The sequence below is a fragment of the Ruminococcus bromii genome (assembly GCF_002834225.1).
GTDB classification, from domain to species: Bacteria; Bacillota; Clostridia; order Oscillospirales; family Acutalibacteraceae; genus Ruminococcoides; species Ruminococcoides bromii.
In genome coordinates this window covers 1-115,343 of sequence record NZ_NNSR01000069.1, presented here as the reverse complement: position 1 = coordinate 115,343, position 115,343 = coordinate 1, and the positions used below count along the sequence as shown (strand labels likewise).

The window sequence follows — 115,343 nt, the reverse complement described above, 5'->3', positions numbered from 1 at the left end:
AGTAAGGCAAAGACCTTACAAAGTTTTCGGAAAACTGAATATAAAAAGGACAAGGAAGTTCACTTTGGTTTCTTCTGATTTTGCAACAAAGTTTTTAAAACTTGCAAAATCGGACAAAAACATTGTGAGCTTTATTTTTTTGCTTCGGCAAAAACGGTTTATGTGGAGGTTAAAAATGGATTCAGGAAATATAGGCTTTGTGCTGCTTTGTGCGGCTTTCGTATTTGTAATGACTCCGGGTCTTGCAATGTTCTACGGCGGTCTTGTACGAAAGAAAAATGTTGTAAATACAATGATGACCTCAATTTTTATCATTGGCATAGGAATTGTTATGTGGGTGCTTTTCGGTTATTCGCTTTCGTTCGCTCCTTCGGGAAATGCTTTTATCGGTGATTTCCGCTGGCTCGGTCTTGAGGGCGTTTCGCTCACGGAGGGCTACACGGATGATGCGTCAATTCCGAATATGGTATTCTCAGCGTTCCAGATGATGTTTGCCGTAATCACTCCTGCTCTTATCACGGGCGCAGTTGCAGGCAGAATGAAGTTTAAGTCAATTTTTGTTTTCACAATTTTCTGGTCGCTTATAGTTTACTATCCGCTCGCCCATATGGTATGGGGACAGGGAGGACTTTTAGGTGCAGACGGTATCGGTGCTCTCGACTTTGCAGGCGGCGATGTTGTACATATCAGCTCAGGTGTTTCGGCACTTGTTCTCTGCATACTCCTCGGCAAGCGTCACGATTATGAACATTCAATTTACAGAATTCACAATATTCCGACAGTTGTACTCGGTGCGTCGCTTCTTATGTTCGGTTGGTTTGGCTTCAATGCAGGTTCTGCACTTGCCGCCGACGGTCTTGCGGCTCACGCATTTATGACAACAGGTGTTTCAGCCGCAGCCGCAATGCTCTCGTGGATGCTCTGCGATGTTATCAAGAACAAAAAGCCTACGCTTATCGGCGCAAGCACGGGTATGGTTGCAGGTCTTGTAGGCATCACGCCCGGTGCCGGCTTTGTTCCGATGTGGGCGGCAGTTATTATCGGTTTGACAACAAGCCCTGTTTGCTATATTATGATTTCATACGGCAAGAAAAAATTCGGCTTTGACGATGCGCTTGACGCATTCAGCTGTCACGGTACAGGCGGTATCTGGGGCGGACTTCTCACAGGTGTGTTCTCATGCACGGCAATCAACAGCAGTGCAGGTAACGGTCTTGTGTACGGTGAGTTTGCACAGTTCGGTGCTCAGGCGGCAGGTATCGGCATCACAATTGTAATTGCGGTTGTCGGAACACTCATCTGCTACGGCATCACAAGACTTATTACAGGCAAAATCAGGGTTGACCTCAGAGATGAGCTTATGGGACTTGATGTTTCACAGCACGGTGAAGCTGCTTATCCGTCATTTAACGGTCTTGACAACTAACGGAGGTTTTAAAGTATGGAAAACAATAACGATATTCAGCTTATAAAAATAGAGGCCGTTGTTCGTGAAGAAATGTTTGTAGATGTCAAAAAGGCTCTCACGGATATCGGCGTAAACGGAATTACAGCGTATCAGGTTGTCGGTTGCGGAATTCAGCGAGGTATGTCGGAGTATGTAAGAGGACAGAAGGTTGATGTTCAGGTTTTGCCGAAAATCAAGTTTGAAATTGTTGTTTCTTCCGAAGAATGGGAGAGAAAAACAATTGAGGCAATCAGAAAAACAGCCTTTACGGGCAACCCGGGTGACGGTAAAATATTTACCTACTATCTTAAACAGGCGGTTAAAATCCGTACGGGAGAAACAGGCTACGATGCAATTCAGACTCCCAACTTTGACGACTGATATTTTCCTATTTTCCTATATCAAAAAAGTGCGTACCGAATTTCGGTACGCACTTTTTGCTTGTGAAATTGTTTATCTTCTTATTGTAATATCTTCCGGGCTGACAGTATTGTCACGAAGTCTGTTGTAATAATCGGGATTTGAATGCTTTATGCTTATCGGCTTTAGCTCGGGAGTTGCAAAACAGTGTGTTGTTCTGCCTGTTGCAGAAAGTTCTCCGTTTTTATTGTTGAAGATTTTATAGTCGAAAATCATTCTTGAACCCGTAAAAAATACAAGGCTTACTTCAACGGAAAACTCATCGCCGAATTTAAGCGGCTTTTTGTAACGGGCATATGCGTCAACATTTGGGATATACAATCCTTTTGACTGCATTTCGGCAACATCACAACCGATGTCGTGCATATACTGAATTCTTGCATCTTCAAAATATCTGATATAATTTGAGTGATGAACAATGTTCATACAGTCTGTTTCATAGTATGAAACCTTTGCTTTGTATAATTTTTCGGTCATATTTTCTCCATTACATATATACGGAAAATCCGTAATTATTTTTTAAGCAACAAACCGTTTTTAAGGTCCTCTGCTGCCTGTTTTTTTATTACAAAATGCTGTTTCTTGCCTGTAGCGGTTTGCGGAAGATCGTTGACAAAACGGTAGTATCTCGGAGCCTGATATTTTGAAATATTCGGTGAGCTGTCACAGAAATTGATAAGCTCTGCAACCGTAAGACTTTCGTCGGCCTTGATTACATATGCCGCAACGCACTCGCCTCTTGTTGAATCGGGAACACCTGTTACGATACATTCCTGAACCTTCGGGTGTGAGTTGAGAATTTCCTCAATTCTTGCAGGGTAAATATTTTCGCCCTTGCTGATAATCATATCATCTTTTCTGCCTGCAACTGTAACAAACTGCTCGCTGTTCCAAGTGCCGATGTCGCCTGTGTACATCCAACCCTTGTAGAACTTGTCTTTTGTAGCCTTTTCGTTATTTACATAGCAGTAGGTAGTTTTGTTCGGACATTTGATGATGATTTCTCCCTCTGTTTTGTTATCGCAGGGGACTATGTCATCGGGCTCTGCTTTTCTGTCGTCATAAACATTTACAAGTCTTACCTCATCATCTGTGCATGATCTGCCTGCCGAACCTGCCATTTCAGGAAGGTCGTACGGACGAAGAAATGTATTCCAGAAAGATTCCGTTGTGCCGTAGCCGTTAAAAATGTTGGGGGAGAGAAGTTCCTGATAGCGAATGCAAGCGGCTTTTTCAAGCGGACTGCCCATGGTAATAATGCCCTTGAGCGAAGAAAGGTCTTTCGGATGCTTTTCCTGTCGGGCTGCAAGCATTTCAAGAGTTGACGGAACACCTGTGATGAATGTAATTCCGTATCTTTCGATAAACTCCATACAACTCCTCGGGTTGAAGGTTCTCATAATCACAAGACACGCACCTGCATAAAGGGTAGGTGTAGGACCGCCCGAATGAATACCGCCACGGTGAAACCACGGTGTCATATTCATCGTAATGTCAACGGGTGAGAGCGGAAAGTGCATAATTACATCGTGAGCCGAAAGAACTTCGTTGATTGCGTTAAGCGGAACGCCCTTTGGAGTGCCTGTTGTACCCGAGGTCTGAAGTCTTAAAACCTCGTCATAAATATGCGGCGCATAGTCAACAGGCGGATTTTCGTCACTGCTGTCCTTGATGTAATCGTCAAAGAAAATGTGTCCTTCGGGAAGAGTTACTTCCTTTTTGGAATTATTAACGCAGAGAATCAATTTTGGCTTATGCTCGCAGATTTCAAGAGCCTGTACGGCTGTTTGCATAATGTCTGCGTCGTAAACATAAACTGTTGGCTTGTTGTGTCCCATAATTTCAGCGGTTTCGCCCGGTGATAGGTTAAAGTTAGCGGGATTTGAGATTGCACCGAGCTTCTGCGGTGCAATGTAACCAAACAAAAACTGCGGTGAGTTGTAAAGCTGCATAAACACAATGTCGTTTTTCTTGACGCCGTCTTTTTTCATAGCGTTTGCAAATCTGTTTGCATCGGCATTAAGTTCTTTGTAGCTCCATATTCTGCCGCTTTGAGAGTCAATTGCCGCGGGTTTATCCGAAAAGCGTCTTACATTTCTCATAAAGCCGTTAAGCCATGTAAATTCACTTTCAAATGTTTCTCTGAACATCTGTGAATCATATGTTAAATTCATAATATCCCCCTGTCCTATTATGTATGTGTGTACATTATTTTATACACACATATGTGTGTTGCTTGTATGTTGTTTTATCGGCAGATTATTTGCCGTATTTGCCTACGATAATACTTGAGTTCTGACCGCCGAATCCGAATGCGTTTGACATGGCAAAGTTGATTTCGGCTTTCTTTGCGGTATTTGCAACAAAGTCAATGCCGGCACATTCGGGATCAACCTCGTTGAGATTGATTGTAGGCGGAACTGTGCCTGTTTCAATAGCCTTGACACAGGTAATTGTTTCTGTAATACCGCCTGCGCCCATCATATGACCTGTTGCGCCCTTTGTTGAGCTTACATAGGGGAGAGTGTTGCCGAAAACCTTCTTGATTGAAGATGTTTCAACTGTGTCACCCTTGTTTGTTGCAGTACCGTGAGCATTGATGTAGCCGATGTCGGAAGGATTGATTCCTGCCTCTGCAATTGCCTGTTTCATACAAGCGATTGCACCTCGTCCTTCGGGATGCGGAGCAGTTACATGATAAGCGTCATCCGTGTTGCCGCAACCTCTGATTTCTGCATAAATCTTTGCACCTCTTGCAAGAGCGTGTTCCTCTGTTTCAAGAACGAGCGCACCGCCGCCTTCACCTATTACAAAACCGTCACGGGTAACATCAAACGGACGGCTTGCAGTGCTTGGCGAATCGTTTCTTCTTGAAAGAGCTTTTGCGTTGGCAAGCGAATAAATTACAAGAGGACAGAGAACGGACTCTGCTCCTACTGCGAGCATAATATCAGCCTTGCCGCTCTGCATACACATACAAGCTGTGTTGATTGCGTCACCGCCTGACGAACAAGCTGTGCTTACCGTAAAGCTCGGTCCCTGAATATTGTAGTCGATTGCGATATTTGCGGCGGCAATGTTTCCGAGAATTTTGGGAATAAAACGAGGACCTACCTTTTTGTGTGATGCGCCTGTGAGTGCCTCCTGAGTATATGCGATTGTTGCAATACCTGCCATTGCAGTACCCATAACAATACCTGTTCTTTCGGGTTCAATCTTGATTCCGCTCTGTTTCATGGCTTCCTCAGCCGCAATATAAGCGTACTGCATAAACGGATCTGTTTTTCTGATTAAATCCTTTGGAAGATAGTCGGACGGATTAAAGTCCTTTACTTCGCCGGCAATCTGAACAGCGAGTTCAGACGGATCAAAAGTCTTAATTGTGTCAATGCCCGATGCACCTGCCGTGATATTATTCCAGTAGTTTTCAACACCGATGCCGACAGGTGTTACCGCACCCATACCGGTTACAACTATTTTCTTCATTCGTTAAGCTCCTTGTTTTAAAATAAGTTATTTACATTTTGCATATTATTATGCTATACTTGAATTGTACCAAATATGGAAAAATTATTCAATACCGTTGATTATGCAAAAATGACGATTTGGCAGTCTTAAATTTACAGTTTTGCATAATATTGAAAAAAACCGACAAAATACTGCGGGAAATTGTCAAAACGGAGGTTATTATGGATATAAATCAGCTCAATTGCTTTATAACTGTGGCTCAGACGCTCAACTTTTCAGAGGCGGCAAGGCGGAACTATGTTTCTCAGTCAACCGTCAGCAGATATGTAAGCGACCTTGAAAAGGAGTTTGGGGTTCAGCTTTTTACACGATCTCACCGTGATGTTATCATAACAAGCGAGGGCAAGGCACTTTTGCCCTATGCGATTGAAATTGTTGAAACTTTAAAGAAAGCAAAAACCGTTATCAAGCAGATGCATGACGGAGGTCAGGGTAAAATTACGCTCGGCTGTGATGTTACCTCGCTTTCGTTCCCGACGAAATGTATTGCCGACTTTGCGGAAAAATATCCGGGAATTACAATTGATGTGCGACAGCTTGACGAGGCTGACCGCACACTTGCAATCACAGGCGGTGAATACGACTTCTGCTTTATGCCGAGAGATATGGTTCCCGAAAGCTCAGGTATTGAATCAATCATTACACATAATGAAACTTTGTCCGTTGTAACAGCGAAAAATTCAAAATTCAGCGGAAGAAAAAGCATTAAGCTTTCCGAATTGGCTGACGAAAGTATTCTGGTACTTTCGGAATCTGTTGCTCCGATTGTGTATATGGAAATTATGGATTTGTTCCGTACATTTCACATAACCCCGAAAATTGAAAATTCATTTGACGATCTTGTTTCCATATATGTGTCATCGTCATCGGGAATCGGCGTGTCTGTCATACCAACCTCGGTTGCCGCGTATACTTCTGACGAATACACCGATTCATACCTTATTGATGATGCGGACACAAGCATAGCCTATGTTATGGCATGGGAAAAGAATATTTCAAATCCTGCCGCAAAGCTTTTTATGGAGGCTGTTAAGAAATATGCCAAGGGCGATGACAACATTTACGGGCTGTAATTGAGCATATTTTTTAATATAAATTCCAATAAAGAATTATAGTGAAAATTTCACAAAATAAACACACATTATTTTCAAAAAAGGTATTTACTTTATAAATCTTCGGTGTTATAATTACGGTAGTCAAGGAGAAGTTGACAAAATATCCTTTAAGGAGGTAATTATAATGTACAGATTTACTTTACCGAGAGATCTCTATCATGGTAAGGATGCTCTCTCAAGTCTTAAAAATTTATCCGGCAAAAAGGCTGTTGTAGTTGTCGGCGGCGGTTCAATGAAGCGTTTCGGTTTTCTTGACAAGGCTGTTGACTATCTTAAAGAAGCAGGTATGGAGGTTAAGCTTATCGAGGGCGTAGAGCCTGACCCATCTGTTGAAACAGTTATGAAGGGTGCCGCTGTTATGCGTGAATTTGAACCCGACTGGATTGTTGCAATGGGCGGCGGTTCTCCGATTGATGCCGCAAAGGCTATGTGGGTATTCTATGAGTATCCCAACACAACCTTTGAGGAAATTATTACTCCGTTCAGTTTCCCGACACTTCGTACAAAGGCTAAATTCTGTGCTATCCCGTCAACATCGGGTACTGCAACAGAAGTTACGGCTTTCTCAGTTATCACAGACTATGCAAAGGGTATCAAATATCCGCTTGCTGACTTTAATATCACACCTGATGTTGCTATCGTTGATCCTGCACTTGCCGAAACAATGCCGGCTAAACTTACTGCTCACACAGGTATGGACGCTATGACTCACGCAATTGAGGCTTATGTTTCAACTCTCAACTGTGAGTACACAGATCCGCTTGCACTCCATGCAATTGAGATGATTCACGACAACCTCAAGAAGTCTTATGAGGGCGACATGGCTTGCCGTGATAAAATGCACGATGCACAGTGCCTTGCAGGTATGGCATTCTCAAATGCTCTGCTCGGTATCGTTCACTCAATGGCTCACAAGACAGGTGCGGCTTTCACAGGCGGTCACATTATTCACGGCTGTGCAAACGCTATGTATCTGCCTAAGGTTATCAAGTATAACTCAAAAGATCCTGTTGCAGCTGAGCGTTATGCTAAGATTGCTAAGTTCATCAACCTCAAGGGCGAAACAACAGAAGAACTTGTTGACGCACTCATCGCTGAACTCCGTTCAATGAACGATCAGCTCAATATTCCGCAGGGCATTAAGAACTACGGTCCGGGCGGTGTTAAGGCTGACGAGAGCATTATCGACGAAAAAGAATTCCTCGAAAAGCTCCCCGAAGTTGCCAAGAACGCGATTGCCGATGCTTGCACAGGTTCTAACCCACGCCAGCCAAATCAGGAAGAAATGGAAAAACTTCTCAAGGCTTGCTACTACGATACAGAAATCGACTTCTGATTCGTTTGACAAATCTATTTGTACTTATCACAGCTCTCCGTTTTCGGGGAGCTGTTTTTTTAATAAAAAATCCGCATTAAAAAGCTCTTAAAAGGCATAAAAATCATATGGACAATATTGCTTTGTTGTGCTAAAATTGACTTGAAATTGATGAATTTGGTGACATAAAATGAAAATTGCAGTAATAAACGGTCAGAACCATAAAGGCTCAACCTATCATATTGGCAAGCAGGTTGCCGATAAATTAGGCGGTGAGGTTACGGAGTTTTTTCTTCCGAGAGATTTCGGCGATTTTTGCGTAGGTTGTACGCAGTGTTTTCTAAAATCCGAAACACTTTGTCCGCATTATGAGCGACTGAAAAAGATTACCGAGGCTATGGACGAGGCTGATGTACTCATCTTCACAACGCCCGTGTATGTTTATCATTGCACAGGCTCAATGAAAGCATTTCTTGATCATTACGGTTATCGTTGGATGGTTCACCGTCCCGAACAGAAAATGTTCACAAAGCAGGCGGTTGTAATTTCGACAGCCGCAGGTTCGGGTACAAAATCTGCCAACAAGGATATCGCCGACAGTATGTTCTTTTGGGGCGTTCCAAAAACTTATCGTTACGGTGTCAATGTTCGTGCAACAAATTATTCAGGCGTCACCGATGGACTCAAAAAGAAAATTGACAAAAAGACTACCTCAATTGCCAATAAGGTAAAGAAAAGTAACGGCAAAGTTAAGGCAGGGTTAAAAACAAAAGGCTTTTTCTTTATTATGAGAATGATTCAGAAAAGCGGCTGGAATGAAGCCGATAAAAATTACTGGGCAGAACGAGGTTGGAACGGTAAAAACAGACCGTGGAAAAATACATAAGGAGATGTTTTAAATGGCAAAAAATACTGAAATCAGCTTGAGAAACAAGGTTATTTATTCGGTTTATGTCCGCAACCACACAAATGACGGCACATTTAATGCCGTTGCAGAGGATCTTGACAGAATAAAGTCACTCGGCACGGACATCATTTGGTTTATGCCGATTCATCCGATTGGCGTCAAGAATAAAAAAGGCTCTCTCGGCTGTCCTTATGCAAACAAGGACTATCGCACAACAAATCCCGAATACGGCACAATGGACGATTTCAAGAGCCTTGTTGAAAAAATTCACGCAAAGGGCATGAAGTGCATCATTGATGTTGTCTATAACCACACTTCGCCCGACTCAAATCTTTCAGTTGAACATCCCGAGTTTTTCTACAGAAAGTCGGACGGCAATTTTGGCAACAAAGTCGGTGATTGGAGCGACATAATCGACCTTGATTATTCCAACAAAGAATTATGGCAGTATCAGATTGATTCACTCGTTATGTGGGCGAGAATTGTTGACGGCTTCCGTTGCGATGTTGCATCATTCGTTCCCGTTGAATTTTGGAAACAGGCGAGAGAGGCTGTTGCAAAGGTAAATCCCGACTGCATTTGGCTTGCCGAAAGCGTACACAGCTCTTTCAATGTGTTATCTCGCAAGAGCGGAATTTATACCGCAAGCGACTATGAGCTTTTTGACGCTTTTGATATGGAATATGACTACGATATCCGTGAGGTTTTCGACAAATATTTGAAGGGCGAAACATCTCTTTCACATTATCTTGATATGTTCAATTATCAGGAGGCAATTTATCCGCAGAATTACGATAAAATGCGTTGCCTTGAAAATCACGATCAGCCACGAATCTGCCATTATGTAAAGAACAGGAGCGACCTTGAAAATTACACCGCTTTTCTGTATTTCTTGAAGGGTTCAACTCTCATCTATGCCGGTCAGGAGTTCGGTTGTGACGAAACTCCAAGCCTTTTTGACAAGGATGTTTTCCCACGCAACACAGGCATTGATTTAAGCAACCTTTTTGCAAAGCTCGATACAATCAAGAAAACCGTTCTTGATGATGACGATTATTTCAAGGCTGATGCAGACGATGAAAACGATATTGCAATTCTTGAGCGTGACAACAACAAGAGCAAAAAAGTCGGCATTTTCAGCCTTAAATCAAAGTCAGCAGATGTAAAAGTTGACCTCCCCGACGGCGACTATAAAAATGAAATCAGCGGTGAAACAGTTACGGTTTCAAACGGAAAGGTTCATTGCAACGGCAAAGCAATAATTATCCGCAAGTAAAATAAAATTTCATATATGAATAATACAACCTCCCTGCAAGGCAAAATTCGATTGCAGGGAGGTTGTTGTGTAGATAAATGTTCCTGTTTAATTTTGTTTTGATTCAAATTCACTTTTTAACATGGAAAAATACAATCGACCTACATATTCTCCGTCCATATAAAAGTAATCACGCAATGTTCCTTCATATGTAAAACCGCATTTTTCTATGACACGCTTTGAAGGTTTATTTATTGTCTTTGTACAAATCTGTACCTTGTGCAGATTAATTTTATCAAATCCATATTGTATAACTGCTTTCGTTGCTTCGGTAGCATATCCTTTGCATTGAAAATCAGAGCCTATGCAATATTCTATTTCGGCAAAATTATTTTTGCTGTCAACAAGAAAATATGCTATCTGACCTATACATTCACCTGAATTTTTTTCTATGATTGCCCAACGGTAGTAATCATTTTTTTGATACGAATTGATATATTTTTCGAGAAGTTCATCAACTTCTGCTTTTGTGGTGTAAACAGGTTCGGAATACAGAGACTGAATTTTTTTATCGGCAATCCAATATTTTAACATAGCCTCGTCGTCTGAAATTTTGAATTTGCGGAGTATCAATCTTTCTGTTTCTATAGTGTCTGTTCCGATATGTGTAAGCATATTTATCCTCCTAAAATAAGTTGTATATATTATTTTCTTTTACTATTTTGAAGCGAAAAACTAATTTTCACCATATTAAAAAATAATTTCCTACAAATTTTACATTAAAAATTTGATCGTGTCTATCAACTGAATTTAACCGAAATGTTAGCGTTGGTTGCGGATTTTAGTCTTATTTCTGAACAACACGGCAAACGGAGTAATGATTAAATAGAGAATTGTCAGTATCACAAAGAACATTATATCGGCATTGAGAAATACATAAATTATGTTAAACCCAAAATGAAAAAGCACAGAGTAAATCAGATTGTTGTGTCTTTCAAGAAAAATGTTTATCAGAACGGTGATTGATGTGATAACGACAATGTTTGAAATGATGTAGGGAATAGCCCTCAAATCAGTAAATTCTGAATCAACTATCCACAAAAGTGTGTGCCAAAAACACCAAACAAGTCCCTGACAAATTGACGATTTTATAAACGAGTATCTGCTGTTAAATTCTTCACGCATAAAACCTCGCCACCCATAAGAGCGGTCATTTCTTCAATGCGTTCCAAAGGAAACGGTGGTTCGCAAAGCAGTTTTTTATATGCTCACTTAGCTTTCTTTTTATTACTGCCGAAAATTTTAGTCGGAATAATGCTTCCGAGGAATGCGGCGAGCAAAATCCACGGAATAACTCTTGCGTCAAAGCAGAGCAAAAGGAGCATTGTTACGGCAAGCGGTTTTTTCATTGTGACACCGAGAAGTCCTGCCGTTACGACTGCCGCACAAAATGCCGTGTCAAGTCCGCCGAGCATTGCAACACCGTAGCCGATGCTCACTCCGCAGAAGATGACGGGGAAGAAGTGACCGCCTTTCCAACCCGACTTTATGCAGATGTTTGTGAGAACAAGTTTCAGCACACCGCTGATAATGAGAATCCACGGTGCAAATTCGGCAAAGCTTTCCTTGACAACGGTAATGCTTTCTTCGCCCGAAAACATTGCGAGGGGGAGGTATGTACCCATAACACCGAGGATAATTCCGCCGAGAGTTGTGCTGATAATAATGCCGAGCTTGCCCTGAATGAGTGCGAAAAATTTTCCGAAAATCTTTGAAGATATGATAAACAGAAAACCGCATACAGCGCCCAAAAGTGCGAGAGGAATTCCCCACAAACGCTCAAAATTTGTAATGTTATAACCACCAAGTCGTGGAAGTCCCATACTTCCGCCGAAAACGGAGTTAAGCAAAAACAGAGTTCCCGCCGCAAAAAGTACGGCAATGATGTTTGAAATAAGCTTTGTTGAACGGATATCGGTAGGCTTTTCTTCGCTGTCAAGCCTTTCTTCATTGACCGATGCAAGACCGAAAAGCGGTGCGTAGAATACCGCACTCAAGGTTGCGCTTATGCCGATTTGCATTAGTTCGGGAATTTTACTTTTAGCGTCTTTCATATGACTTCCTGCCCAGTAGCAAAGTCCGACGATAACGCCTGTCAAACCTGCCTCAGGACCGAGACTTCCGCCGAAAACAAGGGGCAAAAGTGCCGAAATGCAGAGCAAAAGCACCTTGTTGTACGGGTAAAATTTATCTTTTTTTACCTTTTTCATAACCTCGTCAAGTTCATCGGGAACGGCATTTGTCAGCTTTTGCCATATTCCGAGAATAAGTCCGCCAGCCGTACAGACGATAATCGGATAAAATTTGAAATCAAAATTTGACGGAATTGTATCCCACACAAGACCGATTCCCAAACCCATAAGTTTTAGAAACAGCCATACTATCAGCGAAGTAACCGCACCGCTGAATCCGCAAAAAATGTAGTATAAAAAATTGTTGGCAACAGTCCGTTTAGTCATTGTCGCACCTCCGTGTGTTTATAATTGGATTATAACATAAAACACAGCAAAAAAACAATTATTCCGCACAAAAAGTACGAAATAATTGCTTTTTATTATTTTTTTAATTTTAGAGCCTCTTCTAAACAAAAACAGCTGACACCAATGCCGATGTCAGCCATAAAAATCTATTTGATTTTAAATTTCAAAAGCGGCGCTTACCTTTTTGAATTCTCTTTTTCTGATGATGAAGTAGGCAATCAAAACGGATGTGCCTGTGATAATCCATGAAACGGGGTAAACCATAAGTAGCATATCATAGGTGTGGAATGCCTTGAATACCGTGAAGAGCCAGATGATTCTGAACACAACAGAACCGAAGATTGTGAGGATTGCAGGGAGGAGTGAATGTCCGATTCCTCTGAGCGCACCGCCGCTGATTTCGTATGAACCTGTCATAAGCTCAAGGAGCATAACAATCGCCATTCTGATGATTGCGTACTTGATAACGGTGGGGTCGGTTGTGAAGAAGGTGATGAAAAATCCGCTTCCGAGCATGAATATAACGCTCACACAGCCTGTGAAAATACAGCTGAAAAGCATACAAAGCCTAAACACCTTTTTGCATCTGTCAAATTGAAGTGCGCCGTAGTTCTGACTTGTGAATGTAACGGCTGCCTGGCTGAACGCACTTACTATATAGTATGTAATGTACTCGAAGTTGAGTTCAGCCGATGAGCCTGCAACCGCCTGTGAACCGAAGCCGTTTATGGCTGTCTGAATGAATACATTTGAAATTGAGAAAACCATACCCTGAATACCTGCAGGAGCACCGATTTTCAAAATCATAATGAGATGTTCTTTCTTGAATGAAAGTTTTTTTGGATTGACTCTGATTGACTCGTCTTCGTTTCTGATGAGGAACATCATAACAAGTCCGGCGCTTATGCCGTCGGCAATTACTGTTGCAATGCCGACTCCTGCAACGCTCATATCGCAGACGATTACAAAGAAGAGGTTCAAAAGAACATTTACAATACCTGAAATTACAAGACAGTAGAGCGGACGGCTTGTGTCGCCTACACTTCTCAAAATTGCCGAACCAAAGTTGTAGAGCATTACAAACGGCATGCCCATAAAGTAAATTCTCAGGTATGTTGCCGCAAGGTCAATTACATCATCCGGTGTGTTCATCAGCCTTAACAGCGGTGCTGCAATAACCTGACCGAGTATCAGAAGAAGAAATCCGCATATAAGTGAAAGTGTTATTACCGTGTGAACAGCTTCCGAAACCTTTTTACGGTCATTTTGACCTATATATCGTGCAATCAAAACATTTGCGCCGACCGAAAGTCCCGTGAATAACAGCACAAGCATATTGATGAGCGGAGCGTTGCTTCCGACTGCGGCAAGTGCCTGACTGCTTGAAAATCTGCCGACCACCGCAACATCGGTTGAGTTGAAAAGCTGTTGAAGAATACTGGATCCTGCAAGCGGAAGTGTGAAAAGAAGAATTTTTTTTACGAGCGGACCTTCCAGCATATTTATCTGGTGTGAGCGCCGTCGCTTTTCTTTTACAGTATTCTGACCTTTGTTTCTTTTAAACAGACTTGCAAACGCAAGTGAGGGCATTTTTTTGACTTTCTTCATTAATTTCTAACCTCTTCAATCACATAATCTTTGTAAACAATACCATTCTTTTCCATTTTCCACAATTATTGTAATCCTGTTGCCTGAAATAAACAAGCAAAATACCTTATAAACATAAAGTTTACTTTGCTCACAATTTTAGTTACAATAACCACCTCGTCAAAATTCTTCTTTTTATGCCTTTATAATATGGTAAAAACTGCTTTTCTGCATATTTTCAGACCGATTTTTCTCAATAAGCAAGGCTTTGAATTTGTATGCAATTTGTGCCTCTTCAACAACAAAAGTAAAATTGCTCTCTTGTAAGCATTGACGAAAAATTTTTTAACCTACAAATAAATGATTTTAAAATTGATGTATATGCCGATTAAATTATAATGATACAATCTTAATATAATATATGTTTAAAGGGATTAGCGAAAAGGAGTGAATGTTATGAAGAAAAAGATTGCTGTAATGGTGGTTGCAATTGTTTTATGCGTTGCCGCCGCAGTATTTGCCGTGCCGAAAATCAGTTTCTATGCGTGTGAGCCTACCGTGTATTTTGATGTTGAGGACTGTGACAAGGTTGACGCTAAGATGTCTGCCGAAGATGCCAAAACCGTGAAGAAAATGTTTGAGGGCAAATCCGCATATTTTGATTCACCCTCGTGCGGTTTTGACGAAAAGGCATCAATAAGAATAGGCTGTAATACATATATGCCTGCGTGTGACGGTGATGAAATTGTTAAGCACGGATTTATGTATTTTAGTCTTTCAAAAAGCGAAAATAACGAACTTCGCAAGATTATGAAAAAGTACGGAGCAGATACGAGAAAAGCTATCTGATACCGTTGACAGACGCATTTCCGTGTGTTAAACTTTTCTCGAAAAATATACGGAGGTGTTTTTATGAAAAACTACAACTGGGCAACACTCGGTTGCGGAGTTATCGCAAATGAGCTTGCAGCCGCACTCAAAAGCAGAGGACAGAAACTTTATTCCGTTGCAAACCGTACCCATGAAAAGGCGGTTGCATTTGCCGAAAAGTACGGCATTGAAAAGGTTTACAACGATATTGACGAGCTGTTTAAAGACGAAAATGTTGACATAATTTACATTTCCACACCGCACAACACGCATATAAAATATCTTCGCAAGGCTCTTGCGGCAGGAAAGCATGTTTTGTGCGAAAAGTCGATAACGCTTAATTCAGATGAACTTGACGAGGCAATCTCTCTTGCAGAGAAAAACCATGTTGTGCTTGCAGAGGCAATGACAATTTTCCATATGCCGATTTACAAGGCACTTCTTGAAAAGGTAAATTCAGGTGACCTTGGCGAGCTTAGGCTTATTCAGATGAATTTCGGCAGTTACAAAGAGTACAATATGAACAACCGATTTTTCAACCGCAATCTTGCAGGCGGTGCAATGCTTGACATCGGCGTGTATGCGCTTTCGTTTGTTCGTATGTTTATGAGCTCATGCCCAAACGATGTGTTGTCGCAGGTTAAATATGCCGAAACAGGCGTTGACGAACAAGCGAGTATTCTTTTAAAGAATAAAGAGGAGGAAATGGCAACTGTCATTCTTTCGCTTCACGCAAAACAGCCAAAGCGTGGCACAATCTCGTTTGACAAGGGTTATGTTGAAATCTTTGAATATCCCAGAGGCATGGAGGCAAAGATTACATACACGGCTGACGGCCATTGTGAAACAATCTCGGCAGGTCATACAAAGGACGCTTTGCTTTATGAGGTTGAAGATATGGAAAAGGCGATAGAGGGCGACAAGGCTCTTATGCACCTTGACTACACAAAGGATGTTATGAAAATCATGACCGACATCCGCAAAAGCTGGGGCATGAAATATCCCGAAGAAGAGTAGGTTTTTTGAATTTAATTTGATACTAAACACAAAACTCCACCGTGAAATGCGGTGGAGTTTCCTTTATATATTTGATTAAATCAAAATTAGTAGTTTTCTGCGTGGATTTCAAAATAGCTCTGTGGGTGGTTGCAGACGGGGCAAACCTCGGGAGCCTCTTTGCCTACAACAATGTGACCGCAGTTACGGCATTCCCAAATCTTGATTTCGCTCCTCTTGAAAACTTCTGCAGTTTCAACATTGCGGAGTAATGCACGGTATCTTTCTTCGTGGTGCTTTTCGATTGCGGCAACAAGGCGGAACTTGTGTGCAAGCTCTGTAAAGCCTTCTTCCTCGGCAGTTTTAGCGAAATCTTCGTACATATCTGTCCACTCATAGTTTTCGCCCTCGGCAGCGGCAAGAAGATTTTCGGCTGTGTCGCCGATTCCGTTAAGCTCCTTGAACCACATTTTTGCGTGTTCTTTCTCGTTGCCTGCCGTTTTTAAGAAAAGGTCTGCAATCTGCTCAAAGCCCTGCTTTTTGGCAACAGATGCAAAATATGTGTATTTGTTACGAGCCTGCGATTCGCCTGCAAAAGCAGCCTCAAGGTTCTTTTCTGTCTGTGTTCCCGAATACTTTGTTGTTTTAGCCATAATATTTCCTCCGTTAAATTAATTTTTGAAATTTAAAATAATCAATACGCCTTTGTGTATTTAATTTTTGAATAAAATAATAATCATTATTGATTTAATACTACTATACCTTTTTTATATAGATTTGTCAATAGATTTACGCAAAAAAATATTTCTTTTTTAGGATAGGCATATTTCATTTGAAAATACCTATCCGTTATTTTATGTCTGTTTTTTCGATTTTATTACTATTTTTGCGAAAAATATTGCTTGTGTATTGTTGCAATTTGCTAAAGTGTTGGATGTGTGAAAATTTTACCTTGACTTTTCACCCTGTACAGTATAAAATAGTTCTCAAAGAAACACATAGTAAATTGATAGGAATTATAGGGTAACAAAATAACCTCAAAAATCCAAAAGGTGACGCTTATGAAAAACATTTACAATCTGAAGAAAATACGAATGTGTACCTCATTTGGGGGCAAGTCGTACTGTTGTATGTAATTGCCTGTCAGAATCTAAAATCAAATTAATTTAAAGTGAGGTAATCAAAATGAAAAATTTAAGAACAAAAGTATTATCGGCAGTATTGGCAGTTTCAGTATTGGGTGCGTCAGCGGTTGCCTTTACAGGATGCGGTAATAAAGATACAACAAACGATTCAAAAGTAACATTAACAAATGTTTCGTATGACCCTACACGAGAGCTTTATGAATCATATAATAAGATTTTCGCAAAGCATTGGAAAGAAGAAACAGGACAGGATGTTGAAGTTACCCAGTCACACGGCGGTTCGGGCAAACAGGCTCTTGAGGTTGCAAACGGTCTTGAGGCAGATGTTGTAACACTCGCACTTGAATACGATGTAAACGCAATTCGTGACGCAGGTCTGATTGAGGACGGTTGGGTAAATGAGTTTGACAATGACTCTTCACCATACACTTCAACAATTGTATTCCTTGTTCGCAAAGGTAATCCGAAAAACATTAAGGATTGGGACGATGTTGCAAAAGACGGTGTGGGCGTTATCACTCCAAACCCGAAAACTTCGGGCGGTGCAAGATGGAACTACCTTGCCGCTTGGGCATATGCAGACAAGAAATATAACGGTGATGAGGCAAAAATTGAAGATTTCATTAAAAAGCTTTATCAAAATGTGCTTGTGCTTGACTCAGGCGCAAGAGGTGCTACAACTTCATTTGTAGAAAACGGACAGGGCGATGTTCTTCTTGCTTGGGAGAATGAGGCGTACCTTTCAATCAAGGACAATCCCGACGAGTACGAAATCGTTACTCCGAGCGTCAGCATTCTTGCACAGCCGTCTGTTGCTGTTGTTGATGAAGTGGTTGACCAAAGAGGCACTCGAAAGGTTGCAACAGAGTATTTAAGTTATCTTTACAGCGATGAGGCTCAGCGTATTGCAGGCGATAACTATTACCGCCCTTATAATAAGGAAATTTTGAAGGAATACTCCGATGTGTTCGACCTCAACATAAACCTTGTAACAATCAACGATTTCGGCGGTTGGGACGAGGCTCAGAAAAAGCACTTTGCAGACGGCGGTATCTTCGATAAGATTTACGAGAAAAAATAAAACCGATTAAAAAATGACATCAGGCAGTTTATAGGCAATCCTGTCTGATGTCGGATGATATTTTACAGGGGAAACAGGTGTGATAATGGTTCAGGCAAAAAAGTCAAAAAAAGCAAAAAGAGTAATCCCGGGCTTCGGTCTTTCTTTGGGTGTAACAATTACATTATTAAGCCTTGTTGTGCTGATTCCTCTTGCCGCTCTCGTTATTTATACGGCACAGATGAGCCCCTCTGAATTTTGGGAGGCAATCACCCGTGAAAGAGTGCTTGCAAGCTACAAGGTTAGTTTTATAACCGCATTTATTGCATCTCTCATCAATGCCGTTATGGGTGTAATTCTTGCGTGGGTGCTTGTTCGTTACAAATTCCCGGGCAAAAGAATTCTTGACGGTATGATTGAACTTCCGTTTGCACTTCCGACAGCGGTTGCAGGCATTGCACTTACTTCTCTGACTGCCGACACAGGTCTTATCGGTGGATTTTTTGCAAAGTTCGGCATAAGCATTGCCTACACAAGAGTTGGTATTACGGTTGCACTTGTATTTGTGGGAATACCTTTTGTAACAAGAGCAGTTCAGCCTGTTCTTGAAAAGCTTGATCCTGTTTATGAAGAGGCGGCAGGAGTTATGGGTGCGGGCAGATTCAGAATTTTCAGAAAAATTATTCTTCCCGAAATTCTTCCCTCGGTTCTCACAGGCTTTGGTCTTGCATTCGGAAGATGTCTTGGTGAGTACGGTTCGGTTGTTTTTATTGCAGGCAACAAGCCGTTTGAAACAGAAATCACTCCGCTTATCATTATGTCGGAGCTGCAGGAATATGACTACAAAAGTGCAACGGCAATCGCACTTGTAATGCTTGCCGCATCTTTTTGGATTTTGTTCCTTGTAAATATGGTTCAGCACAGGAATGCAAAAATTCTGAAAGGGGGAAGATAAAATGTACGAAGAAACAAAGCGTTCAAAGGTTGTAAAGTACATACTCATAGGCATTGCGCTTTTATTTGTATTCGTAATGCTCGTTCTTCCTCTTGTTACGGTAATCTGCGAGGCTTTCAAAAGCGGTGCAGAGGTGTTCTGGCAGGCTGTCAGCGATGATTACACGGTAAAGGCAATTGTGCTTACTGTTGAGGCAACTGTGTTTGCGGTACTGTTCAATACGGTATTCGGAATTTTTGCCGCCTGGTCAATTACAAAGTTCAGATTCAAGGGCAAAAAACTTCTTACAACACTCATCGACCTCCCCGTAACGGTTTCGCCCATAATCGCAGGTCTTATATTTGTACTCACATTCGGCAGACAAAGCCCGATATATCCGCTTTTAAGCGAACTTGGAATCAAGGTTACCTTTGCCGTTCCGGGAATTATCCTTGCAACCGTGTTTGTAACATTCCCGTTCATCTCAAGGGAGCTTATTCCCGTGCTTGAATCCGAGGGTACGGATGAGGAAGAAGCCGCCGCACTTATGGGTGCAAAAGGCACAACAATTTTCAGAAAAATAACATTTCCGCACATAAAATGGGCATTCCTTTACGGAGTTGTACTCTGTGCCGCAAGAGCAATGGGTGAATTTGGTGCAGTTTCGGTAATTTCGGGACATTTAAGAGGAAAAACAAACACACTTCCTCTCCATGTTGAAATTTTGTTCAACGAGTTCAAGTATGTTCCCGCATTTGCGGTTTCATCAATACTTGTGCTTATGGCGATTGCAATTTTGATTATCAGAAGTGTGGTTGAATACAAAGGAAAGAAGGATGCGTAATGTATGTTGAGCTTAAAAATATAAATAAAACTTTCGGTGACTACAAGGCATCCGACAATGTAAACTTTGGTATTGAAAAGGGTAAGCTTATCGGACTTCTCGGTCCTTCGGGCAGCGGCAAAACAACAATTCTTCGTATGATTGCAGGACTTGAAAATCCCGACAGCGGCGAAATTGTAATTGACGGAAAGGTTGTCAACGATATTCCCGCAAGCAAAAGAGGCATAGGCTTTGTATTCCAAAACTACGCTCTTTTCAGATATATGACAGTTTTTGATAACATTGCTTTCGGTCTGAAAATTCAGAAAAAGAGCAAGAAATTTATCAAGGAAAGAGTAAACGAGCTTGTAAAGCTTATCGGTCTTGAAGGACTTGAAAAGCGTTATCCAAGCCAGCTTTCGGGCGGTCAAAAACAGCGTGTTGCCTTTGCAAGAGCGCTTGCGCCAAACCCGAATCTTCTTCTGCTTGACGAACCATTTGCCGCAATTGACGCAAAGGTTAGGCAGGAGCTTCGCTCATGGCTTAAGGATATGATTGAAAGGCTCGGCGTTACAAGTATATTTGTAACTCACGATCAGAGCGAGGCTATTGAGGTTGCCGATGAAATCATAATTACAAACAAGGGCAGAATTGAACAGATAGGCTCGCCGATTGACATTTATCAGCATCCCGAAACCGCATTTTCCGCATCATTTTTCGGTCAGACTACTACGCTTGACGATTATACAAAGTTCAAGACCTTTGATGTTGTCGATAATGTTGACCGTGCAGTTATCCGTCCCGAATTTGTAAAGGTGACAAAGCTCAGCGAAACAACTGCACAAAAAGCGTCTGTATCCGTCGGCGAGGTTATAAAGACTTCATTCAGAGGTGACAATATCGAAATTGCCGTAAAATGTGACGGAGGCACGGTTTATGCGTACAGAGGACTTGACGAAACTCCGATTACCGTCGGAGAAAAGGTCAATGTATTTCTTTATCGGCTTTTCATTACCAAAGGCGATGAGGTTCAGATCCTCCGTAACAAATCACTTCAGGAAGAATCGGTTATCATCTAATCTGTTTAATCACGATATCAACTGTAAAAAATCCTATAAAAACAAGCAAAGCACCGAGGGTAATTTCTCTCGGTGCTTTGCGTTGTTAAAAATTATATTTACTTAATCAAGTCCTTGATAACTTCGCCGGCTATGATAAGACCTGCAACCGACGGAACAAATGCGGTACTGCCGGGAACCTGTCTGCGTTGGGTGCATTTTCTTTCAGTTTCGGGAGGGCATATGCAATTTGTTTTACAGCTTATTGCCATATCGTCAACGGGTGTGATAGGCTTTTCCTTTGAATAAACAACCTTCAGCTTTTTGATACCTCTCTTTTTGAGTTCGTGTCTCATAACCCTTGCAAGAGGACAGACCGAGGTTTTGTAAATGTCGGCAACCTCAAACGCTGTAGGATCAAGCTTGTTGCCTGCTCCCATTGAACAGATGATAGGCGTCTTGGCTTTGTTGGCTTGCATAACAAGCTCAATTTTGCCTGTTACCGTGTCAATTGCGTCAACTACATAGTCGTATTTTGAAAAGTCGAATTTTTCCGAGGTTTCGGGAGTGTAAAAGGTCTGGTGTTTGTTGATGATTATGTCGGGATTGATGTCCTTGAGCCTTTCCTCTGCAACATCAACCTTGTATTTGCCTACTGTTTTTCTTGTTGCAAAAATCTGGCGATTGATGTTTGTAAGGCACACCTTGTCATCGTCAATAAGGTCAAGCTCGCCGACTCCGCTCCTTGCAAGAGCCTCCGCCGTGTATCCGCCTACACCGCCGATTCCGAAAATTGCAACTCTTGTTTTTGAAAGCCTGTCCATAGCTTCTTTGCCAATCAAAAGCTGTGTTCTTGAAAACTGATTAAGCATAAAAACGCTCCTTAATACATATTCAAATCATTTAGTATTTCTATCGGTACAATAAGTATTTACATCGGAATAAAACTCCCGCTGTTTGCTGACGGGAGGTATCTTTGTATAGTTTATATTGTAATCACTGTTTTTGTCAAGCAAAACCCGAAATTTATTGACATAGAATGGTGAATGTAGTATAATCAAAAACATACCAAACAGATAGGTTTAGTGGTGAAATAACTGACTAACTTTAATTGACAATAGCTGTCGGCAGTAATAAAATAACTTTAAAAGTGTATTTTACTGTCGGATTTTATTTGTAACGGAGCGAATTTTTTATGTACTGCCTGAGCGTAAGTCACAAAACTTCAAATGTGGTTGTGAGAAAGAAGCTTGCCTTTCCCGATGAGCAAAAAAAGACATTTCTTGACGAACTTTATTATTCTGAAAATATCAGCGAGTGTTTGATTCTCTGCACCTGCAACAGAACCGAGGTTTATTTTTGCGGTGACGAATCATCTGTGAAAACGGTTGAAACCGTTCTTTCGGATTTTTCAGGAATTGATTTTGACGAACTAAAAAAGTACATCTGTCTTTTCTACGGTGACAGGGCTTTGCTCCATCTTTTCAGGGTGGCAGGCGGAATTGAATCAATGGTTATCGGTGAAGATGAAATACTCGGTCAGCTAAAGCGAGCCTACGCCTTTGCAAAGGACAACGGCACGGTTGCATATGAGCTTAATATGTGCGTTCAGGCGGCTGTTGCCTGTGCAAAAAAAATCAAGACCGAAACCGCCATTTCAAAAACATCGGTTTCCGTTGCAACTCTTGCGTCAAACGAGGCGGCAAAATTCAAAGACGGTGAGCTGAATGTCCTTGTAATCGGTGCAACAGGCAAGGTCGGCTCAACCGTTGTGAAAAATCTTTTGTCGCACAAAGGTATAAGCGTTACCGTGACCTCACGAAAGCACAAAGCAGAAACTGTTTTTGAAAATACGGGTGCGAATGTGATTGATTATGACGAAAGATACAAAGCGTTTGATTTTGCAGACTGCGTAATCAGTGCCACAAGCGGACCGCATTACACGGTTACATATTATGATTTAAAAAACAATATAAAAACCGAAAAATCAAGGCTGTTTATTGACCTTGCCGTACCGCCCGACATTGACGAAAGTATCCCCAAAATAAGCGGTGTAAGGCTCATTAATATTGACTGCATAAAACAGCTTGCAAACGAGAACAATGCTCTCAAACTCGACAGCGTTGAAAGTGCAAAAGAAATAATTTTTGAGGAAATTGAAGTTCTCAAAAAAGACCTTGCCTTTCACGAATTTCTGCCGTGTATGCAGTCTGTGAAAAACGCAATGCCGTCAGATTTTTCGGAAAAATTCATTTATAAGCTGAAATCCGATGTTTCGGCAGAAGAATTTGCAAGAATTCTTGAAATCTACAGAAAGTGCGGAGAGAATAACTAATGGCATATTTCCCGTTTTATATTGACATTGAAAATAAAAAAATACTCGTAGTCGGCGGCGGTACGGTTGCACTCAGAAAGATTGAAAAGTTGATGCCGTTCTCGCCGGACATAACCGTTGTTGCCCCGAAAATCTGCGATGAAATCAAGGCTTTGAATGTGAAAATCATTGACCGCAGATTTTGTGACAGCGACCTTGACGGTGTGTTTTGCGTTATCAGCGCAACCGATGATGAAACGCTCAACGGCAAAATTTTTCAGCTTTGTAATGAGAAAAATATTCTTGTCAACACAGTTGACGATAAGGAAAAATGCGGATTTATTTTTCCTGCAATTGCAAGCAAAAACGGCATAACGGCAGGAATTACAACATCGGGCAAAAGTCCGATTTACGCAAAATATCTTAAAGAGCTTTTTGTGGGAATCCTTGAAAGTATGAACGAAAACACAACCGAGGTTTTGTGGAAATATCGCCCGATAATTAAGGAAAAAGTTGAAAAGGAAGATGACAGAAGGAAGATTTTTGAACAGCTTCTTTCGCTTTGCCTTTCGGGACTTGAACCCGATGAAAAAACTGTTGAAAATTTGATTGAGGAATACGAACAATGACGATAAAAATCGGAACAAGAAAAAGCAGGCTTGCCCTTGCACAAACCGAAATGTTAATAAAAACGTTGAAAAACCGTTTTCCGAATGTTGAAATTGAAACGGTTTACATTTCGACAACAGGCGACAAAACCCTTGACAAACCGCTTGTAGCTTTAGGCGGAAAAGGTGTGTTCATCAAGGAGCTTGAAATGTCACTTTTGAACGGAGAAACAGATGTTGCCGTTCACAGCGCAAAGGACTTGCCGACAAAAATTGCAGACGGACTTGAAATTTCCGCCGTGTTGCCAAGGGGCAGCTATGGCGATGTTTTTGTCACACGCAACAATTTTGAAACAAAGGACGGCTTTGTCATCGGAACAGGCAGTTTAAGACGAAAGCTTTTTGCGGAGAAAATCTATCCTAATGCAAAATTCAAGGATATAAGGGGCAATGTTGACACCCGACTTAAAAAGCTGTTGAACGGTGAGTACGATGCTCTTGTGCTTGCAAAGGCAGGGCTTGAAAGACTTGACCTTTGCAACGGTGAGGATTACACGGTAACTCCGTTTGATACCGATGAATTTCTCCCTGCACCGTGTCAGGGAATAGTTGCGATTGAAAGCAGAAAAAACAGCGAGGTTTCCAAAATGCTCGCTGAAATCAGCGACAAAAATACAATGCTTTCGTTTGAAACCGAAAGACAGGTTCTGCTCAGCCTCAATGCCGATTGTTCAACTCCCGTCGGTGCAATTTCAAAGGTTGAAAACGACAGGATAACGCTTTCTCTGTCTGCCGACTGCAAAAAAACAGTCAGCGGAACAGATGAAATTTCAAACAGAATCAAACTTGCAAAAAGGCTGGTGAGCGAAATTGAGTAACGGAAGAGTGTATATTGTCGGTGCGGGATGCGGCGATTTTGACCTGATAACAATGCGTGGTGCGGAGTATATCAGACATTGCGATGTGCTTGTTTACGACAGCCTTATAGATGTGTCATTGCTCGGTTTTGCACCCGAAACGGCTGAAAAAATCTGCGTTGGAAAGCGTTCGGGCAGACACAGCGAAAAGCAGAAAAATATTAACGAAATCCTTGTTGAAAAGGCGAGAGAGGGCAAAACGGTTGTCCGTCTTAAGGGCGGCGATCCGTTCGTGTTCGGCAGAGGCGGAGAGGAGATTGAAACCCTCAAAAGTGCCGATATTCCGTTTGACATTGTACCCGGAATTTCTTCCTCGATTGCCGTTCCCGAACTTGCGGGAATCCCTGTTACACACAGAAATCTGAGCCGAAGTGTTCATATAATCACGGGACATACGGCACAGGACACCCTGCCCGAAAATATAAAGAAATGTGCCGAAACCGACGGAACGCTTGTCTTTCTTATGGGCTTGAGAAACCTCCCCGACATTGTGGAAAATCTTATTCAGAACGGTAAATCGGAGGATACTCCCGTTGCAGTTGTGTCAAACGGTGCTTGTGCAAAAAATCAGACCATGAGGGGAACTCTCTCGACAATCTGCGAAAATGTTAAATCCGCAGAGATTGTTCCGCCTGCCGTTATAGTGGTTGGCGAAACCGCAAAATTTGACTTTGCCCCCACAATTACAAGATCTTTGAAAAATGTTTCCGTTACCGTTACGGGTACGAGAAAGCTCTCCGACAAACTCGGCAAAATGCTCACGCTTTCGGGTGCGGAGGTCAAAAGGCATGACCTTTTAAAGGTGATTGAATATCATGACAACGAAGCTTTTGACAATGCAATAAACGGCATTGACGGCTACGATTATGTGGTGCTTACAAGTATGAACGGTGCAGAAATTTTTATGAGCCGACTGCGTAAGCTGAAAAAGGATATCCGCAGTTTTGCAAATATTAAGTTTGCGGTGATTGGTTCGGGAACAGCGGCTGTACTTGAAAAGTACGGAATTTTTGCCGACTGTATTCCGAATGTCTACACAACCCGTGAACTTGGAATTTTGCTTGCAAAAACAGTGAAAAGCGGCGAAAAAGTATTGATTCTGCGTGCCGAAAACGGTTCGCCCGAACTCACTCGGATTTTGGCTGATAACAACATTGATTTTGACGATGTCAAAACCTATGACATTCAGCTTGAGAAAAAACAGGATAATTCCGTTGTTGATACCGATTTTATTACTTTTGCGAGTGCGTCGGGTGTGAACACATTTTTTGACGGCGGAGCAACTATTTCCGACAGAACTTCCGTTGTATGCATAGGTGAAATTACCGCCGAGGCACTTGAAAGTCACGGCGTAAATTCGTTCAAGATTGCAAAAACGAAGGACACAGACGGAATTTTGAAAACTATAATCAAGGAAGTAACTTTGAAAGAAGGCTAAATATATGAGAAGATTCAGAAGATTAAGAGCAGGCGAGCGGATTCGCAGTCTTGTTCGTGAAACAAGAATTGACAAGGGCGATTTGATTTACCCGATTTTTATTGCAGAGGGTGAAAATATTAAAAAGCCTGTTGATTCAATGCCGAATGTCTACCAATATTCGCTTGACAGAGCAGACGAGATTCTTAAAGAAATTGAAAACAGCGGCATAGCAGGACTTCTTATTTTCGGAATTCCAAAGCATAAAGACGAGCTTGCAACATCAGCCTATGACGATAACGGTGTAACTCAGAACGCAATCAGATACATAAAGAAAAATTATCCGTCACTCCTTATTATTGCCGATGTCTGCCTTTGTGAATACACAAGTCACGGTCATTGCGGTGTTGTTTGCGGTCACGAAATTCTCAATGACGAAACACTTCCGCTCCTCTCTAAAATGGCTGTCAGCCTTGCAAAAGCAGGTGCGGATATCATCGCTCCTTCGGATATGATGGACGGCAGAGTGTCTGCAATCAGAAACGCACTTGACGAAAACGGACTTATCAACACTCCGATTATGTCATACAGTGCAAAATTTGCCTCAGGCTACTATTCACCGTTCCGTGACGCCGCAGAATCTGCACCCGAATTTGGCGACAGAAAAAGCTACCAGATGGATTACGCAAACGGCAAAGAGGCTCTGCGTGAAATTGCAGATGATATTGACGAGGGTGCGGATATGGTTATGGTCAAGCCTGCACTTGCATATCTCGATATCGTAAAAGCCGCAAGCGAACGCTTTGACCTTCCGCTTGTTGCCTATAATGTAAGCGGTGAATATGCAATGGTCAAGGCGGCTGCCGAAAAAGGCTGGATTGACGAAAAGAAAATTGTGTGCGAAAATATGATTGCAATCAAGAGGGCGGGTGCGGATATCATAATCACATACCACGCACTTGATGTTGCAAAATGGATTGACGAATTTTACAAATAGGGAAGTGCTTTTATGAATATAACTCAAAGCGAAAAGCTATACGCACAGGCGCTTGACTTTATGCCCGGCGGTGTGAACAGTCCTGTCCGTGCGTGCCGTTCGGTCGGAAGAACTCCGCTTTTTATCGACCGTGCAGAGGGTTCAAAAATTTATGATGTTGACGGAAACGAGTTCATTGACTATATCTGCTCATGGGGACCGAATATCCTCGGGCACAAACAGCCTGATGTTGTCAAGGCCGTGACTTCTGCCTGTCAGAACGGACTTACATTCGGTGCGTGCCACAGCGGAGAAATTGAACTTGCCGAGCTTATCCGCAAAAATATGCCGTCAATTGAAATGCTCCGACTTGTAAATTCAGGTACAGAGGCGGTTATGAGTGCAATCCGTGCCGCAAGAGGCTTTACAAAAAGGGATAAAATTGTAAAATTCGAGGGCTGTTACCACGGCCATTCCGACGGCTTGCTTGTAAAGGGCGGTTCGGGACTTCTGACAAATTCAATTCCGAACAGCGCAGGTGTGCCGAAAGGCTACACAGACACAACTCTCCTTGCAAAATATAACGATGAAGAATCCGTGCAACAGCTTTTTGATAACTGCGGTGATGAAATTGCCTGTGTAATCGTTGAGCCTTGTGCCGCAAATATGGGTGTTGTTCCGCCCAAAAAAGGATTTTTAAAATTCCTGCGTGAAATCACTGAAAAGCACGGTTCACTTCTTATTTTCGATGAAGTAATCACAGGCTTCAGACTTTCACTCGGCGGTGCTCAAAAGCTTTACGGAGTAAAACCCGACCTTACAACCCTCGGAAAAATTGTCGGCGGCGGAATGCCGCTTGCAGTTTACGGAGGACGAAAGGAGATTATGGAGTGTGTTGCTCCTCTTGGTTCTGTTTATCAGGCAGGCACACTTTCGGGAAATCCGGTAGCGGTAAGTGCAGGCATTGCAACGCTTAAAATTCTTGAAAAAAATAAAGATTCGATATATCCCGAGCTTGAACGCAAGTCTGCAAAGATTGAAAATGCAATGAAGAATGCAGGACTTAATGTGAACCGTGTGGGTTCGATTATGACGGCATTTTTTACCGACAAAAAGGTTGTTGACTATGACACGGCAACCACAGCCGACACAAAGAGATATGCCGAGTATTACAATCATCTGCTTGAAAACGGAATCTATGCCGCACCGTCACAGTTTGAGGCGATGTTTGTTTCATTTGCACACACGGATGATGACATTGAAAAAACCTGTCAGGTTATTGAAAGCTTTAAATAAAATCCGATAAAATAAGAAAAGCCACCGACATAAAAATCGGTGGCTTTTTGTTTGTAATCTATCAGATGTAGTACATCGGAATGTTGTGTTCAATTTCATTGTTTTTGATATACTCATCGCAAAGCTGTGCAAGTGTAATGCTTTCGGCATATTCCTGAAGATATGACGACATCTTCGACCAAAGACTGTTGTCGATAAGTCTTATCATAACATCATCATCGCCCCGAGTGTTAAAATAAACATTGCTCAGAACATTTGTGTCAAGTGCGTTTATGATATCCTTGAATGTAATCTCTTTAAGGCTTTTTGTAATAACATAACCGCCGTTTGAACCCTTCTGACCTCGCACAAGTCCTGCCGAGCTGAGTGACGAGAGAATCTGTTCAAGATACTTTTTAGATATATTTTGCCGTTTGGCAATTTCGGGAGTTGTTACCGCATTGCCGTTTAGTGAGTGTGACGCAATGTCAATAACAGCGATGATTCCGAATTCCACCTTTGTTGAAATCTTCAATTTTAGCATCTCCTTTCCGTGCGTTTTGTTTGCTGAAAGAGTATATAATAATGGTAACAGTTTTTAATTTAAAAATCAATACCTACTAAACAAATATGTATTGTAGGAAATAATGGAATTACGGCAAATTTTAAAGAAAAATTGTGCAAGAGGTAAAATCTTATTAAACCTATTGAAATACTATGATTAATGGAGTATAATCTACCTATATCAATCGAAGCCGTCAGACAAATTCTTACGACGGTCTTACACAAAAGGGTTGGTTGTATGAAATTAAGGGGTTGGTGATATTATGGAGTTTAACACCGCATTACTTCACAAGGGGTTTAACGGTGAAAAGGTTTTTGGCTCAACCTTAACTCCCATTTATCAGGTCAGTGCATTTTCGCACAGCTCTGCCGAACAGCTTGAAAAGGTGTTCAATAACAGAGCTCCCGGCTACGCCTACTCTCGAATAGGCAATCCCACGGTAACATCTTTTGAGAACAGAATTGCTTCCATTGAAAACGGTGTCGGTGCGGTTGCGTGTTCGTCAGGTATGGCAGCCGTTACGATGGCACTCCTGAACATTCTTGAATCAGGTGACGAAGTAATCGCAAGCACAGGTCTTTTTGGCGGAACAATTGATTTGTTTGGAGATCTTGAGCCTTTCGGAATTGTTACACGATATGTCAACAAGGTGACAGCCGAAGAGATTGAACCGCTCATAAACGAAAAAACAAAAGCAGTCTTTGCCGAGCTTATCGGCAATCCCGGACTTGAAATTGCCGATCTTGACGCTGTATCAGAGCTTGTTCATTCACACGGTGTTCCGCTCATTATCGACAGCACAACGGCAACTCCGTATCTTATTCAGCCGTTTGAACACGGTGCGGACATCGTTGTTCATTCCTCGTCAAAGTACATTAACGGCGGCGGAAATTCAATCAGCGGAATAATCGTTGACAGCGGCAATTTTGAATGGAATACGGAAAGATACAAAGGTCTTGCAGAGTACAAAAAATTCGGTCGGCTTGCATATGTTGCAAAGCTGAGAAACGGTATCTGGCGAAACATAGGCTGTTGCCTTGCACCGTTTAATGCTTTTATGAACTCTGTCGGACTTGAAACACTCGGACTTCGTATGGAGCGTCTTTGTTACAACGCTCTTGAGCTTGCAAAGTTCTTTGAAACACAGGACGGAATCGAAGTCAACTATCCCGCTCTTGAAGCTTCTCCATATTACAGCCTTTGTCAAAAGCTGTTGAAGGGAAAAGGCGGTGCAATCCTCACAATCAGGGCAGGAAGTAAAGAAAGAGCGTTTAAGCTTATCAACAATTTGAAGTATGCAACAAATGCAACAAATATAGGCGACACAAGAACACTTGTAATTCATCCGTCAAGCACAATTTACGCTCACGGAACAGAAGAACAAAAAAGAAACGCAGGCGTGTTTGATGATACAATAAGAATCAGCGTCGGCATTGAGGATATTGAGGATTTAAAGTCTGACTTCAAACAGGCTGTAGACAGTATAAATGTGAATGAATCGGAGGAGTAAGAGAAATGGCAGTTGATTATGCTACGCTTAAAAAGGGCGGCTTTATGCGTCAAAAACAGAAAAATAATTTTTCACTCAGGCTCAGAGTTGTAGGCGGCAACCTTACAGCTAAACAGCTTGCGAAAATTGCCGAGGTTTCGGAAAACTACGGTGACGGTTATGTTCACCTCACATCAAGACAAAGTGTTGAAATTCCTTTTGTAAAGCTTGATGATGTTGAGGCAGTTAAGGACGCGCTTGCCGAGGGCGATGTTGAGCCGGGCGTTTGCGGTCCGAGAGTAAGAACAATTACAGCCTGTCAGGGTGAGGCAATCTGTCCAAGTGGTTGTATTGATACATACGCTCTTGCAAAGGAGCTTGACGACAGATATTTTGCAAAGGAACTTCCGCACAAGTTCAAGTTCGGCATAACAGGCTGTCAGAACAACTGCCTTAAAGCCGAGGAAAACGATGTCGGTATCAAGGGCGGAATCAAGGTTTCATGGAAAGAGGACGCTTGTATCGGCTGCGGAGTCTGTGTAAAGGCCTGCCGTCAGGGTGCAATCACTCTTGAGGACGGGAAAATTTCCGTTGACAATTCAAAGTGTAACTACTGCGGCAGATGCTTCAAGGCTTGCCCGACAGATGCGTGGGACACAATTCACGGTTACATTGTTTCATTCGGCGGACTTTTCGGCAACTCAATCAACAAGGGCGAAACAATTATTCCGTTTATTGAAAATAAAGAAAAACTTATGGAAATCTGTGATGCCGCTCTTAACTTCTTTGCAGAAAACGCAAAGCCGAGCGAACGCTTTAAGTTTACAATCGACAGAGTGGGCAGAGAAAAATTTGAACAGAGAATTTTGGAGGTTTACAATGGCTGATTTTGTAATTGACGATACAGTAGATATTACCGATGTGGTATGCCCGACAACTTTTGTAAAGGCAAAGGTTGCCCTTGAAGAACTTGACGAAGGTCAGATTCTTTCAATAAAAATGAATAACGGCGAGCCTGTTCAGAATGTTCCGAGAAGTATCAAGGAAGAGGGACACAAAATTCTCAAGCTCATTGACAACGAGGACGGCACATATGACCTGATTGTTGAAAAGGTTGGTGATTAAATGCCGCAGAGAGTAAGCAAAGACAATTTTCATAGCGAAGTTCTTTCAGCCGATACACTCGTGCTTGCGGATTTTTATTCCGACAGCTGTATCCCTTGCAAAAGACTTTCACCCGTACTCTTTGAGCTTGAAAAAGAGTATGAGGGCAAGCTGAAAATTGCAAAGATAAATGTTAATTTTGATTCCGAGCTTGCATCGGAATATGAAGTACAGGCGGCACCCACACTCGTTTTTTTCAAAAACGGTGAAGAGAAAGAAAGGCTCAGAGGTGCGGTCAAAAAATCAGAAATAATCGAAGTGACAGAAAAACTTATTAAGGAGTAATCGTTATGACAATCACAGTTGCAGGAAACAAAAAGGAAGTTGCAGACAATCTTACGGTAGCACAGCTCATTATTGACGAGAATGTTGAAACACCCGAGTATGTAACCGTTACAATCAATGACGAATTTGTTAAGAGCGGTACATTTGAAGAAACAACCTTAAAGGACGGCGATGTTGTAGAGTTCCTTTACTTTATGGGAGGCGGTCAGTAATGGCATTTTCAAACGAACAGCTTGAAAGATATTCAAGACACATTATTCTTAAAGAGGTCGGCGCAAAGGGACAGAAAAAGCTCCTTAATGCAAAGGTTCTCATTATCGGTGCAGGCGGACTCGGCGCTCCTGCCGCAATGTATCTTGCCGCCGCAGGTGTAGGTACAATCGGAATTGCAGATGCAGACGAGGTGGATCTCTCAAATCTTCAAAGACAGATTATCCACTCAACACAGGATATCGGCAAGCCTAAGGTTGAGTCGGCAAAGGAAACAATGGAGGCTATCAACCCCGATGTTACCGTAAAGACATACCACACATTTGTTACAAGCGAAAACATTCTTGACCTTGTAAAGAAGTATGACTTCATCATTGACGGTACGGATAACTTTCCGGCAAAGTTCCTTATCAACGATGCCTGTGTAATGGCTAAAAAGCCTTTCTCACACGCCGGAATTATCAGATTTAAAGGTCAGCTTATGACCTATGTGCCGGGTGAAGGCCCTTGTTACCGTTGTGTATTCAAGAACCCTCCGCCAAAGGACGCAGTTCCAACCTGTAAGCAGGCAGGTGTTATCGGTGCAATGGGCGGTGTAATCGGCAGTCTACAGGCAATGGAAGCAATCAAGTACATCATCGGTCAGGGCGAGTTGCTCACGGGCTATCTTCTTACACATGACGCACTCAAAATGGAATTTCGCAAGGTAAAACTTCCGAGTGACACACACAATTGCGCAGTCTGCGGTGACCATCCGACAATCACAGAGCTTATCGACTACGAACAGGCAGAATGTGACGGTGTTCATTTATGATAAAACTTACAAAAAGCGACTTTGAAAAAATACTTGCTCACGCTGTAAAGGAGCTTCCCGATGAGGCTTGCGGTCTTATTGCAGGAACGGTTGAGGGCGGTGACAAGGAGATTAAAAGGGTTTATCTCCTTACAAATATCGACCACTCAAACGAACATTTTTCGCTTGATCCAAAGGAACAGCTTGAGGCAATCAAAGATATGAGAAAGAACGGATTTGTTCCTCTCGGCAACTGGCATTCACATCCCGAATCGCCGTCAAGACCGTCTGAAGAGGACAAAAGACTTGCCTTTGACAGCAAGGCAAGCTATATGATTCTTTCGCTTATGGACAGAGAAAACCCCGTTCTCAATTCATTCAAAATTACGGGAGATACAGCAGAAAAGGAAGAGCTTGTTATAAAGTAAAGGAGGGAGATTGTGTACGACATCGTGATTATCGGCAGCGGTCCCGCAGGACTTTCAGCTGCAATTTATGCACAGCGTGAAAACCTTAAAGCGGTTGTGGTTGAAAAAGAATTTATGGGGACGGGACAGATTGCCGAGAGCGAGAGAGTAGATAATTACCCCGGGCTTTACGGTGAAACAGGCTTTGACCTCGGAGAAAAGTTCAGAACTCACGCCGAAAAACTCGGTGCTGAATTTGTTGAGGGAGAGGTTACCGAGGTTGAAAGAGTTAACGGTAACTTCTCCGTAAACATTGACGGCGGTGAAAGTCTTGAAACAAAAACCGTAATCTATGCGGCAGGAACACAGCGCAGAAAGCTTGGTGTGAAAGGCGAAAAGGAATTTTCGGGTAACGGAGTTTCTTATTGTGCGGTGTGTGATGCGGCTTTCTATAAGGATAAAATTACCGTGGTAACAGGCGGCGGTGACACTGCTTTGGGTGAAGCACTTCTGCTTTCAAGATTCTGCAAAAAGGTTTATCTCGTTCACAGAAGGGATTCCTTCAGAGCAGGCAGAGCCTTGCAGAACAGGGTGTTTGCCACGGAAAATATTGAAGCTCTTACAAATGCAACGGTATCTGAAATTAACGGAGATACAAAGGTGACTTCGGTCACGCTTTTACAAAACGGAGAAGAAAAACAGCTTGATTGCAACGGTGTTTTCGTTGCAGTCGGAAGTGTTCCCGATACAAAACCTCTTGCAAATCTTGTCAAAACCGACAAGGACGGTTACATTATTGCCGATGAAAGCGGAAAAACCTCCGCAGACGGTATTTTTGCAGGCGGTGACATCAGAACAAAAGCACTTCGTCAGGTCGTTACAGCCGTGTCGGACGGTGCAAACTGTGTGATTTCGGCAGAAAAATATCTTGACGAAAAACAATAACGGCAAGGGAGTGAAATCCTATGAAAACAGAAAAAATAAGCACCGATGTCCTCATTATAGGTGGCGGAACGGCAGGCTGTTATGCGGCTCTGACCATTTCCGAAAATTCGGACAAAAAGGTTCTTATCTGTGAAAAAGCACACATCAAAAGAAGCGGTTGTCTTGCCGCAGGTGTAAACGCTCTTAACGCATACATTGTTGAGGGCAGAAAACCGCAGGACTATGTTGACTACGCTAAAAAGGACGCTGACGGGATTGTCAGAGAGGATTTGCTCCTTACCATGTCCGAAAAGCTCAACGAAGTAACCGACAGGCTTGAAAAACTCGGTCTTGTAATTTTAAAGGACGAGAACGGAAAGTATGTTACACGAGGCAACCGAAACCTTAAAATCAACGGTGAAAACATAAAGCCGATTCTTGCGGACGCAGTCGAAAAGGCAAAGAATGTAACGGTTCTCAACCGTGTTAATATTTTTGATTACTCGGTAAAGGACAACAAAATCAACGGTGCATTCGGATTCGGCATTGAAAGCGGAATTTTCTACACAATCGAAGCAAAGGCTGTCATAATTGCCACAGGCGGTGCGGCAGGACTTTACAAGCCGAACAACCCCGGATTTTCCCGCCACAAGATGTGGTATCCGCCCTTTAATACAGGTGCAGGCTACGCAATGGGAATCAGAGCCGGTGCAGAGATGACAACCTTTGAAATGCGTTTTATCGCACTCAGATGCAAGGACACAATCGCTCCCACGGGAACACTTGCACAGGGTGTAGGTGCAAAGCAGATTAATTCACTCGGCGAGGTTTATGAAACAAAGTACGGACTTACAACTTCCGAAAGAGTTTACGGTACGGTAAATGAAAATCAGGAGGGCAGAGGCCCCTGCTACCTCAGAACAGAGGGAATCACAACCGAGCAGGACGAATCACTTTTAAAAGCCTATCTCAATATGGCACCTTCGCAGACAATCAAGTGGATTGAAAGCGGAAGAAATCCTTCACGGCAGAATGTTGAAATTGAGGGAACAGAGCCGTACATCGTAGGCGGTCACACGGCAAGCGGTTACTGGGTTGACACAGACCGTGCAACCACAATTGAAGGACTTTTTGCAGGCGGTGATGTTGCAGGCGGTTGTCCGCAGAAGTATGTTACGGGTGCTCTTGCAGAGGGTGAAATCGCAGGGCTTTCGGCGGTTAAGTATATTGACAGCAAAGAAAGCTTTGAGAAAATCAGCGATGAAGATACAAATTATCACCTCAGGGAAACCGAGAAATATCTCACAGACCGCCATTCACTCTACACCACGGAACAGCTTGAAGAGGCAATGCAGACGGTTATGGACAGCTACGCAGGCGGTATAAAAACAAACTACCGTTTCAACAAAAAACAGCTTGACATTGCCGACTGCAAAATCAGACAGCTTGAAACGCTCACAGATGACCTCTATGCAGAAGATTTTCAGGAGCTAATGTATATCTGCGAGCTTAAAGAAAGGCTTACGGTCTGCAAAAGCGTAATTGCTCACCTCAGAGCGAGAAAGGAAACACGCTGGCACAGCTTTGCCGAAAACCTTGACTACCCCGAAAAGGACGACAGGAACTTTAACAAGTATGTTAATTCCCGTCTTGAAAACGGCGAGATAAAAATTATTATTCGTGACCTTGTAACGGGAGGTGAAAAGTATGAGCATAGTAATTGACAAGTCCAAGTGCATAGGCTGCAAAAGGTGTCGCAATGTCTGCCCCGGAAGTCTTATCAAGACTGACGAAAACGGCAAAGCGTACATCAAATATCCCAAGGATTGTTGGGGCTGCACCTCCTGCATAAAAGAATGTCCCGCATATGCAATCAGCTTTTTCCTCGGTTCCGATATCGGCGGTATGGGCAGTAAGGTTCACACCGAAAAGAACGGAGATATCCTCTCGTGGTTAATTGAAAAACCGCATGGCGAGGTCATTAAGATTGATATAAATCAAAAAGAATCAAACAAATACTAAGGAAACACTTTGTAAGTATTTCCGTGAAAAGGAGATAAGGTATGAGTCAGCTTTCACATTTAGATGAGCTTGAAGCAGAAGCTATATACATAATCAGAGAAGTTGCGGCAGAGTGCGAAAAGCCTGTTATGCTCTACTCAATAGGCAAGGACAGCTCGGTTATGCTCCACCTTGCAATGAAGGCGTTTTATCCCGAAAAACCGCCGTTCCCATTCCTCCACATTGACACAACATGGAAGTTCAAGGATATGATAAAATTCCGTGATGACACAGCAAAAAAGCTCGGAATTGAAATGCTCGTTTACACCAATGAAGAAGGTGTTAAAAAAGGCATCAACCCGTTTGATCACGGTGCGGCTTACACAGATATTATGAAAACACAGGCTCTCAAACAGGCTCTCAACAAATACGGCTTTACTGCGGCATTCGGCGGCGGCAGACGAGATGAGGAAAAATCAAGAGCCAAGGAAAGAATTTTCTCTTTCAGAAATAAAGCACAGGCATGGGATCCTAAGAACCAGCGCCCCGAGATGTGGAAGCTTTACAACACAAAAATCAATAAGGGCGAAAGCATTCGTGTGTTCCCAATTTCCAACTGGACAGAAAAGGACATATGGCAGTACATTCAAAGGGAAAAAATTGACATCGTTCCGCTTTACTTTGCGGCAAAAAGACCTGTTGTTTACCGTGACGGCAACATTATTATGGTTGATGATGATCGTTTTCCGCTCAAAGAGGGCGAAATACCCGAATTGAAATCGGTTCGTTTCAGAACACTCGGCTGTTATCCTCTTACAGGCGGCATAGAGTCAACTGCAACAACTCTTGATGAAATTATTGACGAAACCCTCAGCTCCGTTTCTTCGGAGCGTACCTCCAGAGTAATTGACAACGAGGCACAGGGCAGTATGGAACGCAGAAAAAGGGAGGGTTACTTCTGATGAAAGGTTTACTTAAATTTATTACCTGCGGCAGTGTTGATGACGGTAAATCAACACTCATAGGCCACATACTTTATGACGCCAAGCTTATTTATGCCGATCAGGAAAAGGCTCTTGAGCTTGACAGTAAGGTCGGCAGTCGCAGCGGTGACATTGACTATTCGCTTTTGCTTGACGGTCTTATGGCTGAGCGTGAGCAGGGCATCACAATTGATGTTGCTTATCGCTACTTTACAACCGACAACCGCAGTTTTATCGTTGCCGACACACCCGGTCACGAGGAATATACAAGAAACATGGCTGTAGGCGCATCTTTTGCAGACCTCGCAGTTATCCTCATTGACGCATCACAGGGCGTTCTTGTTCAGACAAGACGACACGCAAGAATCTGTAAGCTTATGGGTATAAGACATTTTGTCTTTGCCGTTAATAAGATGGATTTGGTAAAGTACAGCAAGTCACGCTTTGACGAAATCGTAAAGCAGATTGAAGAACTTAAAAACGAGCTTTTACTTGACGATATCTACATCATTCCGCTTTCCGCAACAGAGGGCGACAATGTTACCGTAAAGTCCGAAAACATTCCGTGGTACAACGGTGTTCCTCTGCTTCAGTATCTCGAAACTGTTGATGTTGATTCCTCGGAGGAGGAAGAAGGATTCTATCTTCCTGTTCAGAGAGTTTGCCGTCCCGACCACACATTCAGAGGCTTTCAGGGACAGATTGAGTCGGGCAGTATCAACATAGGCGATGAAATCGTAACACTCCCGAGCAATGAAAAGGCTCATATAAAGCAGATCCTTATGACAGATAAGGATGTTAAAACTGCTTTCAAGGGACAGCCCGTTACAATCACACTTGACAAGGAAGTTGATGTATCCCGTGGTTGTGTAATTACAAAGGACACAAATCTTGCGTCTTATCAGGAGCTTACAGCGTCAATTCTCTGGATGGATGACGAACAGCTTACAGCCGGCAAGGATTACCTTGTAAAGCTCGGCACAAAGACTATTTCGGGTATCGTTTCAGAAATCAAGTACGCTGTTGATGTGAACACAGGCGAGCATATTCCTGCCGATTCACTCACAAAGAACGGAATCGCAGTCTGCACAATTCTGCTTGCGGAGCCGATTGCGGTTGACCTTTTCTCAAAGCATAAAACACTCGGTGAGCTTATTTTGATTGACCGTGTGTCAAATATGACATCAGCCTGCGGTGTTGTTGATTCGGTTGAAGAAAAAGCCGATGATGCAAAAAAGGCGTCATTCGTACTCGGCTCACTTGAGGCAAGAGGTGACATTTTTGAAGAGTTTTTCTATGACACTTCAAGCCTTAATGTTCTCAAATATCAGCCTGTTAAGGAAACCTATACAAAGGGGGACACAATCCCTGTTGAGGGCGAAAGCTATAAGTATCCCGACAGCTTTGATATTATAGTTCTTCGTGACAGCGTTGCCGTAAAGGTTCGTGACCGCAAGATTACCGATATCGTTCCGACATCGGAGTACAGCTACGGCGGTGTTCCTGTTGTAAACGGCAGAGGCTTCGAGGTTCTCGCCGACAGCAACGAAAAAATTCAGCAGTTTCTTTCCGAGTATTCAAATCTTAAAAGCATCAACGATGCGGATTTCTTTGCAAAGTGGGTTAAGTTCGATACCTACAGAAAAATTGCAATTCAAAACAGATAACAGGTTTATTCATTTTAACTCATTCGCAGAGGGCATTGTCATTTGGCAATGTTCTTTGTGTTTTTATGACTTTCTTGCCGAAAAACTGACATTACTGCCAAATTGTTGCATTTATAATTTTTATTCTGTATAGTGTACTTACACAAATAAAATTTAAAGGAGTGCTTACAAATGAGCAAAACAGCGGCAGTATTGATCACATTTTTCCTTGGTGAACTCGGTGTTCACAGATTTATGACAGGCAAAATCGGAACAGGTATCATCTGGCTTTTAACTTGCGGTGTTTTCGGAATCGGTTGGCTTGTTGACTTTATTATGGTTCTCACAGGCAAGTTCACGGACAAGGACGGCAATGTTTGGGGTAATAACTGATTGAGAGGTATTCACTGTGGCATTTGGTGTAAAAGTAAAAAATATTAAAACAAAGAATACTTATTCGATTGAAAGCCTGTATGAGGCAATTAAGGATAAGAATTTTTCGGCAGGAGTTCCCTCGCTTACAAAGCACGGAATGGCTACCGTAATAACATTTCCCGCACTTGACAGTCAAAATCAGGTGTGGATTATGAAAAGCGGTTTTGGCAAGGAAACACAGAAATTCTCAATTCAAAAGTCCACTCAGGCGGGTATGGACAATGTAGCCAAAAATGCGGCATTGGATTCAATCACAGGCGGGCTTTTCAGCGTTGGCGGAATGATCAGCGAAAACACAAAAAAGTGTGAAAAGCTCGTTGACGCAACCGCAAAAGAGCTTTCGGAAATGAATCTGTAAAATAAATTCTGCAATAAAAAATCAGCCTTCTCAAAAAGAAAAGACTGATATAGCAAAAATGTTTGTTCCAAAAAAGAACTGATTAAATTTATTGACTGCCCATCCGGCGGTTGTTGCAAGCCTGTTTTTTGACAGGCTTGTTTCAATTTTACCGTCTTTGCCGCCGTTTTTTCGGCTGGATTATTCAAAGCTTTATGTGCGCACGCAAGTCCATGGTGCAGAACATTGTTCTGTGCCTTTTTTATTTCGCCTTTTGATTGGGGGTGACTGATGTTACCGTTTTGCGGGCGTTGATTTTATTGCCGACAAATTCGAAGAGTTTAAGTCTTAAAAGCTCGATTATGCTGCAACCTGCGAATATTAAAATGACTGTTATAATTACAATCGGAATATAAATCAGGGTATCATAGAGGTGCTTATTGCTGAAGTTTGCGACATGCCACAGACAATCACGAACATACGGATTTTCGTGGATAGCGTATACACCGAGTGTTGTGCCGGCTACTGTATTGACAAATTTTGAGCTGAAATTGAAATCTCTGAAAAAGAGAATCAGCATTGCCGATTCGGCGAGGACAAGCGGGTTGTTGAACATACCGAATGCCGGCTTGTACTGCGGAAAAACAGAAGCCAGCACAAAGTCCGATACACAAAGAGCGGCGAAAATGCCGAGATATTTGAAATTAAGTTTTCTTTTCTCAAGCGGTTGTTGCTTTACAAACAACCTCAGATAACCGCCGATTATGTACATCAAAAGGAATCCGCCAAGACTCTTGCCCATATAGGGATCAAGTACTTTGTTGACGCTGATAACGTTACTTACTCCGTCAATTTCCGCAAGCGTTGACCATAGGCTTACTACCACAAAAACAATTCCCATAAAGTAGAGGTAATGTTTTTTTGAGAGTGACGCAAGCATTTTGTTGAGGAACGGGCTGAGCAGAAGAATAATCAAATAATTGCTCAGAAAATACCAAGTTCGTGACATTAGCGGAGTGAACGCACTTATAACGGAATTTATATTTATGAGTGACGGATCGCTTATGAAGAAAATTATCGAAAGCACAATCGAGTAAAAAATCATTGCACCGTAGATTTTTCCGCTGCGCCGTATGGTCTTTTTTATATCAAACTGCGATGTTATCATAAAATATCCGCTTATCATAATAAACACATCAACAGGCGCTCTGCAGAACGACCATATAAATGTTACCAATGTACCGTCAATATCGCCTGCAGCCTTTGAAGCATTATGAAGTAATCCGTACTGATAAGCGTGCAGAAAAATTATCTGTATCATCACAATAATTCTCAGCAATTCAATGCCGGACTGTCGTTTGGTCTTGCTCATTTTTTAAACCTCCGTAAAAGGAAATCCTGAAATACAGGGCATTTTGACCTGTCGGTTTCTGACCGGATTTTGCCTTTTATAACAATTTTTGCTAAATACGCAATGTTAATCCAAGTATCCATTATATCACAATTTGATTACGGTAACAATTTATGCAGTGTAGTATTTCAAAAGAAAAACGAGTCTTTTTTAAACAATATATACAAAATTTGTACATATGTTCAAAAAATGAAAAAGATATATCGTCTTTGACGAATAAGAGCAAAACAAAGCGGCCAACTCAAAAGCCGACCGCTTAAATGTTATTTTAATTTGTCTTTATTAACCTGTTGCTGATACTTGATGATTTCGTTGTAAATTCTTTCACAGTTGTTATGATCGTCAAACTGATAAAAATCTTCAACTCTTTCAACATACTTAGGTTTCATTTTACAGCCGTTTTCCATATATTCGCAGAGCAGGTCAACCAGCTGATCGCTTTCGGTACAGATTTCACCGAATCCCATTGTATCATAGAAGAATCCGCCGTCATCATAGTGTGCGGGAAGCTGTGACGGATGAAAATATACAAGCGGTTTCTTCATATAAGCAAAGTCAAACTGAACGCCCGAATAGTCCGTTACCATAAGGCTTGATTCCTGAAAGGCTGTTTCGTAGTTGAAATCACCGACCGATGAAACAACCTCAACATACGGGTCAGGGATAAAATCGTTGACCTGTGAACTCAAAATCGGGTGAAGAACATACTTAATCTTGTAGCCTGTACGCTTTGCCGTGTCAATCAACTTTTTATTGTTGATAAGGTCGTTATAGATTTTGTAGTAGGTTGTGTGCTTAAATTCGGGATTGTAGGCTCTCTGTTCGCCCTCACTTGTTGTTACAGGCATTGCGTTGTACATACGCCATGTGGGCGAGAGGAGAATCTGCTTTTTATCGTTATTGATAAGTCCGTCATATCTGCCGATGCCTGTCATCTTGAGAATGTCAAAATCCTGATAGTTGTAAACGTGGTTGCTCAGGTTTTTGTACTCATACTTTGACGCAAGGAAGTACATCTGTGTGTTGTCAACAATTCTCTGCTGAGCCATTGCACACTTTTGAACCGAAAGTCCGTGCTGTAGGCACATTGACGGGAAGTTGCACAAGCCTCTGATGAATCTTGAACGGTCCATACTGTAGCCGTTGAACGGGAATACATTTGAGTTTGTTATGAGCGCAATATCTGTATTCAAGAACAGCATTTTGTGCTTGAATGAACGGTTCTTGACAGGCTTGAGTCCGTCAGCCTTAAGTCGCTTATAGTCGGAGGTGTTCTTGTCAATGATGTAGTATCTTGAAATGCTGTCCTTTTTGTCTGCACAATATCTGTAAAGATACTCACAGCTGTCACCGCCCTTGTACAGCTTATCGTACATGAGCCAGATTTTCTTGTTCTTGAAGAAAGGTCTTGTAAGCCAATACTGAATTCTTGTAATGAAGCTGCGTTTACTCTCCTTGAAAACATAGGGGAGGAATTTGAGTTCTCTCTTGAATGTATCCATAGCAGATGCGTGGCAGATTACAATTGTGCTTGAATTGTCAATATAGGCAACATACTTGTTGAATCTCCAGTAGGAGTTCTTTGGCTTGATTGTAAACTTAGACCAATGGTGCAGGAATGAAAGCTTGAGCGGAATAATCGAATCCTTGTATCTTGCAAAGAATGCCACAGTCTGCTGCGGATTTTCCGGGTCAAGCTCAAGCTCAAGGTGAAATGTAAATTTTTTGTAAGCACTGATACCGAAGTATTTTGTTAAGGAGTAGCGATCCGTGTTTGTAAGAATCTGTCTTTTGTCGTTAAACTGAACATAAAGCTCAAAATCATCAAGATCAAAAACCTGTCTGAACGAGCCGTCAATAACAAGTCTGCCGTTACGGTAGTCCATAACATGCATACCGACTCTTTGATCTGTGAGCTTTGAAACAAAAACATTATTGCAGTTGAGATAGACCTCTTTTTTGCCCTCGGAATATTCAAATGGCATATCCTTAAAACTACAGTTGTGCTTTATCATATAGAACATCTCGGCAGCTTCTTCACTGTAGCCGAGAGAACGGTATTTGTCTTTGTTGAGAACAAAACCGTCATTTGCAAAATTGAAACATTCTCTTGCCGTTTCAAGGAATACCGCAAGCTCCTCATCGTTCATATTATGCTTGTTACGGTTATTCATATTTGCAAGAAACTTTGTTGAAATGTTGAAAACAATATAGAACTGAATAAACAGCGGAATATTTCCGTCCCTGTCCTTGCTGTCATTGATGAGAGGCTTCAAAAAGTTGTTAAGCGAATCTGTGTACCAGTCCTTATAGTTTGTAGGAACATAGTACATGAAGTCATCGCTTACAGGCATAAAGTAGTCAAATTCAATCTCATCAAGATATACATACTCCGGATAATCAAGCTGAATTCTGAGTGCAAAATCGTCTGCACTTTCGTACTTGAGCTTGTTGTTCATTTTGTATGATTTGAAAATTTCAGCTCTGTAAAAAGTACCCGTAAGCTCAAGATTGATGAGGTTGGGATTATCAAAAAGGCTGACAACGCTTGATTCAATCTGACCTTTGTTAAGTCTAAATTCCTTTTTCTCTCTGAAAACAGGGTTTACGCAAAATCTGTGACCGGCAACAAAAGGAATTTTTTCATTTTTGTCGAACACCTTAATGCAGCTTTCAAAATAGTTATCGCTGAAAGTGTCACCGCAATTGCACACCGTGATATATTTGCCTGTTGCTTTTGACGCAGCAAGGTTGCAGGCGTCAGCAAAGCATTCAACCGCTTTCGCATGAATTACCTTGCACATCGGCATATTTGCAATTGTACCTTTGCTTGCAGTATTTTCGGTAGCGTCAACAATAAGCACTTCAATATTATCCTGACTAATATTTTTTTGGTCGGAAATTGAAGACAGAGTATCTATCAACTTGTTATTGCTTTCAAGAAAGGGAACAATAACAGAAACAATTATACCGCTCATAGTACCTCCAGATAAAAATAATCTCATTAAATTATACCACAGTTAGTGAAAAATGCAAACTTTTCTTTGATATTGTATGTCGCAAATTTATGGAACGGGCGGTAATATGTTGAAATTTTAAAAAAACAGCATAAAAAACAAGCGGCAGCCGTAAAACTGACGCTTGTAAAAAGTTGTATTAAATTAAAGCCTGTCATCATATACGGCACGGCAACCGCCGATGAATTTAGGACGGGTTCTTGCCGCAAGCAGAATTGCCTGTCCGATACGGTCAATACCGAGTCTTACCGGCACGGCAACTCTTTTAAGGTGCATACCGATAAGTGTTCCGCCGATGTCAAGACCTGCGTCAGCCTTGATTTCTTCAAGCGCAACGGGATCTTTGAAGGTTCTGTACGCAGTTGTGGCAAACGAACCGCCTGCCTTTGGCTGAGGAACAACATTCACGATTTCAGCGTTCGGAACAGCCTCACGCTCAACGATTATTGCACGGTTGAGGTGTTCACAGCATTGTGCGGCAAGGTAAATTTTTCTTTCACAAAGCACTTCGTAAATACCCTTGAAAACAGCCTGAGCGGTTTCAAGACTTGAATTGTGTCCGATAGTTCCGCCTGCAACCTCGCTTGAAGAACAGCCGATTACAACAATACTGCCCTCTTTAAGCTTGGCAGCATCGCAAAGCTCATTACAAGCCTGTTTTGCCTGAGTATAAATTTCTTCATACATATATGTCAACTCCTTGGTTATGTAAATTTTATTCTGATTATATTATACCATTCTTTTTGCAAAGTACAAGTTTTTAACGCAAATGACAGCGAAAGACACAAAAATGTTAAAATAGTCCTTGAAATTTTAGGCATATGAGTGTACAATAAAATCAACAGATTTGTTCTGCAAGTGTTGAAGAAATTGCAGAGCTTTACAAGAACCTTATATAACCACATAAAACTGATAATTACTTTCGTTCATACTTACTTCCGAAAAGGTTTGCGGTCAATTTTTGCCGCAAGCCTTTTTACTTTGTTTACATTGATTTTTTTATGTGGTAAAATAGATGTTAAAGATTTCGGCAAAACGAAATTGTATAAGGTACTTTTTTATATGATTGGAAGATGAAATTATGTGTGAAGTAACAATAAGACGGGCAAAATTTGCAGACATACCGCAGATTGACAGGCTCCTTTTTGAGGTTCACAAGGTTCACAGCGATATCCGCCCCGACCTTTTTACAGTCGGCGAGAAGAAATATACCGATGAAGAGCTTGAGCGAATAATTGTTGATGAGCAAAAGCCGATTTTTGTTGCAGAAATTAACGGAAAAGTAAAAGGATATGCCTTTTGCATTTTTAAGCAAGACCTTGAAAATAAATCGGTCACGGATATAAAAACCCTGTACATTGACGATTTGTGTGTTGACGAGGATTCAAGGGGAACGCATATCGGCACAAAGCTGTATAATTATGTTATTGATTTTGCAAAGAACAGCGGTTGCTATAATGTTACGCTCAATGTGTGGGCAGGCAATGATAATGCAATAAAATTTTATGAGCATATCGGTTTTAAAGTTCAAAAAATCGGCATGGAAACAATTCTTTAAAAGAAATATACAAAAAATTATGACCGCTCGATTGCGATAAATCAGGCGGTCTGTTTTGATTTACAAAAAAATTTCTGTATGGTACAATACAGTGTATGAATTTTCTGGTGTGGTGATAAAATGAAAAAAATTGCAGTCGGCATTCTGGCTCATGTGGATTCGGGAAAGACTACGCTTTCAGAGGCGCTGATGTACTCCTCGGGCAATATAACAAAGCTTGGTCGGGTTGACCACAGGGATTCGTTTCTTGACACTTTTTCGCTTGAGCGTGACCGTGGAATCACAATTTTTTCAAAACAGGCGGTTATGAAGTACAACAACACGGAATTTACTCTGCTTGACACCCCGGGTCATGTTGATTTTTCGGCAGAAGCAGAGCGTACACTTCAGGTGCTTGACTACGCAATTCTTGTAATCAGCGGAACTGACGGTGTTCAAAGTCACACCTGCACACTTTGGAAACTGCTCAAAAAGTACGGTGTGCCGTGTTTTATCTTCGTCAACAAAATGGATCTTGACGGTGCAGACAAGCTTTCCGTTATGGCACAGCTGCGTACAGGGCTTGACGAAAACTGCGTTGATTTTACCTATCCGAACTCCGACGGTTTTCGTGAAAGTGTTGCCGTATGTGATGAAAAAATTCTTGAAAAATATTATGAAACAGATGCCGTTGAAAAGTCTGACATAACAGGTGCGATTAAGGAACGCAAAATCTTTCCGTGTATGTTCGGTTCGGCACTCAAGCTTGACGGTGTAAAGGCATTTTTGAATCTGCTTGACGAATACACGGTTATGCCCTCTTACGGTGCTGAATTCGGTGCAAAGGTCTATAAAATTGCAGAGGACAATCAGGGCAACCGCCTTACATTTATGAAAATTACCGGCGGAAGCCTTAAAGTGCGTGAAATTCTCCAAAGCGAAAAAAATACCAATGCCGAAAAGGTAAACAGAATAAGAATTTATTCGGGCGAGAAATTCACAGCCGTTGAGGAGGCTGTTGCAGGAACCGTTTGTGCGGTAACGGGAATAACATTCACTTCATCGGGTGACGGCTTGGGTGTCGAAAAAAATTCCGGAGTTCCCGTACTCGAACCTGTCCTTACTTACAAGGTTGAATTAGAGGACGGGACAGACGCCCACACGGCTCTCACAAAGCTGAAAACGCTTGAAAACGAAGATCCTCAGCTAAATGTTGTGTGGAACAGCAGACTCGGTGAAATCCACATCCGCCTTATGGGTGAAATTCAGCTTGAGGTGCTGAGGTGCATAATAAAAGAGCGTTTCGGTATGAATGTATCGTTCAGCACAGGCAGTATAATCTATAAAGAAACAATTGAAAATACGGTTGAGGGTGTCGGACATTTTGAGCCGTTAAGACACTATGCAGAGGTTCACCTCCTTTTGAAACCTGCAAAGCGTGGCAGCGGAATTACAATAAATTCCCGTTGCAAAGAGGACTTGCTCGACCGCAACTGGCAAAGGTTGATTCTTACTCACCTCTGTGAAAAAACACATCTCGGTGTGCTGACAGGCTCGCCGATTACAGATATTGAAATCACGCTTGTTTCGGGAAAAGCTCACGCAAAGCATACCGAGGGCGGAGATTTCAGACAGGCAACCTACCGTGCCGTAAGACAGGGACTGCGCTCGGCAAAGAGCATTCTGCTTGAGCCTGTTTATGATTTTACGCTTGAAGTGCCTAACGAAAATGTGGGACGGGCAATGTCAGATATTCAGCGGATGAGCGGTACTTTCAATTCTCCGGAAGCCAAGGGAGAAAATTCCGTTCTCACAGGTACTGCACCCGTGTCCGAAATGGGCAACTATACAAAAGAAGTTATGCAGTACACTCACGGCAGAGGCAGACTTTCGTGCAGTCTTAAAGGCTATGAGCCGTGCCACAACAGCGATGAAGTTATTGCACAAATCGGCTACGATTGCGATGCCGATGTTGACAATCCATGCGGTTCTGTGTTCTGTTCTCACGGAGCAGGCTACAATGTGCCGTGGAATGAGGTCGGCGAGCATATGCATTTGCCGAGTGTTCTCGATGCTCCGAAAGACGATGGAATCGGCACAAACAGCGAAAACGCTTTTGCAAAGTGCAAAACTCAGGACGATATTTTTGCTCTCGACAAGGAGCTTATGCAGATTTTTGAACAGACCTACGGTCCTGTGACACGCAGAAAACACGCTCCCGAAAAGCGTCATGTCAAGGCGGTTTCGTCTATTGACAAGGCGGCTGAAAAGTATAAAAAATCCCCCGTGTATGACGGCACGGAGTATCTGCTTGTTGATGGCTACAATGTTATTTTTGCGTGGGAACACCTCAAAGAGCTTTCCGAAAGAAGTCTTGACGGTGCAAGGCACGCTCTGATAAACATTCTCTGCAACTATCAAGGTTACAGCAAGTGCAACCTTATTCTCGTGTTTGATGCGTACAAGGTCAAGGGCGAACACAGAGAGGTTGAAACCGTGAATAATATCAGCATTGTATATACCAAAGAGGCAGAAACCGCCGATATGTTTATTGAGAAAACCTCTCACAAGCTTGCCAAAACCAACAAGGTGCGTGTTGTAACATCCGACGCACTCGAACAGATGATAATTCTGGGCAACGGTGCGTTGCGTGTTTCATCAAGAGCATTTTTAGAAGAAGTCAGACAAGCCGAAAATGAAATCAGAGAAATAATAAATTCTTCAAACGAATTAAACAATAATATGAATTAGTTTTTAAGCATAATAATAAGCCGACAGATACAGCAATGTGTTCTGTCGGCTTTTTTAATTTCTGTTAGGCTTGTTTTTTTCAAGCAAAAGTGCAAAATCTATCAGCAGTTTGTTTTCGTCCGAAGAAAGATTTTTGGTTATTTCTGCAAGCTGTTTTATTGTGGCGTTATTGTTAAGTTCAAATTCACCAATCAGCAAATCATCAGGCGATATTTCAAGCGTGCTGCATATTTTTATCATACATTCAAGCGACATTGCAACAGAGCCTGTTTCAAGGTGTGACATATGAATTGTTGAAATGTCGATAATTTCCGCAAGCTGTGCCTGTGTGAACCCTTTTTGCTTTCTGTATTTTTTAATTCTGTTACCTATTTCTTTAAGGTTTAGCATTGTTTATCACCAAGTAAATATTATCTTTTAAAAGGATAAAAATAAATAAATTATTAAAGATAGTATTGCTTTTAAAAGGATAGTATGCTATAATAAATACAAATTATTACTGAGGGTGATATGTTGTGTTTTGTAGTAATTGCGGCGAGAAAATTGAGGACAGTTCTTCTTTTTGTAAAAACTGCGGTGCAAAGATTACAAATAATGACAAAACCGAGCGAGTTCAGCTGAAATGCAAGGAATGCGGCGGTGTGATGACAGCCGACAGCAGTAATAAAACTTTGCATTGTCCGTACTGCGGTTCAAGTGAGGTTATTGTCTATGGTGATGCAGTTGAGGTTGAACGCATCAGAAATGATACTTACAAAGAAATGGAATATAAAAAGTGGGAAAGAGAGGACGAAAAAGAACGCAAAGCCGAAAAGAAAAAAGCTGACGAAGCGTACAGAAAAAGCGGCTTCGGTGTTGTTGCAATAATCGGTGCGATAATATGCGGAATAATTGCAATGGGCGAATTTTCACAACTCAGATATTCTTCAAGACTTTTAATTGACGCAATAATTTCCGCATTGCAAACTATTCTTTTTGTCTCATCTGTTTTGTTCAGAAAGGGAGTTATAAAATCCCCGACACAATCGCTTCCGACAATTCTTACCTTAGTAGGTTTAATTTTAATAATCCCGTTTGTAGTGTTTGCCTATTGATTTAGTTTTTTATTATAAATATTTTAAGGAGAGTAAAACTATGAAAAAGAAAAAATTATTTGCCGCTGCGGCAATGTCGCTTGCAATACTTATGTCTGTGTCATTGTCAGGCTGCGGAGAAAGCAAGAACAATGATAACAGTGTTGTCGAAAGTTCTGACACCTCAGAAGAAAAAGAGCCCACAACCTATGGAACTATTGAGTGGCCTTCGGATGGCCTCGGAAGTTTTATTCCTGTTCCTATCTCTAAGACAGGAGAGATTATGTGGGATTCATCAGATAGCTTTTTGGCAGTTATTGCAAAAACTTCAAAGTCCGATTTTTCAAAATACATTAACAAATGTAAAGATAAGGGATTTAGCATTGATTGTTTGGAGGACGACACAGGTTATATGGCCAAAAACAGGGATGGTTACAAAGTTACGCTTATATTTGAAGACGACAATACTATGAATGTCAGTGTTTATGCACCTGATGATGAGTCAAGCAATAAAGAGTCTTCAAAGAAAGAGCAGAGTTCCAAAAAGCAGGAAAGCAAAAAAGAAGAAAGCTCTAAAAAGGAAAGTTCAAAAGAAGAAAAGTCGGACAGTGATACTGTTACTCCCTCATTCAAAGAGATGATGGACGAGTACGAAGAGTTTATGAATAAGTATGTTGACTTTATGAAAAGCTATGATGCAAATGATGTAACAATGCTTTCCGAATATACCGAACTTTTGAGTCAGTACAACACATATATGGACAAGGTTTCAAAAATTGATGAGGACGAACTTTCATCGGCTGACCTTGCATATTATCTTGATGTTACAAACAGAGTGAACAAAAAACTTCTTGAGGTTCAACAATAATTTAATTAAAAATAAGCAAGCCGACAGATGCAATCATAATCTGTCGGCTTTGTTGTTTTTAATAATGTAAAATCAAATTTCTTCTTCCGTGTCATCATCGGGTTCATCGTAATCGTCACGGTCATTTCTGTGGCGTTTAAAGCTTGCGACTGCCGTACCGCCAGCGATAAGCAGAAGAATTATCGCAAAATCCGTAGGCATTGAACCGCCGTCCGATTCATCGGATGTGGAGTTGACTTGTGTGTCTGTTTTGTCAGTTGCAAAAGCAAGGATACTGCTCCAGAAAATCATCATAAGAGCAAGCAAAAACGATACAAATTTTTTCACGACAACACCTCCGTAATATCTACACGAATTATACCATTATAATTCCAAATTAGCAATATAAAATTTTGAATACCAAATCAGCAATATATGTCAATGTTCACAGCAACTGTCCCTGTAGATTTTGTAGGGAGGGGGTTATACAATGAAGAAATTTTAATAAATAACAAAACAAGACAGCCGTAAACTGTCTTGTTTATATGTAATACTATTCGACTGCGTTGTTAATTGCCTTTATTCTGAGTTGTGAAACAATGCACAGAGTAACTTTTATCAATATTATGAAGATGAAAATTATGCTGTAAATATTGAATGTTTCAGCACCGCTAATTATGTCAAGAAGGGTATAAACTCCGTAAGCAACCATAATCATAAAAGTAACAGCAGATGATATAATAATCAATCCGTTTGCCATCGTGCTTTTACTGCGTATGGATTTGTAAACGAGATATACGGGCAATACCAACGATGCAATATCCATAATTTCAAAAATAACATATAAAATATAATTTTCTAACAAGCTTGAGAAAGATGCAAAGGTTGTAAAAAGAGTGTTGAAAATGAATAGGACCGGGTAGTCGCCGTGGATTGCCCAAAAAGAAGAATAATCAAAATTGAGTGAATAGTCGTATGTATAAAAATTCATACGGCTCATTACCTCAATGCAAATCGCAAACAACAGCAATATGCCGATGAGAACACTCTGCATAATTCCCGTAACTTTAAGGATTTTATTTGTTTTCATAAAATCACCGCTTAGTTATTTACTGTAACTGATTTGATTTTTTAATCTGTTTTATTCGCAGTATTGAAACGGCAATCAATCCTATTTTTATCAGTATCACAATTATTAAAACTACTTGAACCAAAGTAAATTCGCCAAATCCACGGGCAAGTTCAAATAGGGTAGAGAAAAGACTCCGATATGCGGATAACAAAGTCAATGCCGATCCTGCAATAATCAATCCGTTTGCAACTATGTTTTTGCGGAATATTGACAGATAGCCTAAAATAACAGGCAAGGTTAACGCTGCAGCGGCAATAATCTGAAAAATTATTTTAAGAACATAAAGACGCATCAAACCTAAAAAATAAGCTATAGTTTCCGCAATGGAATTTATGAGAAAAAACGCTGAAGAATTATTCCGTAAATCCCAATAACCAATGCCCATATTTCTAAGAAAATCAAAAGTATAATCTTCACAATAGTATGTGTTATATAAAAATGTCACTTGAATCCAAATGGCAAGCAGTAACAGAGTTGCAATGAGTACACCTTGTATAATTCCTGTGTACTTGAGAGTTTTATTGTTTTTCATAAAATCACCGCCTTTTGATTAATTAAAATTTTCGTGTGTTTCTATTGTATTAATATTATAGCACAATATAATTCAAAGTGCAATTGCAAAATATTCTGCCATGCAATTTCGTGCGATTTTTACAAAACAATAATCCAAAAAAGGTTCAGATTGACGGTAAAATTAGTTGCAATGAATAAATTGCAGTAAAACTTTTGTACAAAATAAATGTGCAAAAAAAAACCCGACAGCCACACATTGTACCGTGTGACTGTCGGGGAGAGAAGGATTTGTATTAACTTTAAATCAGAATCCCGTTGCAATGGTCAATTTCATGTTGAATAATCTGTGCGGTAAAGTCTGAAAAACTGCGTTTTATCTGCTTGAAATTTTCGTTGAAATATTTTACTTTTATCGTTTTGTAACGAACTGTTTTGCGTTCGCCGTCAAGCGAAAGACAGCCTTCCTCGGTTTCAAATTCACCGAACTTGCTAATAATTTCGGGATTGAACATAACAAGATATTTTCCGTTGTCATTAACTGCGATTATCTTTTTTGCAACGCCTATCATGTTAGCCGCCATGCCCACACAACGGTCAAAATTTGCCCTGAGTGTGTCAAGCAAATCCTGTGCCGTCTGCAAATCGGCCTGTGTTGCGTCCTCCGACTTTCTCTGTAAAAACATAGGATCATGTACAATTTCTCTTACCATAACTCTGCCTCTTTCAGTTTCTAACCCGAGTATAACACATCTGTGTATTTAAAACAAGCCTTACTGTTCCGACTGAATATTGACCGCTGTCCATTCACCGTCTTTATTGATTACGGTAATTCGTGATTTTACGGGTTCGGTTGTCATCCAAAAAGTTCCGTCCTCTGTGTATAAATCCTTTGTGTATTCAATCCACATATATCCAGTGTCTGTGTAAAGCTTTGCGGAGTTCAATTCAACCTTAGCTTTGACTGTGTAATCGCCCTCAACACGGTCATATGAATAATACGCAAGTTCTCCGAATTTTCCTTTGGCGGTTTCATATTCACCGTTGAAATCAATAACATTTTTTATATCATTCAAAAGCGGTTCAAGCTGTTTTTGGTCCGATTGTGAATATCCCTTGTCAAATTCATTTAGCATTTCGTCGCTGAAATATGGGCTTTTCGCTGTATCTGTGTTGTCAGCACCGTACATATAATTTGCCCCGATAATAATTAAGGGGATAAGAACAGTAACCAAAATAGCCGCAATTGCAACTTTAATTATTCTTTTCTTTTTGTTCTGCTTTTCAATACTTTTCCATACGCTGTTAATTTCATCGTCAAGGTGTGCCGTTTTGTCAATTTCGGTTTTTGAAAGTGATAAAATACGATTGCATTCATCGCAAGTACGGCAATGCTCCTCAATAAATTTTCTGCTTTCATCACTTGCGGTATTATCGGAATACAAAGGAATTAAATCACGCACTATGTTGCAGTTTTTATTCATTATCATCACCAAGCCTTTCCAATAATTTGACTTTTGCACGGTAATAGGTGACTCGTACCCATGTTTCTTTTTTGCTGAAAATTTCGGCAATTTCCTTATATGACAGCTCTGCAAAAACTTTTAAAATAAAGACCTCACGATACGGTTCATCAAGAATATGCAGATATTTATGTATTCGCAATGCCGTGTCTTTATCCGAAAGCTTTTCTTCTAAATTGCTGATGTCGGCAATTTCTGCATTGTCAAAACCATCAATTTTCTTTTGCTTACGCAGGTATTTTAAATATTCGTTTTTGGCAATGGCACAAAGCCATGTTGAGGGCTTGTACTTTTTGTTGTAGCTTTTGTAATGTTCAAATGCTTTAAGAAAAGTTTCGGCAGTCAATTCCTCTGCAAGGTCACTGTTTTTACAGAGTTTAATCAGAAATCCGTAAACTGTTTTAAAGTTTTGTCTGTAAAATTCTTCAAATGGCACTTTGTCACCTCCCGTATATTAAATCCGCAAATTGCTGTTTTGTTACAGTATATTGAAATTTTATCATAAAAATTTTTTCTGTTCAATGTTTTGCAACAGACAACCCTTTGACTTCATATAAATTACCGAGGTGGTTAGGTGAAATATCCTGAGTTATCGTGCAATGTTTATGCTGAGGTTGACGGTGAGAATGTTTTGCTGATTGAAATTGACAGAGAGGGCAGAGCAAAGGTTTATCATGAGAATTTAGGCATTGACGGGGTGCGGAAAATTTTTGAAGAAATCAACGGAAACATTGAAAGCTACATAAAATATTTCGGAACAAAATAAAATAGCACAAAATAAAACGCCCTCCGTTTGGAGAGCGTAATTCTGTGAATTTACAAATTATCAAAATTAATCTTCGTCATCGCTGTGGGCATGGTCATACAGCATTTGAATATCATCGGGAAGATTGTTCGGGAGCATTTCGTTGATTCTGTCCTCGTTGCCGTCAGCAATGGCAGTATCGTAGTACCAGCACTTAAAGCGGAGCATATCAAGCGTCTTTTGAAGACGCTCAATTTCCTTTTCTACGGTTTTTTTCTGATTTTCAAAAAGTTCTCGCCTTTGCGGATAGGACGAACTGCCCTCGGCGCACCATTGCATAAATTTTCTTATTTCCCTGATTTCAAGTCCAGATTTTTTGAGGCAGTCAATTATGCGGAGTGTTTCAAGCTCTCTGTCGGAAAATCTGCGGATACCCGACACCCTCTCCATATGCGGAAAAAGTCCCTCTTTATCGTAGTAACGCAGGGTTGAAACAGGAATACCGCACATCTGAGATACCTGACCGATTGTGTACATAAAATCACTCCGAAACATTCTAAAAGGTCTTGACCTAAAGCCAAGTTTATCTGTTAATACAATCATACTGCATAATGATTTGGTTGTCAATTGAATTGTTTTTTGAAATAAAAAATTAACGGAGTAGATTTTAATTTCTGCTCCGTGTTTGTTATTTGAATGAACGGGAAAATACGCTTGTCATATCTATATCATTTGTGGTTATGTTAAGTATTATCATTGCTACGGTCATTGCAACGATAAAAACCGAAAAGAATTTAAAGAACGACTCTGCTTTTGAAAATTTTTTAGCACCTTTAGTGTAAACAAAGGGTGATTTTACCATTTTTTCAGCCATTGCTGATTTTGAAATATAAAAGAAAAATCTTGATGCCATAATGCCTAAAGATGCAATCATTATGTTATTCCACACATTTCCCGACTTTCCGAAAAAGCCCATAAACGGCATACAATAAAAAATGTATAACGCAATGAACAGTAATATTGGTCTTAAAAAAGTTATGTTTGAAACGGTACAGTCAAAGCCGAGTACATTAGCTGTGCTAAGTAATATCAGAGTAAACAAAAGCACTGTTATGACAATTCCGATTACACTTCCATTGGTAATGCTTATACCGCAATTTTGAAGTATGGCGACGAAAGTCAAAAAAATTGCTCCGATTCCAAGACACACAAAGTCAAAAATCATTAGTTGCTTTTTCATATAAATCTCCGTGTTTTAAAATATATGCTGAATATACCATATTTTTTGACATTATACAATACTATTGTTATTTAATTGGAATAAGTCACATATTGAACACTTTTTACTTGTTGAAATTGCATATAAAAAGAAAGCAAGGCACGAAATTGCACCTTGCTTTTTGGGAAGATATATTAATGTAACTTGTTGTTTTGATTATTTCTTTTCGAGAACATTGAGGAAATCTTCAATTTCGGCAAGCTTTTCTTTGGCAAGATTTTTGCCGGCGTTATATGCCTCGTCAAGCACATCCGTGTTCATCTCAAATGATTTTACATACTTGTGTGACGGGCGGAGTACCATAAGTCTGCCGTCTTCCTCAAGCTGTTTCATTCTTTTGCATTGCTCATTATAGCGGTCAAATCTCGTCATAAGAGCGTTGATGAGGTTCGGATAGTCCTTGTATTTTTTGTTGATTAAAAATTCAAACTTGCGATAGTCCGTGCAAGGCTCATTTTCGGGCTTTGTCAAAAGCACAAGCACACGGGAACAGCCCTGTTCAAACGCACGGTCAAAGGGAACAGCGTCGGCAATACTGCCGTCAACATACTTTCCGCCCTCAAATTCGCTTATCTGATAGAGAATAGGAACTGTGCAGGACGCTCTTACGGAGTCAAGCAATCGCTGTTCGCTTTTGTTCTCGGAAAAATATTTTGCCTTGCCTGTTACGCAGTCGGTTGCCACAAATTCGCAGTTTGTATCTGACGCAAAAAATGTATCGAAATCGAACGGATAGTCCTGATAAGGAAATCTGTAAATCATATTGTCAAGATCCATTGAAAGAAAACCGAGAACCGAAAAATCTCCTGTTCTGTGGGGCATAATAACCCTGCGAGAACGACCTTCCTGTTTTGCGGTAAAATCAAGAGCGACCTCAGCTCCCGCCGAAACTCCTGCAACATAGTCAAAGTGTATTTTGTTTTCAAGCAGACAGTCGGTTATACCGGCGGTAAAAATTCCTCGCCTTGCTCCGCCTTCAATTATCAGACCTGTCATAAGGACCTCCGTTGACTCAAAAAATTTTTGGTGCTATAATCAAACTGTTTTATGGGGTGATAGTATGGACGCTAATGTGACTGACCTTCGCATTGTAAAAACAAGAACCAATATAAAAAATTCGCTGATTGATTTGCTTGCCGAAAAAAATGTTTCCAAAATCACGGTGACTGAGCTTGCAGAAAAGGCGATGATTAACCGCAAAACCTTTTACCGTCACTACAACACGGTTCAGGATGTTGTCGATGATATCAACTACGATATAGTCAACGATGTTATCAGCCATGCGAAAAAATCCGACCGTGACGGCAACAATCTTGTGAATCAGCTGAATTTTATCGGTCTTTCCATTGTTGAAAATAAAGAACAGATTAATAAAATTCTGAAAAATTCTCCCGAGGTGTTCGGCTCGGGCCGCTCTGTTGAGCTTTTGAAAAGATTTATCGAGGTTTCAATAAGACCTGTGCTTAATTTTAAAAATGAAACAAAACTCAAATACCTTGTTGAGTTTGTCGTTTCGGGATTCATCTCGGTTTATGTCCGTTGGTTCAATGACGGCTGTGCAGAAAGCTCCGAAAAGCTTGCAGACGCTGTCAACGAGTTCGTTCTCGGAGCATTGTCCGAATATGTTCGCCCGAAAAGCTGATTAACTCATTTTCCAATGAGCCTTAGTAATTGCCTCGAATCCTTTGGGGGAGAGAATAGGCTTTGAAATTTTTTTCATTGTTTCGTCGCAAAGGCAGCGGTTTTCGCAGAATTCCCTGCCTGCCTCCGTGATTGAATCAAGGTATGCTTTTCTCTGCCTTTCAGCTTTTTCTGCAATAAAAAGCTCGCCCTCGGGGCATTTTATCATTGTGTAATTGCCGTTACCGCAAATCAAATCAAGCTGTTTTGTAAGTGCTGGATACATCGGTTCGGCGCTCACATATCCGCAAGTTGTAATAACCAAAAGCCTCTTTTCGTGCATTGCTTCATCACGCAGTTCATGGAAAGAGGCTTCTTTGTCCTCGGCAACATTTCCCGAATAGGGGAGCATATACGGCAGACATCTGTCGGTTAATGCTTTCATCTGTGACGGCATACCGAAAAAGTAGAGCGGAAAGCTCTCAATGATAATATCGGCAGAATTAATCTTTTCGTAGATTTTCTGCATATCGTCCTTTATAACACATTCGCCGGGTGTTCTGCTCCAACACGAAAAGCAACCCATACACGGCTTGATTGTTTCCTTTTTAACCGTGATATATTCAACTTCCGTATCGGCTGAAAAGCCGTCAAGAAATGCTTTTGTAATGTTGAGAGTATTGCTTTTTTCGCCCTTTGGACTACCGTTTAATACGAGAACTTTCATAATCACTCCTGTGACGGCTTGTAAACCGCATTTTTATCCATTGTGGTAAACAAAAGACTTCCCTTTGCTCTCACTTCACCGTCAACCTTGATGACACATGCAAATTCAAATGCCGACTTTGTTGACATTGTAACATTTACGCTGATAATAAGCGTATCACCAGGAATAACGGGGCGGAGCATTTTGAAATCCTTGACTTTTAGAAGAACATATAACTTGTCCTTTTCAACGCTTTCGGGAGCAAATACAAGACTGCAAAGCTGTGCCGCAGATTCAATGAGCAATACTCCCGGCATAATCGGTGTGTCGGGAAAATGACCTGCAAAATACGGCTCGTTCACCGACACATTTTTTATACCTGTTGCCGAAACATTCGGCTCAAGCTCGGTCACCCTCTCAATCATCTGAAAGGGTGGTCTTTGTTTTATTCTCTGATTGATTTCAAGCAGATTCATCATAAGCTGAGTCCTCCGTCAAGCACAAGCACCTGACCTGTCATATATGAAAAATCGTCACTGCAAAGCTGTCCGACTACATTTGCGACATCCTGGACTGTGCCGAATCTCTTTTCGGGAATAGCCTCAAGATACTTTTTCTGCAATTCTTCGGGAATGCCGTTCATCATTTCGGTTTCGATAAAACCGGGTGCAACTGCGTTTACTCTGATTCCGTACTTTGCAAGTTCCTTTGCAAGCGTGTGAGTCATAGCGTTTACCGCACCCTTTGTTGCACTGTAAACCGACTGACCTTCAACTGCAAGAACAGAGCTTACGGAAGAAATGTTGATGATGATTCCGCTCTTTTTGCGGAGCATTTTAAGCGATGCCTGTCTTGCACAATTGAAATATCCTTTGATATTAATGTCAAGACTTCTTTCAAGCGACTCGTCTTTAATCATCAAAAGGTAAGCGTCGTCAACCACACCTGCGTTGTTGACAAGCACATCAATTCCACCGAAATCCTGCTGAATACGGCGGAACATATCCTTTACTTCGTCAATATCTGCCGTGTTTGCCTTGTAGGCAACGGCTTTTCTGCCGAGTGCTGTAATTTCGTCAACAGCCTTTTGAGCCATTTCTAAATTTGAATTGCAGTTCACGGCAATGTCATATCCAAGCTCTGCAAGCTTTAAAGCGCAAGCCTTGCCAATGCCCCTTGATGAACCTGTTACAAGAGCGGTTTTGCTCATATTTACCTCCGATTTTTACGCTTTCTTCAGAATTACGGCAGAGTATGTTCCGCCCGCACCCATTGAAAGAGCAAGTCCGTATTCGTAATTTTTCTCGCTGTCAGAAAGAAGCTCAGCCGCATATGCCGCTGTCATTGCGCTTGCTGCGGCTCTTGCATTGCCGATTTCCTGCGATACATCATAGCATGGCATAAGCGTCTTGATAATCTTCCTGTCATCACAGCATACAAAGTCGATATTGTCTGCCTCAATGCCGGCATTCACACAAGCCTTTTCGATAACCTCAACAACAGCCTTGCTGTCAACCTCTGAGTTGTCATACGATACAGGGCGGTGAGCCTGTGCATAACCCTTAATTTCTGCATACTTGCGTGCATTTCTGCCGTTTGCACTTTCCTCTGTTTCAAGAACGAGAGTTACAGAGCCCTCACCGAGCGGTTTTTCAAGCAATTCGGCCTTTGTATAGAGTTCAAGGTTTGTCTTTGTATTTTCATCGGTACCTGCGGCAAGCATAACGCTTTCGTTGCCGTCTGCAAGAATATCAGCGGCATAGCAAATACTCTGCAGTCCTGCCTGATTGCCGTTTGCAACAGTTGCGTTGTAGCCCTTGATGCCTGAGAAAATGCTCAGATAACCGCCTGCGGCATTGTAAACCGTATTTGGGAATGAAAAAGCACTGCCCTTTTCGGTACCTCTTGTGATTGCCTTTTTTTGAAAATCAACAATTTCGGTCATAGGGCCGTCAGCCGTGCCGATTACAATACCTGTTTTATATTCGTTGTCTTTGTCAATTTTAATGTCAGCGTCTGCAAGTGCGTCCATACCGCTCAAAAGCTGGAGCTGGCTGAAACGGTCAAGCTTTCTGTAAAATGCAACCTTGATTCCGTGTTTGTCATAATCTTCGGAGGTAAGATTGCAGTTAAGGCTGTGTTCGTCAGTCCTTGTGCCTGTAAGCTTTGAAATGCCAGTAATGTAAATTTTTTCATTTTTACTGTTGTCGGGAATATCATGCTCGTTGTCCGAGAAAATGATGCTTGCGTTGTTGCCGCCGAATGCAAATGAGTTTGACATTGCATAGTGAACATCTTTTGTGTGGCTCTTGTTCGGAATAAAGTCAATGTTGCCCGCCTTTTCGGAAAGCACCTTCAAATCCTCATCGGAGTAGCCGATTGTAGGCGGAACGAGGTTTTCTTTTATTGCTTTTACGGAAAATACAGCCTCAATTGAGCCGGCCGCACCGAGGCAATGACCTGTCATAGATTTTGTTGAGCTGACAGAAAGGTGGTTGTTGCCGTCAAAAAGTGTGTGAAGTGAAAGAAATTCAGCCTCGTCATTTTTGGCAGTACCCGTTCCGTGTGCGTTTATGTAGTCGATATCGTCAAAACTGAGAGCAGAGCTTTCAACAGCCCTTCTGATTGCACTCATCTGACCTTCGCCGTCGGGACGGGGAGCGGTAATGTGGTAAGCGTCACTGCTTACACCCGAACCGAGAATTTCACAGTAAATCTTTGCGCCTCGTTCAACAGCGTGATCGTAGCTTTCGATTACAAGAATACCCGAACCCTCGCCGAGCGTGATACCTGTGCTGTGATTGAACGGGGAACAGGCGTTTTCGTCAAGCGCATGGAGAGCGTGGAAACCGCTGAATGCAAGTGAAGAAAAGCTGTCCGAACCGCCTGCAATGAACACATCCCCCTTGCCCTCACGGATAAGGTCACAGGCATAGCCGATGCTCATTGTGCCTGCCGCACAAGCGTTGACGATGTTTGCGGTAATGCCCTCAAGTCCGAAATGAGCGGAAACATTGTTGGCAATTGCCGAAGCGCCCATTTTGAAAATATCTTCTTTTTTACCGCCGTCACCCTTGATTTCGTCTGTGTAATATTTGTCAATGCTTGCCGCACCGCCTACACAACTGCCAAGAATAACACCGATGTTCTTTTCGGATGCGTCAATGTTTGCATCTTCAAAAGCCTCGTTTGCGGCATGAATACAGAGAAGGGAAGAACGGTCATAGTTTTCGGGAGAAAGCTCTGACGATGCCTTGTCAACCTCTGCACCCTTGTGTGCATAACAGTTTGAGGTGTCAACCGACTTAACCTCATCAATGCCGGAGTGACCGAGTGTTACGGCATCCCAGCAATCCTTTACATTGTCACCGACGCCGCAAATAAGTCCGAGTCCCGTGACAACACATCTCTTTTTGTCAGCCATATTAACCCTGCTTGCTTTCTACATATTCTGTAAGTGCTCTGATTGATTGGAAGTGCTCACGGTCTGCACCTGTCATATCAATACCGAAAAGTGTGTCGATGCCTGCAACGATTTCGATTGAGTCGATTGAGTCAAGACCGATTTCGTCACCGAAAAGTTCTGAATCGTATGTAAGAATGTTTTCGGGAATTCTAAGGTTTTCTACGAGCATTTTCTTAATCTGATCTGCAATAGCATTGTTCATTTTGATTACCTCACTTAAAAATTTGATTTTTTTGATTTTATTATAAATTTTCCGAAGAAAAATCTTCTTTGTAATAAACCTTGCCTTTGCCGTATTTTTCTTCAAGCTCAAGATAAAGCTTTTTGACCTGCTTTTCGGCTTCGGCACTTATTTCTTTTGCATATTTTGAGTAGCGAACATTTTCGGGACATTCGGATTTTATCGGATTGCCGATTAAAATTTTCTGCCTCTTTCCAAAAAGAATTTTATACTCGCCCAAAGATGCAATCGGGATTATGTCAAGACCTTTTTTTGCCGCAAGCAATGCCGCACCGGGCTTGAACGGGAGCATTTTGCCCTCTCTTGCAATTCCGCCCTCGGGGAAGATAAGCATTGAATATCCGTTTTCAACCGCACCCTCACTTTGCGCATACCAGTTTGTGTCCATGGTGTCAAAGTCAACGGGAATACTGCGGCAAATTCGGATGAACGAGCCTGTTCCGCTCTTGTCGTACCAGCTTTTTTTAACAAGCATATACGGCTTGTATCTGCTGAGTACAGAGCTTATCACAACTCCGTCAAAGTGGTGAGTGTGGTTGCATACAAACACAACAGGCTTGCCCTTGAGGCTCTTTTTAAGACTCTTGTCCTTCCATTCAACCTTAGGGCGAATAAGAAGATGCACAAGACCTTTTACAAATTTTATGAATGCAAGCTCTCCTGCATTTTTATGATAATTGTACTCCATACTCTTTACCCTCGTTTTTTTAAAATATTATATTTTTATTTTAAAAAATTCAACGGTCAAATGAATTTTGCGTGTGTCTTATGCAACATTTTGTCGAATTTTGTGGCATAAAATATATGGGAATTATTATGGAATATTTTTCCTTTTAGCTTTTTTACAAATGTTGACGGCTGTTGTTTATGGTGATATAATCATAGAAAAGAATTTTGCCTTTGAATCAAGGTAAACAAAGGAGAAACCTATGAAAAAAGTAATTTTAACAGGTGACCGTCCTACGGGCAGACTTCATGTTGGTCACTATGCAGGTTCGCTCAAGGAGAGAGTAAAGCTCCAGAATTCGGGCGAATATGATGATATATACATTATGATTGCAGACGCTCAGGCTCTTACCGACAATGCCGAGCATCCCGAAAAGGTAAGACAGAATATTTTGCAGGTTGCGCTCGACTACCTTGCCTGCGGAATAGATCCGAACAAGTCAACGATTTTTGTTCAGTCAATGATCCCCGAGCTTACAGAGCTTACTTTCTATTATATGAACCTCGTAACCGTGTCCCGTGTTCAGCGTAACCCCACCGTTAAGGCAGAAATTCAGATGCGTAATTTTGAGGCAAGCATTCCTGTGGGATTTTTCTGTTATCCAATCAGTCAGGCGGCTGATATCACGGCATTCCGTGCAACTGCCGTTCCTGTCGGCGAGGATCAGCTTCCGATGCTTGAACAATGCAAGGAGATTGTTCACAAGTTCAATTCCGTTTACGGCGAAACTCTTACGGAACCGCAGATTATTCTTCCGAGCAACAAGGCTTGTCTGCGACTGCCCGGTATTGACGGCAAGGCAAAGATGAGTAAATCACTCGGCAACTGCATTTATCTTGCAGAAGAACCCGAGGATATCAAGAAAAAGGTTATGTCAATGTTTACCGACCCGAATCATCTTCGTGTTGAGGATCCCGGCAAGGTTGAGGGCAATCCCGTGTTTATCTATCTTGACGCATTCTGCCGTGATGAGCATTTTGCGGAGTTTTGGAATGATTACAGCTGTCTTGACGAACTCAAGGCCCATTATCAGCGTGGCGGACTCGGTGATGTCAAGGTTAAGAAATTCCTTAACAATGTTATGCAGGAGGAGCTTCGTCCTATTCGTGAACGCAGAAAAGAATGGGAAAATCATCTTCCCGATGTTCTCGATATTCTCAAAGAGGGCAGTAAGGTTGCAAAGGAAACTGCCGCAAAAACACTTGAGGATGTCCGTCATTCTATGAGAATCGATTATTTTACAGACAATAATCTTCTTAAATAATTTAAAATTCAATATGTAAAATACAGGTCGGAAGGACAGAAATCAAAAATTCTGTCTTTCCGATTTTTCTTATGAAAAAATTATTGTGAATTAACTCAAAATTGTTGAAAAAATAAAAATATTATGCTATTATTGCGTTGAAAACACCCCGTTTTAAGGAGAATACATTATGATTGACGCAAGAAAACATACGCTTGATTCTGTTAAAAAGCTGACCGATTACAGCGATTTTAACCTTTATAAAATGGATATATGCTACGATTACAGCATTGATAAAATCATTGACAGAGGAATTTTTGATGATGAGTCGGCTCTCGGTGCAATTTTGCAGGAGGTTCTGCCCGATTATCCCGTCAATCTTAAAATGCCGAATTTCGGGTGCAGTGCCTTTACAATGAAAAATCCCGACAGCGTAATGATGGGGCGAAACTATGATTTTAAGAACGACACCTCGTCAATGCTTGTATATTGTTCGCCAAAGGACGGCTACAGGTCGGTTGCGTTTGCGGCACTTGATAATGTAGGTGCAAACAACCCCGAGTTGAGTGATGAAACAAGGCTTGCAACCTTGCTCTCACCGTTTATCAGCCTTGACGGAATCAATGAAAAGGGCGTGTCAATCGCAGTTCTCACACTTGACAGCAAGCCGGTTCGTCAGCAAAGCGGAAAGCCCGTTATCGCCACAACGCTTGCAATCCGTCTTATACTTGACAGAGCTGCGTCAACCGAAGAGGCGGTTACACTTTTTGAAAAATACGATATGTTTGCCTCAAGCGGAAGAGATTATCACTTTTATGTTACCGACGCAAGCGGTGACGGTCGTGTTATTGAGTACGATTGCAACAGCGATGACCGAAAGCTTGTTGTTACAAAATCGCCTGCCGTTACAAACTTTTTCGTAATGTACAAAAATTTTGTAAAGCCTTATCAGAAAAACGGAGTTTACGGTCACGGCAGAGAGCGGTATGATAAGATAATAAATATTCTTGAAAAGAATAATAGCTATACAAAAGAAACAGCGTGGGAGGCTCTTGTTTCGGCATCTCAAGCACCGAATCCGAACGACATAACAAGCAATACTCAATGGTCGATTGTTTATGACAACACAAATCTTACCGCAGATATTTCAATCCGCCGAGATTGGAACACGGTGACAAAATATTCGTTAAAAGAAAATGAAATTACGGAATAAAAAAATAGGGAAGAAGCCGAAATGGTTTCTTCCCTTTAATAATGTTTAAATTCAGTTTTGACTGTGTAACATAACATCCGCCTTAAAAATTCCGTTTTCGTGAGAAAATCTGCAATAACCGCCGCTTTTTTCGGCAATTCTGCGTATCGACTGAGTTCCGATTCCGTCACCGTTTCGCTTTGATGAGCCGAAAATACCGTTTTTTTCGGTAATATCGCCGTTGAAAGCATTCTCCACGGAAACAAGAATAATGCTGTCCGAATGAGGATGAGCATACATTTTAATCTGCCGTTTATTTCTGTCAAGCTTCATGCTCGCCTCAAGTGCATTTTCAAGCAAGTTTGCGATTACAAGGCAGATATCGGATTCCGAAACTGTCAAGTTTTCGGGAATGTCAATTTTAAGTTTGAGCGGAATACCGTTGCCCTTGCATTTTGAATAATAATGTCCGATAATCGCATTAACAGCGTGATTTTTACAGAGTACAAGCTCTGTGTCGGGAATATTCTGCGATGCTGACGAAAGGTATTTTTCAAGTTCTTCCCAGTTCTTTTGCTCGGCAAGAGCATTAAGTACGGCAAAGTGATGTCGCATATCATGCCGTGCCTGGCGGGTTTCTTCAATAGCGCCTTTTAATGCGTCATACTGTGCCCTCTGCATATTCAAAAATTGATTTTCCTGAGCAAGCTTGTTATTGCGGTTCAGGCTTTTTGCTATAAAATACAACAGCGCATAGAAAATAAGCAACAGCACAAGAAGCGATACGCTGATAACAATGTAACCCTGCATAATTCTTCCTGTATGGAGAATGTTAGGATTCCATGGAATTATAAAAAAGTTGAGCAAGATGAATATTATCGGTAAAATCCAGAATACATACCATGTCTGGGCAATGTTTTCGTCATCAAGCAGTTCACTCACACCGTGTGTTGCAGGATACCATGCAAGAATTACAAACATCCAGCATAGAATATTGAACAGCACAGCCGATTTAATTTCAAACCACGGCGTTGTGTTCTGCGGAAATGTTATCGAATCAACCGCCCGTGTAATGCTCGCAATGCAGGCAAACACTCCGCATACCGCAAGTAACACACTCACCGATTTCCACATGGATGTTTTGAGTGAACAACAGTATGCTGCCGAAAGAGCAAGCACTATCGGTATTGCAAGCACAAACGATTTCAGATTGTATCTGTAACAAACAAAACCGCACAATGCGCAAAGGCATATAAGCGATGAAATCAATATTGGAAACAGCCTGAGCCTTGATACCTTGAGATGTTTTTTTATCGGGAAATATGCAAGAACAGTCCCCGGTATTATTACACCAAGTTCAATCATCGGGGAGAGAACATTTGTCAATGCAAATCCCTCCTGCCAAAAATATATTCGCCAAAGGTGCTTTTTGCACTTTTTACAAGACTTCGACTTATGGAGATTCTTTCACCGTTGTCAAGAACAAATTCATTGCTGTTCATATCTTTGATATGCTCAAGATTTACTATAACGCCACGGCTGCACACAAAGAAATTATCTCCGTCATCAAACGGCCTTACAAATTCGGCAAATGTACTGCGCACAGACTTTTCGGATTTGTCCGTACAATGAATATGTATGCAGTGCTTAAAATGCTCGGCATACAAAATGTCGCAAAGCTTTACACGCAAAGAGCCGTTTGCGGAAGGAATTTCAATGTATTTTTCTTCAACGGAAATTTTCTGCGAAATCTCGTCAAGCAACATATCAAGTTCACTATCGCTGTACGGCTTTACAAGATAATGTAATGCCCGAACCCTAAACCCATCAAGCGCATGGTCGGTTGATGTGGTGGTAAAGACAAGAAGACAGTCCCTGTCAAACTCTCTCAGCTTTTGGGCGGTGTCTATTCCACTTTCCTTTTTCATATATATATCCATAAAAACAAGGTCAAATCTGTTCTGCATTGCATCATTCAGAAAATCCGTTCCGCTGTTATATTCGCAAATTTCAATATCATATGACCTTGAAAATGAGCTTTGAGAAAGTCTTTTGCAAAGTTCATTTCGCTCATTTTCGCAATCATCAACTATTGCAATCCTCATACCGTACCTCCTGCATAATTATCACTCTTATTGTATCACATAATATCGCAAATAGTGACTTTAATTTGCATTTCGTGCCAAAAATTTTCACTTTGTGCCAAATGTATGGACTAAATGACAATTATTTATTATAATTCAGCTTAAACAAAAAATCATGAACGGCTAAAAAACGGAGGAAATATTCTATGATTAACAAAAAGAAAACTGGGCTTTGCCTTGCTTTGGCGGCAACATTGATTGCCTCGTCTGCACTTTGCGGATGTCAGCAGAGCGACAGCAGTACATCCGCAAAATTCAACAGCGATGTAAAGGACGCGTCAAAATATACGGCTGACGAAAACGCACAGGTGTATAAGACCCTTGACTTTTCCGATGAACAGGAAAAGGAATTTGCTAAAAAGGGCTTTATAACTGCCCCTGACACACTCGAAATCAAAACCGAGAGCGGAACTGTTGCATGGAGCCAGTCGGCATATGATTTTATCAGAAACTCGTCAACTCCCGACAGCGCAAACCCAAGCCTTTGGAGAAACACGGAGCTTAACTCGCTTTATGGACTTTTTGAAGTTGTTGACGGTGTTTATCAGGTCAGAGGCTACGATGTTGCAAATGTAACCTTTGTAAAGAGCGACAACGGCTGGATTGTTTTTGACTGTACAACAAGCTCCGAAACTGCAAAGGCGGCGCTTGAACTGCTTGAATCAAAGTTCGGCAAGGCGCATATTGCCGCTGTTGTTGTAAGCCACGCTCACATTGACCACTACGGCGGTATCGGCGGACTTATTGACGAAAAGGATGTTGCCGATTCATCACTTCCGCTTGACGAGCAGATTAAGTCCGGCAAAACGCTCATTATCGTCCCCGAAGGCTACGAAAAGGCTGTTATGGAAGAAAATGTTTTTGCAGGTAACGCAATGAAACGCAGAACCAACTTTCAGTACGGATCATTGCTTGATAAGGGCGGTAAGGGCAGTTTGTCGGTAGGTATCGGTCTTACCCCTTCAAGCGGCACAACAACATACATTTCACCGTCTTATGAGGTAAAGAAAGCTACCGAAACCATCAAGGTTGACGGTGTTGAAATGGTGTTCCAGCTTACTCCCAATACAGAATCGCCTGCCGAGATGAATACCTATATTCCAAAATACAAGGCGTTGTGGATGGCAGAAAACTGCTCCGGCACAATGCACAATCTCTATACGCTCCGTGGCGCAGAGGTTCGTGACGGCAATGCGTGGGCGCAGTACATTATGGAGGCAAAGGAGCTTTTCGGAGACAAAGCCGAAGTAGTTTTTCAGGCTCACAACTGGCCTCATTGGGGCAACGATGTAATCAATGACTACATGGCGAACACAGCTTCTGTCTATAAGTACATATTCTCACAGACACTTATGTACATCAATCAGGGCTATACTTCAACCGAGATTGCAAATATGATTGAACTCCCCGATGAACTCAACAAGGTTTGGTACACACGCCAGTATTACGGAACTCTCAAGCACAATGTAAAGGCAGTTTATCAGAAGTATATGGGTTGGTATGACGAAAACCCGATACATCTTGATGAGCTTGAACCGACAGAATATTCAAAGAAGCTTGTAGAGTATCTCGGCGACACAGACAAGGTTCTTGAAATGGCTCAAAAAGACTTTGACAAGGGAGAGTATCAGTGGGTTGCACAGATTACAAACACACTTGTATATGCAGATCCCGAAAATAAAGACGCCCGCTATCTTTGCGCAGACGCACTCGAACAGCTCGGCTATCAGGCTGAAAGCGGTGCATGGAGAAACGCTTATCTTACAGGTGCTTATGAGCTTCGTAACGGTACAAAAAATTATCCGAATTACGAAGGTTCAGGTGCAACAGCTCTCGGTATGAGTACCGAAACAATGTTGGATTATCTCGGAATCTGTCTTGACGAAAAGAAGCTTGAAGATCAGAACCTTGTAATCAATCTTGAAGTGACCGATAAAAACGCAAAATATCTTCTCCGCATAAATCACGGTGTGCTTATCTATTCACAGGAAAAGTGGAGCGATAAGGCTGACGCAACAATCAAAACCAAGAGCGCAGGTATTCTCGGCATTGCACAGAACAATCAGAAACTTATGGACGCCGGCATTGAAAAGGTTGAGGGCAACAGTGACATCATCAAAACCCTTACATCAAGCATTGCCGAATTTCCGCTGTATTTCAATATTATTGAACCCTAATTAAAGTATGAGGTGACTATGAAAGTATTTAATTGTATTTTCGGCATATTGTCGATAATAGGCGCAATTTATTGTATGTTCTATCCGGGACTTACCTTCCTTAATACCGGTTGGATAGTGACAATCCTCCTCGGAGTGTGGGGAATATGCTCCGTGATTGACTACTTTGCAAAACGCAAAAAGGCAAAGGCTGAACAGAGTGAAGCAATAATGGGAACACTCGGTCTTGTTGTCGGCATTGCAGCGGCAGTAATTTCAATTTTTGCTATGTTTATGCCGGGCATAAGACTTATGTTTGATGTTATCATTCTCTGTATTTTCTCAGGCTGGCTTGTAGTGGATGGTATCTCGTCCGTTGCAATGTCGTTTAAGGTTAAGAACGCAGCATCTTCGGGTGCATGGCTTATTCCGCTGTTCTGCGGCATACTTGTCATAATCGGCGGTATCTACGGATTTTTCCACCTTGTATTTGCCGCACAGACAATCGGCTTTATAATAGGTGTTCTCCTTGCAGTTTACGGTGTAAAGCTTATTCTCTCGGCATTTGAAAAGTCGGGCGAATAGTACTTGTATTGTTTTCTTCTCTTTTTTGAAAAAGTATGATAACCCCAAAAATCCCGAGTCCTCAGAGAGTCCGTCTTTTTGAGGACTTTGGGTTTTGTGCAAAACTGAAAAAGAAAATGCTGTGTCACTTTTTTGCTTTAACGCATAAAATATCAATGTGATAATTTTTCGTTAATTTTTGTTATTAAAATGTAAATTCAGTATTGACAAATAGATTTTACTGTGATAAAATAATGCCTGTTGAGTGATATTGCTCAGTGTTCGGCGACATAGCCAAGTGGTAAGGCACGAGTCTGCAAAACTCTGACGCCCCGGTTCAAATCCGGGTGTCGCCTCCAAAACGGAAAGCACTTCTTAACAGGAGTGCTTTCCGATTATAAAAATGTGGGAGCATAGCTCAGCTGGGAGAGCATCTGCCTTACAAGCAGAGGGTCACAGGTTCGAGCCCTGTTGTTCCCACCATTATATGCGGATGTAGCTCATCTGGTAGAGCGCCACCTTGCCAAGGTGGAGGTAGCGGGTTCGAGCCCCGTCATCCGCTCCAAGTCAAAAGTATCTGTAACGCAGGTACTTTTTTATTTTACAGAATTTTTTGACGAACAAGGGGCTCGAAGGTGTAGCCTTACGACCGCCGCCGGTGGCGGAAAAAAGGGAGCAAAGCGCTGTCTGAACAGATGGTAGACTTCTTTGTTTTGTCAGTCTGCATAACAATCTCAATTTTGATGTACAATGTGGTGGGGTTAGCTTATGATTTTTACCGATTATTACAATTCTCCGATTGGCGGTATAACCATGGCGTCTGAAGGTGAGGGCCTTTGCGGTTTGTGGTTTGACGGACAAAAGTATTTTGCTTCAACTGTAAAAGGTGAAACCGAGGATAAAAGTCTGCCTGTTTTTGAGAAAACCAAAAAATGGCTTGATATATACTTTTCGGGCGAAGAACCCGACTTTACGCCCAAGCTGTCGCTTAACGGTTCAAAGTTTCGCAAGGCTGTATGGGATATTCTCCTGACAATTCCCTACGGCTCTGTTATGACCTACGGTGAAATTGCAAGAATTATGGCAAAACAGAGTGGTATTGCCAAGATGTCCGCACAGGCTGTCGGCGGTGCTGTGGGACACAATCCCGTGTCGATAATCGTGCCGTGTCACCGTGTTGTGGGAACAAACGGAAATCTTACAGGCTATGCCGGAGGCATAGATAAAAAAATCAGTCTTCTCAAAAACGAAAAGACTGATATATCAAAAATGTTTGTGCTTAAAAAGAATTAACTAATATTATTTATTGCCCAACCTGTGGTTATCGCAAGCCTGTTTTTTGACAGGTTTGTTTCGATTTTACCGCCGTTTTTTTCGGCAAGATTTTTCAAAGTTTTATACGCAAAGCTGTGGTACAGAACATTGTTCTGTGCCTTTTTTATTTCACCTTTTATCGGAAAACTTACACAGCAAAACAGAAATCCTGCCCTTGTTTCGGCTTTTAAGGTGACAATCTGTTTGCTGTTACCGCAAAATTCCTTAACATTTTCAAACGCAATGTCAATCATATTGTTAAACAGCACGCAGATTTCAATGTTGTCGGCAGGAACATTTGCAAGTGACCCCTCAAATTCTATTTTGATATTGTCGCCTGCATTTTTCTGCTTGTCGCTTAAAATCGCATCCGTAAGGTCGTTGCCTGTGTTGTACAAAATTTGAAATGAACCGATTATCTCGCTGTCATACTTTTGCAGAAGAGGGAGAACCTCGTCATACTTTTGATTGCTTATCAGCGACTTTAACCCGATTGACAAGTCATTGTAATCGTGTCTGATTTTTCGCAGTTCATAACCCGAAGTCGTGATGCTCTTGTAGTAATTTATCTGCGCGTTAAGCTGTCTTTCGTAGATGTCGTTTTCGTGCATATATTGGCTCTTTTTAATCTGATTGTACAAAAGAATAGGTATTGAAAACGAGAATACAATCGACACAATCATTGTCAAAATTTTAAGTGCAGCTGTTCTGCAATCCGATGACGGAATTATATAATATGCCCCGAAGGTCGCCATACTTCCGCCGAGATAAAGGAAAATCAATATCATAATTATTGTCGGTTTGGTAATTGACTCAACCACAAGCTTGGTCTTGATTTTCAGCGGACTTGACAGCAGTACGAATATTCCCAAAACAATAAGATTTGAAATCAGATTAAAAAACACACTGGTGCTGCTCGCAAATTCGGTTGAATAGATTGAACACAACAATTGATAGATTTCGGATATAAAAAATGTTAATCCCGAAAAGAAGAGCGAAGAGAACAGCAACATTATTTTTTTATTGTATCCAAGTGAAATCGGAAGAAATGTCAATGCAACAAAATGCAAAACCGGCAGAATTACATACCGTTGGTCGCTTTTTATAAAGCAGGCAAACGATGCCGTTGAAATTATAAAAATCAATGACAGGGCAAAATACAGTTTGTACTTGGTAATGGAAAATATTTTTGAAGTAAAATAGAAAATTGCCACAAGCCCTATTACAAACTCCGCATAGCTGTAAAATAGCATAAATTATAACCTCACATAATTTTTTTCAAGAAAATTCATATATGATGTCCGAAAGGATTTTTGATAATTTTTACTGAGATAAGCCGCCTCTCCGTTGCTCAGATATACCGTGTCGGAGGAATACGATTTTACATAGTGAAGATTTACCACATAAGAGCGGTGAGTTTTTACGAAACAGTATGCAGGCAGCAGCTTTGTAACCCCTGAAAGAGTTTTTGAGCAGTGCATAATCTTATCGGACAAATGAATATTTGAATACTTTCCGTCAGCCTCAATAAAGCAGATTTCATTCGAATTTATTTTTTTCAATTCTTTATTTTGAATAATGGTTATAGGATAATTAGCATCTATAATTTTTACATAATCGTCAATTGCCTTAAATAATTTTGATTTGTCAATCGGCTTTAAAAGAAACCTGAATGTGTTTACTTCAAATGCGTCAATCATAAAGTGAGGATATGATGTCAGGAAAATTATGCACGAAAGTACATTTCGCTTTCTAAGCTCTTTTGCAACAGTCAGACCGTCCGTATTGCCTAGCTGATAATCAAGTACAATTATGTCGTAATCTATTTCTGAATTTAAAAGCCCCTCTCCGCTCTGAAATTCATCAATTTCTATAATTATACGATTTTCTTTTGCATATGTCAAAAGCAGGTTTTTTAGCTTTTCGGTTATGAACTTATCATCGTCACATAAAGCTGCAAGCACATTTTCACCCTCTTACTCTCAAAATAGAATATCTTGCTCCAAACTATATTTATTTTGCTCTTTTTATTTGTTATTGTAGCTTCATACAACAGAATAAAGGGGGAGAAAAAAGTGTTTGATACTATCTTCAGATGGCTTTTCGGCTGGCTCTAATACCTGAAAAATAAAAGGCGATCATTAAGATTGCTTTTTATTTTAGAAGTAAAATCCACTCCCAAAAAACATCTTTTCACTCCCATTGTATAGTAAATTATAATATTAGTATCTTATGTTGTCAACTACGGATTCCGTGGCAAATCAATATTTTATAAAATTTTATATGCTTTAATTAACTCTCAAAATTATTTACTCCTTAAAATGATGATTTTACTCCAATTGCTATTGAAATTAGTGTACGATTTGTTGTAAAATAGTTATGTCGTGTTGTGACGAATTTTGTAGTTTCAATATGACACAATAAGTGGTAAGGAGATATCATCTAATTCTAAATTTATAAAAGAATATAGGAAGGTTGTCTTGTGGACAATGTAGGTAAAGGTGAGTATTATTTTTACTTTGTAAAAGCTAGGGATGGTGTACCAGTTAAGTCAAGCAAAGTAATTATGAAGGGATATTGATTTATGATAACCGGTGAACTTGCTATAATGATTGGTTTAATAGCAATTATTTTTACTGTAATAATTGGTTTGTTTTTTAAAATTGGATTAAAAAAGACTGCTATGATTTGCGTATTTATCGCTTACCTTACAGCGGTAGCATGGATAGTTTTCTTCCCGATACTGTATGATGAACCTGTTGTGTACGGTAACGGCTATACCTGGTACAATCTTGTGCCGTTTGCTACAATTGCTGAAACAGTTAGCGGCGGTTTCGGTGAAACGGCATTTTTACAGATTTTCGGCAATATATTCTTATCTGTTCCGTTCGGATTTTTTGTTATGATGTGGATGAAAAAGCCTAAGCTTTGGAAGATGTTTGTTTTTGCATTCGCTTTTACCGTTACGATTGAGGTTACTCAAATGTTTATCGGTTTTGCAATCAACAATATGTACCGCAATGTTGACATTGACGATATAATTCTAAATGCAACAGGTGCATTTATCGGATTCGGCTTGTACAAGATTCTTTCACAAAATTTAAAACAAAAGCTTACCGCATAATTTAATGTATAATTAAGTAATTAAGGCTCTGTTCTGCATGAACAGAGCTTTTTCTTTTGTAAATTTAACTCAAAAAATCCTTTTACTCCCAAAAACCGCCCTTTTACTCCAAAGTATATTTATTTTTGACTTTGAATATTTAAAATGTAGACAGAGGTTATTATTGAAATCTTGTTTATCAATTCAACAGTAAGTGCATAATTTGATAAGCATTTAACTTTACCGTCCTTGTTCTGTTTTTTGCAGAGCAGGGGCGGTGCTTTTTATGCTTGCCGTTATTATAGAATAAAAAACAGCGGACAATCCATTGATTCGGAATGTCCGCTGTTGTGCCTTTTATTATGACTTGATGTTGTATTATTAATCGAAGAAGCCAAGACCTCTTAATGCGTTGATGAATCGTTTCATATAGTCAAGCGAGGTAACGGGCCACACAAATCCCATTCTGTAAAGAACCTGCATTGTGTATGCGTTGTTCTTGCCGACTGTAAATGTCTTTTGACCGTGAGCCATATTCTGATATGCAATCATACTTGAAAGAATCTTTGCTTTTTCAGGATCCTGCTCGGCTCTGTCAAGTGCAATCATATATTCCTCATACTCTGCACCCTGTGAATGAAGTCCGATTTTGTTCATCTCGGTGTAGAGGTCGCCCATAATGAGAGTGTGGTTATTGAACGGATGGAACACGGTGCAATCCTTCGGAGCCTGTGCAAGCAGAAGAATTGCCTTTGCCACAAAATCAATCGGAGAAAGCTCAAACGGCATTTCCATTGCCTCATACGGATATTTGCCGATAAGGAGCGTAGATTTGAGTCTGCCCATAAATGTGTTGGTGGTGAAATTGATCTGATATTCACCGTCGCTGTTTCTTGCGGCAAGTGTGCCTACACGCATAATCTTTGCGTTGAAGCCCTTTGAAACCTCTTCAAGAATCGCTCTTTCAGCAAGGAATTTTGACAGGGTGTACTTTGAACCCTCATGCTGACCAAAGTAAAGTTGATTTTCTTTGAGCTTGTCAACAGAACCTTGTTCGCCCACAAACATACCGCCTACGCTCATTGTTGACACATGAACAAGCCTTGCATTAGCCTTTTTGCAGAAGTCAAGTACATTGAGAGTACCGTAAAGGTTTACATCTTCAATGTCTGTACCCTTTGAAAAGTGCTTAACATTTGCGGCACAGTTGATGACCGTGTTAATGTCCTTGTCAATAAATTTATCGAATGATTCACGGCTTGTAACATCACCGCTGATAACGGTAACTCTGTCGGGATATTTTTCTTTCAGACTTTCTTCAAAGTAGTAATAGTAGATTGAGTTCATTCTGTTTTCGGCAGGATTGTTGTTCTTGTCACGAATCATGCAGTAAACCTTGCCGTTATACTTGTGAAGAAGTTCGTAGAGAATGTGTACTCCGAGGAAGCCGGCAGAGCCTGTCAGAAGAACATTGCCGAGTTTTTGAAGCTCACCGTTTTTGAATGTATCAATATTATTCTTTTCAAGAACTTTATTGATATTTGTATAATCGTAGTCCGAAAGATTTTCAAGGTCGTCTTCGGCTGAATCATCCTTGCTCACAAATTTTGCAAGAGTCTGCGGAGTAGGATTTGCAAATATGTCGCTGTATGCAACCTCAATGTTTTTCTTTGATGCGGAGATTACAATTCTTGTTGCTGTAAGCGATGTTCCGCCGAGGTCAAAGAAGTTATCGTCTGCAAAAACATTGTCAAGTTCAAGAATTTCTGCAAAGATGTCGCAGAATGTTTTTTCAATTTCATTCTTCGGCAACCGACCGCTTTCGGATTTGTTGCTTTTAGGCTCGGGAAGAACCTTTGTGTTGACCTTGCCGTTTGGTGTGAGAGGCATTTCGTCAAGCTGAACATACGCACTCGGAACCATATAATCCGTGAGAGATTTTGCAAGCTCTGACTTGATTTCATCGGGATCAAGCTGTCTGTCGGCTGTATAGTAAACGCAGATTGCGTCAGCCTTGCCGACCTTTCTGATGAGAGCAATTCCGCTCTTAATGCCGTCAACTGCGGTCAGACACTTTTCAATTTCGCCGAGTTCAATTCTTAATCCTCTCAGCTTAACCTGATTGTCTGTTCTGCCGAGAATAATAACATCGCCGTCTGTTGTCCATTTTGCATAGTCACCCGAACGGTAGGTGCGTTCACCGTTAAATTCGATGAATGCCTTTGCAGTCTGTTCGGGAAGTTTGTTGTAGCCGAGTGCAACACCGCATCCCTGAATGAGAAGCTCACCCACAACTCCGATTGGAAGGAGATTGTTGTCTGAGTCAACGATATATTCCGTGTAGTTGCGTAACGGCCTGCCGATTGAAATTTCGTCTGCATTCGTAAGATTTTTTGCGTTTGAAGAAACCGTGATTTCAGTCGGACCGTAGGTGTTGATTATTATTGCGTTCGTTTTTTCACGCAGTATCCTTAACAGCTTGTCGGGATATTTTTCACCGCCTGATAGTATAACCTTGCAGTTTGCCATTGCTTCTGCAAATTCGTCAAGCTCCATATACTGCAAAAGTCGTGACGGTGTAGAGTTGAACGCATCAACATTGTTTTCTTTAAAAAATTCCGCAAGTGACAATGGGTTTACCGTCTGTTCATCGCTTGCAAAAACGAGTGTAAGACCGTTGCAGAGTGACAGCATGGTTTCCTTTAGCGACATATCAAAGCTGATCGTAGTTACAGAGCCGTATGCGTGACAGTTGTCAACAACTTCTTTAACCTGAATGTTTGAGTCGCTGTATTCAAGGTAGTTTGCAATGCCTATGTGGCGGAGCATAACGCCCTTTGGCTTGCCTGTTGAACCCGAGGTGTAGATGAGGTACGCAAGGTCGTCAGGCTGTATATCAACATTCGGGTCTTCATCATTATTGCCCGAAAGAAGTTTTGAAACATCAACCGTGAGGTCATATTTATTGAGCAGTTCGCCCTCGGTAATTACAAAGTCTGCGTCGCTGTCCTCAATAATACTGTCGATTCGCTCCTTCGGATAGTCGGGACATGACGGAATAAACGCACCGCCTGCCTTGAGAATGCCGAGAAGTGATATGAGGAATTTTGAGGTTCTTTCAAGCAGAATAAGAACCTTTCCGCCCTTTTCAAGACCTTTTTCAATGAGTGAGTTTGCCGTGATATTTGCAAGACGGTCAAGCTCTTTATAGGTTAGTTTACCGTCACAAGCCGAAAGAGCAATTCTGTCGGGAGTTTTTGCAACCTGTTCTTCAAACATTTTGTGAAGAAGTTTTGTCTTAACGGGAGCAATTTCTGTTGACTTAAAGTTTTCAAGCTGTGCAATTGCGGCGTTGTCAAGGAGTGAAACCTTTCTGATTTTGCCGTTTGGATTTTCAATAATATGTTCAACAGCGCAGAGAACGGATTTTGCAAGCGTTCTCATAAGCTCACCGCTGTAAAGTGCATCATTGTACTGAACCACAATGCTCGGCTTGCCCCTGTAATCCTCAATGTGAACGGCTGTTTTAAACTTTGCAGTATTCATTTCAAGGTAATCACGGTCAACAGCTTTGCCGTCAATTTCAAGGTTATCAACAACACCAAGCTGATATTCGTACATAATGTTCGGTGCATAGCCGTATTTTGCACAAAGCTGTGCGTAGGGGTAAATTTCATTTTCAATTGAATCCGTGAAAACAGCTTTGCTTTTTTCAACAAATTCAAGTGAGGTGATGTCCTCAATTTCAATGCCGAGCGCAAGAGTTTTTACAAACATACCAAAGCTGTTTGTAAGCCGCATATCGCTTCTGCCGTTGCTGATTGTGCTGATGTAAACATTTCTGCTGTTTACAAATCTTGAAACAGCGTAGAATGCGCCGGCAAGGAAAAGGTGGGCTGGAGTGATTCCGTGCTGTGAACAGAAGTTTTCAACCCTTGCCATATCAACGGGAACTGCCTGAGATGCAAGAGCACCGTCCTCTGCATGACCTCTGAGGTCTGCTGTAATTTCGCTTGCAGAGTCAAAATCCTTCATCATATTGTCGAAGAATTTTTCAGCATTTCTAAATTCATCACTGCTTTCAGCCTTAATTTCATTCTCTGCATAATCAAAGTAGGTGTAGCTTTCAGGCTCAATATTACCTCCTTCGTACAGCGTTTTAAGCTGTTCAAAGAAAAGTGCAACGGACGCACCGTCAAAGATAAGGTGGTGGAAATCCGAAAGCAGATATACCGCCTTTTCGGTTTCTGCAACCGAGATTCTGAACAGCGGTGCTTTCATAAGATTGTGCGGTTTTACAAAATCCTTTTTGTAGGCTTCAAGCTGTTCTTCCGTAAGCTTTTCAACGGGAACATTCGGTTTTGCAGAGTCAACATATGCCTGCTCAATATCATCGTTTTCAAGTGAAAGGTGAGTCATAATATATGGGTGAGCCTTGATTACCTTTACAACGCAGTCGGCAAGCTTTTGTGCATCGACTGATTTTGAAAATGTGAGAATTGACGGAATATTGTAAAGTGTGCTGTACGGATTTTTCATACAGTCAATATACACGCCGAGCTGAGTTTTTGAAAGGGGATAGAGAGCCTTGTGTTCTTTCTTTTCTTCTTTTTTGACAGTTTGCGGATTTGCCGTACCGCTGAACATAAACTCCTGAAGTTCGTCCTCAATCGAAAGAACCGAACAGCCCTTCATCATCTTTTTAACCTGTGCCTCAAAGCCGAATGCCTTGTTGAGTTCAACTGCAAGCTTGATAACCGAAAGCGAGGTCATACCTGCGTTGATGAGATTTTCGGAAATATCAAAATCGCTGTGTCCGATAATCCTTTCGATAATTGCGGCAATTTTCTTTTCAAGGAATGTTAGTTCCCTCGGAGCGGAATTTTTCTTTTTTGAAGATTCTGCCTTGATTTCGGGAAGCTTGCGCTTGTCAACCTTGCCGTTTACATTGAGCGGAATTTTGTCAATCTGCATCGTAGCGGCGGGTACCATATACGGCGGCTTGTGTTCAAGAATAAATTCGTTGAGCTTTTGAATGTCAATTTTTCTGTCGGCAACAATGTATGCGTTAATGCATTGTCCGCCGCCATCAAGCTTTCTTGCTATTACAGCTGTGTTTGTAATGCCGTCATATTTGCGGATAATCTTGTCAACCTCGGAAAGCTCAATGCGGAATCCTCTGATTTTAACCTGACCGTCATTTCGTCCGATAAAATCAACCTTGCCCTCATCTGTAAGGCGAACAATGTCGCCTGTGTGATAAAGCCTTTCGTAACCGTTTTCATTGCAATACGGGTTCTTTTCGTATGCCTTTGCAGTCTGTTCGGGACGGTTAAGATAACCTCTTGAAACCTGCTGACCTGATACACAGAGCTCGCCCAAAGCCCCTGTCGGAAGCCGTCTGCCGTATTTGTCTGTTACATAAAGCTTGATATTGTCAAGCGCCTTGCCGACAGGAATTCTGTGATAGAGTTTGTCAACGGGTTGTGATGTGATGTAAACCGTACATTCTGTCGGACCGTAACCGTTTATGAGTTCAAAATTCTTTGGCGGTTCAAGGGGAACAAGCCGTTCACCGCCCGTAAGAAGATATTTGAGCGAGTGGTTGTTAATTTCGGTTGCAAACTGTCTTGCAACCTGTGTTGTCATAAATGCGTGGGTGATTCCGTTATCTTCAAAATATCTGTTCAGCCTTACAAGGTCAAGTCTGATGTCCTCCTCAATAATGTGAAGCTCGGCACCGCCGATAAGCGCAGGATACATTTCACTGAGGCAGGCGTCAAAACCGTAGCTTGCATATGCCGAAACAACGCTGTGTTCGTCAATGTCAGAGTTTCTGATATGAAAATCGCAGAATGAACGCACATTTTTGTGTTCAAGCATTGCGCCCTTTGGAGTGCCTGTTGAACCCGATGTATAGATAAGTATAAACAAATCATCGGGGGACGGTTTTGTAATTTCGGCATCCGATTTCGGAAGATTCGGAATATCCTTTGTAAGAAGAACATCACCGCTGTAATCGGGCAAAAGCTCAAGCAGATTTTCGTCCGCAATAAGAAGCTTTGCGTTTGCGTCCTTAATCATAAACTGAAGTCTTTCGGGCGGATATGACGGATCAAGCGGTTGATATGCCGCTCCAGATTTCAGCACACCGATTGACGCAATCGGCATATATTCGCATCTCGGAATCAGAATTGAAACAACCTCTTCTTTACCGATACCCTTTGAGTGAACATAACCTGCAATTCGGTTTGTAATCTCATCAATTTCAGCGTAGGTGAACTTCTTTTCTTTATATACAACCGCTGTTTTGTCGGGAGTTTTTTTGCATTGCTCCTCAAACAAATCAACAACGGTTTTGCTGTCGTCAAACGGAAATTCCGTTTTGTTGAAGTTGTCAAGCTCTGCAAGCTGATTTTCGTTTACAAGCTCAACTTCGCAGAGTTTGGATTTTTTAAGAAACTGCTCAACAATCTTTAAAAAGCTGTCGGCAAACGAACGAATAGTTTCCTCTTTAAATAAATCGTTTCTGTACTCAAAACGCAATTCAAAATCTGTTTCTGATTCAAATACCATAACATTCAATTTTGAAATGGCACTTTTTAACGGAACAAGTTTTAATTTTAGAGTCTGACCGCCTATTTTAAAGGTGTTGAATATGTCAGCCTGATAGGCAAGCATAATGTCGGCAGAGAGGTCATAGTCAGATGCAAGTTTCATGAACGGATACCAGTCGTTTGCAACTGTTTCCTTTATATTCCTGCGTATTTTTTTGAGGTAGTCCGAAACTGTATCTTCTTCGTCAATATTTGCGTGGATAGGAAGTGTGCGAACCATCATGCCGACTGTGTTTTTAAGTCGCTTGTTAAATCTTCCGTGGGTAACTGTGCAAACCGTTGTTTCACTCTGATTCGTAAACTTTGCAACTGCGTATTCATATGCACCGAGGAAAACAGTGTACGGTGTAATTTGGTTTGCTAAGGCAAAATTGCGAACATCCTCAACGGAGAATTTTTCGTTCGTGGATAATTCAAAAGAACCGTTCGGTTTATCCTCAACCTCTGAATTCTCTGCAAAATCTTCCGTGATTTCTGTTTTTGATTCAACTGCAGAAAAGATGTTATCGTAATATTCCTTTGACTTTTTATAATCTTCGGTTTCTTCAAGCTTTTCTTCAAAAACAGAAAGATCAAGTTGAGAAAACTTTTCGGGTTCAAGCTCTTTTCCGTTATATGCAAGCGCAATGTCATTGCAGATAACAGAAACAGATGTGCCGTCAGATATTATGTGGTGAAGATCCATTGCAAACATAGATTTGTCACCGCATTCAAAAACTGCAAATCTGAACAGAATGTCTTTTTCAAGTTCAAACGGCTTGACAAAATCTTTGCCTGCCTGTTCAAGATTGTCAACCTGTATAACAGGAATGTCAAAATCAACGCTGTCACGAAGTTTCATCATCGGACTTCCTGTTGAATTGTCAATGAAAATTTTCATAATAGGGTGATTGTCAACAGTTTTTCTTACGGCATTTATCAGTCTGTCGGTATCAAGACTGCCCTTGTCAAAAACATAGGTGCAGGGAATGTTGTACATTGTGCCTTTTGGGTTGTGCATACACGAAAGATAAACACCCATCTGGCTCGGTGTAAGCGGATAAAGCTCTCGCTTTTCACCTTTGTATGTATCAAGCAAGTTGATTAAATTACTCATAATATTCGACTCCGTTTGTTAAAGTTTAATTATTGTGCGGTTGAAACCAAGCGCCCTTGAATATTCAACCTTATCCGAAATCGCCTTCACAACTGTGAGAGGACTCATCTCAAATTCCTTATCGTCATTGAGCGGATCAAATTCGTCACCGTTGTCACGAACAGAAATAATGGTTTCTTTTTTATCGGCAAAAATTCTGATGTCGATGTCTGCAAACTTCTTTTTGCCTTCCATTCTTTCAGCGCAGTTTGCAGCCATTTCTTCAACGGCAACTGCAATCCTGTTTGCACGGCTTTCTTCAATTCCGTTTTTTGAAAGAAAAGAGGAGAGGTAGAGCGAAACGCCTGCCGCATTTTCTTTTGTTCCTTTGAACGAAAGGGCAAGAAGCTCGTTGTCCTCTGTTTCTTCAAGAAGGTAAAAGTTTTTATACTTTCCGCCCGATTTTCTCTTTTCGGCAAGGTCAATAAAATACACAACTACAAGTGTTCCCACCTGTGCAACCACGAGTGAATACCATACGCCCGTGATGCCGAAAAATTTGCCGAGAATTAAAGCTGACGGAATGAGTATGACGATTCCGTTGATGATTGAAATTGCAGTAGAAATAGCCCTTTTCTGCGTTGCCATATAGTAGTAAAGCAACAAAAACGAGAATGAAAGTCCGGGAAATGACAATGCGTTGATTCTCATTGCCGGAACTGTGTTTGCAATGTCTGTGGGTGAAGTAATTCCGAAAAATTTAATTATCGGTTCAGGCTCGATACAGATGAAAAGCATAATTACAACGCTTGAAACAGCAAGCACCCTTGCGGCTCTGCGGAATGCATAGCGCACACCGTCATAGTCCTTTTCACCAAGACAAACCCCGATAATAGGAATCATTGTCTGACTTGCGCCAGTGATGAACATTGACATAAAAATTTGGCTTGACGAGCATACCGAATATGAAACCATACCCGCACTTCCGCCTATGCTCTGAATAATTGTGTTTAAAAACAGCATTTTAACTGTTATCAGCATTGTACCTAATGCTCCCGAAAGTCCGATTGTAACCATTTTTCCGAGAAACTTAAAGAACTGAACGGGATTTCTGAGAATTGAAAAGTCAAAGTGCAATGTGCTTTTCTTCATGATGAAGTGTGTTGACATCATCACAAACCCTACCGCATAGCCTGTTACGGTCGCAATTGACGAGCCTGCAATGCCCATTTTGAAAGCCCCCATAAACAGGAAGTCAAGTCCGAGATTTACGGCATTTGCCACAATTACAATGTTTGATGCAAACGCAGGTCTTGCGTCTGCTCTTACAAAGTGAATTGAACACATGAGCAAAAGGTAAATCGGTGTGCCGATTATGAACGGAACATAGTATTGATACAACAGCGATTTAAGCTCTGCGTCCTTTGTAAGCAACGAGCTTATCGAGTCGGCAAGCGGCAGCTGAATTGCAATAAAAATTACGCTGAGTGCGATAAGTACAATAAATGTAGAAGTAAAAACACGGTTAGCCTGCTTTTCGTCACGCCTGCCCTTTGCAAATGAAATTATCGAGGACGCACCGAGTCCGAAAAGAATAGTAATCGAAAAATATAACTGCGAAATAGGGGACATAAGGTTGATTGCCGCAAGTGAGTTTTGCCCCAGAAGATTACCTGCAATAATCGAGTCAACAATCATCGCAATGTTTGTTGCCATAGCCGTCAGAACTGTAGGAAGAAAATATTCCGTATATTTTTTGTTGACGGTAACGGCATTTCTGCCAAGTACGGTACTGCTCATTTTAACTCCTTATCCCTGCTTAATGTCAAGGTAGTCAGCCATCCCTGTCATTGAGAACAGCTCCATAATTGTGTTGCTTACATTGACAATTTTAAGATTTCCGCCTTTGCTTTTTAGGTTTTTATAAAGTGCAAGAATAACCCTCAGTCCCGAGCTTGAAATGTACTCAAGGTCTTTAAGGTTAAGTGTTACGGTTTCAACCTCGTCAAAATCGATGCTCTTTGCCTCGTCATCAAGCTGCGGTGCTGTCATTGTGTCAAGACGGCCCTTGAGTGTGATAATAACATTCTGATTGCTTATAGCCTTATTGATTTCCATAGTTAGTTCCTCCAATAAATTTTATTCTTAATTTCAATCGTTCAACATTTCCATTATAGTGTCAATACCGTGACAAAATACTGACAATCGGATTATTATAACCTGATTTTGGAAACATTGTATTATTCGGTTTTGAATTTTGAGTGATGAATAATTGATTCTTTAAATTAGAAATTCTTTGTAATTGTAAAAATGTTTTTGCCGTTTGATCTTTCATAGGAAAGAGTGTCGGAAAGTTTCTTTGTCATGAAAATTCCCAGACCGCCGATGCTTCGTTCCTCAAGCGGAGCGTGAATGTTCGGCTCTGCAATTTCAAGCGGATTGAATTTTTTTCCGCTGTCAATGAATTTTACAACAATGCAGTCTGAAAGTTTGCAAGCTTCAATTTCAGCCTTGCCGACATTTTCACCGTAAGCATAGTTGCAGATGTTTACAAACACTTCCTCGCAAATCAGTTCAAGCTCAAAAACAAGCTTACCGTCTGCATTTTTACCAAGCATTTTTGTCACAAATTCTATAACATTCGGCAGATTTTCCTTAACGGCATCAACGCAAACGATTGGCATAATTCTCACTCACTTTCAAAACACCTGTTTCAACATAATGTACAGTTTTATACAGGTACTTAAACATAAAAATTATACAACATTTTGAAGAAGAAATCTATAGAATTTGAAAAAATATTGCTAAATTGTGAAAATATTTTAATTAATTGCGTTTGCACTGCGTTTTTGAAAAAAACAAAACCGCACAAAACAAAAATCAGTTTTGCACGGTTTTGTGGTTTTTATTTACATTTTTCTATTTCCCTATTGATTTCGTCAAGTGATAATCAATATTATAAAACCTGAAAAAGCCAAAATCAATAATAGCCTAAAATTAGTTTCTAAATTTGGCATTACTCACAAAGAAAAGAGGTAAGTTCTGTTGCACTTTACCTTTTTGAAAAGCGGTTGTAAATTTGTGTAATATATTATTTACTTTTGCCGAGTTAAATATTATAATAAAGGGTATGCTTGCAAAATATATCTGCAATATTTTGCAAAAAATGAATTTAAAGTATGGAGTTAAAAATGGGTGGGAAAAATTTAATAAAATCTAACCGAAAGGTTATTCTTGAGGGAATGCGTGACGGTATTCCGATTGGACTCGGCTACCTTGCCGTTTCGTTTTCACTCGGCATTGCCGCAAAAACTGCGGGACTTAATGCGTTTCAAAGCTTTCTTGCAAGCCTTTTGTGCAACGCATCGGCAGGCGAATATTCGGGCTTTACCGTAATTGCGGCTGATTCGTCATATTTTGTAATTGCGCTTGCAACCCTTGTTGCCAACGCAAGATATCTTCTTATGAGCTGTGCGTTAAGTCAGCGTATTTCAAAGGACACCTCGATTATACACAGGCTGTTGCTCGGATTTTTTGTTACAGACGAATTTTTCGGAATTTCAATTTCACGGTCGGGCAAGCTGAATCCTTTCTATACCTACGGTGCAATTCTCATAGGCTGCCCGTGTTGGGCATTCGGCAGTATGCTCGGCACAATTGCAGGCAATCTGTTGCCTCTTCGTATTGTCAGCGCACTAAGCGTTGCACTTTTCGGAATGTTCCTTGCAATCATCGTTCCGCCGTCAAGAAAGAACAAAACACTTCTCGGAATTGTACTTGTCAGCTTTGCGGCAAGTTTTGCATTTGCATATCTTCCCGTTATCAATCAGATTGACGAGGGTACACGCACAATTATTCTTACAATCGTAATTTCGGCAGCGGCGGCATTGCTGTTCCCTGTCAAAGAAGAGGAGGAGAACGAAAATGTCGCATAATCCCTATATATACATACTTATTATGGCGGCTGTAACATTCGCAATCCGTGTTCTTCCGCTTACACTTGTTAAAAAGCAGTTTACAAACACATTTGTGCGTTCGTTTCTCTACTATGTGCCGTATGTAACGCTTTCGGTAATGACATTTCCGGCAATAATCAACGCAACTCACAGTCCGATTGCAGGCATAGCAGCCTTTGCGGCAGGTCTTGTGGCGGCATGGTTCAACGCAGGTCTTTTCAAGGTTTCATGCGTATGCTGTGCAGTTGTGTTCATTCTTGAATTTTTTGTGTGACATTTTTGACGCATAGCCTGTTGCTTAATTAGTTTGGAAAGTTTTGATTAACTGAAAGGATTTTTAAAATGAAGTTTTTGCATATTTCGGATTTGCATATTGGAAAATATGTGAACGGCTACAGAATGCTTGATGATCAACGCTATATGCTTGAGCGGATTGTTGAGATTATCAAAGAGAAAAATCCTGACGCTTTGCTGATTGCAGGAGATATTTATGACAAGTCTTTGCCGTCTGCCGAGGCAGTTGAATTGTTCGACAGCTTTATGACTGAAATTGCTGGGCTTCACGGCAAAACAGGGTTGAAAACCTTTGTAATCAGCGGCAATCACGATTCGCCCGAAAGAATCGGTTATTTCAACAAGCTGATTGAACTCAACGGAATTTTTACCGACGGTGTGTTTGAAGGTGTTGCAAGAAAAAATACTGTTGAATGTGACGGAGAAAGGGTTAATATTTTCTCGTTGCCGTTTATCCGTCCGTCATTTGTGCGTAAGGTATATCTCGAAGAATCGGCTAAAATTACCGACTATACAACTGCTGTCAGGGTTGTGCTTGAACATTCCGAAATCAATGCCGATGAAACCAATATTTTGATTGCTCACCAGTTTGTAACGGGCAGTGAAACCTCGGGTTCGGAGTCAAGCCTCGGTACGCTTGATAATGTTGAGCCGTATGTTTTTGAACCGTTCGATTATGTTGCACTCGGTCATATTCACGGCAAGCAGATTATGGGCAAAAACAAAAATATTGCCTATTGCGGTTCGCCGATAAAATATTCAAAAACTGAATGTCGCAACAAAAAATGTGTGATTTTCGGCGAGCTTTCAAACGGAAAATTAAATCTTGAAGAAATTCCCGTACAGCCGTTGCATGATATGAGAATCATAAAAGGAACTCTGCGTGAACTTGCAGAAAATCCGATATCCGACACATATGACGATAAAACCTATGATTATGTTTTTGCCGAGCTTACGGACGAAAATCCCGTTATCAATGCATTTTCAACGCTTGAAAATATCTATCCCAACATTATGGGACTTGAATATGTCAACAGAAAAAAGAGCATTGAAATGACTCCCGAAATGTACGGTAAAACAGAGGGCAAGAGCAATATTGAACTATTTTCGGATTTCTATAAAATGCAGAACGGAAAAGAGATTGAACCCGAATCCGTAAAAATTATTGAGAGAATTTTCAAAGAAATCGGAGGTGTAAACGATGAAACCGATTAAACTGAAAATGAGCGCTTTCGGTCCGTATGCCGATGTTGAAACGGTCGATTTTTCGGCATTTGACGGCAAAGGGCTTTTCCTCATAACAGGCACAACGGGCGCAGGCAAGACAACAATTTTCGACGCAATCTGCTTTGCACTTTTCGGCGAAACAAGCGGTTCTTCACGAAACGGCGAAATGCTCCGCAGTAACTTTGCAAAACCGCTCACACGCACCTATGTTGAGCTTGACTTTGAACACAGGGGAAAGAAGTACCGTATCATCAGAACCACCTCGAATGAGGTCGCAAAAAAGCGTGGAACAGGCAGTAAAATTGAGGGTGCGTCAGCAGAGCTTACGGGTGATGACATTACAACTCCGCTCACAAAAACGGGCGAGGTCAATAATAAAATCAGCGAAATTATCGGATTGAAATGTGATGAGTACCGCCAGATTGCAATGCTTGCACAGGGCGAATTCAAAAAATTCATTGAGTCGGGAAGTGAAAAGCGAAGCGAGATTTTTCGCAAAATTTTTCACACGGACATCTACAAAGAATTTCAGGATAAATTGAAAACAGAGTCAGCCGAAAAGCTTGAAGAAAAGAAAAAAGTCTGCGAACTTATCAAGTCAAAAACCGTTGCCGTTGAAATTCCCAATGATGACAACTTTGCCGAAATCAGCGAAAAAATCAGCCTTTATACCGACAGAACAGACCTTACGGTAATTGATATTGAGCAATTTCTTTTGCACCTATCGGTACTTTCCGAGATGCAGAAAAAGGACAATGCAGAAATTGAAAAAAAGCGAAAAGAGCTTGAAAAGACAATTCTTGAGGAAGAAAAGAAAAAGGCTCTTGCAGTTGAAATTAATAATAAATTCGATACTCTTGATACCGAAAAGCTCCGCCTCGAACAGCTTTTGCAGAGTAAACCGCATTACGATGAAATGCTCAAAAAAGCTGAGAATGACGAAAAAATACTGCACTCCGTAAAGCCAAAATATGACAGCTTTGCCGAGTCACGGAAAAGATATGATTCGGCACTCAAAAACTGTAAAAATGCGGAAATAAACAGAAAATCCGCCGAAGAAAATTTGAAATTAAAACAGAATGTTTTTGCCGAGAAAAAGTCGCTTGAGGGCAAAATTGCAACGCTAAACGAGAAATCGGGAAAACTCTGTGCAAGGGAAGATACTTACAGAAAATATTTTAACCTTACGGCAAATTTGAATGTATATGAATCAGTTTTGCAAAATTCCGAAAAAGAAATTTCAGACAACAGAAAATCTTATTCGGATACGGAAAATCTAAAGACAAAAGCGGAAAAATTTATCTCAGAAAACAGCGACACAGAGCAGAAAATCTTTGACGCCAAGAGCAAAATAACCGCATTGAAGGATAAATCAGGCAAGGCTGAAAGGCTTTCTGAGGAATATCAAAATCTCGCAAAAATCAATGCAAGGTTGACTAATGCAAAAGCAGAATGTGCCGACCTTGCGAAGTCGGCAACGACACTCAACAACGAGTACAACGAACAGCACAATATCTACATAATGAATATGGCAGGCGTGCTTGCCGACACACTCGAAGATGAAAAGCCGTGTCCCGTCTGCGGTTCATTGCATCATCCAAATCCGGCAAAACACAGCGAAAATGCCCCCGACAAGGATACGCTCGATGCTTTGAAGGCAAGGTGTGAAGTTGCTGAAAGCGCCGTTCATAAAAAGTCAAATGAGGTCACAAAGCTTGAAACGGAATCAGAATCCGCAAAAACAAATGTCACGGAATTTGCGAATGCACTTGAGGTTGATGCAGAAACACTTTCAGCCGAAATGATTTCACAGCTTTTGTCGGAACAAAAGAAGCTATTAAAAGCACTTGAAAACGAAGCTTCTGACCTTGAAAAAGTCAGAGAACAGCGTGAGGTCTGCAAGGCTGAAATCTCAAGGTTTGATGAAAAGCTTAAAAAGCTTGACCTTGTTCATACAGAATTAATCCGCAAAAATGCTGACGCAAAAAGTAAATATAATTCTGCAAAAGAAGAAACCGAGAGCCTTAAAGCGGAGATAAAATACTCATCGGTTGAAGAACTTTTGAATGCGGCAAAGGCTTGTGCCGACAAGGCAGAGCAGATTAAGTCGGAAATCGACCTTGCGCAAAGCGAGCTTTCAAATGCAAAGTCAGATTTTGACAGCAAGGTTTCTGTTGAAAACGAAACTGCAAAACAGCTGAAAAGTTTTGAATCTGAACTTGAAAACAAAAAATCGGAGCTTAATATTGTTCTTTCAGAGAATAATATTTTGGAATGTCCCGATTTTAATTTGTTGACAGAAGATTCCATAAAAGAATTAAAACGAGAGGCAGAAACCTTTACCGATTCTCTGAAAAAATCTCGGGCAACGGTTGAAGCCTGTGAAAAATCAGTTGAAGGAAAGCAAAGGGAAGATGTCCTTAAAATCAATGAACTGATTGATAGCTATACTTCTGAAAAGGAAAAATGGGACAATCTTTATACCGCAGGCGACAGAAGTCTGCACAATAATCAAAACATTTACAACAGCGTTGAAAAGCTTAAAAATGACTTTGAAGAAAAGCTCAGAATAGCCGATGTTTACGAAAACCTCAAGAAAACCGCCAACGGTGAAATTGTTTCCGATAACAGCAAAATCACCTTTGAACGCTACATTATGGGTTCGTATTTTGAACAGGTTTTGTACTATGCTAACCTGCGTTTTTCAAAAATGACGGGCGGTCGCTATGAAATTGTCCGTGGTGAAAGCCGTGACAAGCGAATCAGCGCAGGACTTGAAATCAGCGTTCGTGATAATTTTAACAACAAGGAAAGGGATATTTCATCTCTTTCGGGCGGAGAATCTTTTCAGGCGTCACTTGCGCTTGCACTCGGACTTTCCGACATTATTCAGCAGAGAAACGGCGGAATCAGACTTGATTCAATCTTTATTGACGAGGGATTCGGTTCACTTGACAACGACAGCCTTGCATCTGCAATTGAAACGCTGAATGACCTTACAGGCAACGGCAACCGCCTTGTGGGTATCATTTCCCACATAAGCGAGCTGAAAAACAGCATAGGCAACAAAATCGAGGTTGTCGGCACAAAGTCGGGCAGTTCAATAAAAATTATTACAGATTAACATATCACATCATATTATGCAGCGGAGCAGAGATTTTCTGTTCCGCTATTGTATTTTAAAATCTATTGTGCTACAATGTAGTTAGCAAAGACTAACTGTAAGGAGGTCAATATGCTTTTAAACGGACTGATTATAATTTTAATACCTTTTCTCGGGACATCGCTCGGCTCATCCGTTGTATTTTTTTCAAAAGGTGAGCTCAATCAAAAGCTGCAAAAATTTCTGCTCGGATTTGCATCGGGAGTAATGATTGCGGCATCAATATGGTCGTTGTTGATTCCCTCAATTGAAATGGCAGAAAGTCAGAACATAGTTGCGTGGATTCCAGCGATAGTCGGATTTTTGCTCGGAATTGGATTTTTGCTTTTGCTCGACAGCGTTATACCGCATATGCACCTTGACAGCGACAATCCCGAGGGCGTTCGTTCAAGCCTTTCAAAGAACACTATGCTCGTTCTTGCCGTTACCTTGCACAATATCCCGGAGGGAATGGCAGTAGGTGTAACATTTGTCGGAGCAATTTCGGATAATACCGGAATAACCGTTGCAGGCGCATTGGCTCTTGCGGTAGGTATTGCAATACAGAATTTCCCCGAGGGGGCAATAATTTCACTTCCGCTCCATGCAGGCGGAGCGTCACGCAAAAAGTCATGCTTTCTCGGAATTATGTCGGGAGTTGTAGAGCCTATCGGTGCTGTACTTACGGTGATTTTTGCAGGGATAGCGGTTCCGTTGTTGCCGTATCTTCTCTCATTTGCTGCAGGAGCAATGATATATGTTGTAACCGAAGAGCTTATTCCGGAATCACAAAACGGTAAACATTCCAACATCGGAACAATCGGTGTTGCAATAGGATTTACGCTGATGATGGTTCTTGATGTTGCTCTCGGCTAAATTTTTTTATAAAATCGGAAAATTTCACTCTGCAAATTCTTGACAAAGTTGTCATATATTATATAATTAATGGTAAAGTTGTTGTGTAAAACAACTTAAATATATGTACATTTGTGCATATGAGCGTTAAAGGAGGACTTTATATGTTGAAAGTATTCAAGAACGAAAAATTATGGTGTGCAGTTGCAGGCGCAGCAGCAGTAATCGTAGGCAAAAAGATACTTAAAGCAGATAAAACCCGCAGTCTTGCAGTTACAGGTCTTGCAAAGGGTATGAAGCTTCAGAAAGATGCAAAGGCAGCTTTCCAGAATATGAAGGATGAAGCTTCGGATATCTGCTATGATGCTAAAACAGAGGCAGGTATTCACGAAGATGCTGCCGCTGAAGAAGTGACAGAATAATGAAATTTAAAATTGTCTATGACAAGCCGCAGAGAATTCGTTTTCGCTGCGGCGCATATGCATTTGATAAGGAGTATGAGGGGGCAATCTATAATCTTGTGACCGCATCTCCTTATGTGAATTCGGCACAGGTAAGTTCTGCAAACGGCGGTATTCTTGTCAATTACACAAAGGGCAGCAGAAGTAAAATTATTGACCTTGTAAGAGCAATTAATGTAAAAACTCTTAAAAAGAATGAACCGAGTGCGGAATTTGGAATTCAGAAGATTGACAGCGATTTTCATGACAATCTTTTCACTCTTGTTGCAAAGCACTATCTTTCAAAGATGTTCCTTCCTGCGCCGATAAGAACGGCAATCACTCTTTACAGAAGTGCAAAATATATTAAAAAGGCTCTCAAAACTCTTTGGAACGGTAAACTTACCGTAGATGTGCTTGACGGTGCATCTGTTGTGGCATGCTTGTGTCAACGCAAGTTCAAAACAGCCGCAACGGTTATGTTTATGCTCAGAATATCGGGCTTGCTTGAAGAATATACTCACGCAAGAACAAAGGCGGTTCTCACAGACAGCCTTGCAATCAAGACCGACAGGGTATGGCTTGTTACAGATGACGGTGATGTTCTCATTCCGATTGAGGATCTGCGTGTCGGCGACAAAATCCGTGTTCAGACAGGCAAGGTTATTCCTGTTGACGGTATTGTTGCAGACGGTGAGGCAACCGTAAACGAGTCGTCAATGACAGGCGAGCCGTTGCCTGTATTAAAGCGTGAGGGAATTTCCGTTTATGCAGGTACGGTAATCGAAGAGGGCAGTATTGTTGTAACAGTCCGTCAGCTTGCGTCAAATACTAAAATCAGCAAGATTATTGAGCTTATCGGCAATTCCGAGGAACTCAAGGCAGGTGTTCAGAGCCGTGCCGAAGCTCTTGCCGACAGAATTGTTCCGTTCAGCTTTATCGGATTTTTCGCAACTCTTATCTTCACAAAAAACATCACAAGGGCAGTTTCACTTCTTATGGTTGACTACTCCTGTGCAATCAAGCTGTCAACCCCTATTGCCGTAATTTCGGCTGTCAAAGAGGCGGCTGACAACGATATTACAATCAAGGGCGGAAAGTATCTTGAGGCTTTTGCAAACGCTGACACAATCGTGTTTGATAAGACAGGTACTCTCACAAACGCAGAGCCTGTTCTTGAAAAGGTTGTTGCATTCGGCGATTATACAGAGGACGAGGTTCTCAGAATCTCAGCCTGTCTTGAGGAGCATTTTCCGCACAGCGTAGCAAATGCCGTTGTAATCGGTGCTGAAAAACGAGGAATTTCTCACTCCGAGGAGCATACAGAGGTTGAGTATGTTGTTGCCCACGGTATTGCAACAACACTTCACGGTAAGCGTGCAATAATCGGCAGTAAGCATTTTGTTGTTGAGGACGAGAATGTTACCGTTACAAAGGAACAGCAGAATATTATTGACGAAAAATCCGGCTCATGTTCCGTGCTTTACCTCGCAATCGGCGGTGAACTTTCGGGTGCATTGTGCATCAGCGATCCGCCTCGAAAAGAAGCAAAACAGGCAATTGATATGCTCAAAAAACAGGGCATAAAGAATGTTGTTATGCTCACGGGCGACAGCTACAGAGCCGCAAAGGCGACTGCCGCAATGCTCGGAATTACCGACTATAAGTGTCAGGTTCTCCCCGAGGACAAGCACAGATATGTTGAAGAAATGAAGCAGAATGGTCAGAAGGTAATTATGGTCGGCGACGGTATCAACGATACTCCGGCACTTGCCGCCGCAAATGTTTCGGTTGCAATGAACGATGCGTCCGACATTGCCCGTGAAACTGCGGATATTACCATAAAAGGCTCTGATTTGCGTGCGCTTGTGCGTGTTCGCAAGTTGAGCAAAGACCTTATGAAACGAATCAACAAAAACTATCGTTTCATAATTGCTTTCAATTCGGCACTTTTGCTTTCAGGCTTTATGGGCGTTATTCAGCCGTCGGTTTCGGCATTTTTGCATAATGCGTCAACTATGATGATTTGTGCAAAGAGTATGACTCCGCTGACAAAGAAAAATGATAAAGGCAAAGCTTTGTCGCTCCCTGAAAAAGCAGAGCAGTAATTTTAGTGAATATTTATAAGTAAATATTTCAAAAAACAACCGCTGTCAGGTTTAATCCCGACAGCGGTTTTGTGCTTGATTAAGCGGATTTTTTTACTTTTACATACGCATAGATGTAGGCAACGGCAATGCTTATCAGAAGAATTGTAACCATAATAATTGTTGAATTGATTCCCTTTATGAATGAGCTTTCAATGATTGTCAAAACTCCGGTAACTACAAAGGCAATTCCGCCGGCTCGGTTTGATTCATACCACGCCAAGTCACTGCTTTGAGTCCATGATGTTTTTACTCCGATAAACGAATTTCGTTTTGTTTTCGGAAGAAAGTTGCCTGCAATAATCAACATTAAACCCATAACCGTATTTATAATGAACGGCACATTATCTGTAAAAGTTGTGCTGTCGGGCTTTAAAATTGCTAGAATAAGAAACATCAATTGAAGAATATTGAAAGCCGCAATGATTGATGTCACAAGTATCGCAGTGATTTTTACATTGTTATTTATCTTTTCAACGCTGTTTGTGCTGTATTTAGTATATATCTTGGTATACACCATGTAAAATGCGTACATAAACAGAATGATTGCAGGGAGAATGAAGTTTTCGTATTTTGAACCATAACGGTCAACAGCACCGCTTGCGTTGTAGTGCATGGGAACGGTGTCATTCATAAAGAATAAAAATACGGAAGTAAGCAAAGTGGGCAATATGGAAAGTGCAAGCATAATTTTATTCAGCTTTTTCATAAAATCAACTCCTAAAATTGTTTAAGCCACATTATGAGTTCGTCAAACAGGGTTGTGTTAAGCTCATAATAAACATAATTTTTTTCTTTTGATTCAATCACCAGGTCGTTTTTCTTCAACAGATTGAGGTGATATGAAAGCGATGCAGGTGAAATTCCAAGTTCTTCGGCAATATCGCCTGCAATCATTTTTTTGCCTTTCAGCATTGTCAGAATATTTCTTCTTATCGGATCTGAAAGTGCTTTAAGTGTACCGTTCAGTGACAAGCAGATACCTCCTCACAAAGTCCTATTACATCTATTTAAAAAATATTTTAAATAGCTTGTAGCTTTATTATAGCCTGATTTACCGAAAAGTCAAGAACTATTTAAAAATATTTTTAAATAGCCTTAAAATACCTCTGACGAATATTGCAGAAAAAATAAAAATTTCTCTTGATTTTCTTTGTTGAGTGGTATATAATAATATTTAGTTAGCACAAGCTAACTCTTTTGAATAAATCATGTGGACTTCCCTTGCGGGTACCGAAAGCCTTTACTCGGGAGGATGTGCTTACCTCCCGACAGGGTGTTTCAAAATCAGTTGAAAATATTAACACGGTAATTAACGGTAAAGCAGTCGGTACGGACGCTTTCAATGTTAAAAAAGATTGATTGATAAGACAGTTTGTTTTCATAAATATTTTCTCTAATGTTACAGGGCAGAGTCGTTTTTTCGGCTCTGTTTTGTTTTTGCTGAAAACTCAGAATAACAAAATATTGACAATTTGCAAATTTTCATCAAAACGGTTATGTTCTTAAAACAGTCAATAATAATCGGATAATGTGAAATACTTATTATTTGGTTATAAAATTATGCTGTAATAAAATAGGACAAAATCAATACTGTGCATTGTGTAAAGTTTTTTCAAAACAAAAGCGTCTTTATTTCGTCATTCCTATACATTTACATTCACAAATCGCTGTGCTATAATCTAGTGCAGAAGTACCGCACCGCTTAGCGATGCGGTACTTCTCAGGGTTTCAGTCTAATGACTGAAATCCTGAGAAGCTATCGCTCCTTTGCACAGATTGCAATCTATCGCACACTCTGCTCCTTGCAAGCAAAGCAGAGTGTTGCTCTGATTTAAATCTGTTTGCTATATACAACATACTCTGCATTTGAACAATCAAAATCAGAGTGTTGCCAAGACTTAAATTTAAACGAAAAAGATATTAAAAACATAAAAATTTTTGATAAGAAGTGTGAATGTTATGAATGGTTCAAAATCTGTTAGAAATCTGACTCAGGGAAAAATTTCAAGTCAGATTTTATTTTTTGCAATTCCCGTAATAATCGGCAACCTTTTACAGGAGCTTTACAATGTTGTCGATACGCTGATTGTCGGTCAGACTCTCGGTGAAATCAAGCTTGCGGCTGTCGGTTCAACGAGTTCGCTCAACTTTTTTGCACTCGGATTTTTCATAGGACTTTCCGCCGGCTGTTCGGTAATCACTTCACAGCATTTCGGTGCAAACGATATGGAACGGGTGAAAAAGAGCGTTGCCGCCCACATAATAATTGGCGTTGTGTCGGCTGTTGTGCTTACTGTTTCGTTTGTACTTCTTGTTAATCCGCTGCTTACAATGCTCGGAACAACCTCGGATACATTCGAGTATGCAAGCAGATATCTTACAATAATTTACCTCGGAATCCCCGCCACAATGCTCTACAACCTTACGGCATCACTCCTGCGTTCGGTTGGTGACAGCAAAACTCCGCTTTATCTGTTGCTCTTTTCATCCGTAATGAATGTGGGACTTGACCTGTTATTTATCATAGTGTTCAGGTGGGATGTTTCGGGTGCGGCAATTGCAACGGTAATCTCTCAGCTTGTGTCGGCAGTTCTCTGTTGCGTGTACATTTTTTTCAAGGTGAAAATGCTTTTGCCGAACAGAAACAGCTTTAAAAATTTGACTTTAACTGTACGGGACGAACTAAAAGTTGGTTTCCCGATGGGACTTCAAAACTCAGTAATTTCAATCGGAATGATGGTTTTGCAGTATTTCGTAAATCAGTTCGGTTCATATGCCGTTGCCGCCTACACAATCGGCAACCGTGTTCAGCTCCTCATCCAGAATCCGATGAACTCAATGAGTACGGTTATCGCAACATTTGCAGGTCAGAACGAGGGCGCAGGAAGATATGACAGAATCAAAAAAGGCGTCAATTTCTGCCTGTTAATTTGCATTATATATTCAATTGTAATAGGTGCGGTTTCAATGATTTTTGCTCAGCCGATAACAGGAATCTTCACAAGCGGAAGCTCACAGCAGACTATTGATTATTCCGTTCAGTTTATCTTCTGGAACTGCCCGTTTGAGTGGTCACTTGCAATGCTGTTTATATACCGTGGAACAATTCAGGGACTTAAAAACGGCATTGTGCCTATGATCGGTTCGCTTATCGAAGTTGTTATGCGAATTATGACGCCCGTCATTTTCAGTTCTGTGATAGGTTACGCGTCAATCTGTGTTGCCGGTCCTGCCGCATGGACAGGAAGTATGCTCCTTATGATTGCGGTTTATTATGTTAAAATAAGAAAACTTTCAAAGACGAAAACTGTTGTGGCAAATTAATCCTTTATGTGGTACAATATTCCCTGTGATTATAGTAACGAAAGGGATTTTTATGATTTGCTTTAAAAAAGTCACAAAACAAATTTGTAATTATAAATCTGTAAAAGAATTATACCTTTCCGCATTTCCTGCCGTTGAGAGAGTACCGTTTTGGCTTTTGATGAAAAAATCAAAGAATGACGGTGCAGATTTCTACGCAATTTATGATGAAGAAAAGTGGATTGGACTTATCTATGCAATCACTGACGGCGAAGTTATCTATGTGTACTACTATGCAATTTCCGAAAAGGAGAGGGGACACGGAATCGGAGTTGCCGTGCTTGATGAATTTAAAAATTTGTATAATGGCAAAAGAATTTTTCTTGCAATTGAACAGCTTGAAGAAGAAAATGCCCCCAATCAAAAACAGCGAATGAGTCGTTATAAATTCTATCAGCGTTGCGGATTTTTAAGGTTGAATGCAAAGATTGTTGAGGCGAAAATAACATTTGATGTTATGGCATACGGCGGTGAAGTCAATCCCGAAAGCTATAACAAAATGATGAAAAAATATCTCGGCAAAATTATGTCGCACTTCATTAAAACAGAAATGAAGGGCAGCGGAAAATATTTCAAATAATAAAAACGGGACAGCACGATTTCATATGTGCTGTCCCTGTTTTGTTGTGTAGTTAATTATAGTGTTCCGAATAATGATGTGCCTTGTCAAGAAGCATATCCTTAACCTTCATCAGCCTGGTACGGCTGCTGCGGTCATTTTCTTCAAGCTTCATCGAGATGTATTTGATTGTTTCCTGATATCTCGGAATCATAACATGCTCAAGCGAATTAACACGGCGGCGTGTCTTTTCAATTTCTGCCGACATAAGCTCACAGCTTTTTTCAATTTCAGCGAGCCTTATCAGGTCGGGCAAAAGCTCGTTGAGCGACATAACCGCATCATCAAGTTCAAACGAAGTAAACGCAAAACCGTAGGGGAAAATATCGCTCTCGTTGCTTGTTCGTGTGCTTGATGAAAACTGCGGAATATCAACGCTCATAACATTTTTTGAAGAAAGCTCAAGGTCAATTCTCTGCTTTGGTGACATCAACGAGGCGTCCAAAGCTTCTTTTGACATAACCGCACTTGCATTCACAAAGTGGTTGTTGCACTCTGCAAGCTCTCTTTCAATCTTCTCGCGAAGCTCCTTGTTTTCTCTTACAAGGTCAAGAAATCGGCGCATCAGCTCGTCACGCTTGTCTTTTAACATTTTATGACCACGGGTTGCGGTTGCAAGCTGTTTTTTCAGCTTTGTCAACTGCATACGGGTGGGATTAACATTCATAACTGCCATTAGCAAACACCTTCAATGCGATTATTCTTTACCGTAAAACTCGTCAAGCATATCGTCCTTAATTCGTTTAAGTTCACTTCTCGGAAGAATATGCAAAAGTTTCCAGCCGATGTCAAGTGTTTCTTCAATTGAACGGTTTGCGTCATAACCCTGTGAAACATACTCACGCTCAAATGCCTCGGCAAATTCGGCATACTTTTTATCCATATCGGTAAGAGCCGCCTCGCCGAGAATTACCATAAGCTCTCTTGCGTCTTTGCCTCTTGCATAAGCGGCAAAAAGCTGGTTCATGGTTGCGGCGTGGTCTTTACGGGTTCTGTCTGGACCGATGCCCTTGTCTTTAAGTCTTGAAAGTGACGGAAGAACATCAATCGGCGGAGTAATTCCCTTTCGGTAAAGCTCACGGGATAGGATAATCTGACCTTCTGTGATGTAACCTGTAAGGTCGGGAATTGGGTGAGTCTTGTCATCTTCGGGCATTGTTAGAATCGGAATAAGAGTGATTGAACCCTCTTTGCCTTTAAGTCTGCCGGCTCTTTCATACAATGTTGCAAGGTCTGTGTACATATAACCCGGATAGCCTCGTCTGCCCGGAACTTCTTTTCTTGCGGCAGAAACCTCACGGAGCGCATCAGCATAGTTTGTGATGTCGGTCATAATAACGAGAACATGCATTCCTCTGTCAAATGCAAGATATTCAGCCGCCGTGAGTGCCATTTTAGGAGTTGCAATACGCTCAATGGCAGGGTCGTTTGCAAGGTTTACAAACATTACGGTTCTGTCAATAGCGCCTGTTTCCTTGAATGACTGAACAAAGTAGTCGGATTCTTCAAATGTAATACCCATTGCGGCAAATACAACGGCAAACTGTTCGTCCTTGCCTCTTACAGCCGCCTGTCTTGCAATCTGAGCGGCAAGCTGGGCATGGGGCAGACCCGATGCCGAGAAGATAGGCAGCTTCTGTCCTCTTACAAGTGTGTTAAGTCCGTCAATTGCTGAGATGCCTGTCTGAATAAACTCCTGCGGATAGTTTCTTGCGGCAGGGTTCATAGGTGTGCCGTTGATGTCAAGTCTTTTTTCGGGAATAAGAGCAGGACCGCCGTCAATCGGATTTCCAAGACCGTCAAATACTCTTGAAAGCATATCGGGAGATACGGGAAGTTCCATTGAACGACCTAAAAATCTTACCTTTGAATTTGCAAGGTTAATGCCTGCGGCTGATTCAAAAAGCTGAACAAGTGCGTTTGAGCCGTCAACCTCAAGAACCTTGCAACGGCGTGTTTCACCGTTCGGAAGTTCAATTTCGCCGAGTTCGTCATATGTTACTCCCTCAACATCACTAACCATCATAAGAGGACCTGCAACCTCTCGTATTGTGCGGTATTCCTTTGGCATCAGTCCTCACTCCTTTCAAGTACATCCTTAATTTCCGAATCAAGCAGAGCCTTGATTGACTCGAACTCGTCCCGAACCTTATCCTCGGGTACATATTTATATCTTCCTATGCGTTCACGAACAGGAAGATTGACAAGCATTTCAATGTCTGCACCGTTTGCAAGAGCCTCTTTTGCCTTGTCATAGTAGGCAAGAATTGCCCTCATCATAAGCACCTGCTTGCCGAGAGATGTGTATGTGTCTGTCGGGTCAAATGCGTTTTGGTGCAAGTAGTCCTCACGGATTGAACGGGAAGTTTCAAGCTTAAGTCTGTCGGGTGCGGAAAGTGCGTCCATACCGACAAGGTTTACAATTTCCTGAAGCTCGCTTTCTTCCTGCAACAGCGACATAAGTCTGCCGCGAAGCTCCATAAAGTCGGGAGCGGCATTCTTTGAAAACCAATCTGCAAGCTGGTCTGTATAAAGCGAATAACTTGTCAGCCAGTTGATTGCAGGAAAGTGCCGCTTGTAAGCAAGGTTTGCGTCAAGTCCCCAGAACACCTTAACGATTCTGAGTGTTGCCTGTGATACAGGCTCAGAGATATCGCCGCCCGGAGGTGATACAGCACCGATAACCGAGAGTGCACCTTCCGTGTCCTCACTGCCGTTTACGATAACACGGCCTGCTCTTTCATAGAACTGTGCAAGTCGGCTGCCGAGGTATGCGGGATAACCCTCTTCACCCGGCATTTCTTCAAGACGGCCGGACATTTCACGGAGAGCCTCTGCCCAGCGGGATGTTGAGTCAGCCATAAGTGCAACCGTGTAACCCATATCACGGAAATACTCTGCAATTGTAATGCCTGTGTAGATAGATGCCTCACGGGCGGCAACAGGCATATCGGATGTGTTTGCAATAAGCACGGTTCTCTCCATAAGAGAGTTGCCTGTGCGTGGATCTTTAAGTTCGGGGAACTCGTTAAGAACATCGGTCATCTCGTTGCCACGCTCACCGCAACCGATATATACGATAATATCGGCAGCCGCCCACTTTGCAAGCTGATGCTGAACAACGGTTTTGCCCGAACCGAACGGTCCCGGAACTGCGGCTACACCACCCTTTGCAAGCGGAAAGAGTGTGTCGATAGGTCTTTGACCTGTGGTAAGAAGAATGTCGGGGGAGAGCTTTCTTTTGTACGGTCTGCCCACACGAACAGGCCATTTTGTACACATATTAATCTCAACATTGCCCTTGTCTGTTTTGAGAACGGCAACCGTTTCGTCAATTGTAAAATCGCCCTCGCTGATGCTTTCAACAACACCGCCTGTTTTGTTAGGAACAAGAATCCTGTGGAGAACAGCGTGTGTTTCCTGAACAGTACCGAGTGTGTCGCCTGCCGCAACTGTGTCGCCCTTTTTAACAAGGGGAGTAAAGTGCCACTTCTTTTTGTGATCAAGTGATGGAACATCAACACCTCTTTTGAGGTTTGTGCCGGCAACCTTCATAATCTCGTTAAGCGGTCGCTGAATACCGTCATAAATTGAACCGATAAGTCCCGGACCGAGTTCAACGGAAAGCGGAGCGCCTGTGGATTCAACAATCTCACCGGGTCCGAGTCCCGAAGTTTCTTCATATACCTGAATTGATGCCCTGTCGCCGTGCATCTCGATTATTTCACCGATAAGTCGCTGACTGCTTACACGCACAACATCGAACATATCGGCATCACGCATACCCTCGGCAATTACCAGAGGACCTGCTACCTTAGTTATAATTCCAGATTTCAAATTCTTACACCTCAATCATTGAAGATAATGTCCGAACCGACTGCCTTTTCAACGAATGACGACAGTCTTTTTATGCCGATTCCCGTATTGCCTTTTACACCGGGGATAGGAATAACGGCAGGAATGAGCCTTTCTTCATATCTTTTTCGCTCTTTTTCAACAAGTCCGAACATTTCCTCGGTAATAAAAATTACCGCATAGTTGTCACCGTCAGCAATCTTTCTGAAAAGATGCGGTGCGTTTTCGTTGTCATCACACGGATAAATGTCCATGCCGATTGCCGCAAAGCCCTTTATGCTTTCGCTGTCGCCGATAACGGCAATATTTTTAGCCATAAACTTCACGCAACCTTTCTTTTACGGTTTCATAATTTGTCTTGGTACGGATTCCGCTTGCAATAATGTGAATAACTTTTTTCTCTGTTTCACTTGCAATCAGATAGCCCGTAATCGGATCTGCACCGTCACCGCTCCTTTTGCATTTTTCTTTTGCAAGGCTCATAAGCCTGTTGTCAACAAATTTCTCAAATGCCGACGGAGAAACCTTGTACTCTTCAACAGCCTTGTTACAGCCGTATGCCGAGATTTTTGACAGCACATCAAGCGTTGGTTCAAGTCCCTTTACGCTTGCCTCAATAACCCTTGAACGGGGGAAGTCCTGCACATCACAGATTGCAATTTCAAGAAAATCTTTGTCGCAATCGGCTTTTGCACCTCTTATGGCTGTCTTTACATTATTATAAAATACTGTAGCTTTAAAATATTCGGACATAAATTCGCTGTCGGATTTTTCGGATGTTTTCAGAACAAGCTCCATAAAAGCTCTGTCAAGAACCGCATCGCTGAGTCTTGCGTCACCTGTGTGTGCAAGAATTTCATATGCCTTGTCACAAGATGCGGAAAGTTCTTCGCCCAAAAGTGAAAACTTTCTGTTCTCAACCGCCTGTTTAAGCGTTTCTTCAGAGAAAGTACACGGCTTTACCAAAAGCTGTGAATACGGTCTGTTTGAAAGCGTTCCCTTTAAAACAGCTTTAAGGTTGTGAAGGTCGTTAAGATAGAAGAACGGTGTGAATATTGCAAAATCGGGTGCGGTTCTTTTAAGATATTCCCACACATTTTCACTGTGGGATTTCAAAATATCTTCAATGTTATCACCCTCGCCGTAGCCCTTGTCCGAGAGGTATCTGCAAAGCTCGTTCACATTTTCACAACCGAGCATATGCTCAATGTCGCTGTTTGTAAACAGATTTTTTTCTTTAGCACGGACGGAGCCGATGGAAAATTCATAAGATAATGCCATCATATTCCTCCCTATGCCTTAAAAAGTTCCTGATTTATAAAATCCTCGATAGCGTCACGCTTTTCGGACAATATTGCCGAGAAGTCCATGTTTTCTTCAATGTCACCGCATTTAAGAATAAAACCGCTTTCAATGTCACACGGCGTTTTTGAAAGCTCTGCTTTTACACCGCATTTTTCAAGCCTTGCAAGAAAATCCTTCGGAAGTCGGTTCATATCCTTTTTGTTCAAAAGCACAACACCGCTCATTCCGTTTAACTTTTTTGCAAATGTGTAAATCAGTTCAAAGTAATCTTCATCGGGAAGATTTTTCATTTTATTAAGAATTTCACTGTATGTCTTGTCAATTTCCTCACGCCTTCTCTTTAGGAAAGCGTTGCGTGTTTCAAGGTCGCAACGGCTCTTTGAAGCCGCCTGCATCTGCTTGACCTTTGACTGTGCCCTGTCGGCAATTTCGGCAGAAATCTTGTCGGCATCAAGCTTTGCCTGTGCCATAATCTGTGCGCATTTTTCATTGGTTTCAGCACCTATTTGGCTGATTCTTTCGTCACAGTCAAGACTTATGCGATTTAAAATTTTATCACCGCTGCTCAAAGTGATTCCACCTTTCTTTCATAATTTTCGTTAGTCGGTTATCAGATGTTAAGGTTTGGAACTGTGATAACAACGAGAAGTGAAACGATGAATGAAAGGAGAGCGTAAATCTCAACGAGAGTTACGGAAACCATAGCCTTTGAGAAGTTTGAATCGTCCTTTGCGCTGAGCGCAATACCCGAAACGGCTGCCTTGCCCTGTGCAAAACCTGAAATCATACCGCCGATACCAATAGCAAGTGATGCTGCAAAGTATGCAAGTCCCTGTCCGATTGTCGGAGCTGTGCCGCCGAGAACGCCGCCGCTTACGAGAATAAGGAAGCCTACGATAAATCCGTAAAGTCCCTGAGTACCCGGGAGAAGTGTGAGAACGAGCATTTTACCGAATTTTGATGAGTCCTCGGAAAGAACTCCCATAGCTGCCTGTGCGGCAGAGCCTACACCTCGAGCAGAACCTACGCCTGCAAGTGCTGTTGCTATTGATGCGCCTAAAAGTGCGAAAAATATTCCATTCATTTTGATTTGTCCTCCTGAATTTTAATATATTTACTGTTGAGCTTGAACGGCTTAAACTGTTTGCCGCCGCCCTCATAGAATTTTCCGAACATTTCAACATACTGAAGTCGCATTGTGTGAACATATGAACCGAGTGCGTTGAGTCCGATGTTGATTGCGTGTCCGATGATGAACACAATAATGAGTAAGATAATTCCAAACCAGCTCTTTCCGAACATGGTCGAAAGCATATTGAATACCTGAGCCATAACTCCCGTCGTAAGTCCGAGAGCAAGAAGTCTAGAGTAGCTCAGAAGGTCACTGATGTAACCTGTGATGTCATAGAGAGAGGCAAGTCCGCCGATGACTTTGCCGAATCCCTTTTTGTTTCTGCCCTGTGTGAGAACAAGACCGATTGCGCAAAAAATCGCAATGCCTGTTCCGACATAGACGAGCGTCTGACCAAACGCCATACCTGCCGCCAAAACGGCAAATCCGATAAGCATAAGCATCCAAAGTCCCGTGTCAAAGAACGCTCCGCCGTAATCTTTCTGCCTGAGGCAAACATAGAATTTGCAGCCCATACCGACAAGAATGTGTACAAGACCGAATGCTATTGAAATAATCATCAGCATAAGTGCGTCCTTTTGCGGGTCAATTGTCGGCCACGGGAAGATTTGCTCCATCGTAATGTCTGCACCCGTAAAGTAGTTGTAAAGGGTTGCGGGGGCATCTCCGAAGAAGCTTGCAAAAACAAGTCCCCAGAAAAATGTTGAAATACCGCAATATTGGAACAGCTTCAAGGTGTTTCGCATTTCCTTGTCAGGTTTGAACAGCTTTATTGCAAGTCCTGTTCCTATTACCATTAACAGTCCGTAGCCTGCGTCCGAGAACATCATTCCAAAGAAAAAGTAGAAGAAGAACGCAAGCAACGGCGTTGGATCAATATCGTCATGCGACGGGGGAGAGTACATATTTACAATGCTCTCTGCCGGTGCTGCAAAGCGACTGTTCTTTAGTTTTACAGGAGCTTTTTCCTCGTCAACATCGCCAAATTCAACATAGCATACAGAAACTCGTTCACAAAGCCTTTCAAGCTTTTCACAGTCCTCCTCGGGAATGTAACCCGAAATGACAAAAACATTCCGTGAATGCTGAAGTTCACCGATTACGCTGTATTTATCGGCTCTGATTCTGAAATAATCCTGTGTATCTTTAATATCTTTTCGCCTGTCTGCAAAGGAAATGATTTCCTTTTTTGCATTTTCCGTGTCGTCTTCAAGCTTGTGACTTCTTTCAACAAGCTTTTTTGATTCCGCCAAAGGGGTAAGGCTTGAGTTCGTAACAGGTTTTGCAAAACCGATGTCACGCAGAGCATTTTCTGCAAGCTCCTTTTGAGCAATCGGTGCAAAAAGTACAATGCAGGTAAGCCCCTCGTTTGCAAATTGAATTTCAAAATCAAATTCAAGCTTCGGAGAAGCCTCGGCAAGTGCCTCTGAAAGCGATACCTCGTTGTACTCCTTTTGAATTGAGCCTATGAAAACAGCCGTTGTTTTTGTGTCCTTTGCATTAAGCGGAATATCAAGATTCTTCCACGGCTCAAGCTGTGCAAGAGCGGTTTTTATGCGAATCCGTTCCGCCGCATTATCGGCAATCTGTTTGTTAAGCTCACAAATTCTGTTGCACACATCAATAACTTCGCCTGCATTTGATGCGATAACTCCGATTTCATCGGGATCAATCTCCCGCCGTCCGCAAAATGCGGAAAGCATACTTTTCTTTTCGGGAGAGTTGCTGTCGAGAATTTTCAGAGCGTTTTCACTGAGAGTAACATTCCGCTCGAAAATCTGAATTTGTGAGGTCATATCAATCTTGCCGAAACCTTTTCTGCAGGTTTCGGTCTTTTCAATCTGAACCAAACCCGAATCCTGCAAATGTTCAAGAAGTCGCTTTCTGTCCTGTCTTAGGGCAATAATCCGAACCGACTTCATTTTAAGTTTTGCCAATTTCTATCACCACGCTTCTTTCATTGCAACCGTTTTAAAGAGAGAGCCTTTGTATAGCCCCGTCAATAACACGCTTGCGGTTTTTGTCTGCAGTCCGAGAGAGAATGTCGCACTCAAGATTTGCCTTTTCAGAGGCTTTCTCAAGCTCTTTTTTGCCCTCTTTCGCAGTCTTTTCAAAAAGCATATCGGCATCCTTCTGTGCCTTTTCCTTTGCCGAAAGCACAACCTGTTTGGCATCTGCCTTTGTCTGTTCAACCCTTTCTGCTGATTCTGCTCGTGCATTTGCCTCACGCTGTCTGCAATCCTCTTCGGCATTGTAAATGGCGTCCAGCATATCTTTTGCCATTGTTATCCTCCTTTGCTAAAAATTGCATAAAAATATTTTTGAAGAATACACTATTTTGTTTATTCTATTCCTAGATTGTAGCACAATTATTTTAAAAAAGCAATCAACATACATTAAAGTTTGCCCAGTTTTTTATTATTTTCTTCCCTGTGACCGCATTTGCGAGTGGTTTTACAGCATTAATTTGCGATAAAAGAAAAAACACCGCATAATACGGTGTTTAAAAAATTAACTTGCTTATTATCTTGCTTACTATCTTGCTTACTGACTTGCTTATTATCTTGCGTGTTGTGGGTAAAACAGCGATTTTTAGTCTGTAAAACAGAAGAAAGCCGTCCCCAAAAAATTCGGAGCGGCTTTCAAAGCTACGGTTATTCGGCAGGCGTCCCATTCTCCTGCATCTCTCAAGGTTTCCCTTTGTCAAGCCATCGGCGTGTGGACGGGGACGAAATTTTCCACCTCGAATAACTTCTGAATTTATTCTAACATTATTTTAATAAAATTGCTAATAAATCAAGGTTGAAATCCGATGCGAAAAGTTGTATTATGTGAGGGTAATAACAAGATGGCAATATGCATGGAGGATTGTGTATTTATGAAAGAAATCAAGACAAATGTAATGAGAATTTTAGACAAAGAAAAGGTTGAATATACTCACCATGAATATCCCCACGGCAAGGATGCCGTTGACGGAGTAACGGTTGCAACACTTATGAATCAAAATCCCGATTATGTGTTCAAAACTCTTGTAACAAAGGGCATGGGCAGAGATTATTATGTTTTCGTAGTTCCTGTTGACCATGAGCTTGACCTTAAAAAATGTGCCAAGAGCGTAGGTGAAAAGTCGGTTGAAATGATTCCCGTAAAGGATATTACAAAGGTCACGGGTTATGTGCGTGGAGGCTGTTCACCTCTCGGAATGAAAAAGCAGTTCAAGACAACCTTTCACATTACAGCAGAGTCAATTCCGAAAATCATTGTCAGCGCAGGAAAAATCGGTTATCAAATTGATTTAAAACCAGAAGATTTAATCCGTCTTACAAACGGTCAATGTGCCGATATTATAAAGGACTGACCTGATATTCAAAAAACAACACCCCCGACTGTGCCAAACGGTTTAGTCGGGGGTGTATTTTATTAATATGATTTATTCGTCAATAAATTCAAGGTCTTCGTCACTTACTTTTTTGAGTTCTTTTTTATTGAACAAATCGTAAATAACGGGAACAATGTAGAGCGTCATAAATGTTGCGTAGAGCAAACCTCCGATGCAGACAATTGCGATAGGCTGCATCATTTCTGCACCTGTGCCTATGCCGAGAGCCATAACAACAAGACCGAGAACGGTTGTGAGTGCCGTTATGAGGATAGGACGCATACGGGTTTTGCCCGCCTCAACAATTGACTCAATTCTTTCTTTGCCGTCAATACGAAGTTTGTTGATGTAGTCAACAAGTACGATACCGTTGTTTACAATGATACCGCAGAGCATTACAAAACCGACAAGTGATACAACGCTGATGTCAAATCCTGCGATTAAAAGTGCGAGGAAACCGCCCGTAAATGCAAGCGGAATTGTAAACATAATAATGAACGGTGATTTAAGGCTCTGGAACTGTGCAACCATAATGAGGTAGATGAGAATAATGCCGAGCAACAGCATAAGCATAAGCTGTGAAACTGCCTCCATTGTCATTTTGTCTGTACCTGCGTAGTCGATTGAACAGCTTTTCGGGAGCTTGTAATCGTTCATTGCGGATTTTACATTGTTTGAAACAGATGTAAGAGTGTAGCCGTCCTTGACTTCTGCGCTGATTGTAAGGTAACGCTTTTGATTTTCACGGCTGATTTTATCCATAGTTTCCGACTTTGAAATATCCGAAACAGAGGAGAGTTTAACGGTCTTTTCGTTACCGCTCTTATCCGTATAAGTTATGTCGAGGTCACGGAGATTTTTCGGAGTAACGGTTTCGCTGTCGTCCTTTACAACCACAACATTCATATCATTGCCGTCATCATTCGTAATAGTGGCAGCGTTTTTTTCTGTTGAAATTGCAGCGGCAACCTGCTGATAAACCTGTGCAATGGTAAGTCCCTTTTCAGCGGCTTTTGACTTGTCAACAGTAACCTTGATTTCGGGAGAAACAGCACCGATGCCGTTGTCAACCGATGCAACGCCTTTAACCTTTTCAAGTGTCTTGCCGATATCCTCGGCAGTGCTTTTGAGTGTGTCAAGGTCGTCACCGTAGAGCGTAATCTGAACGGAACCGTCACCCATAAGGCTTGACATTGAACTTGAAGTGCCGCCGCTTACGGTAGCCTCACCGTCAAGGCTTTCAAGATCCTTTTCAATCTTCTTTGAAATCTCACCGCTCTGTTTTGTAAAATCATCCTTGAGAACGGCATATGCCATAAGTGAGCCGGCATCATTTGACGATGAACCGCCTGTAAGTCCCATAAGGCTTGACGAACTGCCCGCCATAACGCCTACGGTTTCAAACTGGTCATATTTTGAAAGCAAATCGTTGAGCTTTTCGCCCTCTTTAACTGTTTCTTCAAAGGTTGCGTTATCGTCAAGCTTCAATGATACCTGAATCTGTGTACTGCTCATATCGGGCATAAAGCTGAAACCTCTCATCAGACAAAGACCTGCACTTGTAAAGAGAAGTGCAACTGCAACGAGAATTGCAGGAACTTTGTGCTTTAATACGAAACGAAGTGAGCGTTCATATGCCTTCTTGATTTTTCCGTCCTTCGGAGCGGAATTAGGTTTCATCTTGCGGAGCATTCTCTGTCCCATGGCCGGAACAAGCGTCAGCGCAACAATAAGGCTTGCAAGAAGTGAATATGTAACCGTGAGTGCAAGGTCAACAAACAGCTGACGGGTGATACCTTCAACAAATACAATCGGCAGGAACACGCATACTGTGGTGAGAGTTGACGCCGTAATTGCGCCGGCAACCTGTCTTGCACCGTTAAGTGCCGCCTTAATCGGCGAAACGCCCATGCTTCTCAGTCGGTAGATATTTTCGATAACAACAACCGAGTTGTCAACAAGCATACCGACTCCTATCGCAAGTCCTGACAGCGAAATCATATTGAGTGTTACACCGCTGAAATACATGAGGACAATTGCAAACACAACGCTTATCGGAATTGAGCAGGCAACAATGAGTGTCGGCTTGATATCTCTGAGGAAGAGGAAAAGGATAATAATTGCGAGAACCGCACCCATAAGAAGATTCTGTAATACATTGTTGATTACAAGGTTAATGTAGTCGCCTTCATTATAAAGGTTTGTAAAGTGAAGTCCGTCAACCTCTTTTGAAAGCGAATCAAGCTTTGAATTGATGTTTTCGCAAACGGTAGAAGACGCTGTGTTGCTTGACTTTGAAAAGCTCAATACAATACCGGGGTTGCCGTTGATTCTTGCAAAGGTTTCATCAGAATTATCGGCAACAAAAACATCTGCAACATCTTCAAGATGAATAACTCCTATTCCGTCAATTCCTGTGTCAAATAGCACAAGCGACTTCATCTCTTTTTCATCATTTACCTTGTCGCCGACACGAACCATAAATTTGTTGTTATCGTCATCGGTAACATAGCCTGCCGGCATTGAAAAGTTTTGTGCCGTTAGAATTGAAGAAATGGTATCAAGTGTGACCGTGTTGCTCACATCAGCCTTGCTTTTTGCCTCTTTCTTTTTATCTGCAAGTTCTTTTTCGGATGTTTCAATCTGTTTTTCTGCACTCGAAAGCTGTGTGAGTGCGCTGTTGAGTTCACTCTGTTTTGAAGTGAGAGCTGACATGGCAGAGGACATTTTAAAGTCTGCACTTGACTGTTGTTGTGAAATGAGGGCAAGAGCGGAATCAACCGAAATCGATTTATCGTCAAGTCCCGAAATTGCGTTATCAAGCTGTGCAATACCAGAGTTGATTTGTGAGATTTTCTCCGACATTTCGCTTAATGCAGAATTGATTGCATCTCCCGAAGTTCCGAGCTTTTTAAGTGAATTTTCAACATTTTGAATTGCCTCTGCACTTTTGTTAATGGAATTCTGAACTGTCTGCATTGTTTTTGCGATATCGGGAGCTTTGATTCCGTAAGGCTCAAGCGCCTTGTTAAGCTCGTCAATCTGCTGTTGAAGTGCCTTGTAATCCTCACTGTCGGGGAGAACATCGTTCATTTTCCGAATAATTTCCTGATACTGTTCGTTGAATTTTGAAAGCTGTTCAAGCTTTTGCGTAAGCTGTGACTGCTCGGAAGTCAGCTCATCATAGGTAGTTTTTAGTTCAAGCAAGCCCTGATAGGCGGTTTCAAGCAAGGTCTTTGTTGAGGTAAGGCTTGCCTTTCGGTCAAGCAACTGCATCTTTGCCGACAAAAGCTGTGTTTTACCGCTTTCAGCCTTGTTCTGTGCATCGGCAAGCTGTTTTGAAACAGCCTCCTGCTGTGAGTTGATTTGCTCAATAGATGATGAAATTGTACCCTGACCGTCCTTAGCTTTGCCGATATTATCTTGCAATTCCTTTTTAGCCTTGGCAATTTTGTCCTCCGCATCACCGAATTGATTATCGAGTGCAGCGGAAATCTTCTTATTAAGCTTGTCAAGCTTATCCTGTGAAAGTACGACATTTTCCTGTTCCGTAACAATGCCCTTGTCAGAAACAGAGGCAACACCGTCAATGCCTTCAAGTTCATTCAAAAGTTCGTTTGTGACATAATCCGAAAGCTCTGTCTGCGACTTGCCTTCAAAGTCAACCGCCGTCATTGCAACGGGGAGGATGTTCGGATTGATTTTGATGAGGTAAGGTGTTCCGACTCCGTCAGGCCAATTGCCCTTGATTGTGTCAAGGCTTGAACGCATATCAACAGTTGCGCTGTCCATATTTGTGCCGTCCTCAAATTCAATCATCAAAAGTGAATAGTTGTCCGATGAGGTAGAGGTGATCTCCTTAACACCGTCAATTGCCGACATCGACTGTTCAAGAGGCTTTGAAACCGTTGTTTCAACCGCCTCGGGTGTCTGACCTGCGTAGGTGGTCATAATAACGGCATAGGGAAAGTCCATATTCGGTAAAAGGTCGGGGGTCATCTTAAAAAATGACACAATACCCAGAACCAGAACAAGTACAACCGCAACCAATACCGTCATCGGTTTTTTTACGCTGATTTTTGATAACATGGATTACTCCTTCGTTTGTGCTTTTTATCTATGAGTATATTTCATATTAAATGCAATTTCTACCAACTTAGGTTTACATTTTCTGTTGAAATCGGCCGCAACCGGTTGCATGAATATTAAACTTAATCTGCAATTGCACCTGTTTTGATAATTTCAAGTTTTCTGTGATACTCCCTGTGAACCTCGTCAAAAGGCTTTCCTATTACAAAAACATTGAACACGGCATTCTTCAGCACCTGAGTGAGAATCTGTGAAAGACACTTCACATCTTCATCTGAAGTATATTTAAGGTTACTTCTGTCAAAATTGTTTGTAACGCTGACAAGCTCTGCAACGCCCTTGAAACGGTTGATAAAATATTCCGAAACAAGACTGTCATTTGCCTTTATATTTTTGATGAGATTCTTCATAATGATACTTTGTTTTGCATCCTTTGAACATTCGCATAGAATTTCAAAAAGCAAATCATAAGTTACAAATATGTCGCCGTGAGTGCGAGAGATAACCTCTGTGGCTTTTTCAAGCGAAAAGTTGATAAATGAGCGTGTCATAACCTCCACAAGGTCAACCTTATCGTCAAAGTACTGATAAAAACTGCCTCTCGAAATGTTTGCGTTCTTTATAATATTGTTTATGCTGACTCTCTCTCCCGACGAACCGGCAAATTCATTGAATATTGCGTCCGTGATTCTCTTACGCTTTTCTTCGGGAAGATTATAAAAGGTGTTTTTTATCATAAAAAATCCTCCAAAATAAATGTGACAGGCAGTCATATGACAACCTGTCACAATTTTAACATCGTTTATTTATTGTGTCAATTAAATGTGTTTTAGATTTTGCACATATACGATCAAAAATCTTTGTGCATATTAACAACAAAATTAAGCTTTGCCTTTAAATTTTTCAAAAAATCCTTTGCATCCGCTGTAAATATCGTTGTATGCCTGCTCAAAATCACCGCTGTACCACGGATCCGATACATCACGATTCATACCTGCAAAGCTCATCATCTTGCAAACCTTTCCGTCTTTGTCATCGCCGAAAATTCGCATAGTGTTTCTGATATTATTAGAGTCCATGCAGATGAAATAATCGTACTTGTCATAGTCGGATTTTTTGAGCTGAACAGCCCTCTTGCCGTCACAACCGATTCCGTGTTTTGCAAGCTCACGCTTAGCCGGCGGATAAACAGGATTCCCAATCCCATTCCATATCTCCTCCGTACTTGTAGCGGAAGATTCAATAACAAACCTGTCCGCAATTCCTGCCTTCTTAACCATGTCCCTGAATATAAACTCCGCCATAGGTGACCGACAAATATTCCCATGGCACACAAACATTATCCTTATCATAACAAAATTCCTCCCGATTTGCCGTAATATGCCGTGATTTGCAAGGGTAATTTGAGTATAACAAGAATGAGTATCACTTTTAAAATTCCCTCAAAACACGCAAATCAAGGCAAAATGTGGCATATTAGATTTTCCAAAAGTAGTCAAATAGTAGTCAGTTAGGGGGGTGCAGACTACTTCCAAAATCAACCGTATAACGATAGCTTTTGAGTAGGGGGTGCAAAGTGGATTTTTACTTGTTATAACTCAATGAGAGAATTATAATTTACCAATTTAAGCTATCGTTATTGGGGTTAAAAGATGATTTTATTATAGCATAAAAAACTTTTAGTCACAACAAAACAGCACTCATATCTTAATGATGTGAGTGCATTTTTAATAATCAGATTTTTAGCAATGCAATTGTTGTGAAAGTATTATCCTCACAACTTACTGTGAAATCGCCTGAATATGATTCTGTAATATTTTTTAGGATTTCAATACCAAGTCCTTTATGATTTGGCTTTGTGGATTGTAAATTATCAATGTTATCGGTAATATTATGGTCGCAGTAATTGATGCATTTTACTACAAAGTTATTATCTTTAATTTGCGATGAAAGAATAATAAATACTTTACCTTTATCATTAGAACTAACACAAGACTCTATTGCGTTATCAATTATATTGGTAAACAATCTACAGAGATCTGTGTTTTTGACATTGATGTTATTCGGAACATTCAAGTTGCTTGAAAACTCAATATGATTTGCTTTTATGGTGTCATATTTGTTAATCATAATAATATTGACTAATTCATTGTCACAGAATTTTCTGATTTTGTTGTTCTCAAGAGTTTCGGTCAAATCTTGGATAATTGCGTTTGCTCGTTCACTATTATTATCATTGTTATCATTAACCATAGCTTTTACAACTGTAATCATATTACTGATATCGTGATTCATTTTTCTTGTTTCGGCAATACTTACTTTCATTTTGTTGTAGTATTCAAGTTCTAGTTCGTTCTTTAAATTAGAAAGTTCGAGTGCTTCTTTTAAATCGTGATTTTCAGAATTTACAAGCAAAACTTTGTAAAGTGCGATGTCACATATAACCATACATATGATTGTTGCAATGACAAAAATCCAAAGTATGATATTTGCACTTGTCAGTTCAAAGTTGTTATTGTTATATACGGAAATGGCGATTGCCGAACTGCACATAAGCTGTGAAACTATGATAATATCAAATTGCCACATTCTTGATGAATAATTTTTGTGCTTAAGATTTTTATCAAAAATTTTTTGCATATTAAAAGTAAAATCCAAAGAACAAGAATAGCCACAACATTGCTGAGTACATTTGCAACTTTATCGTCACGCAATGAAAATCCCATAAAAGTAAATAACGCCATAACCGAAAGCTCTGTTATACACATTGAAGCAATGAACAGAACATAGGCTATTGTTTTCTGAGAGATTTTATCGCTGAAACAAGTGAAAAATGTTACGGCAATCACTCCAAATAAAACAATAGGTTTAAATGGATTAGCATTAAATTCCTCGTTTGTTCTGGATAAAAAAGAAATAATCATTGTAAAAACAAAGAACATTCCCATTATAATTTTGTAAATAGGTTTGTCCTTTTTTAATGTAAGCAGTTGCAGTGGATACTGAAGAAAAGTAGCAGTTGTAATTAAGTCTAATATAGTTGCAAAAACAAGTAACATTGTTTATCCTCCGAAATTCATAAGATATAAATTTTTAGCATTTTTAGCGTAAGAATCGCTTATCGGAATAATAGCTCCGTTTGTCAAAGTAAATTGCCCTGATTGATAAGAGGCAATATAATTTGCGTTTACAATATAGCTCTGGTGGCATCTTGCGAAATATTCGGGCAACTCCTTTGGAAAATCAGAAAGTTTTTTGTAGCAACGATAGATTTTGTCGTCGGTGATAATTTCACAAACTCGTTTAGAACTTTGGATGTATAGGATACTGTCAATCGGAATCAGGTGTTCTTTAAAATCATAGGAAATTTTTAATTTTGCAGTTTTTTTCTTATATTCATTTTCAGCCTGTTTAATGAAAAAGTTCAGAATGTTGTACTGAATCGGTTTTTCAAGAAATCCCTGTGGAGTAATATGCTCATAAATATTTTCATAGTACACATTTCCATAGCCTGTTATAAAAATAATTTTTATGTTAGATTGATCTTTTTGAATATCTTCCGCAAGAAAAATTCCGTTGTCATCTTTGAGAACAATGTCAATAATCAACAAATCAATATTTTCTGAATGTATTACATTCAGAGCCTCTTCTCTGTTAATAGAAACAAATACTTCGTGTTTAAACTTATTTTTTATGTATTCTGCAATGCTATTTGCAATTGAAAAATCATCATCACAAACCAATATGTTCATATTTAATTCCCCCTAATTAGCCCATATTGTGAAAGTTTCACTTAAA

Annotated in this window: 109 protein-coding genes and 3 tRNA genes; 58 read left to right on the top strand and 54 right to left on the bottom strand. The window is 41.2% G+C overall.

Translation table 11 applies throughout. The features are described from left to right. The first annotated feature begins 175 nt into the window (after positions 1-175). Positions 176-1,426, top strand: a complete 1,251-nt coding sequence (locus RBATCC27255_RS07730) for an ammonium transporter (RefSeq protein ID WP_101029479.1) — start codon at positions 176-178, stop codon at positions 1,424-1,426. 15 nt (positions 1,427-1,441) lie between these two features. Beyond that, complete coding sequence (locus RBATCC27255_RS07725) at positions 1,442-1,828, top strand: P-II family nitrogen regulator (protein WP_015523458.1); 387 nt, start codon at positions 1,442-1,444, stop codon at positions 1,826-1,828. 72 nt (positions 1,829-1,900) lie between these two features. On the opposite strand, the gene RBATCC27255_RS07720 is transcribed toward RBATCC27255_RS07725, so the two are convergent. The 3 genes from RBATCC27255_RS07720 to fabF all read right to left on the bottom strand — a co-directional run bounded on the left by RBATCC27255_RS07720 (position 1,901) and on the right by fabF (position 5,353). Then, entirely contained in the window at positions 1,901-2,344 is a 444-nt protein-coding gene (locus RBATCC27255_RS07720; protein WP_101029453.1) for an acyl-CoA thioesterase, read from the bottom strand. 35 nt (positions 2,345-2,379) lie between these two features. Beyond that, a complete protein-coding gene (locus RBATCC27255_RS07715; RefSeq protein WP_101029452.1) occupies positions 2,380-4,041 on the bottom strand; it encodes a class I adenylate-forming enzyme family protein in 1,662 nt (553 codons plus the stop codon). 85 nt (positions 4,042-4,126) lie between these two features. Beyond that, on the bottom strand, positions 4,127-5,353 hold the full coding sequence (gene fabF, locus RBATCC27255_RS07710; protein ID WP_046432451.1) for a beta-ketoacyl-ACP synthase II: 1,227 nt from the start codon (positions 5,351-5,353) through the stop codon (positions 4,127-4,129). 203 nt (positions 5,354-5,556) lie between these two features. On the opposite strand from fabF, the gene RBATCC27255_RS07705 reads away from it, so the two are divergent. The 4 genes from RBATCC27255_RS07705 (at position 5,557) to RBATCC27255_RS07690 (ending at position 10,008) form a co-directional block, all read left to right on the top strand. After that, complete coding sequence (locus tag RBATCC27255_RS07705; RefSeq protein WP_101029451.1) at positions 5,557-6,468, top strand: LysR family transcriptional regulator; 912 nt, start codon at positions 5,557-5,559, stop codon at positions 6,466-6,468. A 166-nt stretch (positions 6,469-6,634) separates the two neighbouring features. Next, positions 6,635-7,846, top strand: a complete 1,212-nt coding sequence (locus tag RBATCC27255_RS07700; protein WP_101029450.1) for an iron-containing alcohol dehydrogenase — start codon at positions 6,635-6,637, stop codon at positions 7,844-7,846. 169 nt (positions 7,847-8,015) lie between these two features. Next, positions 8,016-8,711, top strand: coding sequence for a flavodoxin family protein (locus RBATCC27255_RS07695; protein WP_101029449.1), 696 nt, complete (start codon positions 8,016-8,018; stop codon positions 8,709-8,711). Between the two features lie 13 nt (positions 8,712-8,724). Beyond that, positions 8,725-10,008, top strand: a complete 1,284-nt coding sequence (locus RBATCC27255_RS07690) for an alpha-amylase family glycosyl hydrolase (RefSeq protein ID WP_101029448.1) — start codon at positions 8,725-8,727, stop codon at positions 10,006-10,008. 87 nt (positions 10,009-10,095) lie between these two features. Here RBATCC27255_RS07690 and RBATCC27255_RS07685 read toward each other — a convergent pair whose 3' ends face one another. The 4 genes from RBATCC27255_RS07685 to RBATCC27255_RS07670 all read right to left on the bottom strand — a co-directional run bounded on the left by RBATCC27255_RS07685 (position 10,096) and on the right by RBATCC27255_RS07670 (position 14,135). Then, positions 10,096-10,662, bottom strand: coding sequence for a GNAT family N-acetyltransferase (locus RBATCC27255_RS07685; RefSeq protein ID WP_101029447.1), 567 nt, complete (start codon positions 10,660-10,662; stop codon positions 10,096-10,098). A gap of 147 nt (positions 10,663-10,809) precedes the next feature. Continuing rightward, the gene (locus RBATCC27255_RS07680) at positions 10,810-11,172 is read right to left on the bottom strand and encodes a CPBP family glutamic-type intramembrane protease (RefSeq protein WP_242958608.1); all 363 of its coding nucleotides are present in this window, start codon (positions 11,170-11,172) and stop codon (positions 10,810-10,812) included. A gap of 83 nt (positions 11,173-11,255) precedes the next feature. Next, positions 11,256-12,506 carry a chloride channel protein gene (locus RBATCC27255_RS07675; protein ID WP_101029446.1) on the bottom strand — a complete coding sequence of 417 codons (1,251 nt, stop codon included), beginning with the start codon at positions 12,504-12,506 and terminating at the stop codon, positions 11,256-11,258. Between the two features lie 177 nt (positions 12,507-12,683). Further along, a complete protein-coding gene (locus RBATCC27255_RS07670) occupies positions 12,684-14,135 on the bottom strand; it encodes an MATE family efflux transporter (protein ID WP_242958592.1) in 1,452 nt (483 codons plus the stop codon). Between the two features lie 435 nt (positions 14,136-14,570). Between RBATCC27255_RS07670 and RBATCC27255_RS07665 the strand changes: the two genes are divergently transcribed. Together RBATCC27255_RS07665 and RBATCC27255_RS07660 are read left to right on the top strand one after the other, a co-directional pair. Continuing rightward, positions 14,571-14,963 carry a hypothetical protein gene (locus RBATCC27255_RS07665; protein ID WP_101029445.1) on the top strand — a complete coding sequence of 131 codons (393 nt, stop codon included), beginning with the start codon at positions 14,571-14,573 and terminating at the stop codon, positions 14,961-14,963. A 63-nt stretch (positions 14,964-15,026) separates the two neighbouring features. Further along, a complete protein-coding gene (locus RBATCC27255_RS07660; RefSeq protein ID WP_101029444.1) occupies positions 15,027-16,001 on the top strand; it encodes a Gfo/Idh/MocA family protein in 975 nt (324 codons plus the stop codon). 86 nt (positions 16,002-16,087) lie between these two features. On the opposite strand, the gene rbr is transcribed toward RBATCC27255_RS07660, so the two are convergent. Then, positions 16,088-16,633, bottom strand: a complete 546-nt coding sequence (gene rbr / locus RBATCC27255_RS07655) for a rubrerythrin (protein ID WP_101029443.1) — start codon at positions 16,631-16,633, stop codon at positions 16,088-16,090. Positions 16,634-17,165: 532 nt separating this feature from the next. Here rbr and RBATCC27255_RS07650 point away from each other — a divergent pair. From RBATCC27255_RS07650 to RBATCC27255_RS07635, 4 genes are all read left to right on the top strand, one after another. After that, entirely contained in the window at positions 17,166-18,206 is a 1,041-nt protein-coding gene (locus RBATCC27255_RS07650) for a sulfate ABC transporter substrate-binding protein (protein ID WP_046432469.1), read from the top strand. An 85-nt stretch (positions 18,207-18,291) separates the two neighbouring features. Then, complete coding sequence (gene cysT, locus RBATCC27255_RS07645; RefSeq protein ID WP_101029442.1) at positions 18,292-19,140, top strand: sulfate ABC transporter permease subunit CysT; 849 nt, start codon at positions 18,292-18,294, stop codon at positions 19,138-19,140. Between the two features lies 1 nt (position 19,141). Next, positions 19,142-19,963 (top strand): sulfate ABC transporter permease subunit CysW, encoded by an 822-nt coding sequence (gene cysW / locus RBATCC27255_RS07640; RefSeq protein WP_101029441.1) that lies wholly within the window; start codon positions 19,142-19,144, stop codon positions 19,961-19,963. Beyond that, the gene (locus RBATCC27255_RS07635; RefSeq protein ID WP_101029440.1) at positions 19,963-21,021 is read left to right on the top strand and encodes a sulfate/molybdate ABC transporter ATP-binding protein; all 1,059 of its coding nucleotides are present in this window, start codon (positions 19,963-19,965) and stop codon (positions 21,019-21,021) included. Before cysW ends, RBATCC27255_RS07635 begins: the two co-directional genes overlap by 1 nt. Positions 21,022-21,119: 98 nt before the next feature. Here RBATCC27255_RS07635 and RBATCC27255_RS07630 read toward each other — a convergent pair whose 3' ends face one another. Continuing rightward, positions 21,120-21,872, bottom strand: a complete 753-nt coding sequence (locus tag RBATCC27255_RS07630) for a tRNA threonylcarbamoyladenosine dehydratase (protein ID WP_101029439.1) — start codon at positions 21,870-21,872, stop codon at positions 21,120-21,122. A 323-nt stretch (positions 21,873-22,195) separates the two neighbouring features. Here RBATCC27255_RS07630 and hemA point away from each other — a divergent pair, with 323 nt between their 5' ends. Genes hemA through hemL form a run of 6 tightly spaced genes read left to right on the top strand, consistent with a single transcriptional unit; the run spans position 22,196 to position 28,528 of the window. After that, entirely contained in the window at positions 22,196-23,335 is a 1,140-nt protein-coding gene (gene hemA / locus RBATCC27255_RS07625) for a glutamyl-tRNA reductase (RefSeq protein WP_101029438.1), read from the top strand. Further along, the gene (locus RBATCC27255_RS07620) at positions 23,335-23,943 is read left to right on the top strand and encodes a precorrin-2 dehydrogenase/sirohydrochlorin ferrochelatase family protein (RefSeq protein ID WP_101029437.1); all 609 of its coding nucleotides are present in this window, start codon (positions 23,335-23,337) and stop codon (positions 23,941-23,943) included. The genes hemA and RBATCC27255_RS07620 overlap by 1 nt, the downstream gene beginning before the upstream one ends. Further along, on the top strand, positions 23,940-24,800 hold the full coding sequence (hemC, locus tag RBATCC27255_RS07615) for a hydroxymethylbilane synthase (RefSeq protein ID WP_101029436.1): 861 nt from the start codon (positions 23,940-23,942) through the stop codon (positions 24,798-24,800). The genes RBATCC27255_RS07620 and hemC overlap by 4 nt, the downstream gene beginning before the upstream one ends. Then, entirely contained in the window at positions 24,793-26,277 is a 1,485-nt protein-coding gene (cobA, locus tag RBATCC27255_RS07610) for a uroporphyrinogen-III C-methyltransferase (protein WP_101029435.1), read from the top strand. The genes hemC and cobA overlap by 8 nt, the downstream gene beginning before the upstream one ends. A 4-nt stretch (positions 26,278-26,281) precedes the next feature. Beyond that, positions 26,282-27,253: a porphobilinogen synthase gene (hemB, locus tag RBATCC27255_RS07605; RefSeq protein WP_101029434.1), complete on the top strand. Its 972-nt coding sequence runs from the start codon at positions 26,282-26,284 to the stop codon at positions 27,251-27,253. Between the two features lie 12 nt (positions 27,254-27,265). Beyond that, positions 27,266-28,528 (top strand): glutamate-1-semialdehyde 2,1-aminomutase, encoded by a 1,263-nt coding sequence (hemL, locus tag RBATCC27255_RS07600; RefSeq protein WP_101029433.1) that lies wholly within the window; start codon positions 27,266-27,268, stop codon positions 28,526-28,528. 61 nt (positions 28,529-28,589) lie between these two features. Here the strand turns inward: hemL and RBATCC27255_RS07595 are convergent, their stop codons facing one another. After that, on the bottom strand, positions 28,590-29,042 hold the full coding sequence (locus RBATCC27255_RS07595) for an RrF2 family transcriptional regulator (RefSeq protein WP_169923298.1): 453 nt from the start codon (positions 29,040-29,042) through the stop codon (positions 28,590-28,592). A 292-nt stretch (positions 29,043-29,334) separates the two neighbouring features. On the opposite strand from RBATCC27255_RS07595, the gene RBATCC27255_RS07590 reads away from it, so the two are divergent. From RBATCC27255_RS07590 to RBATCC27255_RS07525, 14 genes are all read left to right on the top strand, one after another. Next, the gene (locus tag RBATCC27255_RS07590) at positions 29,335-30,582 is read left to right on the top strand and encodes an O-acetylhomoserine aminocarboxypropyltransferase/cysteine synthase family protein (RefSeq protein ID WP_101029431.1); all 1,248 of its coding nucleotides are present in this window, start codon (positions 29,335-29,337) and stop codon (positions 30,580-30,582) included. A gap of 5 nt (positions 30,583-30,587) precedes the next feature. Beyond that, on the top strand, positions 30,588-31,448 hold the full coding sequence (locus RBATCC27255_RS07585; protein ID WP_101029430.1) for a 4Fe-4S binding protein: 861 nt from the start codon (positions 30,588-30,590) through the stop codon (positions 31,446-31,448). Then, complete coding sequence (locus RBATCC27255_RS07580; protein ID WP_101029429.1) at positions 31,441-31,686, top strand: sulfurtransferase TusA family protein; 246 nt, start codon at positions 31,441-31,443, stop codon at positions 31,684-31,686. Before RBATCC27255_RS07585 ends, RBATCC27255_RS07580 begins: the two co-directional genes overlap by 8 nt. Beyond that, entirely contained in the window at positions 31,687-32,010 is a 324-nt protein-coding gene (trxA, locus tag RBATCC27255_RS07575) for a thioredoxin (protein ID WP_101029428.1), read from the top strand. A 5-nt stretch (positions 32,011-32,015) separates the two neighbouring features. Continuing rightward, positions 32,016-32,222 carry a sulfur carrier protein ThiS gene (gene thiS, locus RBATCC27255_RS07570; protein WP_015523488.1) on the top strand — a complete coding sequence of 69 codons (207 nt, stop codon included), beginning with the start codon at positions 32,016-32,018 and terminating at the stop codon, positions 32,220-32,222. After that, positions 32,222-33,034 (top strand): thiazole biosynthesis adenylyltransferase ThiF, encoded by an 813-nt coding sequence (gene thiF, locus RBATCC27255_RS07565; RefSeq protein WP_101029427.1) that lies wholly within the window; start codon positions 32,222-32,224, stop codon positions 33,032-33,034. The genes thiS and thiF overlap by 1 nt, the downstream gene beginning before the upstream one ends. Next, positions 33,031-33,441: a M67 family metallopeptidase gene (locus tag RBATCC27255_RS07560; protein WP_101029426.1), complete on the top strand. Its 411-nt coding sequence runs from the start codon at positions 33,031-33,033 to the stop codon at positions 33,439-33,441. The genes thiF and RBATCC27255_RS07560 overlap by 4 nt, the downstream gene beginning before the upstream one ends. 12 nt (positions 33,442-33,453) lie before the next feature. Beyond that, positions 33,454-34,365: a thioredoxin-disulfide reductase gene (gene trxB / locus RBATCC27255_RS07555; protein ID WP_101029425.1), complete on the top strand. Its 912-nt coding sequence runs from the start codon at positions 33,454-33,456 to the stop codon at positions 34,363-34,365. 20 nt (positions 34,366-34,385) lie between these two features. Continuing rightward, positions 34,386-36,068 (top strand): adenylyl-sulfate reductase subunit alpha, encoded by a 1,683-nt coding sequence (locus RBATCC27255_RS07550; protein ID WP_101029424.1) that lies wholly within the window; start codon positions 34,386-34,388, stop codon positions 36,066-36,068. After that, the gene (locus tag RBATCC27255_RS07545) at positions 36,052-36,366 is read left to right on the top strand and encodes a 4Fe-4S dicluster domain-containing protein (RefSeq protein ID WP_101029423.1); all 315 of its coding nucleotides are present in this window, start codon (positions 36,052-36,054) and stop codon (positions 36,364-36,366) included. Before RBATCC27255_RS07550 ends, RBATCC27255_RS07545 begins: the two co-directional genes overlap by 17 nt. 41 nt (positions 36,367-36,407) lie before the next feature. Then, on the top strand, positions 36,408-37,307 hold the full coding sequence (gene cysD / locus RBATCC27255_RS07540; protein WP_101029422.1) for a sulfate adenylyltransferase subunit CysD: 900 nt from the start codon (positions 36,408-36,410) through the stop codon (positions 37,305-37,307). Further along, the gene (locus tag RBATCC27255_RS07535; protein WP_101029421.1) at positions 37,307-38,995 is read left to right on the top strand and encodes a sulfate adenylyltransferase subunit 1; all 1,689 of its coding nucleotides are present in this window, start codon (positions 37,307-37,309) and stop codon (positions 38,993-38,995) included. The genes cysD and RBATCC27255_RS07535 overlap by 1 nt, the downstream gene beginning before the upstream one ends. A 171-nt stretch (positions 38,996-39,166) precedes the next feature. Then, positions 39,167-39,367 (top strand): TM2 domain-containing protein, encoded by a 201-nt coding sequence (locus RBATCC27255_RS07530; protein ID WP_101029420.1) that lies wholly within the window; start codon positions 39,167-39,169, stop codon positions 39,365-39,367. A gap of 16 nt (positions 39,368-39,383) precedes the next feature. After that, positions 39,384-39,767, top strand: coding sequence for a hypothetical protein (locus RBATCC27255_RS07525; protein ID WP_101029419.1), 384 nt, complete (start codon positions 39,384-39,386; stop codon positions 39,765-39,767). A gap of 241 nt (positions 39,768-40,008) precedes the next feature. Here the strand turns inward: RBATCC27255_RS07525 and RBATCC27255_RS07520 are convergent, their stop codons facing one another. From RBATCC27255_RS07520 to RBATCC27255_RS07510, 3 genes are all read right to left on the bottom strand, one after another. Further along, positions 40,009-41,118, bottom strand: a complete 1,110-nt coding sequence (locus tag RBATCC27255_RS07520) for an acyltransferase (RefSeq protein ID WP_101029418.1) — start codon at positions 41,116-41,118, stop codon at positions 40,009-40,011. 302 nt (positions 41,119-41,420) lie between these two features. Next, positions 41,421-44,135, bottom strand: a complete 2,715-nt coding sequence (locus RBATCC27255_RS07515) for a CDP-glycerol glycerophosphotransferase family protein (RefSeq protein ID WP_169923297.1) — start codon at positions 44,133-44,135, stop codon at positions 41,421-41,423. Positions 44,136-44,318: 183 nt separating this feature from the next. Beyond that, the gene (locus RBATCC27255_RS07510; RefSeq protein ID WP_101029416.1) at positions 44,319-44,861 is read right to left on the bottom strand and encodes a TIGR01440 family protein; all 543 of its coding nucleotides are present in this window, start codon (positions 44,859-44,861) and stop codon (positions 44,319-44,321) included. Positions 44,862-45,240: 379 nt separating this feature from the next. Here RBATCC27255_RS07510 and RBATCC27255_RS07505 point away from each other — a divergent pair, with 379 nt between their 5' ends. After that, on the top strand, positions 45,241-45,732 hold the full coding sequence (locus RBATCC27255_RS07505) for a GNAT family N-acetyltransferase (protein ID WP_341458201.1): 492 nt from the start codon (positions 45,241-45,243) through the stop codon (positions 45,730-45,732). 120 nt (positions 45,733-45,852) lie between these two features. After that, positions 45,853-48,462 carry a translation factor GTPase family protein gene (locus tag RBATCC27255_RS07500; RefSeq protein WP_101029414.1) on the top strand — a complete coding sequence of 870 codons (2,610 nt, stop codon included), beginning with the start codon at positions 45,853-45,855 and terminating at the stop codon, positions 48,460-48,462. A 54-nt stretch (positions 48,463-48,516) separates the two neighbouring features. Here the strand turns inward: RBATCC27255_RS07500 and RBATCC27255_RS07495 are convergent, their stop codons facing one another. Then, positions 48,517-48,852 (bottom strand): helix-turn-helix domain-containing protein, encoded by a 336-nt coding sequence (locus RBATCC27255_RS07495; RefSeq protein WP_101029413.1) that lies wholly within the window; start codon positions 48,850-48,852, stop codon positions 48,517-48,519. A gap of 125 nt (positions 48,853-48,977) precedes the next feature. On the opposite strand from RBATCC27255_RS07495, the gene RBATCC27255_RS07490 reads away from it, so the two are divergent. Beyond that, positions 48,978-49,556, top strand: a complete 579-nt coding sequence (locus tag RBATCC27255_RS07490) for a zinc ribbon domain-containing protein (protein WP_101029412.1) — start codon at positions 48,978-48,980, stop codon at positions 49,554-49,556. Between the two features lie 40 nt (positions 49,557-49,596). After that, a complete protein-coding gene (locus RBATCC27255_RS07485; protein ID WP_101029411.1) occupies positions 49,597-50,403 on the top strand; it encodes a DUF6591 domain-containing protein in 807 nt (268 codons plus the stop codon). Positions 50,404-50,475: 72 nt separating this feature from the next. On the opposite strand, the gene RBATCC27255_RS07480 is transcribed toward RBATCC27255_RS07485, so the two are convergent. The 6 genes from RBATCC27255_RS07480 to RBATCC27255_RS07455 form a co-directional block, all read right to left on the bottom strand. Further along, positions 50,476-50,730, bottom strand: coding sequence for a hypothetical protein (locus tag RBATCC27255_RS07480; RefSeq protein WP_101029410.1), 255 nt, complete (start codon positions 50,728-50,730; stop codon positions 50,476-50,478). Positions 50,731-50,935: 205 nt separating this feature from the next. After that, positions 50,936-51,472, bottom strand: a complete 537-nt coding sequence (locus RBATCC27255_RS07475; RefSeq protein ID WP_101029409.1) for a hypothetical protein — start codon at positions 51,470-51,472, stop codon at positions 50,936-50,938. A gap of 19 nt (positions 51,473-51,491) precedes the next feature. Beyond that, positions 51,492-52,046, bottom strand: a complete 555-nt coding sequence (locus tag RBATCC27255_RS07470; RefSeq protein ID WP_101029408.1) for a hypothetical protein — start codon at positions 52,044-52,046, stop codon at positions 51,492-51,494. A 280-nt stretch (positions 52,047-52,326) separates the two neighbouring features. Further along, positions 52,327-52,737, bottom strand: coding sequence for a peptide deformylase (locus RBATCC27255_RS07465; RefSeq protein WP_101029407.1), 411 nt, complete (start codon positions 52,735-52,737; stop codon positions 52,327-52,329). Between the two features lie 60 nt (positions 52,738-52,797). Further along, on the bottom strand, positions 52,798-53,508 hold the full coding sequence (locus RBATCC27255_RS07460) for a zf-HC2 domain-containing protein (protein WP_169923296.1): 711 nt from the start codon (positions 53,506-53,508) through the stop codon (positions 52,798-52,800). Further along, positions 53,501-53,983 carry an RNA polymerase sigma factor gene (locus RBATCC27255_RS07455; RefSeq protein WP_101029405.1) on the bottom strand — a complete coding sequence of 161 codons (483 nt, stop codon included), beginning with the start codon at positions 53,981-53,983 and terminating at the stop codon, positions 53,501-53,503. Before RBATCC27255_RS07455 ends, RBATCC27255_RS07460 begins: the two co-directional genes overlap by 8 nt. A 138-nt stretch (positions 53,984-54,121) precedes the next feature. On the opposite strand from RBATCC27255_RS07455, the gene RBATCC27255_RS07450 reads away from it, so the two are divergent. Next, positions 54,122-54,313 (top strand): hypothetical protein, encoded by a 192-nt coding sequence (locus RBATCC27255_RS07450; protein WP_101029404.1) that lies wholly within the window; start codon positions 54,122-54,124, stop codon positions 54,311-54,313. Positions 54,314-54,379: 66 nt separating this feature from the next. Here RBATCC27255_RS07450 and RBATCC27255_RS07445 read toward each other — a convergent pair whose 3' ends face one another. From RBATCC27255_RS07445 to RBATCC27255_RS07435, 3 genes are all read right to left on the bottom strand, one after another. Beyond that, positions 54,380-54,829, bottom strand: a complete 450-nt coding sequence (locus tag RBATCC27255_RS07445; protein WP_101029403.1) for a MerR family transcriptional regulator — start codon at positions 54,827-54,829, stop codon at positions 54,380-54,382. A 151-nt stretch (positions 54,830-54,980) separates the two neighbouring features. Then, on the bottom strand, positions 54,981-55,532 hold the full coding sequence (locus RBATCC27255_RS07440; RefSeq protein ID WP_101029402.1) for a hypothetical protein: 552 nt from the start codon (positions 55,530-55,532) through the stop codon (positions 54,981-54,983). Between the two features lie 195 nt (positions 55,533-55,727). After that, positions 55,728-56,567, bottom strand: coding sequence for a patatin-like phospholipase family protein (locus RBATCC27255_RS07435; RefSeq protein WP_101029401.1), 840 nt, complete (start codon positions 56,565-56,567; stop codon positions 55,728-55,730). Between the two features lie 64 nt (positions 56,568-56,631). On the opposite strand from RBATCC27255_RS07435, the gene RBATCC27255_RS07430 reads away from it, so the two are divergent. Then, complete coding sequence (locus RBATCC27255_RS07430; protein WP_101029400.1) at positions 56,632-57,213, top strand: TetR/AcrR family transcriptional regulator; 582 nt, start codon at positions 56,632-56,634, stop codon at positions 57,211-57,213. Here RBATCC27255_RS07430 and RBATCC27255_RS07425 read toward each other — a convergent pair whose 3' ends face one another. From RBATCC27255_RS07425 to RBATCC27255_RS07400, 6 genes are read right to left on the bottom strand one after another with little or no spacing between them, the layout of a single operon-like run. Further along, entirely contained in the window at positions 57,214-57,918 is a 705-nt protein-coding gene (locus RBATCC27255_RS07425) for a flavodoxin family protein (RefSeq protein WP_101029399.1), read from the bottom strand. Between the two features lie 2 nt (positions 57,919-57,920). Continuing rightward, positions 57,921-58,376 (bottom strand): 3-hydroxyacyl-ACP dehydratase FabZ, encoded by a 456-nt coding sequence (gene fabZ / locus RBATCC27255_RS07420; protein ID WP_021883665.1) that lies wholly within the window; start codon positions 58,374-58,376, stop codon positions 57,921-57,923. Next, positions 58,373-59,107, bottom strand: coding sequence for an SDR family NAD(P)-dependent oxidoreductase (locus RBATCC27255_RS07415; protein WP_101029398.1), 735 nt, complete (start codon positions 59,105-59,107; stop codon positions 58,373-58,375). The genes fabZ and RBATCC27255_RS07415 overlap by 4 nt, the downstream gene beginning before the upstream one ends. Positions 59,108-59,122: 15 nt before the next feature. Continuing rightward, positions 59,123-61,321, bottom strand: coding sequence for a beta-ketoacyl-[acyl-carrier-protein] synthase family protein (locus RBATCC27255_RS07410; RefSeq protein WP_101029397.1), 2,199 nt, complete (start codon positions 61,319-61,321; stop codon positions 59,123-59,125). Between the two features lies 1 nt (position 61,322). Next, positions 61,323-61,565, bottom strand: coding sequence for an acyl carrier protein (locus RBATCC27255_RS07405; RefSeq protein ID WP_101029396.1), 243 nt, complete (start codon positions 61,563-61,565; stop codon positions 61,323-61,325). A 40-nt stretch (positions 61,566-61,605) separates the two neighbouring features. Further along, the gene (locus RBATCC27255_RS07400; protein ID WP_101029395.1) at positions 61,606-62,292 is read right to left on the bottom strand and encodes a lysophospholipid acyltransferase family protein; all 687 of its coding nucleotides are present in this window, start codon (positions 62,290-62,292) and stop codon (positions 61,606-61,608) included. A gap of 241 nt (positions 62,293-62,533) precedes the next feature. On the opposite strand from RBATCC27255_RS07400, the gene trpS reads away from it, so the two are divergent. Further along, positions 62,534-63,595 carry a tryptophan--tRNA ligase gene (gene trpS, locus RBATCC27255_RS07395; RefSeq protein WP_046432673.1) on the top strand — a complete coding sequence of 354 codons (1,062 nt, stop codon included), beginning with the start codon at positions 62,534-62,536 and terminating at the stop codon, positions 63,593-63,595. Between the two features lie 169 nt (positions 63,596-63,764). Next, the gene (locus RBATCC27255_RS07390; RefSeq protein ID WP_101029394.1) at positions 63,765-64,787 is read left to right on the top strand and encodes a carcinine hydrolase/isopenicillin-N N-acyltransferase family protein; all 1,023 of its coding nucleotides are present in this window, start codon (positions 63,765-63,767) and stop codon (positions 64,785-64,787) included. Positions 64,788-64,838: 51 nt separating this feature from the next. On the opposite strand, the gene RBATCC27255_RS07385 is transcribed toward RBATCC27255_RS07390, so the two are convergent. Together RBATCC27255_RS07385 and RBATCC27255_RS07380 are read right to left on the bottom strand one after the other, a co-directional pair. Next, complete coding sequence (locus RBATCC27255_RS07385; protein ID WP_101029393.1) at positions 64,839-66,152, bottom strand: sensor histidine kinase; 1,314 nt, start codon at positions 66,150-66,152, stop codon at positions 64,839-64,841. Further along, positions 66,149-66,871, bottom strand: coding sequence for a LytR/AlgR family response regulator transcription factor (locus RBATCC27255_RS07380; RefSeq protein WP_101029392.1), 723 nt, complete (start codon positions 66,869-66,871; stop codon positions 66,149-66,151). The genes RBATCC27255_RS07385 and RBATCC27255_RS07380 overlap by 4 nt, the downstream gene beginning before the upstream one ends. 185 nt (positions 66,872-67,056) lie before the next feature. On the opposite strand from RBATCC27255_RS07380, the gene RBATCC27255_RS07375 reads away from it, so the two are divergent. The 6 genes from RBATCC27255_RS07375 to RBATCC27255_RS07350 all read left to right on the top strand — a co-directional run bounded on the left by RBATCC27255_RS07375 (position 67,057) and on the right by RBATCC27255_RS07350 (position 70,923). Next, the gene (locus RBATCC27255_RS07375; RefSeq protein ID WP_101029391.1) at positions 67,057-69,087 is read left to right on the top strand and encodes an alkyl/aryl-sulfatase; all 2,031 of its coding nucleotides are present in this window, start codon (positions 67,057-67,059) and stop codon (positions 69,085-69,087) included. 18 nt (positions 69,088-69,105) lie between these two features. Beyond that, positions 69,106-69,651 carry an HdeD family acid-resistance protein gene (locus RBATCC27255_RS07370; RefSeq protein ID WP_101029390.1) on the top strand — a complete coding sequence of 182 codons (546 nt, stop codon included), beginning with the start codon at positions 69,106-69,108 and terminating at the stop codon, positions 69,649-69,651. A gap of 263 nt (positions 69,652-69,914) precedes the next feature. Continuing rightward, positions 69,915-69,989, top strand: a tRNA-Cys gene (locus tag RBATCC27255_RS07365). 48 nt (positions 69,990-70,037) lie between these two features. Continuing rightward, a tRNA-Val gene (locus RBATCC27255_RS07360) sits at positions 70,038-70,113 on the top strand. Positions 70,114-70,119: 6 nt separating this feature from the next. Next, positions 70,120-70,195: transfer RNA gene (locus RBATCC27255_RS07355), tRNA-Gly, on the top strand. 203 nt (positions 70,196-70,398) lie between these two features. Next, positions 70,399-70,923 (top strand): methylated-DNA--[protein]-cysteine S-methyltransferase, encoded by a 525-nt coding sequence (locus tag RBATCC27255_RS07350; protein ID WP_101029389.1) that lies wholly within the window; start codon positions 70,399-70,401, stop codon positions 70,921-70,923. Here the strand turns inward: RBATCC27255_RS07350 and RBATCC27255_RS07345 are convergent. After that, complete coding sequence (locus RBATCC27255_RS07345; protein ID WP_169923295.1) at positions 70,920-71,849, bottom strand: ATP-binding protein; 930 nt, start codon at positions 71,847-71,849, stop codon at positions 70,920-70,922. The genes RBATCC27255_RS07350 and RBATCC27255_RS07345 overlap by 4 nt on opposite strands. 118 nt (positions 71,850-71,967) lie before the next feature. On the opposite strand from RBATCC27255_RS07345, the gene RBATCC27255_RS10480 reads away from it, so the two are divergent. Beyond that, complete coding sequence (locus RBATCC27255_RS10480; RefSeq protein WP_101029387.1) at positions 71,968-72,147, top strand: hypothetical protein; 180 nt, start codon at positions 71,968-71,970, stop codon at positions 72,145-72,147. A 53-nt stretch (positions 72,148-72,200) separates the two neighbouring features. Here RBATCC27255_RS10480 and RBATCC27255_RS07335 read toward each other — a convergent pair whose 3' ends face one another. Then, positions 72,201-72,908: a LytR/AlgR family response regulator transcription factor gene (locus RBATCC27255_RS07335; RefSeq protein WP_101029386.1), complete on the bottom strand. Its 708-nt coding sequence runs from the start codon at positions 72,906-72,908 to the stop codon at positions 72,201-72,203. Positions 72,909-73,627: 719 nt separating this feature from the next. On the opposite strand from RBATCC27255_RS07335, the gene RBATCC27255_RS07330 reads away from it, so the two are divergent. Next, positions 73,628-74,068 carry a VanZ family protein gene (locus RBATCC27255_RS07330; protein ID WP_169923294.1) on the top strand — a complete coding sequence of 147 codons (441 nt, stop codon included), beginning with the start codon at positions 73,628-73,630 and terminating at the stop codon, positions 74,066-74,068. 360 nt (positions 74,069-74,428) lie between these two features. On the opposite strand, the gene RBATCC27255_RS07325 is transcribed toward RBATCC27255_RS07330, so the two are convergent. The 4 genes from RBATCC27255_RS07325 to RBATCC27255_RS07310 form a co-directional block, all read right to left on the bottom strand. Further along, complete coding sequence (locus RBATCC27255_RS07325) at positions 74,429-81,760, bottom strand: non-ribosomal peptide synthetase (protein ID WP_101029384.1); 7,332 nt, start codon at positions 81,758-81,760, stop codon at positions 74,429-74,431. Positions 81,761-81,778: 18 nt separating this feature from the next. Continuing rightward, positions 81,779-83,539 carry an MATE family efflux transporter gene (locus RBATCC27255_RS07320; protein ID WP_101029383.1) on the bottom strand — a complete coding sequence of 587 codons (1,761 nt, stop codon included), beginning with the start codon at positions 83,537-83,539 and terminating at the stop codon, positions 81,779-81,781. 9 nt (positions 83,540-83,548) lie between these two features. Next, entirely contained in the window at positions 83,549-83,857 is a 309-nt protein-coding gene (locus RBATCC27255_RS07315; protein ID WP_015523504.1) for an STAS domain-containing protein, read from the bottom strand. A 167-nt stretch (positions 83,858-84,024) separates the two neighbouring features. Beyond that, positions 84,025-84,423, bottom strand: coding sequence for an ATP-binding protein (locus RBATCC27255_RS07310; protein WP_101029477.1), 399 nt, complete (start codon positions 84,421-84,423; stop codon positions 84,025-84,027). Between the two features lie 495 nt (positions 84,424-84,918). Here RBATCC27255_RS07310 and RBATCC27255_RS07305 point away from each other — a divergent pair, with 495 nt between their 5' ends. The 7 genes from RBATCC27255_RS07305 to RBATCC27255_RS07275 all read left to right on the top strand — a co-directional run bounded on the left by RBATCC27255_RS07305 (position 84,919) and on the right by RBATCC27255_RS07275 (position 93,761). After that, positions 84,919-85,674, top strand: coding sequence for an AzlC family ABC transporter permease (locus RBATCC27255_RS07305; RefSeq protein ID WP_242958591.1), 756 nt, complete (start codon positions 84,919-84,921; stop codon positions 85,672-85,674). Then, positions 85,664-85,969 carry an AzlD domain-containing protein gene (locus RBATCC27255_RS07300; protein ID WP_015523509.1) on the top strand — a complete coding sequence of 102 codons (306 nt, stop codon included), beginning with the start codon at positions 85,664-85,666 and terminating at the stop codon, positions 85,967-85,969. Before RBATCC27255_RS07305 ends, RBATCC27255_RS07300 begins: the two co-directional genes overlap by 11 nt. 68 nt (positions 85,970-86,037) lie before the next feature. Then, positions 86,038-87,204: an exonuclease SbcCD subunit D gene (locus RBATCC27255_RS07295; protein ID WP_101029382.1), complete on the top strand. Its 1,167-nt coding sequence runs from the start codon at positions 86,038-86,040 to the stop codon at positions 87,202-87,204. Beyond that, a complete protein-coding gene (locus RBATCC27255_RS07290; RefSeq protein WP_101029381.1) occupies positions 87,191-90,340 on the top strand; it encodes an AAA family ATPase in 3,150 nt (1,049 codons plus the stop codon). Before RBATCC27255_RS07295 ends, RBATCC27255_RS07290 begins: the two co-directional genes overlap by 14 nt. Positions 90,341-90,451: 111 nt before the next feature. Then, positions 90,452-91,234: a ZIP family metal transporter gene (locus tag RBATCC27255_RS07285; protein WP_101029380.1), complete on the top strand. Its 783-nt coding sequence runs from the start codon at positions 90,452-90,454 to the stop codon at positions 91,232-91,234. 143 nt (positions 91,235-91,377) lie between these two features. Further along, positions 91,378-91,635, top strand: coding sequence for a hypothetical protein (locus RBATCC27255_RS07280; RefSeq protein ID WP_015523513.1), 258 nt, complete (start codon positions 91,378-91,380; stop codon positions 91,633-91,635). Further along, on the top strand, positions 91,635-93,761 hold the full coding sequence (locus RBATCC27255_RS07275) for a heavy metal translocating P-type ATPase (protein ID WP_101029379.1): 2,127 nt from the start codon (positions 91,635-91,637) through the stop codon (positions 93,759-93,761). The genes RBATCC27255_RS07280 and RBATCC27255_RS07275 overlap by 1 nt, the downstream gene beginning before the upstream one ends. Positions 93,762-93,840: 79 nt before the next feature. On the opposite strand, the gene RBATCC27255_RS07270 is transcribed toward RBATCC27255_RS07275, so the two are convergent. Next, positions 93,841-94,509: an SdpI family protein gene (locus tag RBATCC27255_RS07270; RefSeq protein ID WP_101029378.1), complete on the bottom strand. Its 669-nt coding sequence runs from the start codon at positions 94,507-94,509 to the stop codon at positions 93,841-93,843. 11 nt (positions 94,510-94,520) lie between these two features. After that, positions 94,521-94,775 carry an autorepressor SdpR family transcription factor gene (locus RBATCC27255_RS07265; RefSeq protein ID WP_021883691.1) on the bottom strand — a complete coding sequence of 85 codons (255 nt, stop codon included), beginning with the start codon at positions 94,773-94,775 and terminating at the stop codon, positions 94,521-94,523. A 987-nt stretch (positions 94,776-95,762) separates the two neighbouring features. Here RBATCC27255_RS07265 and RBATCC27255_RS07260 point away from each other — a divergent pair. Together RBATCC27255_RS07260 and RBATCC27255_RS07255 are read left to right on the top strand one after the other, a co-directional pair. Continuing rightward, a complete protein-coding gene (locus tag RBATCC27255_RS07260; protein ID WP_101029377.1) occupies positions 95,763-97,127 on the top strand; it encodes an MATE family efflux transporter in 1,365 nt (454 codons plus the stop codon). 52 nt (positions 97,128-97,179) lie between these two features. Then, a complete protein-coding gene (locus RBATCC27255_RS07255) occupies positions 97,180-97,746 on the top strand; it encodes a GNAT family N-acetyltransferase (protein WP_101029376.1) in 567 nt (188 codons plus the stop codon). A gap of 52 nt (positions 97,747-97,798) precedes the next feature. Here the strand turns inward: RBATCC27255_RS07255 and RBATCC27255_RS07250 are convergent, their stop codons facing one another. Genes RBATCC27255_RS07250 through RBATCC27255_RS07210 form a run of 9 tightly spaced genes read right to left on the bottom strand, consistent with a single transcriptional unit; the run spans position 97,799 to position 106,360 of the window. Further along, the gene (locus tag RBATCC27255_RS07250; RefSeq protein ID WP_101029375.1) at positions 97,799-98,461 is read right to left on the bottom strand and encodes a V-type ATP synthase subunit D; all 663 of its coding nucleotides are present in this window, start codon (positions 98,459-98,461) and stop codon (positions 97,799-97,801) included. A gap of 21 nt (positions 98,462-98,482) precedes the next feature. Continuing rightward, the gene (locus RBATCC27255_RS07245) at positions 98,483-99,856 is read right to left on the bottom strand and encodes a V-type ATP synthase subunit B (protein ID WP_101029374.1); all 1,374 of its coding nucleotides are present in this window, start codon (positions 99,854-99,856) and stop codon (positions 98,483-98,485) included. Next, positions 99,856-101,622 (bottom strand): V-type ATP synthase subunit A, encoded by a 1,767-nt coding sequence (locus RBATCC27255_RS07240; RefSeq protein WP_101029373.1) that lies wholly within the window; start codon positions 101,620-101,622, stop codon positions 99,856-99,858. Before RBATCC27255_RS07240 ends, RBATCC27255_RS07245 begins: the two co-directional genes overlap by 1 nt. Positions 101,623-101,633: 11 nt before the next feature. Beyond that, on the bottom strand, positions 101,634-101,957 hold the full coding sequence (locus tag RBATCC27255_RS07235; RefSeq protein WP_015523547.1) for a V-type ATP synthase subunit F: 324 nt from the start codon (positions 101,955-101,957) through the stop codon (positions 101,634-101,636). Continuing rightward, positions 101,950-102,921 carry a V-type ATPase subunit gene (locus RBATCC27255_RS07230; RefSeq protein WP_169923293.1) on the bottom strand — a complete coding sequence of 324 codons (972 nt, stop codon included), beginning with the start codon at positions 102,919-102,921 and terminating at the stop codon, positions 101,950-101,952. Before RBATCC27255_RS07230 ends, RBATCC27255_RS07235 begins: the two co-directional genes overlap by 8 nt. Before the next feature lie 11 nt (positions 102,922-102,932). After that, entirely contained in the window at positions 102,933-103,514 is a 582-nt protein-coding gene (locus RBATCC27255_RS07225; RefSeq protein WP_169923292.1) for a V-type ATP synthase subunit E, read from the bottom strand. Positions 103,515-103,555: 41 nt separating this feature from the next. Further along, complete coding sequence (locus RBATCC27255_RS07220) at positions 103,556-104,029, bottom strand: V-type ATP synthase subunit K (RefSeq protein WP_015523549.1); 474 nt, start codon at positions 104,027-104,029, stop codon at positions 103,556-103,558. Beyond that, a complete protein-coding gene (locus RBATCC27255_RS07215; protein WP_101029370.1) occupies positions 104,026-106,014 on the bottom strand; it encodes a V-type ATP synthase subunit I in 1,989 nt (662 codons plus the stop codon). The genes RBATCC27255_RS07220 and RBATCC27255_RS07215 overlap by 4 nt, the downstream gene beginning before the upstream one ends. A gap of 34 nt (positions 106,015-106,048) precedes the next feature. Continuing rightward, entirely contained in the window at positions 106,049-106,360 is a 312-nt protein-coding gene (locus RBATCC27255_RS07210; protein WP_015523550.1) for a hypothetical protein, read from the bottom strand. Between the two features lie 595 nt (positions 106,361-106,955). Between RBATCC27255_RS07210 and ybaK the strand changes: the two genes are divergently transcribed. Further along, on the top strand, positions 106,956-107,435 hold the full coding sequence (gene ybaK, locus RBATCC27255_RS07205; RefSeq protein ID WP_046432649.1) for a Cys-tRNA(Pro) deacylase: 480 nt from the start codon (positions 106,956-106,958) through the stop codon (positions 107,433-107,435). 72 nt (positions 107,436-107,507) lie between these two features. Here ybaK and RBATCC27255_RS07200 read toward each other — a convergent pair whose 3' ends face one another. The 6 genes from RBATCC27255_RS07200 to RBATCC27255_RS07175 form a co-directional block, all read right to left on the bottom strand. Further along, the gene (locus tag RBATCC27255_RS07200; RefSeq protein WP_101029369.1) at positions 107,508-111,545 is read right to left on the bottom strand and encodes an efflux RND transporter permease subunit; all 4,038 of its coding nucleotides are present in this window, start codon (positions 111,543-111,545) and stop codon (positions 107,508-107,510) included. Between the two features lie 122 nt (positions 111,546-111,667). Then, positions 111,668-112,282: a TetR family transcriptional regulator gene (locus tag RBATCC27255_RS07195; RefSeq protein WP_169923291.1), complete on the bottom strand. Its 615-nt coding sequence runs from the start codon at positions 112,280-112,282 to the stop codon at positions 111,668-111,670. Positions 112,283-112,426: 144 nt separating this feature from the next. After that, the gene (locus tag RBATCC27255_RS07190) at positions 112,427-112,885 is read right to left on the bottom strand and encodes a low molecular weight protein-tyrosine-phosphatase (RefSeq protein WP_479725153.1); all 459 of its coding nucleotides are present in this window, start codon (positions 112,883-112,885) and stop codon (positions 112,427-112,429) included. Between the two features lie 394 nt (positions 112,886-113,279). Next, positions 113,280-114,134: a sensor histidine kinase gene (locus tag RBATCC27255_RS07185; RefSeq protein ID WP_169923290.1), complete on the bottom strand. Its 855-nt coding sequence runs from the start codon at positions 114,132-114,134 to the stop codon at positions 113,280-113,282. Continuing rightward, the gene (locus tag RBATCC27255_RS07180) at positions 114,110-114,604 is read right to left on the bottom strand and encodes a hypothetical protein (protein WP_101029355.1); all 495 of its coding nucleotides are present in this window, start codon (positions 114,602-114,604) and stop codon (positions 114,110-114,112) included. The genes RBATCC27255_RS07185 and RBATCC27255_RS07180 overlap by 25 nt, the downstream gene beginning before the upstream one ends. A gap of 3 nt (positions 114,605-114,607) precedes the next feature. Continuing rightward, a complete protein-coding gene (locus RBATCC27255_RS07175; protein ID WP_101029356.1) occupies positions 114,608-115,297 on the bottom strand; it encodes a LytR/AlgR family response regulator transcription factor in 690 nt (229 codons plus the stop codon). Positions 115,298-115,343: the final 46 nt, after the last annotated feature.

What these genes read in the sequence shown, in the direction of transcription:
- RBATCC27255_RS07250 (WP_101029375.1), bottom strand. Translation starts at nt 98,461, where the DNA reads ATGGCAGTTATGAATGTTAATCCCACCCGTATGCAGTTGACAAAGCTG.
- RBATCC27255_RS07535 (WP_101029421.1), top strand. Translation starts at nt 37,307, where the DNA reads ATGAAAGGTTTACTTAAATTTATTACCTGCGGCAGTGTTGATGACGGT.
- hemL (WP_101029433.1), top strand. Translation starts at nt 27,266, where the DNA reads ATGAATATAACTCAAAGCGAAAAGCTATACGCACAGGCGCTTGACTTT.
- RBATCC27255_RS07630 (WP_101029439.1), bottom strand. Translation starts at nt 21,872, where the DNA reads ATGCTTAATCAGTTTTCAAGAACACAGCTTTTGATTGGCAAAGAAGCT.
- hemB (WP_101029434.1), top strand. Translation starts at nt 26,282, where the DNA reads ATGAGAAGATTCAGAAGATTAAGAGCAGGCGAGCGGATTCGCAGTCTT.
- RBATCC27255_RS07425 (WP_101029399.1), bottom strand. Translation starts at nt 57,918, where the DNA reads ATGAAAGTTCTCGTATTAAACGGTAGTCCAAAGGGCGAAAAAAGCAAT.
- trxA (WP_101029428.1), top strand. Translation starts at nt 31,687, where the DNA reads ATGCCGCAGAGAGTAAGCAAAGACAATTTTCATAGCGAAGTTCTTTCA.
- RBATCC27255_RS07260 (WP_101029377.1), top strand. Translation starts at nt 95,763, where the DNA reads ATGAATGGTTCAAAATCTGTTAGAAATCTGACTCAGGGAAAAATTTCA.
- RBATCC27255_RS07185 (WP_169923290.1), bottom strand. Translation starts at nt 114,134, where the DNA reads ATGTGGCAATTTGATATTATCATAGTTTCACAGCTTATGTGCAGTTCG.
- RBATCC27255_RS07285 (WP_101029380.1), top strand. Translation starts at nt 90,452, where the DNA reads ATGCTTTTAAACGGACTGATTATAATTTTAATACCTTTTCTCGGGACA.
- RBATCC27255_RS07620 (WP_101029437.1), top strand. Translation starts at nt 23,335, where the DNA reads ATGGCATATTTCCCGTTTTATATTGACATTGAAAATAAAAAAATACTC.
- RBATCC27255_RS07545 (WP_101029423.1), top strand. Translation starts at nt 36,052, where the DNA reads ATGAGCATAGTAATTGACAAGTCCAAGTGCATAGGCTGCAAAAGGTGT.
- fabF (WP_046432451.1), bottom strand. Translation starts at nt 5,353, where the DNA reads ATGAAGAAAATAGTTGTAACCGGTATGGGTGCGGTAACACCTGTCGGC.
- RBATCC27255_RS07730 (WP_101029479.1), top strand. Translation starts at nt 176, where the DNA reads ATGGATTCAGGAAATATAGGCTTTGTGCTGCTTTGTGCGGCTTTCGTA.
- RBATCC27255_RS07435 (WP_101029401.1), bottom strand. Translation starts at nt 56,567, where the DNA reads ATGACAGGTCTGATAATTGAAGGCGGAGCAAGGCGAGGAATTTTTACC.
- RBATCC27255_RS07580 (WP_101029429.1), top strand. Translation starts at nt 31,441, where the DNA reads ATGGCTGATTTTGTAATTGACGATACAGTAGATATTACCGATGTGGTA.
- RBATCC27255_RS07280 (WP_015523513.1), top strand. Translation starts at nt 91,378, where the DNA reads ATGTTGAAAGTATTCAAGAACGAAAAATTATGGTGTGCAGTTGCAGGC.
- RBATCC27255_RS07520 (WP_101029418.1), bottom strand. Translation starts at nt 41,118, where the DNA reads ATGAGCAAGACCAAACGACAGTCCGGCATTGAATTGCTGAGAATTATT.
- RBATCC27255_RS07275 (WP_101029379.1), top strand. Translation starts at nt 91,635, where the DNA reads ATGAAATTTAAAATTGTCTATGACAAGCCGCAGAGAATTCGTTTTCGC.
- hemC (WP_101029436.1), top strand. Translation starts at nt 23,940, where the DNA reads ATGACGATAAAAATCGGAACAAGAAAAAGCAGGCTTGCCCTTGCACAA.
- RBATCC27255_RS07310 (WP_101029477.1), bottom strand. Translation starts at nt 84,423, where the DNA reads ATGCCAATCGTTTGCGTTGATGCCGTTAAGGAAAATCTGCCGAATGTT.
- RBATCC27255_RS07440 (WP_101029402.1), bottom strand. Translation starts at nt 55,532, where the DNA reads ATGAAAAAGCAACTAATGATTTTTGACTTTGTGTGTCTTGGAATCGGA.
- RBATCC27255_RS07200 (WP_101029369.1), bottom strand. Translation starts at nt 111,545, where the DNA reads ATGTTATCAAAAATCAGCGTAAAAAAACCGATGACGGTATTGGTTGCG.
- RBATCC27255_RS07295 (WP_101029382.1), top strand. Translation starts at nt 86,038, where the DNA reads ATGAAGTTTTTGCATATTTCGGATTTGCATATTGGAAAATATGTGAAC.
- RBATCC27255_RS07585 (WP_101029430.1), top strand. Translation starts at nt 30,588, where the DNA reads ATGGCAGTTGATTATGCTACGCTTAAAAAGGGCGGCTTTATGCGTCAA.
- RBATCC27255_RS07495 (WP_101029413.1), bottom strand. Translation starts at nt 48,852, where the DNA reads ATGCTAAACCTTAAAGAAATAGGTAACAGAATTAAAAAATACAGAAAG.
- cysW (WP_101029441.1), top strand. Translation starts at nt 19,142, where the DNA reads ATGTACGAAGAAACAAAGCGTTCAAAGGTTGTAAAGTACATACTCATA.
- RBATCC27255_RS07705 (WP_101029451.1), top strand. Translation starts at nt 5,557, where the DNA reads ATGGATATAAATCAGCTCAATTGCTTTATAACTGTGGCTCAGACGCTC.
- RBATCC27255_RS07515 (WP_169923297.1), bottom strand. Translation starts at nt 44,135, where the DNA reads ATGAGCGGTATAATTGTTTCTGTTATTGTTCCCTTTCTTGAAAGCAAT.
- RBATCC27255_RS07475 (WP_101029409.1), bottom strand. Translation starts at nt 51,472, where the DNA reads ATGAAAACAAATAAAATCCTTAAAGTTACGGGAATTATGCAGAGTGTT.
- RBATCC27255_RS07690 (WP_101029448.1), top strand. Translation starts at nt 8,725, where the DNA reads ATGGCAAAAAATACTGAAATCAGCTTGAGAAACAAGGTTATTTATTCG.
- hemA (WP_101029438.1), top strand. Translation starts at nt 22,196, where the DNA reads ATGTACTGCCTGAGCGTAAGTCACAAAACTTCAAATGTGGTTGTGAGA.
- trpS (WP_046432673.1), top strand. Translation starts at nt 62,534, where the DNA reads ATGAAAAAAGTAATTTTAACAGGTGACCGTCCTACGGGCAGACTTCAT.
- RBATCC27255_RS07190 (WP_479725153.1), bottom strand. Translation starts at nt 112,885, where the DNA reads ATGTTTGTGTGCCATGGGAATATTTGTCGGTCACCTATGGCGGAGTTT.
- RBATCC27255_RS07375 (WP_101029391.1), top strand. Translation starts at nt 67,057, where the DNA reads ATGATTAACAAAAAGAAAACTGGGCTTTGCCTTGCTTTGGCGGCAACA.
- RBATCC27255_RS07445 (WP_101029403.1), bottom strand. Translation starts at nt 54,829, where the DNA reads ATGTACACAATCGGTCAGGTATCTCAGATGTGCGGTATTCCTGTTTCA.
- RBATCC27255_RS07460 (WP_169923296.1), bottom strand. Translation starts at nt 53,508, where the DNA reads ATGAATAAAAACTGCAACATAGTGCGTGATTTAATTCCTTTGTATTCC.
- rbr (WP_101029443.1), bottom strand. Translation starts at nt 16,633, where the DNA reads ATGGCTAAAACAACAAAGTATTCGGGAACACAGACAGAAAAGAACCTT.
- RBATCC27255_RS07685 (WP_101029447.1), bottom strand. Translation starts at nt 10,662, where the DNA reads ATGCTTACACATATCGGAACAGACACTATAGAAACAGAAAGATTGATA.
- RBATCC27255_RS07230 (WP_169923293.1), bottom strand. Translation starts at nt 102,921, where the DNA reads ATGGCATTATCTTATGAATTTTCCATCGGCTCCGTCCGTGCTAAAGAA.
- RBATCC27255_RS07510 (WP_101029416.1), bottom strand. Translation starts at nt 44,861, where the DNA reads ATGTATGAAGAAATTTATACTCAGGCAAAACAGGCTTGTAATGAGCTT.
- RBATCC27255_RS07530 (WP_101029420.1), top strand. Translation starts at nt 39,167, where the DNA reads ATGAGCAAAACAGCGGCAGTATTGATCACATTTTTCCTTGGTGAACTC.
- RBATCC27255_RS07255 (WP_101029376.1), top strand. Translation starts at nt 97,180, where the DNA reads ATGATTTGCTTTAAAAAAGTCACAAAACAAATTTGTAATTATAAATCT.
- RBATCC27255_RS07210 (WP_015523550.1), bottom strand. Translation starts at nt 106,360, where the DNA reads ATGGCAAAAGATATGCTGGACGCCATTTACAATGCCGAAGAGGATTGC.
- RBATCC27255_RS07660 (WP_101029444.1), top strand. Translation starts at nt 15,027, where the DNA reads ATGAAAAACTACAACTGGGCAACACTCGGTTGCGGAGTTATCGCAAAT.
- RBATCC27255_RS07635 (WP_101029440.1), top strand. Translation starts at nt 19,963, where the DNA reads ATGTATGTTGAGCTTAAAAATATAAATAAAACTTTCGGTGACTACAAG.
- RBATCC27255_RS07300 (WP_015523509.1), top strand. Translation starts at nt 85,664, where the DNA reads ATGTCGCATAATCCCTATATATACATACTTATTATGGCGGCTGTAACA.
- RBATCC27255_RS07675 (WP_101029446.1), bottom strand. Translation starts at nt 12,506, where the DNA reads ATGACTAAACGGACTGTTGCCAACAATTTTTTATACTACATTTTTTGC.
- ybaK (WP_046432649.1), top strand. Translation starts at nt 106,956, where the DNA reads ATGAAAGAAATCAAGACAAATGTAATGAGAATTTTAGACAAAGAAAAG.
- RBATCC27255_RS07325 (WP_101029384.1), bottom strand. Translation starts at nt 81,760, where the DNA reads ATGAGTAATTTAATCAACTTGCTTGATACATACAAAGGTGAAAAGCGA.
- RBATCC27255_RS07180 (WP_101029355.1), bottom strand. Translation starts at nt 114,604, where the DNA reads ATGTTACTTGTTTTTGCAACTATATTAGACTTAATTACAACTGCTACT.
- RBATCC27255_RS07465 (WP_101029407.1), bottom strand. Translation starts at nt 52,737, where the DNA reads ATGGTAAGAGAAATTGTACATGATCCTATGTTTTTACAGAGAAAGTCG.
- thiS (WP_015523488.1), top strand. Translation starts at nt 32,016, where the DNA reads ATGACAATCACAGTTGCAGGAAACAAAAAGGAAGTTGCAGACAATCTT.
- RBATCC27255_RS07670 (WP_242958592.1), bottom strand. Translation starts at nt 14,135, where the DNA reads ATGAAGAAAGTCAAAAAAATGCCCTCACTTGCGTTTGCAAGTCTGTTT.
- RBATCC27255_RS07665 (WP_101029445.1), top strand. Translation starts at nt 14,571, where the DNA reads ATGAAGAAAAAGATTGCTGTAATGGTGGTTGCAATTGTTTTATGCGTT.
- RBATCC27255_RS07650 (WP_046432469.1), top strand. Translation starts at nt 17,166, where the DNA reads ATGAAAAATTTAAGAACAAAAGTATTATCGGCAGTATTGGCAGTTTCA.
- RBATCC27255_RS07590 (WP_101029431.1), top strand. Translation starts at nt 29,335, where the DNA reads ATGGAGTTTAACACCGCATTACTTCACAAGGGGTTTAACGGTGAAAAG.
- RBATCC27255_RS07370 (WP_101029390.1), top strand. Translation starts at nt 69,106, where the DNA reads ATGAAAGTATTTAATTGTATTTTCGGCATATTGTCGATAATAGGCGCA.
- RBATCC27255_RS07195 (WP_169923291.1), bottom strand. Translation starts at nt 112,282, where the DNA reads ATGATAAAAAACACCTTTTATAATCTTCCCGAAGAAAAGCGTAAGAGA.
- RBATCC27255_RS07500 (WP_101029414.1), top strand. Translation starts at nt 45,853, where the DNA reads ATGAAAAAAATTGCAGTCGGCATTCTGGCTCATGTGGATTCGGGAAAG.
- RBATCC27255_RS07695 (WP_101029449.1), top strand. Translation starts at nt 8,016, where the DNA reads ATGAAAATTGCAGTAATAAACGGTCAGAACCATAAAGGCTCAACCTAT.
- RBATCC27255_RS07320 (WP_101029383.1), bottom strand. Translation starts at nt 83,539, where the DNA reads ATGAGCAGTACCGTACTTGGCAGAAATGCCGTTACCGTCAACAAAAAA.
- RBATCC27255_RS07305 (WP_242958591.1), top strand. Translation starts at nt 84,919, where the DNA reads ATGGAGTTAAAAATGGGTGGGAAAAATTTAATAAAATCTAACCGAAAG.
- RBATCC27255_RS07220 (WP_015523549.1), bottom strand. Translation starts at nt 104,029, where the DNA reads ATGAATGGAATATTTTTCGCACTTTTAGGCGCATCAATAGCAACAGCA.
- RBATCC27255_RS07415 (WP_101029398.1), bottom strand. Translation starts at nt 59,107, where the DNA reads ATGAGCAAAACCGCTCTTGTAACAGGTTCATCAAGGGGCATTGGCAAG.
- RBATCC27255_RS07175 (WP_101029356.1), bottom strand. Translation starts at nt 115,297, where the DNA reads ATGAACATATTGGTTTGTGATGATGATTTTTCAATTGCAAATAGCATT.
- RBATCC27255_RS07560 (WP_101029426.1), top strand. Translation starts at nt 33,031, where the DNA reads ATGATAAAACTTACAAAAAGCGACTTTGAAAAAATACTTGCTCACGCT.
- RBATCC27255_RS07390 (WP_101029394.1), top strand. Translation starts at nt 63,765, where the DNA reads ATGATTGACGCAAGAAAACATACGCTTGATTCTGTTAAAAAGCTGACC.
- RBATCC27255_RS07410 (WP_101029397.1), bottom strand. Translation starts at nt 61,321, where the DNA reads ATGGCTGACAAAAAGAGATGTGTTGTCACGGGACTCGGACTTATTTGC.
- RBATCC27255_RS07315 (WP_015523504.1), bottom strand. Translation starts at nt 83,857, where the DNA reads ATGGAAATCAATAAGGCTATAAGCAATCAGAATGTTATTATCACACTC.
- RBATCC27255_RS07245 (WP_101029374.1), bottom strand. Translation starts at nt 99,856, where the DNA reads ATGCCAAAGGAATACCGCACAATACGAGAGGTTGCAGGTCCTCTTATG.
- RBATCC27255_RS07405 (WP_101029396.1), bottom strand. Translation starts at nt 61,565, where the DNA reads ATGAACAATGCTATTGCAGATCAGATTAAGAAAATGCTCGTAGAAAAC.
- RBATCC27255_RS07270 (WP_101029378.1), bottom strand. Translation starts at nt 94,509, where the DNA reads ATGAAAAAGCTGAATAAAATTATGCTTGCACTTTCCATATTGCCCACT.
- RBATCC27255_RS07430 (WP_101029400.1), top strand. Translation starts at nt 56,632, where the DNA reads ATGGACGCTAATGTGACTGACCTTCGCATTGTAAAAACAAGAACCAAT.
- RBATCC27255_RS07700 (WP_101029450.1), top strand. Translation starts at nt 6,635, where the DNA reads ATGTACAGATTTACTTTACCGAGAGATCTCTATCATGGTAAGGATGCT.
- fabZ (WP_021883665.1), bottom strand. Translation starts at nt 58,376, where the DNA reads ATGATGAATCTGCTTGAAATCAATCAGAGAATAAAACAAAGACCACCC.
- cysD (WP_101029422.1), top strand. Translation starts at nt 36,408, where the DNA reads ATGAGTCAGCTTTCACATTTAGATGAGCTTGAAGCAGAAGCTATATAC.
- RBATCC27255_RS07550 (WP_101029424.1), top strand. Translation starts at nt 34,386, where the DNA reads ATGAAAACAGAAAAAATAAGCACCGATGTCCTCATTATAGGTGGCGGA.
- RBATCC27255_RS07400 (WP_101029395.1), bottom strand. Translation starts at nt 62,292, where the DNA reads ATGGAGTACAATTATCATAAAAATGCAGGAGAGCTTGCATTCATAAAA.
- RBATCC27255_RS07290 (WP_101029381.1), top strand. Translation starts at nt 87,191, where the DNA reads ATGAAACCGATTAAACTGAAAATGAGCGCTTTCGGTCCGTATGCCGAT.
- RBATCC27255_RS07720 (WP_101029453.1), bottom strand. Translation starts at nt 2,344, where the DNA reads ATGACCGAAAAATTATACAAAGCAAAGGTTTCATACTATGAAACAGAC.
- RBATCC27255_RS07715 (WP_101029452.1), bottom strand. Translation starts at nt 4,041, where the DNA reads ATGAATTTAACATATGATTCACAGATGTTCAGAGAAACATTTGAAAGT.
- RBATCC27255_RS07380 (WP_101029392.1), bottom strand. Translation starts at nt 66,871, where the DNA reads ATGAGGATTGCAATAGTTGATGATTGCGAAAATGAGCGAAATGAACTT.
- RBATCC27255_RS07725 (WP_015523458.1), top strand. Translation starts at nt 1,442, where the DNA reads ATGGAAAACAATAACGATATTCAGCTTATAAAAATAGAGGCCGTTGTT.
- RBATCC27255_RS07680 (WP_242958608.1), bottom strand. Translation starts at nt 11,172, where the DNA reads ATGCGTGAAGAATTTAACAGCAGATACTCGTTTATAAAATCGTCAATT.
- cysT (WP_101029442.1), top strand. Translation starts at nt 18,292, where the DNA reads ATGGTTCAGGCAAAAAAGTCAAAAAAAGCAAAAAGAGTAATCCCGGGC.
- RBATCC27255_RS07235 (WP_015523547.1), bottom strand. Translation starts at nt 101,957, where the DNA reads ATGGCTAAAAATATTGCCGTTATCGGCGACAGCGAAAGCATAAAGGGC.
- RBATCC27255_RS07485 (WP_101029411.1), top strand. Translation starts at nt 49,597, where the DNA reads ATGAAAAAGAAAAAATTATTTGCCGCTGCGGCAATGTCGCTTGCAATA.
- thiF (WP_101029427.1), top strand. Translation starts at nt 32,222, where the DNA reads ATGGCATTTTCAAACGAACAGCTTGAAAGATATTCAAGACACATTATT.
- RBATCC27255_RS07330 (WP_169923294.1), top strand. Translation starts at nt 73,628, where the DNA reads ATGATTTGCGTATTTATCGCTTACCTTACAGCGGTAGCATGGATAGTT.
- RBATCC27255_RS07470 (WP_101029408.1), bottom strand. Translation starts at nt 52,046, where the DNA reads ATGAAAAACAATAAAACTCTCAAGTACACAGGAATTATACAAGGTGTA.
- RBATCC27255_RS07350 (WP_101029389.1), top strand. Translation starts at nt 70,399, where the DNA reads ATGATTTTTACCGATTATTACAATTCTCCGATTGGCGGTATAACCATG.